Origin of the sequence: Paractinoplanes rhizophilus, from assembly GCF_042664765.1 — a bacterium.
Taxonomy (GTDB): domain Bacteria; phylum Actinomycetota; class Actinomycetes; order Mycobacteriales; family Micromonosporaceae; genus Actinoplanes; species Actinoplanes rhizophilus.
This window is the reverse complement of record NZ_JBHTBJ010000028.1, coordinates 1-104,664: the sequence shown is the minus strand read 5'-3', so window position 1 is coordinate 104,664 and position 104,664 is coordinate 1. Positions and strand designations below refer to the sequence as shown.

The window sequence follows — 104,664 nt, the reverse complement described above, 5'->3', positions numbered from 1 at the left end:
GCGGTCGCTGGCCCGCCGCCACCAGCACCTGTCCACCGAGATCACCGAACTCGACGACCTACTCCAGCCGTTGATCGCCGCGATCAACCCCGACCTGCTCGAGGCCAACGGCGTCGGCGCCGACACCGCCGGGCAGCTCCTGGTCACCGCCGGCGAGAACCACGACCGGCTCACCCGCGAAGCCGCGTTCGCCATGCTCTGCGGCGTCGCCCCGATCCCCGCCAGCTCCGGCAAAACCACCCGCCACCGCCTCAACCGCGGCGGCGACCGGCAAGCCAACGCCGCGCTCTACCGCGTCGTGCTATCCCGCCTGCGCTGGGACCCCCGCACCCGCGAATACATGCAACGACGCACCAAAGAAGGCATGTCCAAAAAAGAGATCATCCGCTGCCTCAAACGATACGTCGCCCGCGAGCTCTACCAACTCATCACCGCCAACGCCCTTGAACCCGCCGCTTGACATCCATAGGAGCATCCTGCGGTAAGCGGTCATCACCTACGGTGAGACGCCATTTACGAAGCGTGCGCTTCCCCGCGGTGAGCAGAGCAAAGTCGTCCGCGCCCCTTCGGGGCTGCCGTGGGGCTGTGTCAATGGGGTAGCGCGTCTGTCACCCGATGATGGTGGTTAGGCAAAGTACGAGCACGGCTTCGCCGACCCCTTTGGACTTCGCGAACAAGCGGGCAGGGCCTCTACAACCCGCTGACCTGCAAAGTTCTGCCATTGTCTCACTTCGTCGACGCTATTTACGGGTCAGGCAGCGCTGACAAACGGAGTGAAGCCGCGGCCGGGCAACGCGTGGCGGAGCGGAACCACCACCGCGAAAGATGCCCAGCGGGCTCCGCTCGGCGGAGCTATCGCGTCAGCACGAGGAGATCGGATCGGGGGAGGCCGGCGTCGGTGAGGGCGCCGCAGTCGAGGCCGCGCAGGAGGAAGCCGGCCAGGGCCCGGGCGGTGGCCGGCTCGTCGGCGATGCCGGAGTCCTGGCGGGCCAGGTAGCGGTGCAGGCGTTCGACCGCGGCGTCGCGGCCGTCGCGGAAGAACGCGTAGGTGGCGGCGTACCGGGTCGGCAGGTGTGCCGGGTGCAGATCCCAGCCCTGGTAGAAGCCGCGTTCGAGGGAGCGGCGGACCAGGCGGTAGTGCAGTTCCCAGGCGGACCTGATCTCGGCGGGGGTGCCGACCGGGAGGATATTGGTGGAGCCGTCGGAGAGCCGGACGCCAGTCTGGGCAGCGGCGGCCTGCATGACGGCCTTGGCGTGATCGGCCGCCGGGTGCTCCATCGACTGGTAGGCGGCGGCGATCCCGGCGGCGGCGCTGTAGTCGTACGTGCCGTAGTGCAGGCCGGCGCATCGGCCGTCGGCGGCGGTGATCAGCCGGGCGACCGTGGCCGTCCCGTCGGCGCCCAGGACCGCGGCGGGCAGCTCGATCTGGATCTCGAAGCGGAGAGCGCCGGCGGCCAGCCCGTACGATCGCTCCAGTCTCTCGCAGAGCGTGACCATCGCACTCACCTGATCGGTCCCGCTCACCTTGGGTAACGTGATGACGAATGCGTCCTGATAGGACGACAGGAACAGGTCGAGGGTGCGCAGGGCGCGGCGGCGGGTGCCGGCCTCCAGAGACTTGATCCGTACGCCGACGAACGGCGGCATCGGCCCATCGGCGAGGATCCCGGCGGCCCGCCGGACCGCCTCGTCCTCCTGGTCATCGGGGCGGATGCCATAGCCGTCCTCGAAGTCGACGCGAAGATCCTCGATGGGCTCGCGGGCGAGTTTGGCGCGCACGTCCTCGGCCGGCCACGGGAAATCCGTCATCGCCGCGGTGGCGAGCTCTCCCCACTCGCGGAAACCGTCCAGCTTGTCGGCCGGGATGTACACCGTGTGCACGGGCTGGCGGCCTGGCCGCTCCCCCGGGTAACGAGACTTCAGGAACGCATCGTGATCGGCCAGGCGGACATCGAGCTCGGCGTAATCGTCCTCGGTCAACCGCATACGGTCAGTCGATCGAGTCGTAGGCGGCCGTGGTGAGGAAGTCGGCGAAGTCGTCGGCGAGGGCCACCCGCTCGAAGAGCTTGCGCGCGTCGTCGAACCGCGAGCTCGCCCACACCTCGTCGCCGACGGCCTTGCGGATGGCCACCAGCTCCTCGTCCTCGATGCGGCCGACCAGGTCGGCGGTGATCTCGGTGCCGTCCGGCAGCCGGACGCCGTTGTGGATCCACTGCCACACCTGCGACCGGGAGATCTCGGCGGTCGCCGCGTCCTCCATCAGGTTGTTGATCGCCACGGCGCCGTTGCCGCGCAGCCACGCCTCCAGATACTGCAGGGCGACCGACACGTTGTTGCGCAGCCCGGCCTCGGTGACCGCGCCGCCGGTGGCCTTGACGTTCAGCAGGTCGGCCGCGGTGACGGAGACCTCCGGGCGCTGCTTGCCGAGCTGGTTGGGCCGGTCGCCGAGCACGCGGTCGAAGATCTCCTGGCAGACCGGCACCAGGTCGGGGTGCGCCACCCAGGAGCCGTCGAAGCCGTCGCCGGCCTCGCGCTCCTTGTCCTCGCGGACCTTGGCGAGGGCGACCTCGTTGACCTGCGGGTCGCGGCGGCTCGGGATGAACGCCGCCATCCCGCCCATCGCGAACGCCCCCCGCCGGTGACAGGTCGAGACGAGCAGCTCGGTGTAGGCGCGCATGAACGGCGCGGTCATCGTGACCGCGGCCCGGTCGGGCAGGATCATGTTCGGGTTGTCGCGGAAATACTTGATGATGCTGAACAGGTAGTCCCAGCGGCCCGCGTTCAGCCCCGAGATGTGCGGCCGCAGCGCGTAGAGGATCTCCTCCATCTCGAACGCCGCCGGGATCGTCTCGATCAGCACCGTCGCCCGGATCGTCCCGCGCGGGATCCCGAGCGAGTCCTGCGCGAAGTCGAAGACGTCGTTCCACAGGGCGGCTTCCTTGTGCGACTCCATCTTGGGCAGATAGAAGTAGGGGCCGCTCCCCCGCTCGAGCAGCTCGGCCGCGTTGTGGAAGAAGTAAAGGCCGAAGTCGACGAGCGCGCCCACGGCCGGCTCGCCGTCCACCGGCAGATGCCGCTCGTCGAGGTGCCAGCCGCGCGGGCGCATCACGATCGTCGGACAGGGTCCGCCGCCTAGCTCGTACTTCTTCTGCTCGGTCTCCAGCGAGATGGTCCGCCGGATCGCGTCGTAGAGATTCTGCTGGCCGTCGACGACGTTCGCCCAGTGCGGCGTGTTGGCGTCCTCCAGGTCGGCCAGCCACACCTTCGCCCCCGAGTTCAGCGCGTTGATCGTCATCTTCCGCTCGGTCGGCCCGGTGATCTCGACCCGCCGGTCCCGCAGGTCGGCCGGCGCCTCGGGCGCCGACCACTCCGCCGCCCGGATGTCCGCCGTCTCGTCGAGGAAGCCAAGCGTGCCGCCGGCCGCGATCTGCTCCCGCCGCGCTTTACGTGCGGAGAGCAGCTCGTTGCGCCGCCCCCGGAACCGCCGGTTCAGCTCGGCAACAAACGTCACAGCCTCGTCGGAAAGGATCTCGGTCATCGCGACGGCTCCCCTCGGTGCGCCTACTCCCTCGTACCGTAGTGGAACCGATCGCCAGGCGCGCCTCGGACGCAATGCCGGCCCCCGCTCCGCTCACGCCAGGATGCGACGGTGTGCGACCTCGGCGTCGCGCTGCAGCGTCTCGGCGTCGGCGCGGACGAGCTCGCCTCGCTCGACGATCGGGGCGCCCCCGACGAGCGAGAGCTCCACCGGCGCGGGCGGGCCGAAGACCAGCGCGGCCAGCTTGTCGTCGATGCCCTCGTGGGCGATGCCGTCCAAGCGCCACACCACCAGGTCGGCCAGCTTGCCGGGCTCGATCGAGCCGAGGTGGTCCGGCCGGCCCAGGCAGCGCGCGCCGCCCATGGTGCCCAGGCGCAGCGCCTCGCGGGCGTTCATCGCGGCCGGGCCGCCTCTCTGCCGCGCCGTGTAGAGCGCCTGGCGAAGCTCGGCGCCCAGGTGGGAGACCTCCTGCGAGGCGGCGCCGTCGACCCCGAGACCCACGGGGACGGCCTGATCCAGCAGCTCGCGGACCCGAGCCATGCCGGCCCCGAGCCGGGCGTTGGAGCTGGGGCAATGCGCCACGCCGGTGCCGGTCGCGCCGAGCTTGGCGATCGCGTCGTCGTCGAGGTGGACACCGTGGGCCAGCCAGACGTCGTCGCCGAGCCAGCCGACCCGCTCCGCGTACTCCACCGGGGTGCAGCCGAAGTGCTTGCGGCAGAAGTCTTCCTCATCGTCGGTCTCGGCGAGGTGGGTGTGCAGGCGGACGCCCTTGCGGCGGGCCAGCTCGGCCGCCTCCGTCATCAGCCGGGTGGTGACCGAGAACGGCGAGCAGGGCGCGACCGCGATCTGCAGCATCGCGTCGGGCGCGGGGTCGTGCCAGCGATCGATGGCCCGCTCGGTGGCGGCGAGCGCCTCGTCGGTGGTCTCGACGATGTTGTCGGGCGGGAGGCCGCCGTCCTTCTCGCCGAGGTCCATCGAGCCACGACTGGGGTGGAACCGCAGGCCGATGCGGCGGGCCGCCTCGATCTCGGCCTCGAGCACGTCGCCGCCGTCGCGGGGGAAGACGTAGTGATGGTCCATGCTCAGCGTGCAGCCGGAGAGGGCGAGCCAGCCGAGGCCGGCGCCGGCCGCCGCGCCGACCATCTCGGCGTCGAGACGGCCCCAGATGGGGTAAAGCGTGGTGAGCCAGCCGAAGAGGGTGTCGTCGAGGGCCAGTCCGCGGGTCGCCCATTGGTAGAGGTGGTGGTGGGTGTTGATCAGGCCCGGGGTGACCAGGCAGCCGGTGCCGTCGACCCGCTTGCCGCCGTCGGTGGTCTCCGGCCCCTTTCCGGCGCCGACCGCGACGATCCGGCCGTCGTCGCCGACCACGACGTGACCATCGGGATGGTAGGTGTCGCTCGCGTCGACCGTGGCGATCGCGGCGTTCTCGATGACGATCACAGATACCACTCCGTCAGCGCCGGGGGCGCGTCGTCGCGGGTGACGGTCCCCTCGATCAGGCCGTAGGGGCGGTCGCCCGCGATGAACACCTCGTTGTCGTTGGTCAGGTCGAACACCGAGAGGTCGACCAGGTAGTGATGCTTGTTGGGCAGGGCCAGGCGGATCTCGGCGATCTCGGGGCGCTCGTGCAGCGCATAGCTGCCCATCGCGAACAGCGTCTGCTGCAGCGAGAGGCTGTAGGTGTTCACGAACGCGTTGGTCAGCGCGTGCAGGGCGCCGTCGAAGGAGGCCGCCCAGTCGGCTTCCGTGCCCAGGTGCCGCCAGCGGGCGTCGACCGCCGTGGCCAGGATGCGGTCGGTGGTCTCGGGCAGCGTCGTGTATCGGTCGCGGACGAAGCCGTGGAACTCCGACGCCGTCGAATTGAGCAGGGTCAGGCCGGTGACGCCCGAGACGACCTGCGCGCGCTCGGCCATCGCGACCACCTCGGCGACCCTTGTCCAGCCACCCTGGCGGCGGAACGAATGCGGGCCGAGACGATCCCAGCCGTACGCCTCGATCGCCACCCGCGCGGCCCGCACCTGCCCCTGCGTCTTCAGGAAGTGCCGGGCCAGCAGCAGTGCGAACTCCTCCGGCTCGCCGACGCCGTGCTTCTTCGCGAACGCGTACACCGTGTTTTTCATGGTGTCGGTCGGGAGAACGCCCGAGTTGTCGCCGGTCAGGTGGGTCGCGGCCAGGTCGCCGGAGAGCGCGATGCTGACGTTGAGATCGGTCAGCGTGTGCGTCTCGCCGTCGCGGGTGACGCGCACCAGGCGCGTCTCGGCCTTGCCGTAACGATGGGGCCCGAGAACGATCGCCACGGCGTCAGCTCCCTCGATAGGTGGTGTAGCCGAAGTTGCTCAGCAGCAACGGCACGTGATATTTCCGCTCGGGGTCGCGCACGTGGAACCCGACGGTGACCTCGGGAAAGAAGCATCCCTCGCCCAGGTAGGGCTCGACGTAGAAGAACAGTCGGTAACCGCCGGCCTGCCACTCGTGCGTCGGCACCCGGTAGCGCAGGCGTCCGTCGTCGTCGGTGCGGCCCTCGCCGATCGTGCGCCAGCCCTCCGAGTCGCGCCGCTCGAGCCGCACGTAGACATCGCGTGCCGGCTCGCCGCTGACCGTGTCGAGGATGTGCGTCGAGATCCGGGCGTGGAACTCGGCCTCGGTGCCGTCATCCGAGGGCATCGAGCACCCGCTCCAGCCGGAGCAACGCGATCTTGCGCAACTCGTCCGCCACGATGACCCGCTCGCTCTCCTCGTCGTTACCCAGCCGCTCGCGCGCCGCGGCCAGGATCTCCGCCCACGTCCGGCCGCTGGCAAAGATCAAGAACACATGACCAAACCTTTTCTCGTACGCCTCATTGGCCTCCACGATCGCGGCCGCGGTCAGCTCGTCGGCGCTGTGCGCGGCGGTGGACTGCTCTCGCCGTGACCAGGCCGCCTCCCGGGAATCGCCGGATGCCCGCTCGCCGATCCGCGGGTGGGCGCTCATCGCGACGCGTATGTCCGCCCAGCTCAGCTCGCGAGCCGCGGCATCGGCCGCGGAGAGGATCTCCGATCGCTCCCGATAGGGCCGTTTGCCGATGATCGCGGCGCCCCACGCGGGCGCGGCGCAGCAGGCGAGGAGATCCTCCTCGAGGCGATCCGCGGGCAACGAGTTGAAGACCTCGACCGCGTCCATCCGGAAAACCTCCTCCTGTGCCGACCAGTCAAGCAGGCCGCATCGTACGAGTGCAGACCTTTGCCCGGGAATTTGCGTGCCGTTCCCGGCTGCCCGCCACCATGCCATGGCGGACCGACAGTTTGCCGCCGTCGCGATGGACTTCTGCTGTCGGCAGAGCCACCGATCGCCGGCCGCTTTTTGTCGGACCCCTGCGCGAGGATGGTCCCGTGCTCATCTCCGACGCCGCACTCCCCGATCTGCCCATCCGGCCGGTGTTGCCCGCCCTGCGCGAGTCACTGGCCACGGCGGGCGCGTCGGTCCTGGTGGCGCCGCCCGGCACGGGCAAGACCACGCTGGTTCCGCTCGCGCTCGCCGGGCCCGCCGGGCGGGTGGTGGTCGCCGAGCCACGCCGCCTCGCCGCCCGGGCCGCGGCTCGCCGCATGGCGTCGTTGCTGGGCGAGCGGGTGGGCGATCGAGTCGGCTTCTCGGTGCGCGGCGAGCGCCGCGTCTCCCGCCGCACGGTGGTCGAGGTCGTCACCACCGGCGTCCTCGTGCGGCGGCTGCAGCGCGATCCCGAGCTGGCCGGCACGGCGGTGGTGATGATCGACGAGTGTCACGAGCGCCATCTCGACACCGACCTGGCGCTGGCGTTCCTGCTCGAGGTGCGGGCGGCGCTGCGGCCCGATCTCGGCTTGGTGGCGGCCTCCGCGACCGCCGACACCACGGTCCTGGGCGACGTGCCGGTGATCAGCGCGTCCGCCCGCCTGTTCCCGGTGGCGACCCACTGGGCGCCGCCAACCGGCCCGATCAGCCCGCCGCTCGGCCTGCGGGTCGATCCCCGCCTGCTCGACCACGTGGCGACGGTCGTCCGGCGGGCCCTGGCCGAGGGCGAGGGCGACGTGCTCGTCTTCCTGCCTGGCGCCCGCGAGATCGACACGGTCGCCGGCCGCCTCGGCGGAGCGGGCGTCGACGTGCTCGCGCTGCACGGCCGGCAGCCATCCTCCATTCAGGACGCCGCGCTGCGACCCGGCAGCCGGCGGCGGGTCGTGCTCTCCACCGCGGTGGCCGAGAGCAGTCTGACGGTTCCCGGGGTCCGGGCGGTGGTCGACGCCGGCCTCGCCCGGGTTCCCCGCATGGATCACGCACGCGGGCTCGGCGCGCTGGTCACCGTGCCGGTGTCCCGGGCCGCCGCCACCCAGCGGGCCGGCCGCGCGGGCCGCGAGGCGCCGGGCCGGGTCTACCGCTGCTGGCCGGAGGCGCACCACCTGCGCCTGCCGGCCCAGCCCGAGCCCGAGATCGCGGCGGCCGACCTGACCGGCTTCGCCCTCGACCTGGCGCTCTGGGGCCACCCCGACGGCAGCGGCCTGGCGCTCCCCGACCGGCCGCCGGCGGGCGCGATGCAAACGGCGGTGGCGACGCTGCGCGACCTCGGCGCCGTCGATGACGCGGGCCGCATCACGGCGCGCGGCCGCGCCCTGGCCGAGGCCGGCCTGCATCCACGCCTGGCCCGCGCTTTGCTCGATGGTGCGCCGCTGGTGGGCGACCGCCGCGCGGCCGAGATCGTGGCCCTGCTCGACGACGACCGGGCGACCTCCGACGACCTGGTCGCCGCATGGCGCCGGGCCCGCGCGTCCAACGAACCGTCGTGGCGCAACGAGGTCCGCCGCTTGACCGCGTCCCTGAGCCGTTCCCCCACCGACGACGTCGAGGTCCCCGACGTGGCCGCCGCGTCCGCAGCCTTCGACGAGGACGAGCCGACGGCCGAGCAGGACGAGCCAGCGGTCGCGGAGGACGAGCCAGCGGTCGCGGAGGACGAGCCAGCGGTCGCGGAGGACGAGCCAGCGGTCGCGGAGGACGAGCCTACGGTGGACGCCCCGCCCGACCGCCGCGGCCCGGACGCGCCGGCGCCTGCGCGAGGAACGCCGGGCGAGACCCAGGAGCGCGACACCGAGCGACAGCACGAACCCGAAGAGCAACGCGAGATCGAGAAGCCGCCCCCGAGCGCCCAGTCCGCGAGCGCCCAGTCCGCGAGCCTGCCGCCCACGGACTCACCATCCAGGAGCGCCCGGTTGACGGCCACGCCGTCCAGGGGCGCTCCCTCCACGACCGCTCGGCTGGCGGGCGCGTCGTCCCGGAGCGCGCTGCTGGCGGGCGGGAGCGGGGCCGGCCCTGACTCGGGGAGCCGGCATCGGGGGCGCGGGGACGGTGGGCGCCTGCCGGATGATCTGGCGGCGGGGCTGATCGTGGGGATGGCGTATCCGGAGCGGGTGGCTCGGGTGCGGGAGGCCGGTGGGCGGGCCTATCTCATGGCGGGCGGTACCGCCGCCGAGCTCGGGCCGGGCAGCTCGCTCGCGGGGATGGGCTGGCTCGCGGTGGCGTCCGCCGATCGGGCGGCCGGGGCGCGGACGGCGCGTGTCCGGGCGGCGGCGCCGCTGGACGAGGCGACCGCGCGGGAGGCGGCTGGGACGCTGCTGTCCGACGCCACCGAGATCGGGTGGGTGGACGGGGACGTGGTGGCGCGCGCCGTTCAGCGGCTCGGGGCGATCACGCTGGTGGAGCGGCGGCTGGCCGAGCCCGATCCGACGCTGGTGCGGGCGGCGCTGCTGGACGGTCTGCGTAGCGAAGGGCTCGAGCTGCTGACCTGGAGCCGGGGGGCGGTCGAGTTGCGGGAGCGGCTGGCGTTCGCGCACGCGGCGCTCGGTGAGCCCTGGCCCGATGTCGGTGACCCGGCCCTGCTCGACCGAGCCGGCGACTGGCTCGACCTTCGCTCGGCGCGACGCCGGGCCGATCTCGCCAAGCTCGACGTGGCCGCCGGGCTGCGGCGGCTGTTGCCCTGGTCGGTGGCCGGGCGGCTCGACGACGTGGCGCCGGAGCGGCTGCCCGTGCCGAGCGGGTCGCGGGTCCGGGTGGACTATTCGGACGCCGCCGCGCCGGTGCTGGCGGTGAAGGTGCAGGAGGCGTTCGGCTGGACGGACGCCCCTCGCCTCGCCGACGGGCGGGTGCCGGTGCTGCTCCACCTGCTCTCCCCGGCCGGGCGGCCGGTGGCCGTCACGCGTGACCTGGCGTCGTTCTGGCGGCAGGGCTATCCCCAGGTCCGCGCCGAGCTCCGCGGCCGGTATCCCCGCCACCCCTGGCCCGAAGACCCCACCACAGCCGAGCCGACCCGCCGCGCCAACCCGCGCTCCCGCTGAGGCAAGGGGCACCGTCGAGACCGGGATGGGGACGCTAGGTGAGCTGCTGGAGTGAGGCGGAGCCGGGCTGGGCGGGGATGGCGGGTGGCTTCAGGCGGTGCAGCGGGCCGGGCTGGCCGAACAGGTAACCCTGGCCGAGGGGGCAGCCCAGCTCGGCCAGGCCGCTGGCGCGGGCGACGGTCTCGATGCCCTCGGCTACGACCGTGATGTGCAGCTCGTCGCAGATGGCCAGAACCGAGCGGCAGACGGCGCCGGCTCGTTCGGGGGCTTCGTCCACGTCGGTCAGGGTGGAGTCGAGCTTGACGATGTCCACCGGGAGGGAGTGGAGCTGGGCCAGGGCGTTGAAGCCGCTGCCGAAGTCGTCCAGGGCGATGCGCGGGCCCAGGGCGCGCAGGCGGGTGGCGGCGGCCGCGGCGGCGGGGAGGTCGCCGATGCGGTGGGTCTCGGTGATCTCGATGATCAGGCGGGACGGCGGGAGGTTGTGGCGGGCCAGCGCGGCGCGCACGGCCTCCTCGAGGCCGGGCTGGCCCAGGCGGGCGGCGGAGACGTTGACGTGTACGTCGATCGGGCGGCCGTAGACCAGCGCCAGCCGGGAGGCGTCGGCGCATGCCTGGTCGAGCACGAAATCGTCGATCGCGGCGACCTGGCCGGTGCGTTCGGCGACGGTCACGAAGACGTCGGGGTGCACGGGGCCGCCGGCGGCCGGCAGGGTCCAGCGGGCCAGGGCCTCCACGGCGACCGTTTCCCCGTCGGCCAGGCGGACGATGGGCTGGTAGTAGACCTCGAATCCGGAGGCGGCAGGGCGTCCGCCGGGCAGCAGCGCCTGGGCCAGCAGGTGCGGCAGGTCGGCGTTGGGGCTGCCGTCGGCCGGGCCGGCGTAGCGGGCCAGCGCGCCCTTGCCGCGGCGCTTGCTCGAATACATAGCGGCGTCGGCCCGGCGCAGCAGGGCGTCGGCGGACAGGGGATCGCCGGACTCGGGGACGACCAGGCCGATGCTGGCGCCGACGCCGATGCGGTGGCCGTCGATGAGGAACGGCTCGCGCAGCGCGGCGAGCATGCGATGCCCCAGGGGCTCGGCGTCGGCGGGGCGGTGGTCGAGGACCACGGCGAACTCGTCGCCGCCGAGGCGGGCCACCAGGTCGTCGGGCGAGACGCAGGCCTGCAGGCGTTCGGCGATGGCGCGCAGCACGCGGTCGCCCATGGCGTGGCCGAAGCTGTCGTTGACCAGCTTGAAGTCGTCGAGGTCGGCGAACAGCACCGCCAGGGGCTTGCCGCGGTGCCGGTGGGCGTCCAGCGCGAGCACCAGGCGCTCGCGGAACAGGGCGCGGTTGGCCAGGCCGGTGAGGGGGTCGTGGTAGGCCTGGTGCCGGAGGCGTTGCTGGCCCTCGGAGACGCGGTCGAGCAGCACGGTGTTGTCGACGATGGTGAACATCTGCCGGGCGACCACCAGGCCGAGGCCGAGCCAGCCGAGGTACGCCTCGAACGGCGAGAGCGGGTGGCCGGCGCCGGTGTTGAGGGCGATGACGACGCCGGTGGCGGTGACCGGGATGTACGGCAGCAGCAGGTGCAGCCAGTCCCGTTCGGCGACGTCGGTGGCCGGGTCCGCGGTGCGGTGGGTGGGGTCGCTGACGGCGGCGAGCGCGACGAAGCCGCAGCCGAGCAGATAGCCCGCGGACTCGATCGGGCTGAGCGGGCCGTCGCCGAGGCGCAGCAGGCGCAACGTGTCGCTGACCGTGAAGAAGGCGAGCGCGAGCCCGGCCAGGTGCAGCGGCTGCCGGCCGGCCGGCGAGCCGGGCCGGGTGATCAGCAACAGCACCGCCATGGTCAGCAGGAGAAGATCGGCTATCGGGTACGCGGCGGCCATGCCGACCACCACGCCGTCGAGCCCGTCCCAGGCCACGATGTCGCGCGGCAGCACCGACCAGGCCAGGGCCAGCAGCGAACCGGTGATCAGCACGCTGTCGATGAGCAGGGCGATCTGGTCGCGGCGCGCCGAGGTGGGCACCGGGCGGGGGCGCGCGTACGGCACGTTGAGCAGGCCGACCAGCATGCACGCGGGCAGCACCAGGAAGCCGATGTCGGCCACCGAGCCGATCGGCCGGCCGGGATCGGCCACCTCCTGCACGAACCACCAGAGGCGCACCGCCGACCAGCCGATCAGCCCGACGCCGGCCACCAGCCGCCATCGCCGCGGCACGCCCGTGCGCTTGCCCGCCGCCGAGAAGCACACCCAAGCGGCGGCCGCCCCCGCGGCCGCCTGGGCGGCATTGTCGTACAGCCGCCAAACCCCCGCGCCGACCAGCTCGCCGAGCGCCGTGGAACCCAGGACGAGCGTCAGCGTGACGAACAGTCGCGCTGTCATCCACTCACCACCTGCAAAGAGCCGCGGGACCCCCTGCTCCGCGACCGGAGTAACCTACCGCAAGCGGCGGGTGATGGCGGAACGAAGTCGTCACGCGAGGCAGCGAAGCTCGTGAACCACCCGCGCTCAGTCGGCGCTTGTCAGATCGGCGACAATCACGGTCACGTTGTCGGGGCCGCCGCCGCGGAGCGCGAGGTCGATGAGGCGCTCCGCGCAGGACTTCGGGTCGGCGGCGGCGATGATCTCCTGCTCGAGGGTCTCGTTGCTGACCACGGCGGTGAGGCCGTCGCTGCAGAGCAGCCAGCGGTCGCCGGGCTCGGGCTCGACGATGACGTACGCGGGGCTGACCGGCTCACCCTGCAGCACGCGGGTGACCACCGACCGCCGCGGGTGCCCGGCCGCCTCCTCCGGCTTGATCAGCCCCTGGTCGACGAGCATCTGCACGTACGTGTCGTCCTTGGTCAGCTGGTTGAGCCGGCCCTCGCGCAGCAGGTATGCCCGGGAGTCCCCGACGTGGGCCATGGCGGCCCGGGTGCCCGAGAAGATGACCGCGGTGAGCGTGGTGCCCATGCCTTGCAGCTCGGGGTCGGCGGCGACCTGCTCGGCGATCCGACCGTTGGCCATCTCGAGCGCCCGGTGCAGCGCGTCCATCTGATGGTCGTTGTCGATGGGCACGTCGAGGACGCTCATCGACTCGATCGCGAGGCGGCTGGCGAGATCGCCGGCGGCCATCCCGCCCATCCCGTCGGCAACGACGAGCAGGTGGTCACCGGCGTAGTAACAGTCCTCGTTGTTGCTGCGGACATGTCCTTGATCGGTGACTGCCGCCCACCGGAGGTGCAAGGTCATGGCGTGCAGCTTCCCAGATCACCGCGAGCCTGTCTGCACGCGGGCGGCGGCGAGTCGCCAGAAAGGCAGCCTTCGGTCCGGTCACGGCCGGTGGCGGGCCGGTCGGACGGGCCGGCGCGACGGAGAGAATGGCGGTTCAACTGGGGTTCAGGGTACGGCCGAGACACCGTGGGTCGACCTCGCTGTCGCGGTGGGTGGGAGCGATCCAGGACAGCGCCGACTCCTCCACCGGCCAGCCGCGCACGCTGACCACGCTGTCGGGCGGCCGGACCGGCTCGGGGCACAGGGTCTTGGAGCGGACCTGCTCGTTCGGGATGAACACGACCTCGCCGTCGCTCCGCAGCACGGTGGTCGCGGTGTCGTCGACCGAGATGAGCTGGCCGCGCACGACCTCCTGCGCCCCCGCGGCCGGGCCGACCTCGACCGCGCTGTTCGGCAGCACCGGGGCGCGGAGGAAGATCACGCCGACCGCCAGCGGCGCCACGAGGGCCGCGCCGACCGCCGGCCAGTGCGTGACCAGCTGGGCCGACCACGCCGGCACCGGGCCGGTCAGCAGCGGGCCCAGCAGCGGCGGCACGCCGAGCAGCAGCGCCGTCGTCACCTCGCCGGCGCGCAGCGCGGCCACGATCCCGGGCCACACGAAGATCAGCACGAGCGCGCCGACGAACACCGGCACGCCCACGGTGATCCAGGCCAGGAGCCAGCGCTCGGCCCGGAACCGCAGCGTGGCGGTCACCCCGAGGATCGACACGACCAGCATGGCGAGCGTCGGCAGCAGCCGTAGCTGCCAGGTGAACGCGGCCAGCATGGTCGCGAGCAGCACCACCCAGTCGGGCATGCGCAGCGCGGTCACCGCGAGCAGCGACCGGCCGGCGTCGTCGGGCCGGCTGATCACCAGGATGCCGCCGAGCGCGCGCAGCACCAGGATCACCGCCGGCACGCTCCAGATCAGCGTGATGAACAGGGCGCTGATCATGCCGAGCGGGCTGATGTACTGCACCAGCAGCAGCATCGTGGGCAGATCCTGGCGGCTCAGGTACCACAACCGCAGGACCAGCAGCACCAGCGGGAACGCGGGCAGGACGGTGAGCAGCCAGTTGAGCTGGGCGCGCCGGCGCCGCGGCGGGATCGGGCCGCCCTTGACGAAGATGTCGGTCATCCGAACGTGCCTTCCCAGGGCAGGTCGCGGATGTCCGGCCGGGGCACGTCGGGCTGGGTCGCGATCGCGATCGGCGTGGTGCCGTTCTGCTTCACCTCGACCTGGAGGTCGTGCTGGTACGCCCGTTCCCAGCGGTCGTCCTTGGGGTCCTTGAGCGAGCGGTAGAGCGTGAGGTCGACCAGCTTCTTGAGCGCCGGGTTCTCGCCGACGTTCACGCCCCAGGCCTCGGTCTGGTCGAGGCCGAGATCCCAGTGGTCGAAGTCGCCGGGGTGGCGGGTCTTGTATCCGGCCAGGATCGCGGCGTCGGTGGTGACCGCCTCGACCTGGTGGGCGCGCAGGTCGGCGATGCACTCGCTGATCAGGTTCTTGCTGCGCAGGATGGCGCCGGCGTTCTCGGGGGCGGTGAGGCTGGTCGAGGTGGAGAGCGAGCACACCTGCTTGCCCCGCAGATCGCCCAGCGTGGTGACGCGGGGGTGCCCGCGCAGGGTCAGCACCGACTGCTCGGTGTACAGGTACGGCGCCGAGAACGTCACGCCGGCCATCTGCTCGCGTTCCTGGGTGATGCTGTAGCTGGCGATCACCATCTTGACCGGGACCCGGTTGCCCCCGGCGTCCGACGCCTGCATGCGGGCGCGGTCCTCGCTCTGGATGCCGTAGAACCTGACCTCCGAGCGGCGGAAGCCGAGATCCTCGGCGATCATGTACGCGATGTCGACGTCGAACCCGCTCCAGGTCTGCGTGCCCTTGTCGTAGAGGCCGACGCCGGGCTGGTCGTCCTTGATCCCCACGGTCAGCACCGGCCAGTCGTCGACCCCGGCCTCGGCCCGCAGCTCGGCGACCGACGGCGGCCCGCCCCCGAACACCTTCATGATGGCCAGCGCGAGCGCGAGCACCAGGGCCAGGCCGAGCGCGGCCAGCCGGAACGCGGCGAGGTTGACCCGGGGCCGCGGCTCCACCAGCGGCTCCGGCGCGGGCGGCGGCAGCTGCCGGTCGGCGGCCTCGCGCTCGGCGATGTCCTGCACCGCGATGTCCTCGGCCGTCCCCTCCGGACCGGGCGGCGTCCGGCGCCGCACCGGCCACGCGAAACGGCCCGGGTTCCCCTCGGTCATCGATCCATCGTGCCGTATCCCGCAAAACCCTCAGCAGGCCGTGTCCCGCAAGCCCCAGAAGGCCGTGTCCGCAACGCCCCTAGAAGCGGGCCGCGACCACCACCGCGCTCTCGGCCGGCAGTTCCACCCGATCGCGTTGCAGCACCACCCCGGGCGACGTCGCGAGCAGCACCTTGCTCGGCACTGACCGCAGGCTCACGGTCTGCGCGACCGGCGCCAGGTTGGCCGCCACCACGCAGCCGCCCCGGCGGATCACCACGTGCTGGTCGCCGTGCCAGACCTCGACCTTGGAGAGCCACGGATCCGACAGGTCCGCGTACTGCCGGCGCAGCGCGATCAACTCCCGGTACAGCGAAAGGATCTCCGCGTGCTCGGGCTTGCCGAGCTCATCCCAGTCGAGTTTGGAGCGCTGGAAGGTCGCGGGTTCCTGCGGGTCGGGCACGTCGGAGGCGGCCCAGCCGTGCGAGGCGAACTCCCGGCGCCGGCCGGTGCGCACCGCCTCGGCCAGCTCTGGTTCGGGGTGGCTGGTGAAGAACTGCCACGGGCTACTGGCCGCCCATTCCTCGCCCATGAACAGCATCGGCGTGAACGGCGCGGTGAGCAGCAGCGCCGCCCCGACCTTGAGCAGCCCCGGCGAGAGCAGCGCGGAGAGCCGGTCGCCGGTCGCGCGGTTGCCGATCTGGTCGTGGTTCTGCAGGAACGCCACAAAGCGATGGCCCGGCGTTTTGCCGGAAACCGGCCGGCCGTGGGTGCGCTGCCGGAAGCTGGACCAGGTGCCGGCGTGGAAGAACGCGCCCTCGAGCACGGTCCGCAGGCAGTCCAGCGAGCCGAAGTCGCCGTAGTAGCCCTGCCGTTCCCCGGTCAGCAGCGCGTGCAGCGCGTGGTGCACGTCGTCGTCCCACTGGGCCTGCAGGCCGAACCCGCCGGCCTCGCGTGGGGTGATCAGCCTGGGGTCGTTGAGGTCGGACTCGGCGATCAGCGACAGCGGCCGGCCCAGGTGCGCCGACAGCGACTCGACCTCGACGGCGAGCTGCTCGAGCAGATTGACCGCGGAGTGGTCGACGAGCGCGTGCACGGCGTCGAGCCGCAGGCCGTCGACGTGGTAGTCGCGCAGCCACATCAGCACGTTGTCGGCGATGTAGTGGCGCACCTCGTCGGAGAGCGGCCCGTCCAGGTTGATCGAGTCGCCCCACGGGTTGGCGCCGTGCTTGCTCAGGTACGGCGCGAACATCGGAGCGTAGGCGCCGCTCGGCCCGAAGTGGTTGTAGACGACGTCGAGAACAACCCCGAGGCCGCGGGCGTGGGCGGCGTCGACGAACCGCTTCAGCCCGTCCGGCCCGCCGTACGGCTCGTGCGGCGCGTACCAGCAGACCCCGTCGTAGCCCCAGTTGTGAGCACCGTTGAAGGCATTGACCGGCAGCAACTCAACAAGATCCACCCCGAGGTCGACGAGATGATCGAGGCGGGAGATCGCCGCGTCAAATGTCCCCTCGGGAGTAAATGTCCCGATATGCAACTCATAGATCACCGAGCCGGGCAACTGCTTCCCGGTCCACCCCTGATCGGTCCATGCGAACAAGGAGTGGTCGTAGACCCGGCTGGGACCGTGCACCCCGTCGGGCTGCCAAGGAGAGCGAGGGTCCGGAAGCGGCGACGACGAATCGGGCAGAACATACGCATAATCGGTGCCTGGAGGGGCTTCGACCGACAACCGCCACCAGCCGGAATCGTCGCGCTCCATGGCGCGCTCCTCCCCCGCCACCAGCAGCCGGACGGTTTTCTCGGGGGCCCAGACTTCGAAGAGTGTCATTCTTTCACCAGGAGGGCGACGGGATAGGTACGCAGCAGCTCGGCCATCGACAGGCGATTGCCGCCGTAGCTCGTCCCGGTGAACACTTCCGTCCAGCTGTGGCCGTCGAGGGCCAGCGTGGTGTCGCCCCAGCCGCCGTGGCGTGCCAATCCGACCGGCAGCCGGGTCGCGACGGTCACCGCGCCGCCGCGGTCGAAGGCGAGGCAGTGGTCGCCGACCCGCCCCTCGGCGAAGATCGGGCGATACCCGGTGAACAGCTCCGGCCGCTGCCGGCGCAGGCGCAGCGCGCGGCTGGTCACCAGCAGCTTGGCCGCGCCGCCCTCGTCGACCGGTGGCAGCCAGCCGTCGTCGAGCCGGGCCAGCACGGCGCGGCGGGCCGCGAAGTCGACCGGCCGCCGGTTGTCCGGGTCGACCAGCGAGTAGTCCCACAGCTCGCTGCCTTGGTAGACGTCGGGCACGCCGGGCATGGTGAGCTGCACGGCCTTCTGACCGAGCGCGTTGGACCATCCGGGCGGCGTGATCGAGTCGACGAAGCCGGTGATCTCCTCGTGCAGCGCCGGGTCGTCGTAGATCCGGTCGACCATCTCGCGCAGCCGCACCTCGAAGCGCTCATCGGGGTGGGTCCAGGTGGTCGCGGTGGCTGCCTCCCGGGCCGCCTTCACCGCGTACGCGTGCAGCCTCTCCCGCGAGATCGGCCATGCACCCACCGCGGCCTGCCAGATCAGATGGGCCAGCGACGGGTCCGGGAGCGGAGCGATCCGGACCCAGCGGCGCACCACCTCGGTCCAGTCGCCCGGCACCTCGGCCAGCACCGCCAGTCGCGCCCGCACATCCTCGCTGCGCTTGGTGTCGTGCGTGGAGAGCGCGGTCATCGCCGCCGGCCAGGCGCGCTGCCGCTCCTCGGTGAGCTCGTGGAACTCGTCGAGGGTCACGCCGAACCTGGCCGGGTCGTTGCCCACCTCGTTGCGGGCGGTGAACCGGGTCCAGCGGTAGAACGCGGTGTCCTCGACGCCCTTGGCCATCACCGCGCCGGTGTACTGCTGGAAGCGCACCGCCAGCTCGTCGGTGGGCACGCGTAGGCGGGCGGTGAGCGCGTCGAGCACCGGGATGAGCTGCGGCCGGCGCCGCCCGGCCTCGGCCCGGGCCTGCGCCAGGTGCCGGCCGCCGAACGGCAGGTAGGAGCGGTAGACCGGGAAACAGGCGGCCAGCTCGGCCAGGGCCTTCGGCGCTGGCTCGATCTCGGGTACGAGCCGGGCCAGGCGCGCCAGCTCGGCGGCGAACATCGTGGTCGCGGCGGCCAGTTTGGCCTCGTGCACCTGGTCCTGCCAGGAGACCTGCGTGCCGGTCAGGTGATGCTGCAGCGTGTCGAAGAACGTCTCGGTGGACGGGTCGACGAAGACGCCGCAGACCTCGGCGAGCGCGTCGTACCCGGTGGTGCCGGCGACCGGCCAGGCCGGCAGCTGCTCGCCGGGCTCGAGGATCTTCTCGACCACGAGCCAGGCCCCGGGCGCGGCGGCGTGCAGGCGGGTGAAGTATTCGCCCGGGTCGCGCAGGCCGTCGGGGTGGTCGACCCGGAGGCCGTCGATCATGCCCGCGGCGTTCCAGCGGAGGATCTCGGCGTGCGTGGCGTCGAAGACGGCCTCGTCCTCGACCCGCAGGCCGGCCAGGTCGGTGATGGAGAAGAAGCGGCGGTAGTTCAGCTCGGCGTCGCCGCGCGGCCAGGCGACCAGCTCGTAGTGCTGGCGGTCGTGGATCTCCCGCGGGGTGCCGTCGCCGGTGCCCTCGGCGATCGGATAGCGCTTGTCGTAGTAGCGGAGCTCGCCGTCCTCGACGGTCAGCTTGTCCAGCTCGCCGGGCGCGTCGCCGAGGACCGGGAGCAGGATCCGCCCCCGCGACCAGTCGATGTCGTAGAAGCCGGCGAACTCCGACTTCTGGCCGTTCTTGAGCACGTCCCACCACGTCGGGTTGGCGTGCGGGACCGCCACTCCGGCGTGATTGGGCACGATGTCGACGACCAAGCCGAGATCGGCGGCCCGGAGCGCTTCCGACAGATCGGCTAAAGCCGAGGAGCCGCCGAGCGCCGGGCTGACGAAGCGATGGTCCACGACGTCATAGCCATGGGCGGAACCGGGCACGGCGGTCAGGATGGGCGCGGTGTAGAGGTGGCTGACCCCCAGATCCGCCAGATAGTCGGCCAGCGCGCCCGCCGCCGACAACGGAAAGTCGGGACGGACCTGAACGCGATAGGTCGAGGATGGGGACATCAGTTCAGACCGTCCTGTCCAGCACGATGAGCGATCGGTCCGGCACCCAGACCGTGCTGCCGGCCTCGACGACCGACGGGCGATCCGGGGACGGCTCGGCCGTCTCGATGACCTTCTCCCACTTCTCCCCGTACTCGGCGGGAGGCGTGGCGAACTCCAAGGGCGCGTCGTGCGCGTTGAAGAAGAGCAGGAACGACGAGTCCACGTGCCGCTGGCCGTACTGGCCGCGCTCGCGGATGCCCTCGCCGTTGACGAACAACGCGACCGCCCGCCCGAAGTCGTTACCCCAGTCGTCGCCGACCATGCGCCGGCCGTCGGGGGTGAACCACTCGAGGTCGGGCAGCGGGTCGCCGCCGCCGCGCGCGGTCACCGGCAGCCCGGTGAAGAAGCGGCGGCGCTGGAACACCTGGTGCCGGTGGCGGAACGCGGTCAGCCGCCGGGTGAACTCGAGCAGCTGCTCGTCGGCGTGCTCCCAGTCGATCCAGGACAGCTCGTTGTCCTGGCAGTACGCGTTGTTGTTGCCCTGCTGGGTGCGGCCCAGCTCGTCGCCGTGCGAGATCATCGGCACGCCCTGCGAGAGCATCAGCGTGGCCAGGAAGTTGCGCCGCTGCTTGGCCCGCAGGGCGAGGACCTTCTGGTCGTTGGTCGGGCCCTCGATGCCGCAGTTCCACGACCGGTTGTGGCTCTCGCCGTCCCGGTTCTCCTCGCCGTTCGCCTCGTTGTGCTTGTCGTTGTACGTGACCAGGTCGTGGAGCGTGAACCCGTCGTGCGCGGTGACGAAGTTGATCGAGTGGAACGGCTTGCGGCCGTCGTCCTGGTAGAGGTCGGCCGAGCCGGTGATCCGGGAGGCGAACTCGGCCAGCGTGGCCGGCTCGCCGCGCCAGAAGTCGCGGACGGTGTCGCGGTACTTGCCGTTCCACTCGGTCCAGTTCGGCGGGAAGTTGCCGACCTGATAGCCGCCCGGGCCGACGTCCCACGGCTCGGCGATCAGCTTGACCTGGCCGACCACCGGATCCTGCTGCACCACCTCGAAGAACGTGGACAGCCGGTCGACGTCGTAGAACTCGCGGGCCAGCGTGGAGGCGAGGTCGAAGCGGAACCCGTCGACATGCATCTCGGTGACCCAGTACCGCAGCGAATCCATGATCAGCTGGAGGCTCTGCGGGCTGCGCACGTTGAGGCTGTTACCCGTTCCGGTGTAGTCCATGTAGAACTGCGGCTGATCGTCGACCAGGCGGTAATACGTACGATTGTCGATGCCTTTCAATGACAACGTCGGGCCGAGATGGTTGCCCTCGGCGGTGTGGTTGTAGACGACGTCGAGGATGACCTCCATGCCGGCCTTGTGCAGGGCCTTGACCATCCCCCGGAACTCCTGGGTCTGCTGGCCCAGGGTGCCGGTCGACGAGTAGCCCTGGTACGGCGCGAAGAAGCCGAGCGTGTTGTAGCCCCAGTAGTTGCGCAGGCCGAGGTCGTGCAGCCGGTTGTCGTGCACGAACTGGTGTACCGGCATCAGCTCGACCGCGGTCACGCCCAGGCTCTTGAGGTGCTCGATGATCGCCGGGTGGCCGATCGCCGAGTAGCTGCCGCGCATGTCCTTGGGTACCTCGGGGTGCCGCTCGGTGAGCCCCTTGACGTGCGTCTCGTAGATCACCGAGTGGTGGTACGGGATGTCCGGGCGCCGGTCGTTCCCCCAATCGAAGTACGGGTTCACCACCACGCCCTTGGCCATGTACGGCGCCGAGTCCAGATCCGACATCTGATCGGGGTTGTCGAAGTCGTAGGCGTACAGCGACGGGTGCCACTCGATGTCCGAGTCGACCGCCCGCGCGTACGGGTCGAGCAGCAGCTTGTGCGGGTTGTAGCGCAGCCCGCGGCCCGGCTCGTACGGCCCGTAGACGCGGTAGCCGTACCGCTGGCCCGGTTCGACGCCCGGCAGGTAGGCGTGCCAGACGAACGCGTCCTGCTCGTGCAGCTGGACCTTGCGTTCGTTTCCGGACGGGTCGAACAGGCAGAGCTCGACCGCCTCGGCCCCCTCGGAGAAGATCGCGAAGTTCGTGCCCGTTCCGTCGTACGTGGCGCCCAGCGGGTACCGGTGACCAGGCCAAACTTGCATGTCGTTGCTCCCACCCCTCGACCGTCGGTACGCGCGGCCGCCCGTCGGCGCTGCGGACATGCCCCTCAACGGTGAGGTGTAATCCTGCGCGGCCGCGTCAGCGGTCATTCTCACCGATCGCGCTGACAACGTCCGCATGACTGTCCGGATGCCCGCAGAACCCCACTCCTTCGGGGTTTGACCGGGCGGGAGACGAGCATCGAGGCGCCGTGCCGCACGTACCGCCGATCGTTTTCGGTCCGCCCCGGACGCCCGCCTCGTCACCCGCGAGGCCGAGGGCCGGCTAACCGGCTCGTTTGGCGGCGTAGATGCTCAGGTTGGTGTAGGCGGCGGAGAGCATCGGCGCCGGCACGTCGTGCTTGGCGCCCTCGGCCACGAAGTCGCCGAGGATCGCGTCGGCCTCGACCGGCAGGCCCTGCATCATGTCCCGGTACATCGACGAGGTCATCGGCTCGGTGGTGGCCAGGTTGCGCTGCAACATCGCGACCGCGCCCGCCCGCGCCGGGTGGCCGGCCGCGGTGGCGATCGCCAGCGCCTCGGCCGCGATCCGGGCGCCGAAGTCGAGGCCGCCAGGCGCCGCGTTGATGTCGCCGACGCTCGCCCGCATCATTGTGGTGGCCGCCGCCATGCTGGCCAGGAAAACCCACTTCTCCCACATGTCCTGCACGATGGTGTGCGACGGGTTCGAGTCGAACTCCTCGCCGGAGAGCGCGTAGGTCACCTCGGGCAGGCGCTCGTCCTCGCCGTCGAGCGGGCCGTAGCCGATGCGGTGCAGGCCGCTCATCCGCACGATGTCCCCGTCGGCGTCCAGGGTCGCCAGGATCATGCAGACGCCGCCCCAGGCCCGCTCCGGTCCGAACGCGCCGACCAGCTCGTCGATGTGCCGCATGCCGTTGAGCAGCGGCACGATCACCGTGCCGGGGCCGATCGCCGGCGCCATGTCGATCAGCGCCTGTTCCAGCGCGTAGCTCTTCACCGCCAGCACGACCAGGTCGTACGGCCCGTCCACGGTCGCGGCCGTGATCGTCCGCGGCCGCACGACAGTCTCGCCGTCGGGACTCTTGATCCGCAGGCCGCGACGGTCGAGCACCGCCTGGCGTCCCGGCCGGACCAGGAAGGTGATGTCCTTGCCGGCCTGGGCCAGCCGGCCGCCGAAGTATCCGCCCGTCGCCCCCGCTCCCACAAAAAGTGTGCGCATGTCCCCATTTAACTCGAGGCCGCAGCCGGGTTGGGAAACGGAGCTCGCGCCCGCGCCCGGATCCGTAGGGTCGACATCGGGAGTCTTGACAACGGGGGGAAGACATGCCCGGGTTGGCCCAGTTCAGGATCGGCGTACGGCTGGGAGCGGCCTTCGCCGTGGTCTGCCTGTGCGTCCTCGCCGCCACCGCGATCGGCCTGTGGGGCCAGCAGCGGGCGCGCGCCGCCATTCAGGAGCTCACGGCGGCCACCGAGCTGCAACGTTCCGCGATGATGGCCAAGTTCCGCACCGCCGACTTCGCCGGCTGGCAGACCGGGTACGCGTTCGACAGGCTCCGGGGCGTCGAGGGCGCCACCGAGGACACCGTCGGCCAGCGCAAGGCGTTCCTGGATTCCACCGCGGCGTTCCGTGGCGACCTCGCCCATCTGTCGGACCTTCCGCTGACCGCGGCCCAGCGCGACGCGGTCACCACGGTCACCGGCGACTTCGAGAAGTTCATGGCGGTGGACCAGCGGATCGTCGCCGGCTATCGGGACGGGACCCCGGCCGGCGCCCAGCGGGCCAACGACCTGGCATCCGGCGAGTCGCTGGACTGGATGGGCAAGATCATCACCACTATCGACCACTTCGTGGACCTCACGAACCAGCAGGCCCGGGCGGCCGAGGCAAAGGCCGACGCGGCGGCCCGGACCGCGCGCACGCTGATGCTCGCCGCGGGACTGATCGGCGCGTGCGCGGCCGTCGTGGTCGCCGTCCTGATCACGCGCAGCATCACCCGGCCGCTGGGCGCCACCGTGTCCGCCATCCGGACGGTCGCCCAGAAGGATCTCACCGTCCGGGTCCCGGAGGCCGGGCGCGACGAGCTGGCCGCGATGGGCCGGGCGCTCAACGGCACCCTGCAGGTCCTGCGGGACGCGTTCGGCGGCATCATCGACAACAGTCAGACCCTGGCCGCGGCCGCCCAGCAGCTCAACGCGGCCACCGGGCAGATCTCCGACGGCGCCGAGTCCGCCTCGGGCAAGTCCGACCTGGTCGCCACCGCGGCCGAGGAGGTGTCGCGCAGCGTGCAGACGGTGGCGGCCGGCACCGAGCAGATGAACGCCGCGATCCAGGAGATCGCCGACGGGGCGAGCCGGGCCGCCGGGGTGGTCGCCACCGGCGTGGACAGCGCCCGGTCGGCCGGCGAGACGATCGGCCGGCTCAGCCGCTCCAGCACCGAGATCGGCGAGGTGGTCAAACTGATCACCTCGATCGCCGAGCAGACCAACCTGCTGGCGCTGAACGCCACCATCGAGGCGGCCCGCGCCGGCGACCTGGGCAAGGGCTTCGCCGTCGTGGCCGGCGAGGTGAAGGATCTCGCCCAGGCCACCGCGCAGGCGACCGAGGACATCGGCGCCAAGGTCGGCGCCATCCAGCAGGACACCACCGCGGCGATCGCGGCCATCGACGGCATCACCGGCATCATCGGCGAGATCAGCGAGCACTCCACCACGATCGCCTCGGCCGTGGAGGAGCAGTCGGCCACCACCGCCGAGATGAGTCGCAACATCGTCGAGGCCGCCACCGGCTCCGGCGAGATCGCCGCGAACATCACCGGCGTCGCCTCGGCCGCCCAGCTCACCGCACAGGGCGCGGCCGACTCCCGGCAGACCGCGGACCGGCTGGCCCGGATGTCCGACGACCTCCGCGCGCTGGTCGGGCAATTCCGGGTCTGACCGCGCCTAGCCGAGCTGCTCGTCGGTGAAGCACCAGCGCCAGGTCTCGCCGGGCTCGTAGGAGCGCATCACCGGGTGCCCGCTCTCCTCATGGTGGGCCGACATGTGGCGCCGCGGCGACGAGTCGCAGCACGCCACCAGCCCGCATTCCAGGCACACGCGCAGGTGCACCCACCCGTGGGTGAACCCGCCGGCCACGCACTGCGGGCACCCGTCCTCATACGCCGTCAGCGGGGCCGTCTCGCCGGCCTCCGCCAGGTGCTGGCAGCTCAATCGTCACTCCGTTGCAGCTGGGACTCTTCCAGGTCGAGCTCGCGCTGGGCGCGGGTCAGCACCTCCTCGGGAATCCGCCCCTCGTTCCGGGCGATCTTGAAGACGTGCCGCTCGGCTGTGATCATCTCGCGCCGCAGCCGGCCGTACGCCGCCGAGGGGGTCTCCCGCTGCTGATTGCCCAGCCGCTCCCACGCGTTGTTGGACCGGCTGCCGATCAGCGCGCGCAGCCGCTCGACCACCTCGCTCGGCGCGCCGTCGGCCTTCTCGTCGAGCGCCTCCAGCGCCGCCCGGCCGGCCTGATACTGCACGCTCGCCTCGGCCAGCGCGTCCGCCGACGTGGTGTCCTGCCGGACGTTGAGCCGCACCGCGAGCCACGGCAGCGTGGTGCCCTGCAGCAGCAGCGTGAAAACAATCACGGCGAACGCCACGAACAGGAACAGATCCTTGTTGCCGATGTCGTCCGGCAGCGACTGCGCGGCCGCCAGCGTGACCACCCCCCGCATGCCGGCCCAGGCGATCACCGTGGGCACGGCGATCGGCGGCCGCTCCTCGCGCTCGCGGATCCGCGGGATCAGGCGGACCAGGTAGGTCGCCGGGTACATCCAGAGGAAGCGCACCACCACCACGACCCCGATGACCGCGGCCGTGACGGCGACGGTGGTGCCGACGCCGGTGGTGATGCCCTCGCCGATGCTCCGCAACTGCAGGCCCACGATGAGGAAGACGACGCCCTCGAGCAGGAACGTGATCAGCCGCCAGACCGCGTCCATCTGCAGCCGGGAGGTCGCCGACAGCAGGTACGGGATCCGGTGGCCCAGGTAGAGCCCGGCCACCACCACCGCCACCACGCTGGAGCTGCCGAGCTCCTCGGCCACCATCACCACCACGAACGGGGTGAGCAGCGACACCGCGTCGTCCAGCAGCGGGTCGACGATCTTGCGGTGCAGCTTGGCGGCGATCACCGCGCCGGCCAGGCCGATCAGCACGCCGACGCCGGCCTTGAGCGCGACCTGGCCGACGATCGGCCAGAAGCCGACCGCGCCGCCGGCCAGCGCGCCCACCGCGAGGCGCACCAGCACCAGCGCGGTCGCGTCGTTGAGCAGGCTCTCGCCCTCGAGGATGGTGACGACCCGGCGGGGCAGGCCGACCCGGCGCGCGATCGCGGTGGCCGACACGGCGTCCGGCGGGGCGACGATCGCGCCGAGCGCGACACAGGCCGCGTACGGGACGCTGGGCAGCAACAGGTGCACGACGGTGCCCACGGCGAACGCGGTGACCAGCACCAGGCCCACCGCGAGCAGCAGGATCGGCCGGATCTGGCGGCGGAACGCGGGCACCGAGGTCTGCAGGGCCGCCACGTACAGCAACGGCGGCAGAATGCCGATCAGCACCAGCTCGGGCTCGAGATGAGCCTCCGGAAAACCCGGCACGTACGACAGGCCCAGGCCCGCCACCAACAGGACCAGGGGCGCCACGAAGCCCAGCCGGCGGGCCAGAGCGGCGCCGACAACCGAGATCGCCACCAGCACGACCACGTCGACGATGCTCTCCACGCCGGAAAGCTTAGTCAGGCGTTCGGTGATCAAAGATAAGCACTTCTACTCACGCCCGGAGCACGCCGGGTGGGAAAGGCTGTCGCGCATGAATGTGGGGATCACCGGGATCGCGTACGCCCTGCCGGCCCGCGAGGTGCCGACCGCCCAGCTGCAGCGCAGCGTGGCGGTGGCCAGCGGGCTGGCACTGCCGCCGAGGATGTTCGAGCAGGCCACCGGCATCAAGCGGCGCCGGATGGCGGCCGACGGCGAGTACGCCTCGGACCTGGCGATCGACGCGGCCACCAAGGTGCTGGCCGACACCGGCACCGATCCGCTCGACGTCGACCTGCTGCTGTTCGCCAGCGCCACCCGGGACATGGCCGAGCCGGCCACCGCACATGTGGTGCAGGACACGCTGGGCAGCCGGGCCCATGCGATGGACGTCACGAACGCCTGCAACAGCTTCCTCAACGGCATCGACCTGGCCCGCGCGATGATCCTGGCGGGCCGGGCACGGCGGGCGCTGGTGGTGACCGGCGAGACGCCGACCCGGGCGATGCGGCCGCGGATCGACGACCTGGCCCAGGCGCGGACGGCGTTCGCCGGCTACACCTTCGGCGACGCCGGCGCGGCCGTGCTGGTCGAGCCGGTCGCCACCGGCGGCATCCTCGACGTGGACACCGAGACGCACTCCGGGCACTGGGCCGCGGGCGGGATCTTCGGCGGCGGCTCCCGGCACCCGCGCGGCGACGAGCACACGTACTTCACCGGCGACGGGCACCGGCTGCGCCGGATCTTCGAGGACATCGGGGCCGGTCTGATCGAGCGGGTCGCGCTGCGCACCGGGCACGGCTGGGACGCGTACGCGAAAGTGCTCGTGCACCAGGTGACGCTGCCCTACCTCGAGCGCTTCGTCGAGGCCACCGGCGTGCCCCGGGACAAGCTCGAGGTCACCGTCGATGAGCTGGGCAACATGGCCTCGGCCACGCTCGGCGTGCAGCTGGCCCGGGTGCGGCCGGCCCTGGAGACCGGCGACCGGGTCCTGCTGGTCGGCCTGGGCGGCGGCGTCAGCCTGATGACCATGGTCTGGGAGGTGTCGTGACCGAGTTGTGGGTGGTGGTGCCCGCGTACAACGAACGGGCCCGCATCGGCGACACCCTGCGGGCCCTCCGGGCGCAGACCGACACCGACTTCACGCTGCTGGTGGTGGACAACGGCTCGACCGACGGCACGGCCGAGCTGGCCCGCTCGCTCGGCGCGCGGGTGCTGGTGGAGCCGGAGAAGGGCGTCGGCTGCGCGGTGGACACCGGTTTCCGGTACGCGATCGCGCACGGCGCCGCGTACCTGGCCCGCACCGACGCCGACTGCCTGCCCGCGCCCGGCTGGGTGGCCGCCGCCCGCCGCGCCCTGACCGACGGCCGCGGCCTCGCCTGCGGGCGCATCGTGGCCCGCCGCGACGAGCACGGCCCGCTGGGACGCGCCTTCTTCCGCGTGCTGGTCGGCCTCGCCGCCGCCTTCGGCCGGCTGCGCCCGGCGCACCGCGGCCGGGATTATCTGGCGCCCTACCGCATGCACGCCGGCAACAACATGGCCATCACCGCCGAGCTCTACCAGGCGTGCGGCGGCATGCCCCGGCGGCCCTCACCCACCGATCGCACGTTCCTCAACCGGGTGCGGCGCACCACCAGCGCGATCGTGCACGCCCGCGACATGGTGGTGGCCAACTCGACCCGACGGATCCGCGCCTATGGCGTCCTCGGCACGGCGAAGTGGTACCTGGACCGCGGCAGCGGCCCGCGCACGGCGGATCCCCGCTGATGCTCGACCAGCTCATCGCCGGCCTCGATCCGGCCGACACCCGTCCCGCGCTGGTCGGCCGGGCCACGCGCGGCGAGCTCGCCCGGCTCACCCACGGCTACGCCGTGGCGCTGCGCGACCAAGACCTGAGTGCCGGAGACACCATCGGTTTATGCGTACGGCCGGGGCCGCGCGCCCTGGCGAGCATGCTGGCGGCGTACCACCTGGGTTTGCGCATCGCGGTGCTGGACCCGACCGCGGGGCCGGACGTTCTCCAGGCCCGGCTCGCCTTGGCCGCGCCGCGGCTGATCCTCGCGGACGCCGCCGCCCAGGCGGTGGCCGGCTGGCTCGCGCCGCTGGCCCGCCGCGCCCACCTCGCGCTGCCCACGCTCTCGGCCCTCGCGCCGGTGCGGACCGTGGGCCGCCGGCTGCCCGGCGCCCCGCCCGCGCTGCGCCCGCTGCCCGGGCCGCCGCCACCGGCCTTCGACGGCGACGGCGACGCGGTGATCGTCTTCACCTCGGGCACGACCAGCCGGCCGCGGGCGGTGGTGCACACCCGGCGCTCGCTGTCGGCCGGGATGAGCGCGGTCCGCGACCTGGTCCGCCCGGCTCCCGGCGTGCCGGTCCTGGGCGGGACGTTCTTCGTGCTGCTGCCGTCCCTGGCCAGTGGCGCGCCGGTGGCCCTGCCGTCCCGCCGCGCCCTCCGCCGGCAGATCCGTTCCCTGTCGCCGCAGGCCACCTATCTGACGCCGCCGCAACTGCGCGCCGCGCTGGCCGCCGGGGTCCGCTTCACCGGCCGGGTCTACAGCGGTTCCGCGCCGGTGAGCGCCGCCCTGCTCGCCGCCGTTCGGGCCGCCGGCGCTGCCGAGGCGTGGGGCGTCTACGCGTTGACCGAGGTGTTCCCCGCCGCCGCCGTCGAGTCGGGCGAGAAGACCGATTTTTCCGGATCGGGGGATTTAGTCGGCGCGTTGCTTCCCGGCGTCTCGGCCGGCACCGACGCCGGCGGCCAGCTCCTGCTCTCCGGCCCGGCCGCGGCCGACCGCTACCTGGGCGACGAGCCCTTCGACGCGGTGGCCACCGGCGACCTGGGCCGGGTCGAGAACGGCCGGGTGATCCTGGGCGGACGTCTCAAGGACATGATCCTGCGCGGTGCCGAGAACATCTATCCGGGCCTGTACGAGCCGTCCCTGCACGTCCCGGGCGTCGAGCTGGCCCTGCTGGTCGGCGTCCCGGCCGGCGACGGCGACGAGCGGCTGGTCGCGGTGATCGAGCCGGCCGCCGGCGCGTCCGAGCACGAGGTCCGCACCGCCTTGCGCGAGCCGCTGGCGCGGATGGGAGCGGCCCGCCCCGACCGGCTGCTCTTCGCCCGGATCCCGCTGGCCGGCCGGTCCCGCAAGCCCGACCGCCAGGCCACCGCCCGGCTGGCGGCGAGCGCATGACCGACGCCCGCGCCCGCGACCGGCGCGTTTATCTGGGCAGTCATCCGGTGCTGTTCGCGCTGCTCGCGGCCCTGCGCCGCAAGCCGGTGCGGCGGCTGGGCCGCACGCTGGTGGTGAACGACCGGGACGCCTACCTGGCGGCCCTCACCCGGATCCCGTTGGACCGCACCGCCGAGGGCACGACGGGCGGCGCGGTGGATCGGCTCGCCGGATCGGGCGGGCTCTTCGATCAGCACGGCGACGAGCACCGGCAGGCCCGGCGGGACGTCGCCGACCGGCTCGGCGCGGCCGGCGTCGAGCGGCTCCGGCCGGTCTGGACCGAGCTGCTCGGCGAGCGGCTGGCGCCGCTGGCGGACGACGGCCCGGTCGACCTGGTTCCGCTGGCCGCCGAGATCGCCGGGGCCACCGCGGCGGCGCTGCTCGACCTCGACGCCGACCCGTTCGAGCTGGCCGCCGCGGCGCGGGAGGCGGGGGCGACCGCGGCCCGCGCGCACCTGCCGGGCCTCGGCCGCCGGCGCGCCGGCGCGTTGTCGGAACAAGCCGCGGAACGCCTGCTCGCGCTGGTCGGCCGGAACGAGCGAACCGACGCCGGGCTGGCCGCCACGCTGGCCGTCGCCGCCGTGAACACCACCATCGCCGCCTTGCCCCGGGCCGCGGCCTGGGTCGGCGATGCCGGGCTGTGGGCGTACGCGCAACGGCCGGAAATGGTCGACGAGCTGCTGCGCGTCACCTCGCCCACGCCGCTCCTGCCGCGCGTGGCCGCCGCCGGCGGCGAGATCGCGCCGGGCTGCCCGGTGCGCGCCGGCGATCGGATGTTGTTGATCGCCCGGCACGCGGCGGATGCCCATCGTCAAGATCCGGATCCCATGCATCCGGCGCCGGCCCGGACGGCGCAGCTGGTCTTCGGGGCCGGGCCGCACGCCTGCCCGGGGGCCAGGCTCGCCCGGCGGCAGCTCGGTGACCTGCTGGTCGCGCTGGCGCCGCATCGGCCCGTCGTCGTGGCGGCCGAGGTCGATCGGCGGGCGGCGCTGCCGAGCTGGCGGACGCTGATCGTGCGGGGCACGGCGTGAGGGTCGCGATCACCGGGGCGAGCGGTTTCTGCGGCGGGGTGGTGGCCCGGCTCGCGCGGGAGAGCGGCCACGAGGTGATCTGCCTGGGACGGCGGCCGGGGCCGGCCGGGAAGCACATCTACTGGGATGCCGCCGGAAGGACGGCGCCGGATCTGTCCGGGTGCGACGCGGTCGTGCACCTCGCGGCGGCGGTCGGGGATCCGCGCCCCGGCGAGCGGACCGAGCGCGCGTTTCGCGAGGTCAACGTCGACGGGACGAGGCGGCTGACCGACGCGGCGGCGGGCCGGCGAGTGATTTTGGTCAGCAGCGCCTCGGTGTACCGGCCGGGGCCGTACCGCGCCCCGCTGACCGAGGATCACCCGGCCGATCGGCAGCGCACCGCGTACGGGCGTACGAAATCAGGGGGTGAGCGAATCGCCCTCGCCGCCGGCGCGGTGGTTCTCCGGCCCCGCGCCGTCTATGGCGCGGGTGACCCCCATCTGATGCCGCGGCTGCGGCGGATCGTGCGCGGCGGGCGCGCCTGGCTGCCCGGGCCGGACGTGCCGCTGAGCCTGACCGCGGTGGAGAACCTCGCGTCCGCCTGCCTCGCGGCGCTGGACTGGCCGGCGGGCGCCTACAACATCGCCGACGACGTGGTCTATCGGCGCGACGAGGCCGTCCGGAGCGTGCTCGGCGTGCCGGTGCGGCACGTGCCAGTGGCGGTCGCCCGCGCGGCCGCGATGCTGCCGGGGCGGACGTTGACGCGCTACAGCCTCGACCAGGTCACCGACGGGATGGTGCTGGACATCGGCAAGGCGCTGGCGACGGGATGGCGGCCGGTGGTGCGGCTCACCGCGTCTCTTTTTGGCGTCACAGCGTCTTGACGACTCCGGATCGTGCGACCGTCTCGGCCCGGGTGCCGTCGCGGCCCAGCTTAGTGGTGACGGCGTCGACGGAGAAGACGTAGCCGGTGCGGGCGTCGAGTCCGGTGATCGTGGCGGTGAGGTAGCCGCAGCCGGCGCCCGGGGTCATCACCGTCCAGCCGACGTCGCGTTGCCGGCCGGCGACCAGGTCCTGGGAGATCGCGGTGATGCGGTACTCGACCAGGTTGTCGCCGCCGTAGTTGTAGAAGGTGACCGCGGCGCGGCCGGCGCCGGGAACGACCGTCGCGCCGGCGATGGCGTGCGCGGTGTCGGGCGGGCAGGTGGGGCTGCCGGTCGGGGCCGGGGTGGGCGCGGCCGACGCGACCGGCAGGAAGCCGGTCGGGAACGGGCTCGGCGTCGCCTTGTACCCGGTGGGCGCGGCGGACGGGGTGGCGCTGCCCTGCGCCATGACGACCCACGGCGACCCGCTCGGGCTCGGCACCGCGGTCGCGGTCGTGCTCGCCCCGCAGCCGGTGAGAGCCAGCGGCGCGAGGATCATCATGCCCAGCCAACGACGGCGCACGGGCCCGCCTCCCCCTGTCGACAGCTCGATGTCGGGGTTCAGATCGGCCGGGGCTCCAAGATCCTTAGGCCGCTGCGGCGAAGTGGGCCCGGGATCGGGCGGCGAGCTCCTTGGTGGCGGCCGAGTTGACCCACGTGCCCAGCACCACCGACGCGCCGGGCACCATCTTGGCGAACATCCGGCGGGTCGCGTGGACGCCGGCCATCTGGCCGAGCCGGAAACCGAGGCGGAGCATGACGCCGGTGAGCGGGCGTCCGGCCACGTCGGTGAACAGGCGGCTCGCCCGCTCCCGGCCGGCCGCGACGCCGAGTGCCGTGCGCGCGGCCTCGGCGGCCTTGTGCACCCGCTGCAGCACCAGCAGGTCGGTGGCGCGCTCGGGGGCGGCGGGGTCGTGACCGTAGGCGGCGGCGACATGCAGCACCATGCGCGACTGGGTCCAGGCCAGGACGCCCATGTCGAGCACCGCGCCGGGCATGCCGGTCGCGCCCGAGACGGCGCCGGAGATGCGCGCGAGCGTGGTGAAGCGGCGGACGGCCAGGGCGGCCAGGGCATCCGGGGCGATGCCGGGGTGTTCGAGCCGCATCCGCTCGGCCCACCGGGCCGCCTCGGGCCCGAGGCGGCGAACCGCGTCGAGGGCGAGGTGCTCGGGCGCGTACTGCGGGTCGGATTTCATGTGGGACCAGAGCGTGCCCGGGGGCGCGACCGTCTCCGGCTGCTCTCTGACGGGTGTGGCGGCTTCGCTCATCAGATCGCTCCGTTGGGGGGGTGGGGTGATCCTGATCCATTGTGTCGTGCGCATGCACGTGCAGACGAGGGGTGCAGATGAATTTGTATCCGCACTGAGATCTTGAGCACGCACCTGCCGGAATGAACGCCGGACCGCCGTTGTTACCTTGGGTTACCCGCTTTTCTGCACAGGAGGTCCGCCCCGTGCTCGACCCACACGAGCTCTACGAGTTGGCCGACGATCTGCCGGCGCTGGACGAGCCGGTCCTCGTCCAGGCGCTCACCGGGTTCGTCGACGCGGGCAGCGCCATCCAGCTGTTCCGCGAGAATCTGCTGGACAGCCTGGAGACCAGGGTCCTCGCGACCTTCGACCTCGACCAGTTGCTCGACTACCGCTCCCGCCGTCCCCCGATGATCTTCGTGGAAGACCACTGGGAGTCCTACGAGGCGCCCAGCCTGGCCCTGCACCTCGTGCGCGACCAGCTCGGCACCGATTTCCTGATGCTCGCCGGCCCCGAGCCCGACCTGCAGTGGGAGCGTTTCATCGCGGCCGTGACCGGGCTCATCGAGCGCTTCGGCGTCAAGCTCACCGTCGGGCTCAACGCGATCCCGATGGCCGTGCCGCACACCCGCCCGGTCAGCGTCACCGCGCACGCCACCGACCTACGGCTGCTCGGCGACCACGAGTCGTGGCTGCAGCGCGTCCAGGTGCCGGCCAGCGTCGGCAACCTGCTCGAGTTCCGGCTGGGCGAGCAGGGCAAGGACGCGATGGGGTACGCGGCGCACGTCCCGCACTACCTGGCACAGACGACGTACCCGGCGGCCGCCGAGCTGCTGACCGACTCGGTGTCGTCGAGCACCGGGCTGGCCCTGCCGACCGGCGAGCTGCGCAAGGCCGCCGAGATCGTCCGCGCCGACGTCGACAAGCAGATCGCCGACGACGAGCAGGCCGAGCGCCTGGTCAAGTCGTTGGAGGCGCAGTACGACGCGTTCCTGCGCGGCCGGGAGAACAACCTGCTCTCCGAGTCGGACACGCCGCTGCCGACCGCCGAGGAGCTCGGCGCCGAGCTGGAACGCTTCCTCGCCGAACAGACGCGCGACGATTCCTGAAAAGGGGCGGGCCATCCGGCCCGCCCCTTTCACACTGGTTGACGGGCCAGCATGAAATCGAGCGCCACCTGGATCTGGCTGTCCCAGTAGCCCCACTCGTGCGCGCCGGGCCCGAACGCGGCATCCAGCTCCACCCCGGCGGTGTCGCACGCCGAAACGAACCGTTCGTTCTGCTTCAGCAGGTGATCCTCGGTGCCGCAGCGCAGCATCAGGCGCGGCAGCCCGGCCTTGTCGGCCGTCTTGACCAGGTGGAAGAGGTCCTCGTCGCCGCCGGCGACCGTGCGGTCCGGAAAGACTCGCGAGACCAGGGTGCGCATGTGCGGCCTCAGGTCGAATTCCTGGATGTACGCGAGATCCAGCGCGCCCGACAAGCTGGCCGCCGCCGCGAACCGCCCCGGTTCCCGCAGCGCCCACTTGAAGGCGCCGTACCCGCCCATCGACAGCCCGGCCACGAAGGTGTCCTCGCGCCGCGTCGAGACCCGGAAGAAGCGCTCGACCGTCTGCGGCAGCTCCGCCGTCAGGAAATCCCAGAACCGCATACCGTACGCCTCGTTGGCGTAGAAGCTGCGGTGCACCTGAGGCATGACCACGGCCAGGCCGCGCGCGTCGGCGTACCGCTCGATCGAGGTGAACCTGGTCCACGCGGTGTCGTCGTCGGTGAGCCCGTGCAGCAGGTAGAGCAGCGGGGGCGGCTCGTCCGCCTGCTGCGGCAGCACCACGGTCATCGCGGTGTCCAGCTCGAGCGTCTCGGCGGCGAAGTCCACCCGGATCAGGGCCATGCCGACAGGTTGGCACATGGTCGCGGACGGCCGCGACCAGCCGCCCGCTGTACTACATTTAGTACTACACTCTCGCCATGGACCGCATCCCTATTCGTAGCCTCAACCAAGACACCGCGGGCGTGCTTGCGCGGGTCGAGCGCGGCGAGAGCGTGGAGATCACGAACCGCGGACGTCCCATCGCAAGAATCGTTCCGGTCGGCGTCGACCCCCTCGACGAACTGGTCAGCACCGGCACGCTTACGCCGCCGACCATCACCCTTCCGTTCGCGATGCCGACCGGAGCGCCACAGGCCGGCCAGGACGCCGGCGATTTGATCTCCGCCCTGCGCGATGAGGAACGCTGGTGATCTATCTCGACACGGCGGCGCTCGTCAAGCTCGTCCGGCCCGAGGCGGAGTCGCAAGCCCTCGTCGACTGGCTGGGATCCCGGCCTGCGGAGCGCGTCGTGGCCTCGGCACTGGTCGAGGTCGAGCTACCCCGTGCTCTGCGCCGGAGCGCGCCCGGAGTCCTCGGCGGTGTCGCCGCAGTGCTCGCTCGTCTCTATCGTGTCGACATCAATGCGGCGGTCCGTGCGACCGCCGGCGCTTATCCCGAGCCCGGACTGCGTTCGTTGGATGCCATCCATCTGGCCACCGCGGAGTTTCTCATCGCCAGCGGCCAGCCGATCAGCGCGTTCGTCACCTATGACAAACGTTTGGCTGAGGTGGCGGAGCAGGCCGGTCTCGAGGTCGTGGCACCGAACTAATCACGACGGCACTTGTATCGCGGCGGACACGGGCTGTTGCGTCTCGGGTCACGCTCGAGAGCCGGCGCTCGGCCCGGCCTGTTGTGCCGGTCCGTCGAGGTCACAGCCAGGCGCACGGATCGCCGACGGCGATCCGGCCCGGCCGCTCGACGGTCGCGAAGACGTCGAAGGTCAGGTCGTGGTGCTCGGCGAGCGTCTTGAGGAGGTCGGTCCGCTCGCCGACCCGGTCCGAAGTTGCCGTTCGGATCGCGCACCGCCCACAGCCGGTCGCCGGCCATGCCTCGCGCACCGACCTCGGCCGCCGGCACCACCTCGCCGAGCATCGACTTGACCGGGTAACGGCGAATCTCCGCGACCCGCATCACCCGACAGTAGATCCCGTCAGCGAACGGATGCCGACGCGAGGAGGGCTGCGGTGGGGAGTCCGAGTCGTCCCTCGGCGTCTCGATAGGTTGCGGTGTGCTGGTCGTAGTGGTGTCTGACGCGAGCGATCGTGGCGGGGTCCTGGCGCCGTAGCAGTGTGCCGGGAGTGCCGAGCCCGTTGGCGGGGCCGGCCCACCACGTGTCCGGGTGCACGCGATGGGTCCAGGTGAGCAGGTCGCAGCGGATGTCGGCGAGGCCCGCCCGGTCGAGCAGCCCGGTGAGGCCGTCGTGGTCGCGGGGGAAGTCCTTGTCGGGCGCCACTCGGGGCAGGTCGGCAGGGCGGTGAACGCCGGCCGCGTCGAAGATCGTGTTCCAGAGTTGCTGGGCGGGTGGGGGCGGGTAGGGCCAGATCGTCACGGCGAGACGTCCGCCGGGACGCACGACCCGTCGCATCTCGCGGACGGCCGCGCCGGGGTCACCGACGTGGTTGAGGACGAAGTTCGCGACCACCGCGTCGAAGCAGCCGTCGGGGAACGGAAGCTGTGGCAGGACCGCGAGGTGCGTCTCGGCGTCCGCGGCCCGGCGGCGTGCGATCTCGAGCATGCTCGGTTCGGCATCCACGGCGGTGACCTTCGCAGCCCGCGAGCAGGCGAGAGCGGCGACGGTCCCCGTTCCGGTGCCGACGTCCAGAACCCGGACGCCCTCGCCGACGGTGGCCGCGTCCAGCAGCGGGCCGGCCGGGTGAGCGCAGAGGGATGCGAAGCTGTCCCGGTAGGCCGCCGCTTTCCCGGCCCATTGCACCCGCTCGTGATCGTCGAACGTTGTGGCGGTCACGGCCTCGCGGTCCTCCATTCGCGATGTTGATCGGCGGGCATCCCGTACCGCCGAGATCGAGCGGTCATGCCGGCCGCGTTGCGGGAAAGCCGGGGGTGCCGGTGAGCCGGAGCGTGGGCCAGTCCGGGCCGGGGCGAAAGCCGGTGTGCGTACCGACGAAGGGGAATTCCCCGCCCTCGATGAGCTTGATGAGCCGGTGGCCCTCCGCCCGGATCGTCCGGGCGGTGGCGCCGTCGAAGTAGAGGGGATTGCCGATGTGCTCGTCGAACTCGTCGGCGTCCTTCCACTCCCACTGCCGGTCCGGGGTGACGACGATGTCCAGGACGTGGTCGGTGGTGTCCACGCCGTCCGGACGCCGGACGTACGGGCTTTCGAGGTTCACGTACCAGGCGGCGAACGCTCCTTGTCGGAAGCACCACCACACGGCGTGCGCGGCGTCCGGCCGCATCAGGACGAGGATGTCGTAGTCCGTCCAGCTCTGCAGCGTCAGCTTCGGATCCCGCAGCCGATCGACGGCGACATCATGCGGGGTGTTCCCGTCGGCGTCGACAAGCCGGGCGATGTCGCTGCCGACCGAATGCCAGAGCAGCAGCCCGTGCTCGTCGTCGCTGATGACGCGCATCGGCTGGACCCACGTGACCCAGGGGCCGCGCAGATAGCGGCGCGTGACGACTTGCCCGGGTTGGAACGGCATCGCAGCAGCCTAATCCGCTCAGTAGCCTCGTGCGATGCCGATCGACATCGTGTTCGAAACCCACGCCCTGACCGAGGACAACGAACGAGGTATCGCGACCGGGTGGCTGCCCGGCCGGCTCAGCGAGGAAGGCCGGGTCAATGCCGCCGAGATGGGCCGGCGGCGCCGCGATGACGGCATCACGGCGGTGTTCAGTTCGGATCTGCGCCGCGCGGTGGAAACGGCGGAGATCGCGTTCGGCGGCACGGACATCCCGATCCTGTATGACTGGCGGCTGCGCGAGTGTGACTTTGGCATGCGCAACGGCTCTCCCCGGCCCGAGATCAAGCGTGATCTCCTGGACTTCTGCGATCACCCGTATCCGGGCGGTGAAAGCCAGAGCCAGGCGATCGAGCGGGTGGCGAGGTCTCTCGCCGATCTGCCGACCCGGTGGGCGGGACGCCGGGTCATGCTGATCGGGCATCTCGCGACCTATCGGGGTCTGGAGCATGTGATCAACGGGTGCACAGTGCGGGAACTGCTGGAAGCGGACTTCGAATGGCGTCCGGAGGGCTGGGAGTACCGACTCGCCTGATTTCTCAAGGCCGACGGACCGAGAGCCGCCCTCTCGTTCGTCCGTCCGGTTTAGTTGGCCGTTTCCTCGCCGGGCTTGCCCAACGGGGGCCGCTTCCAGAACTGCCGCGCCGCGAACCCGTCACGCCGAAGCCAATGCTCGGTGTAGACGATCCGGCTCGGCTCGATCACCACGAGGGTGTCGCTTGGCGGTTCGGCGAGTGAGCGGCCCCGTTCGGCGTGCTCGTTCTCCCAGCGGAATGCGTCCCAGTAGTGGTCCCGTCCGGGATGTTCGGGAGGCAGCACACGGGCTTCGCCGAACAGCTGCGCTCCGCGGCTGCTGGCCCGCCCGACCAGCGGGGCGAAGATGCCCACGGAGACCCGCGGATCTGCGGCGATGTTGCGCAACTTCGGGGACCGTGGCGCGGCAGTGAACATGACCGCGAAGTCGAGCGAGTAGTAGCGCACCGGTGTGGCCAGCGGACCCTCTGGCCCGGCGGTGGCGAGCACACACATGTTCTGTGAGGACAGCAGGTTGAGGATGCGCTCATCAAGTCGTTGCCGCGGCAGTCGGTGAGCTGGCGCGGGTTCGGAGAGCCACGGATTCGTCAACGGCATGCGAGCTCCATCCTCACGTCTTGATCCTATTCAGCGTTTGAAGATGACAGCTGGTCGGTGTCCGGCCGCGACAGTCCGCGAAGCGGGGCCAGGGCCGGCTCGGGGGCTTGCGCGAGTGGCTGCGAGATGCCGGGTGGCCACCTTCAGGCGGACTGGCCAACTGCGCCTGGACCGGACAGATGCGGTCGTTCCGGCGGGTTGGGAATGTCGTACCCGTCGATTAGGATGTATGTACGAAAAGGGGCCGTGACCTGCGAGGAGATCAACGTGACCGCGCCTGTTATGTCCGTGTTGCCAGCTTCGGAATCTGCTGTTCCCGTGATCCCGCCCTATGCGACCATGCTCGGCTTCACCCGCTACGTGACCCGCACCGGCCCCGCGAAGGCCACGTTCGTCGGCGGTCTGCGACGCGCCCGCGAGCGCCGCACCGGCTTCAACCCGCACGGCCAGTTGGTCAAGGCGCTGAAGGCCGACATCGCCTTCCGCACCGGCGGCAGTTATCTCAACGGCGTCACCGACTTGGTCAAAGACCGGTGGAAGCCGCTGTATGAGGCGGTCAGCGCCGGCGCCCTGACCTACCTGAAATCCCTCGGCGACCCCGACAAGGTAAGCCTCGCCCAGACCCGCGATGCCCTCGCGTCGGTCGGTCCGCTGGCGGTAAAGATCAACCCCCACTTCGGCCTGCGCTACGAGGACGGCCGCCGCGAGGCCGTCCGGCTGCACTTCGACGAGGCCCCGCCCACCTCCGAGGCGATCACCGCGACGCTGCACCTGATGGCCGGCCATATGGACCAGATCCTGCCCAACGCCGACCCGGTCCTGGTCGACCTCCGCCGGGGCGTGACGCACCGCATCGACCCGGCCCTGAAACCCGCCGACATCGAGAGCTGGCTGACCGGCGAGGCGGCCGCCTTCACCGCCATGTGGTCCACCACGGTCGCCTGACCCAGGTCGCCCGGCCGCCCACCGCTGAGCCCGCGGCCGCCCATCCTCCCGGGGCGGCCGCGGCACGTCGGCCCGGCCGACCCCGCCGCCCGGCTCGGCCGAGGCTGCTCCGGCAGTTCGCATCCGGTATTCGCTCAGGTGCGGAACGGTTGCGGACGATTCCTTCGGTGTAAGCAGGGGGCGAGGCGCGTCGGGGGGCGTTCCGTTATGCAGGGCATGAAGAAGATCACCGCAGTTCTGGCCGCGACCGGCGCATTTCTGGCGGCCACTCCGGCCGTCGCCCGGACGGCTGCCGCGCTGCCCGCGATCGCCTACGTCCGGGACGGCGACATCTATGTCAGCAGCGGGCCGGGCGAGAAGCGCCTGACCACCGGCGGCGTCCACTCCCGGCCGCGCTGGTCGCCCGACGGCAAGCGAATCGCGTACCTGGCCGGCGGCCTGCTCTGGACCATGAAGGCCGACGGCACCGCCCGGCGCCGCCTCACCACCCGCCCGGCCGGCGGACCGTCCTGGTCGCCCGACGGCAAGTGGATCGCGTTCGCCTCGCTGTCGTGCACCGGCGGGCCCGGTGTCTACCGCATCGCCGCGGCGGGCGCGACCGGCACGCCCGAGGTCCTCTTCCCGCGTGACTGCCGCGGCGAGGAGGTGCCGCCCGCGGAGTCCGCCACCCCGCGCGTGGGCGCGCTGGCCGACCGGCTGCGGACCGACGACGCGGTCGCGTGGTCGCCCGACGGCACCAAGATCGCGTTCCGGGGCGGCGACTGCGAATCGGTCTACGATTCGTGCCTGTCGGTCGGGACGGTCGCCACCGGCGGTGAGCGGACCGTTGCCGCGTACGGTGGCGGCAGCCTGCAGAACAGCGGCTTCGCGGTGGTGCCGAGCTGGCGCGGGGACGGCCGGCGGCTGGCTTGGACGGCCTACCAGAAGGGCGAGACGACCGCCGAGAACGAACCGGTCCACCTGGTCGAATACGACCCGGCCACGCAGGCGAAGCACACGGTCGGCGGCGCGATGGACCGGGAGCTCGCCTACCTCGGCACCACCCGCGCGGTGGTGACCGGCCAGTATCGCGGCGGCTCCTGGGTCACCGTGGTCGGGCTGACCGACGGCTCGCGCCGACTGTTCCACTCCGGCTCCCAACCGAGCGTGCGCCCGACGCGCTAAGCGTTCCCCTTAGCGAGGCTGCGGGATCGAGGTCTGTTCCCTGGTCTGAGCTGGGTGTTCGCAACGCTTTGCTCTGCTCACCCACAGGAAGCGCCCGCGCCAGGCGGCCCGGCTACGCGCCGGCGTCCGTGACGAGGCCGCTTCGCCCGGATCGGCCCGAAGCGACCGGAGCTTGCTTACCGCAGGTGAGCAGAGCAAAGGCGACTCATAGCGGAGCCGAACCACCAACCCGAAAGATGCCTAGCCTGCCAAATCGGCGTGCGGCCGACGCGCTAAGCGATTCCGCCAAGGTGCCGAAGAGGGTGTGGACGGGTGGCAACACGATGGGGGAATCGCCGATGACCGTCTCCGGCCTGGGCTCGGCGTTCACGCCGCGCACACCCGTCACACCCGTGCACCGGCACCGTGTCGAGGACAAGCCGCACCGCAACGACTTCGACGCGCTCACCGTGGCCGACCGGGAGCTCATCCACCACGCGACCGGCCAGCGCATCGCGCCCGGCTTCGACCCAGCCCGCGAGTCGACCACCACCTTCGCCGCCGCGATCGCCGCGGAGCGCGCCGCCGGCCGTCTCGCGCCCGGCCAGCCGGTCACCGGGGTCTACCTCAAGGATCTCAACCGCCGCTTCGAGCGCGCGGGCGGCCCGAACCCGGTCGGCCCCTACCTGGCCAAGGCGCTGGAATACCTGTCCCGCGGCCCGCGCCGCATCGACGTCTCGGCGTGAAGCGGCCCGACGTGAAGCGGCCCGACGTGAAGCGGCCCGACGTGAAGCGGCCCGACGTGAAGCGGCCCGACACGAGGCATCCCGGGGTCCGGCACGACTTCTGAGCGGCCGACGGACCGGTGCCCGGGTCACGGCCGCGCGCCGTCAGTAGGCTTGAGCGACCATGACCGACACCGCCGACCGGCATATCCGCACCTTCCACCCGCGCCGGGGCCGGCTGGGCCCTCGCCTGGCCGACGCGCACGCCGAGCTCTGGCCGCTTTTCGGCGTCGCCGTCGAGGACGGCGACGGCACCCCGCTCGATCTCGCCGCGCTCTTCGGCCGCTCGGCCCCGGTGGTGCTGGAGATCGGTTTCGGCATGGGTGACACGCTGGCCGCGATGGCCGCCGCCGACCCCGGCCGCGACTACCTGGGCGTCGAGGTGCACACCCCCGGCATCGCCAATCTGCTGGCGAAGATCAAAGATCAAGACCTGCATAACGTACGGGTGGCCCGCGGCGACGCCATCGATCTCCTCCACAAGGTCGCCCCCGCCTCGCTGGACGCGATCAACGTCTTCTTCCCCGACCCGTGGCCGAAGGCCCGTCATCACAAGCGCCGCCTGATCCGTCCCGGCAATGTGGCCCTGCTCGGCGAGCGCCTCCGGCCCGGCGGCATCCTGCACTGCGCCACCGACTGGCCGCACTATGCGTCCGCGATGGCCGAGACCCTCGACGCCGCCGCCTTCCTGCACCGGGTGGACGCCGACCGGGCCGGCCGCCCCGAGACCAAGTTCGAGCGCCGCGGCACGGCGGCCGGCCGCCCCATCGCCGACCTGCGATACGCCCGCTCCTGACGCGCGCAACGCGCTACAACTCCACAAGATCCGTGCCGGGCGGCGCGCCAAGTCGTCGCGAACATGCGCGCGCCGACCGGCGGCGTACCTGTCGGTTTGGCGGTTTTGGCGGTCTTTCTTCCCTAGGCTGGAAAGCCGGAGGTAGGCCATGCGGCGTGAGGACCCCGGCCCGGACGCCGGACCGTTGTGGGGCGCCCGGGCCCCGACGACGGTCGCGGGCGGGTTCTCGTGGCGGCCCGGCGTGCTCGAGGAAGGCATCCTGAGCACCCCGGCGGAGCTGCACCGCGGCGTGCTCACCAGCGGGGCGGCCGATCAGCTCGCGGCGCTGGTGGCCCGGGCCGCGCACGCGCCGGTCGGGCTGATCAATTTCGCGCAGGGCGGGCGGCTGCGGCTCTACGGCGGGTGGGGGCTGTCCGGGAGCTGGGACGAGGTCGCCGACGTGCCGATCGCGGATTCGCTGGCCGAGATCGTGCTGCGGACCGACGCGCCGGTGCTGATCGCCGACCTGACCGCGGACGACCGGGTGCGCAACGGGCGCAGCGGGGCCTATCTGGGGCATCCGATCCGCGACCCGCACGGTGCGGTGCTCGGCATCTGCTGCGCGTGCGACCACGAGCCGCGCTCGTGGACCGCCGACGAGGTGGCGGCGGTCGCCGAGGCCGCGCAGGTGTGCACGCTGCTGATCACCGAGCAGGTGGCCCGGCACGAGATCGACCAGCAGCGCCGGTTTCTCGACGCGGTGCTCGACAGCCTGCACGACGGGGTGACGGCGTGCGACGCGGACGGTCGGGTCGTCTTCGTCAACGAGCGGATGCGGGCCATGTGGGGCGAAGGGGGTCTGCCCGACGACCGCATGCCCGACGGGCTCACCGATGCGGGCGGCACGGCGATCACCCGGGCCGACCTCGCCATCTTCCGGGCGCTGCGCGGCGATCACCTGCGCGACGAGGAGGTGATCCTGCACGGCTCGGACCGGCGCACCCGCCACTACCTGGTCGACGCGCACCCGATCACCGGGCCGGACGGGCACACGGTCGGGGCGGTGCAGGCCGTGCAGGACGTGACCCGCCGCCGGCGGGTGGAGCGGTTCCGCACCTGCGAGCTCGCGGTCACGACGGCGCTCGCCGAGGCCCCGAGCGTCGAGGCGGCCGGGCCCCGCGTGCTGGAGGCCGTGGTCGGCACCCTCGACTGGGTGCATGCGGAGTTGTGGCTGGTCGACGACGCCGCGGGGGTGGTGCGCTCGGCCGCCCGGTGGAGCGCCCCGGGATGGCAGGCCGACATCGACGTGCCGGTCGATCTTCCGTACGGGATGGGACTGGCCGGCCGGGCCTGGCAGGTTGGCAAGCCACTGTGGATCCGGGACGTCGGTCAGCCGCAGAGCCTCATCTCGGAGGCGACGGCCAGGAGCTCGCGGCTGCACGCGGCGCTGGCCGTGCCCGTACGCGAAGGCTTTGAGACTCTCGGTGTTCTGACGGTTTTCGCGGACACCGTCGAAGACCCGGAGGACGAGCTGCTCGCCCTGATGGCGGGGATCGCCGCGCACATCGGTCAGTTCGTGGAACGGCGTCTCGTCGACGACCTGCAGCGTCAGTTGAACCGCTCGAAGAACGAATATCTCGCGCTGATCGGACACGAGCTGCGCACCCCGCTGACATCCATCAGCGCCTATACCGAACTGCTGCGCGAGGCGGACGAGCGGACACTGGTCGCGGAGGGGCCGCGGCTGCTGGAGGTGATCGACCGGAACACCAATCAGCTTCGGCACATCATCAACGAGTTGATGGAGTTGTCCGCATTGGACGCGGGCCACGCCGACATCCAGCTCGCGCCGATGGATCTGGCCGAGGTGGTACGGGATTCGCTGGCGAAGGCGCGTGCGGCGGTGGACGGGGCGCCGCTGGTGATCGAGGAGGAACTGCCCGAACAATTGGTCCTGCCCGGGGATCGGAAACGGCTGCGTCAAGTCGTCGACAACCTGCTCGGGAACGCCGTGAAATACAGCCCCGACGGCGGCCACATCAGGGTGACGCTCAAGGCGGCGGGCCGGGCGGCGGAACTGGCGGTCACGGACACCGGGCTGGGCGTGCCGGCGGACGAGCGGGAAAAGATGTTCACCGGCCTCTACCGGACCAGCCGGGTCCGGGACAAAGCGATTCCCGGCACCGGCTTGGGGCTGACGCTGAGCCGGGCGGTCGTGACCCGGCACCACGGCAGCATCGAGCTGGTGGAGACCGACGGCGCGGGCACAACGGTGCTGGTGCGGCTGCCGATGGACGCCCGCTGACCGGGGTCACCGCTACGCCGCATAAACCGTCATCCAGTGCGGCCGCAGCCGGTAGTAGACGACCTCGTTCTCCCAGTCGAAGGCGTCCTTGCCGTAGTGCTCCCGCAGATATTCGAGCAGTTCCGGCCAGTCCTCGCCGGACGGCTTCACCTCCTCGGCCGTGCCATGCGTGAACACGCCCAGCTCCTCGCCGCGCATGTGGGCCGCGCTGGCGGCCGGGCGGGCGGCCAGGTGGCGGGCCTTCGCGGCGGTGCGCGCGGTGCCGAAATGCCACCTCCCGTGCAGGAAGTGGCCGTCGACGCCGCTGATCCGGGGCTCGCCGGACGCCGTCACGGTCGACAGCGCCAGCGTGCACATGCCGGTCAGGGTCGCCACGAGATCCGCGGCGGTCATGGTGCGGCCGGCCACGATCGAGCGCAGGTGGGCGGTCGACCGGGCCAGCGAGGCGTCGAGCAGGTCCTGCAGGGCGGCAAGTTCCTCCGGCGTTTCGCGCATCCGGTCACCATATCGGCCTGCGTCCCGCGTCACTCCGGGGTTGGCTAATACCCCCTAGGGGTATATGTTGCAGGCGGAGGTGGACGTCGATGGAGCACATGGAGCACGCGGAGCACATGGGGCACGGCGAGCACGCCGAGCACGGGCACGGCCAGTACGCGGGGCACGATCCCGAGATCTTCCGGCGGAAGTTCTGGCTGAGCCTCGCGCTGACCGTCCCGATCATCGTGACCAGCGAGATGGTCATGGACTGGTTCGGCTACACGCTCGCTTTCCCGGGCATCGCCTGGGTCGGCCCGGTCCTCGGCACGATCGTCTTCTGGTACGGCGGGTGGCCGTTCCTCACCGGCGGCCTGCACGAGATCCGCGGTCGCGGGCCGGGCATGATGCTGCTGATCTCGATGGCGATCACCGTCGCCTACGTGGCGTCGATGGCGACCAGCTTCGGCTGGTTCGACCTCGACTTCTGGTGGGAGCTCGCGGCCCTGGTCACGATCATGCTGCTCGGCCACTGGCAGGAGATGAAGGCGATCGGCCAGGCCCAGGGCGCGCTGAGCGCGCTGGCGGCGCTGCTGCCGGACGAGGCCGAGCGGCTCGGTCCCGGCAGCGACCCGACCACGGTCGCGATCGGCGACCTGCGGGTCGGCGACACCGTGCTGGTGCGCTCGGGCGGCCGCGTGCCGGCCGACGGGACGATCGTCGACGGCGCCGCGTCGCTCGACGAGTCGATGATCACCGGGGAGTCGCGCCCGGTGTCGCGCGGGATCGGCGAGCGCGTGGTGGCCGGGACGGTGGCGACCGACTCGGCGCTGCGGGTCGAGGTCACGGCGGTCGGCGACGACACCGCGCTGGCCGGCATCGGGCGCCTGGTCGCCCAGGCGCAGGAGTCGCGGGGGCGGGCGCAGGTGCTGGCCGACCGATTCGCCGCGCTGCTGTTCTACGTCGCCGCCGGGGCCGGCCTGATCACGTTCCTGACCTGGTGGGCGGTCGGCGATCTCGGCCAGGCCGTGGTGCGCACGGTGAGCGTGCTCGTGATCGCCTGCCCGCACGCGCTGGGCCTGGCCATCCCGCTGGTCATCGCGATCTCCACGGCCCTGGCCGCCCGCAACGGCATCCTGGTGAAGGACCGGCTCGCGCTCGAGCGGATGCGCACGGTCGACGCCGTGCTGTTCGACAAGACCGGCACGCTGACCAAGGGCGCGCACAAGGTCACCGGCGTCGCGGCGGCGGCCGGCCGCACCGAGGACGAGGTGCTCACGCTGGCCGGGGGCGTCGAGGCCGACAGCGAGCATCCGCTGGCCCGGGCGATCGTGGCCGCCGCGCCGCGGCGGATCACCGCGTCGAGCTTCGAGTCCTTGACCGGGCGCGGGGTGCGTGCGCTGATCGACAATCATCCGTACGCCGTGGGCGGGCCGGCCCTGCTGCGCGAGTGGGATCTCACCGTCCCCGACGAACTGGGCAAGGCGGCCGAGGAGTGGTCGCGCCGTGGCGCCGCGGTTCTGTACCTGATCGCCGACGCCGAGGTGATCGGCGCGTTCGCGCTCGAGGACGAGGTGCGCCCGGAGGCGCGGGACGCGATCGCTTCGTTGCGCCGCGAAGGCGTACGCGAAATCTTGATGATCACCGGGGACGCGAAACCGGTGGCCGATGCGGTCGGCAAGGACCTCGGATTGAATGAGGTCTTCGCCGAAGTGCTGCCGGCTGACAAGGACCGTGCGGTCGCCGACCTGCAGGCGCGCGGGCTGCGGGTGGCGATGGTCGGCGACGGCGTCAACGACGCGCCCGCGCTGGCCCGAGCCGACGTGGGGGTGGCGATCGGGGCCGGCACCGACGTGGCGATCGAGTCGGCCGGGGTGGTGCTGGCGTCGTCGGACCCGCGCGGGGTCACCGGCGTCATCCGGCTGTCCCGGGCGTCCTATCGCAAGATGGTCCAGAACCTGGCGTGGGCGGCCGGCTACAACGTGATCTCCATTCCGCTCGCCGCCGGGGTGCTGGCCTGGGCCGGCTTCGCGCTGAGCCCGGCGGTCGGCGCGATCCTGATGTCCGCCTCGACGATCGTGGTCGCCCTCAACGCTCAACTGCTGCGGCGAGGTTTCTAGGATCGGCACTTGCTAGAGAACTCTTTATAAAGCATTCTCTAGGGTATGACCGATGAGATCCGGCTGACCGAGGCGACCTCGCTGCGGGCGTACGCGCATCCGCTGCGCCTGCGGTTGATCGGCCTGCTCCGGGCCGAGGGCCCGATGACCGCGACCCAGGCCGCCGCCCGGCTCGGCGACACCGTGCCGAACTGCTCGTTCCACCTCCGGCAGCTCGCCAAGTACGGTCTCGCCGAGCGGGCGCCCGGCGTCGACGCGCGCGAGCGGCCGTGGCGGGCCACCGCGCAGTACACGTCCTGGGACCACGATTCCGACGATCCGGCCGTACGCGCCGCCGCCGACCAGCTCAGCGCCACGATCGTCACCGAATACGCGCGCCGGGCGCAGGAATACCTGACGACCCGCGGCGACGAGCCGGCCGAGTGGCGGCGGGCGGCCGGCCCCGGCGACGTGCTGGCCCACGTCACCGCGGAGGAGCTGGGCGAGCTGATGGCGCAGATCGACGCGCTGATGTCCCGCTACGACGACCGGCTCACCGATCCGTCGCGGCGGCCGGCGGGCTCGCGGCCGGTGCAGATCATCCGGATGGCGGTGCCCCGTGACTGACACCGCTCCGGCCGCTTCGCCCGCCCCGCCCACTTTGGCCGCTTCGACCGCGGCCTCCGCTTCGCCCTTCCCGCCCGCCGCCTCCGCTTCGCCCTTCCCGCCCGCCGCCTCCGCTTCGCCCTTCCCGCCCGTGGCCTCCGCTTTGCCGGCGGCCTCCGCGCCGCCCGCTCCGCCCCTGCTCCGCCGGGCCCCGTTCCGCCGATACTGGTCGGCGCAGACCGTCTCGCTCTTCGGCGACCAGATCACCGTGCTCGCCATGCCGTTGCTGGCCGTGCTCGCGATCGGCGCCGGCCCGGCCGAGATGGGCTACCTGACCGCCGCCGCCCTGGCGCCCAACCTCGTCTTCTCGCTCCCGGCCGGCGCCTGGGTCGACCGGTACCCGCACAAGCGCCGCCTGATGATCGCCGCCGATCTGGGCCGGGCCGCCCTGCTGCTGGCCGTACCTTTCCTCTGGTGGAGCGGCTCCCTCACGCTGGCCATCCTGTACGCGATCGCGTTCGGCACCGGCACGCTGTCGGTGCTCTTCGAGGTGGCGCACAGCAGCCTGTTCGCCTCGCTGGTCGAGCGCCCCGACTACGTGCGCGCCAACAGCCTCGTCAACGGCAGCCGCGCGATGTCCTACGTGGCCGGCCCCAGCGTCGGCGGCCTGCTCGTCCAGATCTTCACTGCGCCGTTCGCCCTGCTGGTGGACGCGGTCACCTTCGCGGCGTCGGCCGGCTTCCTGGCCCGGATGAGGGTCGCCGAGCGCCGCCCGCCGACCGCGGCCGAGAGCGGCGGGATGGCCGCCGGCATGCGCTTCGTGCTCGGCTCGCCCGTCCTGCGCGCCATCCTGCTCGGCACCTCGACGTTGAACCTCTTCAACTACATCTTCGCCGCCCTGTTCGTCCTTTACGTGACGACCCAGCTGCACGTCTCCCCCGGCCTGCTCGGCCTGATCACCGGGGCCGGCGCGATCGGCGGCCTGCTCGGCGCGGTGCTGGCCGAGCGCGTCGCCCGCCGCGTCGGGATCGGCCCCGCTCTGATCGCCGGCATGGTGATCTTTCCCGCGCCGCTGATCCTCGTGCCGCTGGCCACCGGGCCCGGGCTGCTGTTCGTCGCCGAGTTCATCGCGGCCCTAGGCATCATGCTGCTCGACATCGCCGCCGGCTCGGTGCAGACTGCGGCCACCCCGCACGAGCGCCTGTCGGTCGTGTCCGGCTTCAAGCGAACCGTCAACTACGGCATCCGCCCGATCGGCGCGGTGCTGGGCGGCGCTTTGGGTGCGGCGATCGGCGTGCGGCCGGCGCTGTGGATCGCCACGGTGGGCGCCTTGCTCGGCGTGGTGTGGGTGGTGCTGTCCCCGCTGCGGACCATGCGGGAGCTACCCACCTGACCCGCCCCGGGCGCTGCCGTCAGCGCCCGCTTGCCGCAGCGCCGTCGGCCTGCTCGAGCGCGGCGCAGCCGGCCATCCGCGCCGCCGTCGACCTACTGCGCCGCCGTCGACCTACCGCGCCGCCGTCGACCTACCGCGCCGCCGTCGACCTACCGCGCCGCCGTCGACCTACCGCGCCGCCGTCGACCTACTGCGCCGCCGTCGGCCTACTCGAGGGCGGCGCGGATGGCGAGAGCCAGCTCGTCGCGCTCGGCATCCGGCAGCGCATGCTCGGGGTCCAGATAGCCGAACACGGCCGGGCCGCGACGGTCGGCCGGCTGATCGGGCATCCGGGGCACGATGTGGAAGTGCACGTGGGCGAAGCCCTCCTTCTCGGCCAGCTGCATCACATACGTCTTGGCGCAGCCGGTCACCGCATGCAGCGCCCGCGACAGGCGCACCTGCCACAACCCGAGCGTGGCCGCCTCCGCGTCGGTCAGCTCGGCGATCGATGTGACGTGCCGGCGCGGCAGCAGGACCAGCCAACCCGGCAGCGCGCTGTTGAAGTCGTGCACCACGCGCCATGACTCGTCGGCGGCGATCCGCTCGCGCGGTGGCAGCTCGTCGAATCGGGCGTCGTTGCGGCAGGCGTAACAATCCACAAGGCACAAGCTATCGCGTACGACGGATGCACAGCAACACTGTATTATCGCCGAATGGAGGACATCGCCGAGGAATTGCGGGTCGCGATCGGGCGGTTCGTGCGGGCCACCCGCGAGGGCGCCGACTCGCTGCCGCCGATCCGGGCCGAGGCGATGGGATATCTCAGTCGCGAGGGCCCGATGAGCATCGCCGAGCTGGCGGCATATCGCGGTGTGCGGCATCAGAGCATGAGCCGCGTCGTCGGCGACCTCGAGGCGCTCGGCTTCGTCGCCCGTGCGCCCGATCCGGCCGACGCGCGCGCCTTCGTGATCACGCTGACCCCGGCCGGCGAGTCGGCCCTCCAGGCCGATCGGGCGGCCCGGCGCGACTGGGTGGCGGCCGCGATCGAGGCCCGGCTCACGCCGGCCGAGGGTGCGATGCTGCGCGCCGTGCCCGCCCTGCTCCACCGCCTCGCCGGCTTCGGCGACAAGCGAAGGCCCGAGGGCTCCGGCGACAAGCGAGGGCCCGAGGGCTCCGGAGAAGGGCGAAAGCTCGGGAGCTCCGGCGATGGGGGGAAACTCGGGAGCTCCGGCGACGGGGGAAGGCTCGGGGGCTTCGGCGACAAGCGAACGCCCGGGGACTCCGGCGACGAGCGAAAAGGTGTACAGTAGGGCTGTACATCTCGGAAAGGGGAAGGGCCGTGGAGCTCACCAAATACGCGCACGCCTGCGTGGCGCTGGCCAAGGGCGGCCGCACGCTCGTGATCGACCCTGGCACGTTCACGCCGGATGCCGCGCGGGCCGTGGCCGGGGCCGAGGCGGTGCTGATCACGCACGACCACTTCGACCACCTCGACGAGGGCGTGCTGGGCGCGGCGCTGCGAGAACAGCCCGAGCTGCGGGTGTGGGGCCCACCGGCCGTGCGGGAAAGGCTCGGTGACCACGACGGCCGCGTGACCGCGGTCGCGCCTGGCGAAAAGCTGGAGGTCGCGGGGTTTGCGGTGGTCACCGTGGGCGGCCGGCACGCGCGGATCCACGAGGACATCCCGCAGATCGACAATGTGGGGTACGTGATCGACGGCGCGGTCTACCACCCGGGCGACGCGTATTTCGTGCCGGATGTGCCGGTCGCGACGCTGTTGCTGCCGACCAGCGGGCCGTGGACCAAGTTCGGCGAGGCGGCCGACTTCGTGCGCGCGGTCCGGCCGGAGCGGGTCGTGCAGATCCACGAGCTGATGCTGAGCCCGCTGGGGCAGAACTCGGTCGCCAGGCTGCTCGGCGAGGACGGCCTGACCGGCCTGCCGATCGAGCAGCCCGCCCCCGGCGCCACCATCGCCGTCACCGCAGTTTGATGGCGACCTCGGCGCGCCACTTGGTCCTCATGCGCTCGGTGCGCGGGTCGGTGAGGTACGCCTCGTAACGGCAGGCGAAGCGGTCGCCCGCGGGGTTCTCCACCACATCCATGCGACCGATCTCAGCACGTCGGGTCCGGCCCCGGCGCGGACAACACGCGCCGGGGCCGGCGAAAACGGCGCTATCGGGTGGGATGGACGACGGCTGCCGCGCCGCCGCCGCGGCGGACCGGCTCGGCGGTGGCGATGATGCCGCCGTGGCGGGTGAACTCCATGGCGGTCGCGGCGCCGAGCTCGGGCGTGTCGGCGCCGAAGGAGTGGCCGAGCGCGGTCAGCGCCTGGCCGTAAGCGGTGTGGAACGCCGGCTCGGCCTGGATGCCGGCGCTGTTGCGCTGGGACGCGCGCGGGGCCGCCATCGCGGCCGGCAGCGGCATGTCCAGCAGCAGGCGGTTGACCAGGATCTGCAGCACGGTGGTGATGATCGTGGCGCCGCCCGGCGAGCCGAGGGCCAGGAACGGCTTGCCGTCCTTGAGCACGATCGTGGGCGACATCGAGCTGCGCGGCCGCTTGCCGGGGCCGGGCAGGTTGGGGTCGGGTGCGGTGCCCTGCGTGCCGGCGAAGTTGAAGTCGGTGAGCTCGTTGTTGAGCAGGAAACCGCGGCCGGGCACGACCATCGCGTTGCCGCCGGTCTGCTCGATCGTCAACGTGTATTCGACGACGTTGCCCCACTTGTCGGCCACGGTCAGGTTAGTAGTGCTCTGGCCCTGTTCGGTGGGTCCGCCCACAATGGCCGGCGTGCAGCCGGAGGCGTTGATGTCGCCGGGCGGAACCGGCTTGGTCAGCGCCGTCGCGGGCGAGATCTGGCAGGCCCGCTGCCGGGCCCAGCGGTCCGAGACCAGCTTTTTCAAGATCCGATCAGACGTGTACGCCCCGACGTAGCGTCCCCGGTCGGCGAACGTCAGCGCCGACGCCTCGAGGTAGTAATGCAGAACCTTGGTGGCGTCGGCGCCGGAGAGCCCGCTCTGCTCGAGGATGTTGAGCGCCTCGCTCACGGCCGTGCCACCGCTGGACGGCGTGGACATGCCGTAGACGGTGAGCCCGTGGAAGCCGGACCGGGTCGGGGCCGGCCGCCGCACCCGATAGGTAGCGAGGTCGCGCTTGGTCAGCTCGCCGGGCCGGATCGGATATGCCCACGTGCCGATCGGGTGCGCTGAGACCGACGGGTGCTGGATGGTTCGGATGATGTCGTCGCCGACCGGGCCGCGGTAGAACACGCCGGTGCCCTTGCGGGCGATCAGCCGGTACGTGTCGGCGAGGTCGGGGTTGCGCAGCATCGAGCCGACCGCGGGCGGCTGCCCGCCGGGCAGGTAGATCGCACTGGTCGCGTCGAACTGACCGAACGCGGCGGCGTTGTCGGCGACCTGCTGGTGGAACGTGGCGTCGACGGGGAAGCCGCGGTCGGCGACCCGGGCGGCCGGCTGCAGCAGGCTCCCCAGCGACCGGGTGCCCCAGCTGCGGGCGGCGGTCTCCCAGGTGGCGAGCGTGCCGGGCACGCCGGCCGAGAGGCCGCTGACCCGGGCCTCCTGGAAGTCGAAGGGCTGGCCGTCGGCCGGGTCGATGAAGTACGTCGAGGTCATCGTGGCCGGGCCGGCCTCGCGGCCGTCGATAGTGGAGACGCGGTGGTGCCGGGCGTCGTAGTAGACGAAGAACCCGCCGCCGCCGATGCCGGACGAGAACGGCTCGGTGACGCCGAGGGTAGCGGCGGCCGCTACCGCCGCGTCGACCGCGTTGCCGCCGTGGCGCAGGACGTCGAGGCCGACCGCGGTGGCCGTCGCATCGACCGTCGAGACGGCGCCGCCGTAGCCGATCGCGGTGGGGCCGAGGGCGGCGGTGGCGGGCGGGGACGCCGTGGCGGGCGCGGCGAGAAGTGTCGACGTCAATAACACTGCTGCTGAAACCGGCAAGATCCGCATTGATCCTCCGAGTGGCTGGGCAGAGGCAGGTGTCTATCCCTGCCTACCAGAACTCGCGGCCCACGTCTCGAACATGGCGGCATATCGACCGCCGGCCCGGACCAGATCGGCGTGCGAGCCGGACTCGACGATCCCGTGGTCGTCGACCACGATGATCCGGTCGGCGCGCATCGCCGTGGAGAGCCGGTGCGCGACCAGGATCGCGGTGCGCCCCTGCAGCAGCGCGTCGAGCGCCGCCTCCACCCGCAGCTCGGAGCGCAGGTCGAGGCTCGAGGTGGCCTCGTCGAGCACGACGACCCGCGGCTCGGCGAGGAACGCGCGGGCCAGGGCCAGCAGTTGCCGTTCGCCGCTCGACACCGACTGCCCGCGCTCGTGCAGCGGGGTCTGCAGGCCCTCCGGGGACCGCTCGACGAGCTCGCGCAGGCCGACCGCGTCGACCGCCGCCCAGACCTCCTCGTCGGTGGCGTCCGGGCGGGCGAAAGCGATGTTGTCGCGCAGCGTGCCGGCGAAGAGGAACGGCTCCTGCGGCACGACGCCGATCTGGGTGCGCAGCGAGGCCAGCGTGACATCCCGCAAGTCATAGCCATCAATGGTGATATGTCCGGATGAGGGATCGTAGAAGCGGGTCACCAGCTTGGCCAGCGTCGACTTGCCGGCCCCGGTCGGCCCCACGCAGGCGACGGTTTCCCCGGGCGCGATCCGCAGGGATAGATGCGACAAGACCGGCCGGGAGGGCAAATATCCGAAAGTGACATCGGCAAAGACGATCTCGCCAGCCACCAAGGGCAGCACGACGGCGCCAGGAGACTGCCGGACAGACGGGGAAGTTTCCAGCAAAGCCCGGATTTTCCCGATCGCCGCCTTCGCCTGCTGGTACTGGGTGTAGAGCTGCACCAACTGCTGGACCGGCTGGAAGAACGCGTTGATGTACAGCACGAACGCCGTCAACTCGCCGATGGTCAGGGTGCCGCGCAGCACCATCCGGCCGCCGACGAGCAACAGGATCGCCATCGCGATCAGCCCGATGACCGACGTGCCGGGCCCGTAGATCGCGTTGATCCGCCCGGTCCAGTCGTTGGCGTCGCGATAGGCGCCGACCACCGACCGGTGCGCCACGACGTTCCGCTCCTGCCGGTTGTGCGCGGTGACCACCCGCACCCCGTTCAGGCTCTCGGAGAGGTCCGCGAACATCGCCGCGATGGTGTCGCGCTGCCGGTTGTAGCCACGGTCCGCCGCGTACCGGAACCACAGCGACGCGGCCGTGAGCGGCGGCACCACAATGACCAGCGTCAGGATCGCCAGCGCCACGTTGTAGTGGAACAGGATCGCGGTCACCACGACCATCGTCAGCCCCTGGATGAGGAACTGGGCGAACCCGTCCTGCAGCAGACTTTGCAGCGACTCCACGTCGGAGGTCATCCGGGTCATGGTGACGCCGGCCTTCTCGCGCGTGTAGTAGTCCAGCGACTGCCGCTGGAGGTGCGCGAAGATGCGGATCCGCAGGTCGCGCGTGGCCGACGCGGCGAGCAGGCCGCTCTTGCGCATCCGCACCGCGGTGGCCAGCCCGGTGAAGATCACGGCCAGCATGAAAAGGATCGTCGCGATGACCAGGACGCGCAGGTTCTTCGCGGCGATCCCGTGGTCGATGCCGACCTGGACGAGGTACGGACCGGCCTGCAGCAGCAGCGTCTCCACCAGGATCGCCAGCGACGCGGCCACCAGCAGCCCGGGCCGCCGGATCAGCAGCCGGCCGATCGACACCCGCCCGCCCGAGTCGCCCGCCGGGTCGAACGGCGCGTGCGGGTCGCCGTGATCGGGCTCGGTCGCCTCGAGCTTCGCGACGCCGGCGGCGAGGTCGGCCGGAATTCCCGCGAACGGCGCCCCACTGTCCTTCCGCCCCGCCGCGCCGGCCGCCGGTCGCCCGCCGACGCTGAAGCCGCCGAAGCCACCGCCGAACATGCTCATGCGGACACGTCCTCCGCCGAGGACGTCGCCGCCGCGAGGACTTCGGCATAGCGAGGTTCGGACGCCAGCAACGACGAGTGCGTCCCGTCGGCGATCACCCGGCCGTCCGCCATCAGCACGACCCGGTCGGCGAGGCTGATCGTGGAGAGCCGGTGCGCCACGATCAGCGTGGTCCGGCCCCGCATCCGCTCCCTGAGCGTGCCGTGGATCCGCTGCTCGACGCCCACGTCGATGGCGCTGGTCGCGTCGTCGAGCACCAGGATCGGCGGGTCGACGATCAGCGCCCGCGCGATCGCGATCCGCTGCCGCTGCCCGCCGGACAGGGTGTAGCCGCGCTCCCCCACCACGGTCTCGTAACCCTCCGGCAGCTCGAGAATGAACTCGTCGGCGCCCGCGGCCACCGCCGCTTCGATCACCTCGCGGCGGGTGGCGTGCGGCCGGCCGTACGCGATGTTGTCGTGAATCGAAAGGGAGAACAGGAAGGGCTCGTCCGGCACGATGCCGACCTGCTCCCGCAGCGCGGACAGCTTGATCTTGCGAACGTCGATGCCGTCGATGGTGATGCGGCCCGAGGTCACGTCGTAGAAGCGGGCCGCGAGCCGGCCGAGGGTCGATTTCCCCGAGCCGGTGCCGCCGACGACGGCGACCGTTTCCCCGGCTTTGAGGGAAAGGTTCAGGCCGTCCAACGCCACAGTGCCATTCGGGTACGCGAAGGAGACGTCAGCAAACACAAGATCGCCGCGCAACGGCCTCTCGACCGGGTGCGGGTCGTCCCGAATCTCGCTCGGCGTGTCGAGGATCTCGTAGATCCGGCGCGCCGACGCGGACGCGCGCTGACCCATCATGATCATCATGCCGAGCAGCCGGAACGGCGGCTGCAGCATCAGGACGTAGGAGTTGAAGGCGACGATCGTGCCGACCGTGGTGTTCCCCTCGATCACCATCAGCCCGCCGACCAGCAGCACCAGCGCGAGGCCGAGCCGGGGCAGATTGTCCAGCAGCGGGTTCCATCGGCTGCGGATGCGCGCGTCCTGCAGGTAGGCCCAGCGGATCCGGTCGGCGCTCTCGGCGAGCGTGCGCAGCTGGCGCCCCTCGGCCGCGAACGCCTTCACGATGCGTACCCCCTGGATGTTCTCGTCGACGACGGTGGCCAGCTGGGCGAGCCGGGCCTGGATCAGCCAGGACACCGGGAAGATCGCCTTGCGCATGCTGACGCCGAGCACCCCGATGATCGGCATGGTCACCATGGCGACGATCGCGAGCGGCACGTTGATCGAAAGCATGAGCACGAACGCGACCACCGCGATCAGGCACTGCACCAGGATCGACGGGCCGAACGAGAGGTACATCTGCACGGCCCGCACGTCGGAGGCGGAGCGCGACATCAGCTCGCCCGACTGCACCCGGTCGTAGAAGCCGAACGGCATCCGGACGAGGTGGGCGTAGACGATGTTGCGCAGGTCGTACTCCATCTCGTACGCCGTGCGCAGCAGGTAGAGGCGGGCCAGGTAGTTGATCAGGCCCTGGAGCAGGGCCAGCCCGACGATCGCCAGGACGTACGTGGCGAGCCGGCCGGTGCGCTCGACGATCGCGTCGTCGATGCCGATGCGGACGAGGTTGGGGATCTGCACCTGCACGATGAGTCCCACGAACGACAGCACCAGCGAGGTGATCAGCAGGCCGCGATGGGCCTTGACGAGCGGCAGCGCACGGCGCAGCCAGCTCTTGCGGACATCCGGATCGATGGACGCCTTGGGCGCACGCCGGCTCAAGCAAAGCCTCCCGGGAAGCGGCAGAGGTACTTAGCTTGGCTAACGATACAAGCGCCCTCAGAGCACGCCAAACGGTTTTGGCTCGACCGCCGGACAGGTGGCGCCCGCGGCCGGACGGGTCAGACCGATGAGGTACGCGTCGGCCGCGCCCGAGACGCAGCTGCTGTGGTCGTAGACGACGTGCCCCCAGCCCTCGTAGGTGACCAGGCTGGCCAGCGGTCCGAGCTGCCGGGCCATGCGCTCCGCCCATTTGTACGTGGTGGCCGGGTCGTGCCGGGAGCCGATCAGCAGCACCGGCGGCGTGCCGGGCGGCGGGGCGAACCGCTTCTGCGGGTTCGGCGGCGCGGCGGGCCAGCCCAGGCAGGCCGCCACGGAATTGATCGCCAGCGGCGAGGCGATCATCTGCGGGGCCCGCTCGCGCAGGACCGCGAGGCGGCGGCGCAGGTCCGGGTAGCCGGTGATCGGCAGGTACCAGTCCGAGCAGATCACCGGCGGGAAACTGTGGTCGACGATGTCCACCGGCGGCAGGGGCGCCGCCCGGCCGGCCGGCGCGGCGGCGTCCCGCAGGTAGTAGGCGAACGAGTACCACTCCGGCTGGTAGAACGCGGCGAACGCGACCGTGGTGAGATCGGCCACGTTCAGCTTGTGCGGCCGGTCGTACGGGTTCTCCAGCGTGCCGGCCGCGGCCCGCTCGAGCAGCTTGTGCCAGAGCGCCGGAATGTCCTGACCGCGCAGGACGCAGGTCTGGTCGCGGGCGCACCAGGCCACGAACTCGTCGAAGGAGTCCTGCGCGGCGTCGGTCTCCTGCACCAGAAAGGTGCCGACGCTGACGCTGTGGTCCATCACCCCGTCGAGGACCAGGGCGCGCAGGTGGTCCGGATAGTTCTGGGCGTACTGCTCGCCGATGAGTGAGCCGTACGACGCGCCGTAGAAGCTGATCTCGTCGGCGCCGAGGGCGGCGCGCAGCGCGTCGACGTCGCGGACCACGCTGAGGGTGTCGACGTGGCCGAAGACCGGGCCGGTCCGGGCCGCGCAGTCGGCGGCGAGGCGGCGGTTGTACTCGATCAGGGCGGCGTACTCGCGTTCGTCCGCGACGAGCGGTGACGGCTTCTGGTCGACCAGGTCCTGCGAGCACAGGACCGGGGTGCTGCGGCCGACTCCGCGCGGGTCCATGCCGACGATGTCGAAGTGCTTGCGCAGCTCCTCGCTGAAGAACGCGGGCGCGTCGAAGGTGAAGTTCACGGCCGAGCCGCCGGGCCCGCCCGGGTTGACCACCAGCGTGCCGATCCGCTGGGCCGGGTCGAGGGCGGGGCGGCGGGCGACGGTGAGCATGATGCTGGGGCCGAGCGGATTCGACCAGTCCGCGGGGACGCGCATGGTGCCGCATTGGACCGTCGCGTCCTCCGGGCACGCCGCCCACTGGATCGTGGACGGGGTCGCCACGCTTTCCCCGTACGGGAAAAGCAATGTCACGACCGTGACCGCCGCAGCCAGAGCTCGCACCGCGATATCGTCGGACGAATCACGATCGCCGGTCTGGCGAATGGGTGAAGTTCGCCGGGCCGTGGCACGGTGGACCGATGACCACCGGCTCACGCACGCGCCTGCTCGCCGTCGCGACCGGCGCGGCCCTTCTCTCCGCCTGCTCGGACACGCCGTCACCGTCGCCACCTCGCGCCGAGGCCACCGTGCCGTCCGCGCCGTTCGTGTCGGCGTTCGTCACCCCCGCCGCACCCGGCGCCCCCGATCTGAGCAAGCCGCAGACGATCGTGAGCGGGCTGGAGGTGCCGTGGGGGCTCGCCTTCCTGCCGGACGGCAGCGCGCTGGTGAGCGAGCGCGACAAGGGTGACATTCTGCGTATCCCGGTCGGCGGCGGGGACCCGCAACGGGTCTACCAGATCGCCGAATCGCGGAGTGGGGGCGAGGGCGGGCTGCTCGGGCTCGCGGTCTCACCGACCTACGCTCAGGACCAATTGGTGTACGCGTATTACACCGCCGCCGACGACAACCGGATCGCCCGCTTCAAGCTGTCCGACAAGACGCCCACGGTGATCTTCGACGGGATCAGCAAGGGCGGCCGGCACAACGGCGGGCGGCTTGCCTTCGGCCCCGACGGGATGCTCTACGTGGGCACCGGCGACGCCAGCGACGGCGACCAGTCGCAGGACCCGAAGGACGTGAACGGCAAGATCTTGCGGCTGACCCCGGCCGGGAAACCGGCGCCGGGCAACCCGACGGCGGGCTCGCCGATCTGGTCGATGGGCCACCGCAACGTGCAGGGCCTGGCCTGGACGGCCGACAAGACGATGTACGCCATCGAGTTCGGGCAGAGCACCTGGGACGAGGTCAACATCATCGAGCCCGGCAAGAACTACGGCTGGCCCGAGGTCGAGGGCAAGGGCGACAACCCCCGGTTCGCCAACCCGATCGTGCAGTGGCGCACCGACGAAGCCTCGCCGTCGGGGGCGGCGATCGCCGGGGACACGCTGTACGTGGCGGCGCTGCGGGGCGAGCGGCTGTGGAAGGTGCCGCTCGGCGGCGGCTCCCCCACCGCGTCTTTCCAGGGCGAATACGGCCGGCTGCGGACGGTGGGGATCGCTCCGGACGGCGCCCTGTGGCTGACCACCTCGAACCGGGACGGCCGCGGCGATCCGCGTTCGGGCGACGACCGGATCCTGCGATTCCCCGCCTCGTAGCCGGAGATGGCCCGGTCCGTTGACGGCTCACGGACCGGGCTACCTCTTCGGCGGGATCTGGCTCTTCGGTGGGGGTCTGGTTCTTCGGTGGGGGTCTACTTCTTCGGTGGGATCTGGGGGAGGGCCGAGATCGCGGTGGCGTACTGCGCGATCTGCCGCCCGTTGGGGACGACTCCGACGGCACGGAGCTGATCGTGGATCGCCTGCGCAACCGCATCCTCGGACTGCCCGCGATGCGTCTGCGCGACCTTGTTGATGACGTAGTCGATTCTCACTTGTGCCTGCCAGCCGGCGGGACGGCTACCGCCGGAAGTGGCGAAGCTGACTGAGGCCAGTGGTTCCATGCCCTGTCTATCGGAAGCTCGGGGCCGCCACTGGAAGATATGCGGAACCTGTGCAACCGAATCGCACCGGCCGGGCACCGGTCCGGCCATCATTCCGGCCCGGCCTCCCCCTTTTCCGGGCCTGGGGCCGCCTCCGGCGGGTTCAGCTTTTCCGGGCCCGGGGCCGCCTCCGGCGGGTTCAACCGCAGCCAGAGCAGCATCAACAGGCCCAGCACGAGCATGGCGATGCCCATCCACAGGTTGATGCGCACGCCCTGCGCCTTGTCGATCTCGGCCGGCGAGTCGAAGATGCCCAGCAGCGTGACGATCACGCCGTAGACCACGAACAGGCCGCCGATCACCCGCCGCACGTCGAACAGGCGCGCGACCTTTGTCTCCTTGCCGGAATCGTTGGTCATCGCGGCTCTCCTCTCACCAGACCGGGATGTACAGGACGACGGCCAGGATCAGGGCGATCGCGCCGAGCAGCACCGGGTTGCGCCACCAGACCTTCTCGCCGGCCAGGATCGCCTCGCCGGTGTTGCCCTCCAGGCCGTACACCAGGCCACGCAGCTCCTCCTCGCGTTTCGACGGGGTGAACTGGGTGACGATGACGGCCACGATCACGGCCACCACGAACGCGGCGCCCGCGCCCCAGAAGCTCTCGTCGAGGTCGGAGTTGAAATGCAGCACGTCGGTCAGGTGCAGGATGTAGAGCGTCAGCGAGGCCACGAAGCCGAGCACCAGCGACCAGAAGCCGGCCCAGGCCGACATCCGCTTCCAGAACATGCCGACGATGAAGGTGGCGAACAGCGGGGCGTTGAACAGCGAGAACAGCGCCTGGATGTAGTTCATGATGTTGCTGAAGCCGGCCGCGATGAACGCCGTGCCGATGCCGACGATGACGCCGGCGATCGTCGCGATGCGGCCCACCCGAAGGTAGTACTCGTCGCTGCGGTCCTTGCGGATGTAGCTCTGCCAGATGTCGTACGTGAAGACCGTATTGAACCCGGACACGTTGGCCGCCATGCCGGCCATGAACGAGGCGAGCAGGCCGGTCACCGCGACGCCGAGCACGCCGTTGGGCAGCAGGTCGCGCATGAGCAGCGGGATGGCGTAGTTGTACTGGAGCTCGCCGGACTCGGCGCCCAGCCCTTTGACCGTCACCAGCGCGATCAGGCCGGGGATCACCGTCACCGCGGGAATCAGCAGCTTGGGGAAGGCGCCGATGATCGGGGTCCGCCGGGCGGCGTTGTTGCTCTTGGCCGAGAGCGCCCGCTGCACCTCGGCGAAGTTGGTGGTCCAGTAGCCGAAGGACAGCACGAAGCCGAGGCCGAAGATGATGCCGATCCAGCTGGCGCCGAGCGGGTTGTCGGTGCTGCCGGTGTTGGCCCAGGTGTGCAGGCCGGCCTCGCCGAGCGGGCTCTGCCGGACCTTGTCGAACAGGCCGTCGATGCCGCCGACCTTGACCAGGCCGACGATCGTGATCGGGATCAGGCCGGCCAGGATCACGAAGAACTGCAGCACCTCGTTGTAGATCGCCGAGGAGAGGCCGCCGAGCGTGATGTAGACCAGCACGATCGCGGCGCCCAGCATGATCGAGACCCAGAGCGGCCAGCCGAGCAGCGCCTCCAGGATCAGGGCCAGCGCGTACAGGTTGACGCCGGCGATGAGGACCTGGGCGACCGCGAAGCTGATCGCGTTGAACAGGTGGGTGCCGTTGTTGAACCGGCGGCGGAGGAACTCGGGGACGCTGCGCACCCGGGAGCCGTAGTAGAAGGGCATCATCACGATGCCGAGGAAGACCATCGCCGGCACCGCGCCGACCCAGTAGTAGTGCAGGGTCATCAGGCCGTACTGGGCGCCGTTGGCGGCCATGCCGAGGATCTCGAGCGCGCCGAGGTTGGCCGAGACGAACGCCAGGCCGGTCACCCAGGCCGGCATCGATCTCCCGGAGAGGAAGAAGTCGCTGCTGGACTTGATCGCGGCGCGGGCGGCGAAGCCGATGCCCAGCACGGTGACGAAGTACAGAGCGAGGATCAGATAGTCGAAAATGTCGAGGTCGAGCCGGAGTCCGCTCGCCGCCAGCACATCCACGGGCCACCTCCCAGGCGAAGTCGCCATCGACTACCCGGCATGAATGGATTTCACACGCATTGCGGCGGTCACCCGACGGACGCTCTTTGCTCGAGGAGGCACTCCAGGCCGTCGAGGATGCGGCCCAGGCCGAAGGCGAAGGCGTTGTCGGCGCCGCCATGAGCGGCCACGTCGGAGATCGCGGCAACGACCGCGGGATAGGTGGCGGCGTGGTCGCGCAGGATCATGCCCATCGCGGCGGTCAGATCGCTCTCGGCGACCTGGCCGACGATCATCCGGACGTGACCGGCGATGGTGGCCACGGTGTCGAGCCGCTCGGCGCCGGACAGGCCGGGCGGGAGGACGCGCAGCGCGCTCTCCATCCACGCCATCTCGCCGGGACCGATCGGGCGGCGGCCGCTGCTGGCCTCGAGCGCCCAGGGATGGCCGGTATAGGCCGCCAGGAGGGCGGTGGCCCAATCGGTCAGCGCCTCGCGCCACGGATTCCCGAGCCGCGGCGGGTGCGCGAGCGCGCGCTCCAGCATGGCGGCGACCATCTCGGCCTTGCCGGGTAAATAGCGATACAGCGACATCTTCGTGTAGCCCAGGTCGGCCGCCACCCGCTGCATCGACACGGCCGCGAGGCCCTCGGCATCGGCGATCGCGATGGCCGCATCGGCGATCTGGTCGAGGGTCAGCGCCGCCTTGGGCCCGCGGGTCGGCCGGGGGCGGGGAGCCCAGAAGAAATCCGCTGTCATGTTGCCATCCCTTCAAACAGCGTCTACCGTACACAGAAATAACCGAGTCCGTCAGACACAGTTTGCGGCAGACACAGTTTTTGGGGGAGATCGTGAAGGTCCTCATCTCGGGCGCGAGCATCGCCGGGCCAGCCTTGGCCTACTGGCTGGGGCGGTTCGGCTTCGAGCCGACCATCGTCGAGGTGGCGCCCGAGTTGCGCACCGGCGGCAGCGCGGTCGACTTCCGCGGGCCGCTGCACATGGGCGTGCTCGAGCGGATGGGCGTGCTGCCCGCGCTGCGCGGGCTGCAGACCGGCGGCACCGTCATGCGGTTCGTCGACGCCGATGGCGAGCGGCTCATGGAGTGGCCGGCCGGGCTGGCCGGCGGCGACCTCGAGGTGCAGCGGGGCGATCTGGCCCGCGTCCTCTGCGACGCCGGCCGATCGACCGAGTTCCTCTTCGGCGACCGCATCGCCGCGATGACCGAGACACCGTCGGGGGTCGAGGTGACCTTCGCGAGCGGCCTGCAGCGGGCCTTCGACCTGGTGATCGGCGCCGACGGCGTCCACTCCGGGGTGCGGCGGCTCGCGTTCGGCCCCGAGGAGCAGTTCGTGAAGCACCTGGGTTACTACGTCGGCGGCTGGGACGTGCCCAACGAGTGGGGTCTGGATCGCACGATGCTGCTGCACAACGAGCCCGGCCGCATGATGAGCATCGGCGGCGACCACCAGCACCCCGAGCGGGCGGCGGCGTTCGTGGCCTTCGCCTCTCCCCTGCTGCGCTACGACCGGCACGACCGCGACGGGCAGAAAAAGCTGCTGCGCGAGCGGTACGCCGGCATGGGCTGGCTCGCGCCGCAACTGCTCGACGCCCTCGACGCCGCTCCGGACGTGTGGTTCGACCAGATCTGCCGGGTCGACGTCCCGCAGTGGACCAAGGGGCGGGTCGCGCTGGTCGGCGACGCGGCGTGCGGCGCCACCATCGGCGGGCAGGGCAACGGCACGGCGGTCGTCGCGGCGTATGTGCTGGCCGGCGAGCTCGCGGCGGCCGGCGGCGACCACCGGGTGGCCTTCCCGGCGTACGAGAAGCGGATCGGCAAGTTCGCCCGCGGCACCCAGAAGGGCGGCGACACCACCGGCAAGTTCCTGGCGCCCAAGTCCGCGACCGGCATCCGCGCCCGCAACTACCTGAACAACCGGAAGTGGTTCATCGACCTGACCTTCAAGATCGCGGCCGACCGCAGCACCAACATCGACCTCCCCGACTACGCCGCCCTGCGGGCCTAGTGCGGTGTCCGTTGACGCCGACCGGTCGCCGCTTCCAGCGGCTGCGCCGGCTGCCGGCCGGGTCCGAGCCGGGACCGGAGGTTCGCCGGCACGCGGAAGGCCTCCGTTACGGCTGGGAGAGCGCCTCGTCGATGGCCGCGCGGGTGCCCTCGGGGTCGGTGACCCAGGGGAAATGGCCGGCGTCCGGCAGCCAGATGATCGAGGCGTTCGGCAGCCAGTCGGCGAGCACGTGCGGGGCGGCCAGGCCGGTCACCACGTCCCGGTCGCCGGCGATGATGGTGACGGGCACGCCGACCGCGGCCAGGTCGCCGGGGTCCAGGGTGCCCGACCAGAAGTCCTCGTGACCCGCGACGACCTCCGGGCGGCGGGCGTGCTCCCGCACCGCCGGGGTGTCGGCGCCGTAGACGAGCGGCATCAGCGCCGGGTCGGGATCCCCGTCGTCGGTGTCGGCGTCCCAGGCGGCCTTCGCGGCGGGATACCAGGGCTCCGCCGAGAACCACCTCTTCACCAGCACGTCCTGGTTGGGCTCGTCGGCGCCGAGCGGGATCGGCCGGCGCGACGGGGTGAGCAGCACGAGCCGCGAGACGCGCGAGGGGTATCGGGCGGCGTAGGCGAGGACGGGCCACGCCCCGGCCGAGTGCCCGAGCAGGTCGAGGCGGTCCTCGCCGAGGGCCAGCCGCAGCCGCTCGAGATCCTCGGCGAGATCGGTGAAGGCGTGCGACGGCGCCGGCTCGGAGCGGCCGGCGCCGCGCGGGTCGAGCAGCAGCAGCGTGCGGTGCACCCCGCCGAGGTCGTCGAGGTATCCGCCGGGCCGCCCCGGGCCACCGGGCTGACAGACCAGCAGCGGCCCGTCGCCGCGCAGCTCGTAATGCAGCTCGGTACCCGCGGCCGACCGGAAGACCCCCATCAGCGCAGCCTATCGATCTCTTCCACGGTCAGCGCGCCGATGTCGGGGACGACGAGGCTCGCCTTCGCGATCGCGTCGGCGGCGGGCGGGTAGACGCCGTGCGGCACCGCCACCACCGCCAGCCCGGCCGCGGCGGCCGAGCGCAGGCCGTTGCTCGAGTCCTCCACCGCGGCGCAGGCCGCCGGGCGGAGGCCGAGCTTCTCGGCCGCGGCGAGATACACATCGGGGTACGGCTTGCCGCGCGGCACCTCCTCGGTCGACAGCGTCACCTGGAACGCGTCGCGCAGGCCGGCCGTGGCCAGCACCTGATCGATCAGGATCCGCGCCGAGGAGCTGGCGAGCGCCAGCGTGAAGCGCTCGCCGATCCGGCGGACGGCCTCGACCGCGCCCGGGATGAGCGGCAGATCGGCGCGATACCGCTCGGCCATCCGGCCCAGCACGTCCGCCGCCACCTGCTCGGCGGTGCGCGGCACGCCGACCTCCTCGGCCAGGTGCCGCGACCACTCGCCGGTGCTCATGCCCATCATCCGGTCCTGGCTGTCCGGCCGGAACTCGCGGCCGTGCTCGGCGACGTATCCCCGGCGGACCTCCTCCCAGACCTCCTCGGAGTCGATGATGACCCCGTCGAGGTCGAAGACCACCGCCCGGATCGTGCTCACAGCTCCGCTGCCGCGGGGATGATCTCCTTCTGGAAGATCTCGAACTGCTTGGTGTCGTACACGTTGACCATGCTGCCGTGGGCCTGCTGGAAGCCCATCGCCGCCAGCCCGCGAAGGCCCTCGATGATCTCGGCCGGGCTCTTCGTGGTGAGGTCGTAGTGGAACATGACGGTCTTCTCGATCTCGTCGTAGTCCCGGCCCACGTTCTCACAGTGCTGCTTGAGCACCTCGAGCTTGTGCCCGGCCTCGGGCGAGGCGAACAGGTTGCAGGCGTCGGCATACTTCGCGACCAGCAGCAGGGTCTTCTTCTCCCCGCCGCCGCCGATCAGGATCCGCGGGCCCGGCCGGCTCAGCGGCAGCGGCGAGTTGAGCAACCGGCCCAGCTGGTAGTGCTTGCCTTGGTACGGCGTCTCGTCGCCGGCGAACATCTGCTTGCAGATCTGCAGGGTCTCCTCGAGCCGCTCGAAGCGCTCCTTGGTCGAGGGGAAGAAGAGGCCGAGGCCGCGCGACTCGTCCTCGTTCCACGCGGCGCCGATGCCGAGCAGGGCGCGGCCGCCGGAGAGCACGTCGAGGGTCGTCACCGCCTTGGCCAGCAGGCCCGGGTCGCGGTACGTCACCCCGGTGACCATGGTGAACAGCTTGGCGTTGCGGGTGTGGGCGGCGAGATAGCCGAGCGCGGTGTACGCCTCGAGCATCGCGTTCTCCGCCGGGCCGACCCCGCGGATCTGCCAGACGTGGTCCATCACGCTGATCCGGTCGAAGCCGGCCTCGTCGGCCGAGGAGGCCACCTCGGCGAGCGTCGGGCCGAGCCGGGGCGCGTCTCCGGGCCAGGTGAAGTTCGAGATGTGCAGGCCAAGTTTCACTGACCGATTCCTTCCGCGAGGACATTCACGGCATCTGCTCCGCAACAGACACGACCCTATCGCTTTCTCCCCCGAGTTGTACGCACAGTAGCCGCTCGGCTAACAGATACGGTCCGTGATCGCCGCCCGGGAGGTCCGGTTCGGTCCGTCGAGCGGCCGCCACTCCACCGTTCCGATGAGTTGCGGTTCCGTTGCCGACCGGTAGCTTCGAAGATCAGCAGTTCACCGTGAGGAGCACCGCCATGCCTCCCTCCCCGCTCAACCCAGCGACGAACCGTCACCGCCGACCATCACCGTCTGTAACCGTCGTGATCCCGGTCCGCGACCCCGGCGCCCTCCCGCTGACACTGCGCGGCCTCCCCCCGGTCGACGAGGTCATCATCGTCCGCGAGACGCCCGCCGCGGTCCCCGCCGGCCCGGCTTCGGCTTCATCCCGTTCCGCGTCGCCGGCGGACGTCGCGGCAACCGTCCGCGCTGCCCGGCCGGACGCCCGGGTGCTCGCCGCGGGCCGGCCCGGCCCCGGCAATGCCCTGGCCACCGGCCTGGCCGCCGCGAGCTGCGACGTGGTGGTGACGCTGAACGGCGACGGCTCCACCGATCCGGCCGAGATCCCGCGGTACGTGGCCGCGCTGGTCGCCGGCGCCGACGTGGCGGTGGGCTCCCGCTACCGCGAGGGCGGCCGCGACCTGACCGGCGGCCGTTTCCGCCGCTGGGCCAACGTCCTGCTGATCTGGGTCGTCAACACGCTGTTCGGCGTCCGCCGCACCGACCCGGGCTTCGGCTACGCCGCCTTCTGGCGCGACGCCCTCGCCCACCTCGACCTCCCCGGCCCGTCCCCCCGCACCGGCGCCGCCCGCCACGACCCATCCGGCCGAACCGGCACCGCCCGCCACGACCCATCCGCCCGGGCCGGCGCCGCCTGGGGCGACGGTCCTGGCCCGTCCGCCCGGATCGGCGGCCGGTTCGACCGGCCCGGCCGGACCGGACGGATCGGCGCCGCCTGGGGCGACGGCCCCGAGCTGGGCCCGCTGCTGACGCTGCGCCCGTCGATCCGCGGCCTGCGCGTCGCCGAGGTGGCGAGCGTCGCCTACCCCCGGATGAACCGCCCGGCCCGCGCCGGACGCATCGGCCTGCGCCACTGGCTCCGCCTCCTGGCCACCGAGTACCCGCACCGCCAGGGCCGCCACGCCGCCGGCGCGGACTTCCCGTCCGAGGCCCCCGCCGGCGGCCTGGCCCCCGGGACCGGCGGTCACGCGCCCGGGACCGGCCCTGACCCGCTCGGGACCGGCGGTCACGCGCCCGGACCCGGCGGTCTCGCGGCCGGACCCGGCGATCACGCGGCAGGACCCGGCGGTCTCGCGCCCGCGAACGGCGGTAGGTCGGCCGGGACCGGACGGGCGGGTTCCACCGCCGACCTGGGCATGGCCGGCGCCGGTGCCAGCGACGCGGAATGGCCCGGCGCTGACCGCCGGTCGCCGGGCGTGCCGATCTGGGCTCCCTCCCGGCGGCGACCGTCACCCTCGCGCGACCTGTGGCTGGCCGGGGAGAATCCGGTCCCGCACACGTCGCCGCGCTCGATCGCCAACGTGACTCCGCATGCCTGGCGCACCGGCTATCCCGGCCGCGCCGCCGGCCCGGACGCCAAGCCGCGCTGGGCCGAGGACGTCCGCCCGGACTCCGCCGCGTCGCCATGGGACTCGCCCGCATCGAGCCTGGGCTCCGCACCGAGCCTCGACCCGGCGTCGGGCTCGGACTCGGCATCGGAAGCGGACCCGGCATCGCGGATCGACCCTGCAACGCCCGGCTTCGACCCTGCGTCGGGCTGGAACCCCCGGAGCCCGGGCTTCGATCCTGCGTCGGGCGGGAACTCTGCGGCGCCGTGCTTCGACCCCGCGGCGCCGGGCCTGTTCCCGCCGCGGCCGCCGGCCGCGCCGCGGCGCGAGGTGGGCACCAAACGCCGTCGGATCGAGGGGCTCCGCCAGCGGCCCGATCTGCGGGTCATCAACGGCGAGGGGAACGGGAGCGGGCGCACCCGAAGTGGTCGGCTGCGCCCGGTCCCGAAGGAGAACCTCGGCGGCGGCTAAGCGGCGGCGCGGAGGTTGGGCAGGATCTGGTCGGCGTAGAGGCGCAGGAAGCGCTCCTGGTCGGGGCCGGGCGCGTGGAAGACCAGGTGCTTGAAGCCCATGTCCAGGTATTCCTGCACCCGGTCGCAGTGCTCATCCGGGTCGGCGGAGCAGATCCAGCGGGTCATCGTGCGCGCGACCGGGAGGGCGTCGGCGCGGCGCTGCATCTCCAGGGGATCCTCGACGCCGGTCTTCTCCTCGGGCGAGAGGGCCAGCGCGCCCCAGTAGTGGGTGTCGTTGCGGGCCCGTTCCAGGTCGGCGTCGAAGGAGACCTTGACCTCGATCATCAGATCCAGGTCGTCGAGCTTGCGACCGGCCTTCTCGGCGCCCTCGCGGACGGCGGGAAGCAACGTTTCCGTGTAGAGCTCGTGGCCCTTGCCGCTGGTGGTGATGAAACCGTCGGCGATGCGCCCGGCCAGGCGGGTGGCGGCCGGGCCGGAGGCGCCGATGTAGATCGGGACCGGCGTCTCGGGCTTGTCGTAGATCGTCGCGTTCTCGGTGCGGTAGAACTGGCCGTCGTAGCTGACCCGATCCTCGCGCCAGAGCTTCTGGATCAGTTGCACCGACTCCTTCAGCCGCGCGAAACGCTCCTTGCCGTCCGGCCACGCGAGGCCGAGCGGCACCTCGTTGAGCGACTCGCCGGAGCCGACACCGAGCACCACCCGGCCGGGGGCCAGCATGCCGAGCGTGGCGAACGCCTGAGCGACGACCGCCGGGTGGTAGCGGAACGTCGGGGTGAGCACGCTGGTGCCGATCAGCACCCGCTCGGTGCGGGCCGCGAGCGCGCCCAACCACGGGAGCGCGGCCGGCGCGTGGCCGCCGTCATGCCGCCAGGGCTGCAGGTGATCGGAGACGAAAACCGAGTCGAAGCCCAGTTCCTCCGCTAGCACGCTGTAACCGAGAAGCTCCGCCGGCGCGAACTGCTCGGCCGACGCCTTGTACCCGAACCGAATCATGACTCGACCCTAACCCGCCGCTTTGTAGGCCTTCCCCGCCGCGGTGGGAGAATCCCCGTCCCGGTAGAGGCCGAAGGCGGCGCTGTCGCCGACCGCGGGCAGGCCGAACCAGGCGTACCGCTCGACGAACGACCGCTTCTGCAGGCCGGACGTGGCGCCCTCGATGAAGGTGACCAGCTGCGACGACGACGGGTACTTGGGCGAGCCGGAGAAGTTCAGCAGGCCGAACTCGGTGATCCAGACGGGCTTGCCGTAGCGCTTGTGCACGGCGTCGACGTACCCGAGGAACTGGCCGACCGCGGCGGCGCTGAAGTCCGACCCGTACCAGTGCAGGGTGATGAAGTCGACCCGGTAACCCTTGTCCTTCGCCCCGCTCATGAATCGGTCGAGCCACCCGCCGGCGGTGTCACCGCCGTACGCGACGGACGGACTCCCCAAGCGCAAGCCGGTCGCCTGGAGCTTGGGCCACGCGGCCAGGGCCTCCTCGACGCTCATGTCGGCCTGACCGGCCATGTCGGGCTCGTTGAAGCCGAGCAGCTCGCCGCCGCTCTCCTTCTTGGCCCGCGCGATGGTGCCGTCGGTGGCGTCGCCCTTGGCCCGGATCATCGGGACGAACTCGACGCCGGAGGGGCCGGGCATGTCGTCGTTGTTCGACGCCCAGTTGTAGTACCAGCCCGCGCCGACGTCGGCGAGCGCCGCCTTGAGGCCGGTGAACTGCCAGACGCCGACGCCCTTCTTCCGGCTCGCCGTCGCGGTGATCACGGCGGCCGGCTTCTTGACGGTCCGGGGCGGCGTCGGGGACGGCTTCGGCGAAGACGGCGAAGACGGCGACGGCGGAACGGTCGTGGGCCGGACTGCGGCAGGCGCCGAGGTGACGACCACGGCCGCGGTGGGCCGCTGCGGTGGCGCGGACCGGTGATAGACGACCACGGCCGTCCCGGCCCCGGCCACCGCGGTGGTCGCGAGGGCCGCGGTCAGCACCTTCTGCGAGACGCTCAGCCCGATCTTGGTGGCGAGATGAGCGCCGCCGGAGGAGGCGACGGCCGAACCCCCGAGCGATCCGCCGGCCGCGCCGGCCAGCGACGCGGGGATCGGCACCAGGGCCATCCCGGCCAGCAGACGCTCGGCCGCGACCAGGTTGTGCCACGCGGGGGTGCAATGCGCGCAGTCGCGGGTGTGCCGGGCAATGCGCTTGCGCCACAGCGCGCCGGGCGTGCCGTCCCAGTGCACGGTGAGCAGGCGCAGGTCGGGGCAGGGCGGCTGGGCGGCCAGCGCCCGCACCACCACGCGGGCGGTCTCCAGCTGGCCCTTCATCCGCTGGATGCGCACGGCGGCGTGCTGGCGGCTGACCTCGGTGGCCGCGACGATCTCGTCGCGGGTGAGCTCGCCGGACGCCTCCAGCCACCACAGCGAGAGCAGCTCGCGGTTCTCCTCGTCGAGCCAGCGGGTCGCCTCGGCGGTCTCGCGGCGCTGACCGGACAGCTCGAGGCGGGTGATGGCCAGGTCGGTGAAGTCGGCGCCGGGATCGCGTACGTCCTCGTGGACCAGCGCGTCGGGCGCGCCGCGCCGGGACCGGAACCGCTCCCGCACCTGGCGGACGGTGATCGCCACCAGCCAGGACCGGAACGACTCGGGCTCGCGGAGGTCGCCGAGGTTGCGCAGCACCCGCAGCATCACCTCCTGCACCACGTCGTCGACATCGGCGTGGCCCTCCAGGGCCCGGCCGACGATGGTGTAGACGAGCGGCAGATACCCCGCGACGAGCCGGTCGACGGCGGCCGGGTCGCCGGCGCGGGCCGCGATGACCGTCGCGATGTCGGGTTGATCCGCCATGTGCATACCTTTCGTCGTGCGTCCCCCGCCCGTGGTTTGCCGGGCGACCATAGGGGGACGCGCGAGCCGTACATGGATAACACGTTTCCCGGGGGCCACCTGGATGAGCACCGTCGCGATTAACCTGCCCGGACGCCGGGCACAAAAGAGCCATGCGTATGACCGTCCGGCTCGACCTGCCGCGCGAGGCCGGCAGCGTTCCCGCCGTGCGCCGGCTGCTGCGCAGCGCCCTCGCGGTCCTGCACGTCGACCCGGAGTCCCGCGCCGATCTGGAGCTGGCGATCACCGAGGCCTGCGCCAATGTGGTTCACCACGCGTCCGGCACGGAGTGCTTCGAGGTGCTGCTCGAGGTCGCCGAGGACCACTGCGCGATCGACGTCCGCGATGACGGGGTGGGCTTCGACCCGGCCGCGGTCGGCCCGCCCGGATCCGGGAGCGAGCGCGGCCGCGGGCTCTTCCTGATCAAGGCGCTCGCCGAGAACGTACGGATGCACTCCACGCCTCGCAGCGGCAGCCTGATCCATTTCGAGAAGTCGTTCGCCTAGCCAGGGGTTCGTCATTCGCAGCGAACCGCAAGCGCCTATAGTGCTTGCACTTCGGCAATAGTTGCCGACCGGGAAAGGAGATCGCGTGTCCGACGGCCCGGCATCGGTCGGCGCACAGCTGCGCGCGGCGCCGCCCGATCGCCTCCCCGAGGTCACTGCCGAGCACCTGCGCGCTGATCACGCCGCCGACCGGGTCGAGGTGCTCCTCGGCGATCTGAGCCTGTCGGCCCTGTGGCCGGTGCTCGACCCCGAGGGCCCCACCGGCGGCCTCCTGGAACAGCGCTGCTTCGGCAGCCAGCTGCCGGTGGTCGACCCGCGCCCGGACGGGCCCACCAAGATACTGCTGCCGCTCACCGTCTGGGGCGACCGGCTCGGCGTGCTGAGCCTGGAGACCACGCGCGAGGCCGGCCAGGAGCTGACCGCCGAGCTCACGGTGATCGCCGACGAGCTCGCCATGGCGTTGCGCACCGCCGACAAGGACACCGATCGCTACCACCGGGTGCGCCGCCGGCAACGGCTGACCATGGCGGCCGAGCTGCAATGGGAGCTGCTGCCCGGGCGCTCGCTCAACGGCGAGCGGTTCCGGCTGGCCGGGGCGCTGGAGCCGGCGTACGCCGTCTACGGCGACCACTACGACTGGTCGGTCACCGGCGACCGGCTCACCGTCACCGTGCTCAACGGGCACGGCGACGGGATCGAGGCCACGCTGCTCACCGCGGTCGCCGTCAACGCCATGCGCAACGCCCGCCGGGCCGGGGCCGGCATCGTCGAGCAGGCCGAGCTGGCCTCCGACGCAGTCTACTCGCGGCACGGCGGCAACTCGTACGTGGCCACGCTGCTGCTCGAGATCGGGCTGGGCGACGGCGCGGTGGAGGCGGTCGACGCCGGCTCGCCGAAGGCGATGGTGGCACACGACCGTGACATCCGGCCGATCACGCTGGAGCAGCAGCTGCCGCTCGGGATGTTCGGCGACACCCGGTACGAGACGCAGAAGTTCCAGCTCGAGCCGGGCGACCGGCTGCTGGTGGCCAGCGACGGCGTGCATGCCGCGGCGCCCGGCGGGCGGACCGCGTACGGGGTGTCCGCGCTGCTGACCGCCCTGCGCCGCACCCGGCTGCAGCCACCGTCCGAGGCGGTCGGCACGGTCATCCGAGGGCTGCGCGAGTACCACGACGGGCTCGACGCGGACGACGACGCGGTGCTCGTCTGCTTGGATTGGCTCCGGTAGCCAAGCATGATCCGGCTCATCAGGGGGTAGTCGCTCCGGCACCACATCGATGGCGTCTGCAGAACAAGGAAATATCCGACATGGACGACCGGATCACCCACGTCGCCGCGGCCGTCGAGTCGGCGGCCGAGTCCCTTGTGTCGGTGCTCGACGCCGCCCGGACCGCGCAGACCCCCACGGTGCCGCCCGCTCAGCTGCGCGTGCTGGCATTCATCCAGGACAATCGGCAGACCAACATGAGCCGGCTGGCCGAGGCGCTCGACGTGGTCCCGTCCTCGGCGAGCCGGCTCTGCGACCGGCTGGAGGCGGCGGGCCTGCTGCGCCGGGTGCCCGACCCGCGGGACCGGCGCGAGGTGCGGCTGATGCTCACCTCGTCGGCCCGGCGGCTGCTCGACGAGATCCGCGAGCGTCGCCGGGTGGCGCTGGCCGAGGTGCTCGACCGCATGCCCGAGCCGTCCCGCGAGGAGCTGCTGCGCTCGCTCACCGCGTTCGCCGCGGCGTCGGCGCCGGCCGAGGAGGAAACGGCCGATTTGCGTACGGCCTGAGGTAGGTTGCCGGGCATGCGCATCGGCATCGTGATCCTCCCCGACCGGCGCTGGGCGGAGTCCGCCGGGCGCTGGCGCCGCGCCGAGGAGTACGGCTTCGACCACGCCTGGACGTACGACCACCTCGGCTGGCGCGACCTGGCCGACGGTCCCTGGTTCGACGCCGTGCCGACGCTGACCGCCGCCGCCACCGTGACCAGCCGGATCAGGCTGGGCACGTACGTGGCGTCGCCGAACTTCCGGCACCCGGTGCACTTCGCCCGCGAGGTGACCGCGCTCGACGACATCTCGGGCGGCCGGCTGCTGCTCGGGCTGGGCGCCGGCGGCACCGGCTTCGACTCGGCGGTGCTCGGCGAGCCCGAGCTGACCCCGCGCCGGCGGGTCGACCGGTTCACCGAATTCCTCGAGCTGCTCGGCACGATCCTGGCAAACCCGGCGACGACCTGGCGCGGCGAGTGGTATCAGGCGGTCGGCGCGCGCAGCATCCCCGGCCCGCTGCAGCGGCCGCGGCCGCCGTTCATCGTGGCGGCCAACGGCCCACGGACGCTGCGGCTGGCCGCCGGGCACGGCGACGGCTGGGTCACCACCGGCGCTCACGACGTCCCGGACGCGCGGTCGTGGTGGCGGTCGGTAGCGGAGACCGTTGCCCGCTTCGAAGAGGCGTTGAGCGCGGCCGGCCGACCGCCGGACGCGATGCCGCGCTATCTCAACCTCGACACGTCCCCGGTCTATTCGATGACCAGCGTCGACGCCTTCACCGACGCGGTCGGGCGGGCCGCGGCCCTCGGCTTCACGGACGCCATCACCCATTGGCCACGGGCATCGAGTTGGTACGCCGGCGACGAAAAGGTCCTCGACGCGGCGGCCGCCGAACTACCAACTCTTCGGACGCTTTCCTAGAGAGCCACACACGCGATCACCCCGCCGATGAGGAGACAGACGATTTCCGTCGCCGCGGGGTTTGCGGCGCCGGAAATCATCTGTCTCCTCATCGGCCCCGAAGGGGCGATCGCCCGCGGAGCGAAGCGGAGCCAGCCAGCTCAGCTCAGCTCAGCCGTTCGCCGCCCGGTAGGCGTCGGTGACCGACTGCGGAATGCGCCCACGCTCGGAAATCTGGTGCCCGTTGGCCTGGGCCCACTCGCGGATCGCCCGGTTCTCGTCGCGCGAGCCCGCGGTGCGGCTGGGGGCCGCGCGCCGGGCGGGGATGCGGCCCGCGTTCCGGCCCAGCCGGGTGCCCGCGTTGATGAACGGGTCGAGAGCCTTGCGCAGCTTCCCGGCATTGGCCTCGGAAAGGTCGATCGTGTAGTTAATACCGTCCAGGCTGAACTCGACCGTGCGGTCCGCCTTCTTTCCGTCCAGATCGTCGATCAGCGTGGTGATAACCTGCCGCGCCATAATGACTCCCGAGTTAATCCAGATCAACCGCGCCCAGTGTTGCTCGTAACCGGCTTCCGGCGCAACTCATCGGGCCAGAATTCGCAATTGTTTCGCTCCGTGGCCGGTCCGTTATTCAAATGGCGGGACCGGCATTCGGAGGGAAACGGGCCGGGAAAGACCGGGTGGCAGGCGGGCACGGGGATCGCTTAGGGTCGCAGGCATGGACGAGCGCGCGGCGTGGAACGAGCAGCGCCGGCGGGCCATCGACGGGCACGCGGCCGCGCTGGCCGCCGGTCGCGAGGCCGAGACGCGTCAGGCCGCCGACCTGCTGTCCTCGTTCGTCCGCCGGGCCGCCGAGCGTGGCCTGGCGCCGCACCCGCTGACCGCGCGCAGCTTCGACGGCCGCGCGACATATCGCACGAGCGCCCGCGGGTGGTATCTGAAATCCAATCGCTCGGTCGCCGTCGGCGAGCACGGCGAGTATTACGTCCTGACCGTTCCGTCATCGTGGCGCGCCCGGTTCGCCGGCGCCGACCTGTCCCCCAGCACCCCCAGGCTGATCGTCGGCGCGGGCGGCGGTGACGGCGAAACCATTCCGCTGGCTCGGCTTCTCGAGCAGCGGCTCGACGCGGGAGTCACCTGGCCTTGATCCGCATCCCCCGAAGCCGGATCGCTGCGGCGCTGGCCGCCACCACAGTCGCGGTAGTAGCGGTGATCACTACCCCCGCGACCGCCGCCGGCGCAGCCGACATTCCGTGTCCGAAGCCCAAGGTGGCAAAACCGGCCGGCATCCCCCCGCGGCCGGTGCCGCCGCCCGACGATCCGGTCGACAGCGCGGTCGGCGGCGACGCGCTCGCCACCCACGGCCTGATCGTTCCGGCCGGCGCGAAACGGCCGCCCGCGGTCACGGCGACCACCTGGATGGTCGCCGACCTCGACACCGGCGAGGTGCTCGGCGGGTGCGGCCCGCACGTCTACCAGACCCCGGCGAGCGTGCAGAAGACGCTGCTGGCCGCCACGGTGATCGACAAGCTCGACCCGAAGCAAACCATGACCGTGGTGCGCAGCGACCTGGACATCGAGGTCAACAGCTCGGCGGTGGGCCTGGTCGTCGGCGGCAAGTATCCGATCTCCACGCTCTGGCTCGGCCTGATGCTCAACTCGGGCAACGACGCGGCGAACGCGCTGGCCCGGCTGGCCGGTGGCGGCGGGTCGGACGGCGTGGCCAAGACGGTGGCGGCGATGAACGCCGAGGCCCAGCGGCTCGGCGCGTACCAGACGCACGCGGTCACCCCCAGCGGCCTCGACGGCAAGGGGCAGTTCACCAGCGCGTACGACCTGGCGCTGATCGCCCGCAAGGACTTCGCGAGCGCCGACTTCCGCAAGTACGTGCTCACCAAGACCGCGCAGATGCCGGCCCAGCCGCACCTGAAGAAGGGCGGTTTCCAGTTCCAGAACGAGAACAAGCTGATCTTCAACTACCCGGGGGCGATGGGCGGCAAGACCGGCTTCACCACGGTGGCCCGGCACAGCTACATGGGCGCGGCCCAGCGCAACGGCCGCCGGCTCGTGGTGACTCTGCTGGGCGCCGAGGCCCGCCCGCTGCGCGGCTGGCAGCAGGGGGCCGCGCTGCTGGACTGGGGTTTCTCGCTGCCCCGGGACGCCTCGGTCGGCAAGCTGGTCACCCCGGAGGAGGTCGCCGAGCAGAAGGCGGCTACCGGCGACGCCCGGGCCGAGTCGACGACCGCGCCCAAGGCGGCCCCGCCCTCGATCCGGGCGGCATCCGGCCGCGACGTGATGACCGTGATCGCGGCGGGCGGCATCGCGCTGGCGCTGGCCGGCACGCCGCTGCTGCTCCTGCTCACCCAGCGCCGGCGCCGGCGCCGGTTCCGGTAACGAGCGGGCGCGTCAGGCCGCGAGCAGCCCGAACACCCAGACGACCGCGACGCCGAGCCCCGCGGTGAACTCGATCAGCATGGCCAGGCCGGCCGCGCCGAGCGCCTGCTTGGTGGCCGGCCAGGCCCGACCGGGGCCGAGCCGGGCCCGCTCGACCAGCCACACCCCGAGCACGAAGCCGAGGACCAGCCCCACCACCGGCACCACGAAGAACCCGATCAGCCCGAGCACCCCGCCGGCCAGCAGCGCCGAGTTGGGCACGCCGGCGGCTTTCAACCGCTTTCCGGGTACGAGGTACTTGATCAGCGCCCCGATCACCGCGACCAGCGTGGCGAGCACGAGAACGAGCCACTTGACCGTGCCCGGGGCGTCCCCGGCCAGCGCCCAGAACAGCACGCCGGCCCAGGCCAGCAGCAAACCGGGCAGCACCGGGATCACCACGCCGAGCACGCCGAGCGCGATGGCCACCCCGGCGATGACATTGACCGTCGTCCCGCTGTCGGTGAGGTCCATGAGACCAGCCTGCCCAATCCCGGCAAGTTCCTAAACCGCGCCCGCCGCGCCGGCGCGGAGCCGGCCGGCACAGCAACCTCGACGCACCTCAGCGTGACCGAAAGCAGTACCCGTCGCCACGGAGAGTCTTCCCCGTCAGCCGGTAGCCCGCTCGCGAACTGGGCCGCCGACAACAAACCGGGGGAACCACATGACCACCAACGTGACGAACGCCGCCGACACCGCGCCCGCCGCGACGGTGCTCTCGGCCACCGAGCAGGAGGAGCTGATCCGCACGCACATGCCGCTGGTCGGCCACCTCGTGCGCGACATGCTCACCCGCATCCCGAACCACATCCACCGGGACGACCTCACCAGCGCCGGCCTGCACGCGCTGGTGACCGCGGCCCGTGGCTGGGACCCGGACCGCGGCATCCCGTTCCACCGCTTCGCGAGCACCCGGATCCGTGGCGCCATCCTCGACGAGCTGCGCTCGCTGGACTGGGCGACGCGTTCGGTGCGGACCAAGGCGCGCGCCACCGACACCACCCGTCAGCAGCTCACCACCACGCTGGGCCGCACGCCCACCCCGGACGAGCTCGCCCAGGCGCTCGGCACCACCACCACCGACCTCCAGCAGACCGACACCGACGTGCAGCGCGCCACCGTGCTGTCGCTGCAGGGCTTCACCACCTCGAGCGCCGACGACCTGGTCACCGAGAAGACGCCGGGCCCGGAGGACATGCTGCTGCGCCGTGAGCAGATCGGCTACCTGCACCACGCGATCGGCTCGCTGCCCGAGCGGCTGCAGTACGTGATCAGCGAGTACTTCCTGCAGGAGCGGCCGATGGCCGACATCGCCACCGACCTCGGCGTCACCGAGAGCCGGATCAGCCAGCTGCGCGCCGAGGCGCTGTCGCTGCTCAAGGACGGCCTCAACACGCACCTGAACCCGGACCTCGCGCCGGTTCCGGAGAACCCGGAGAGCATCACCGCCCGCCGCCGGGCGACCTACTACGCGAGCATCGCGAACAGCACCTCGCTGCACAGCCGGCTCGCGATGACCAACGCCCACGGCCACACGACCTTCGGCCGCGGCCCGATCGACCGCTTCCCCGCCCCCGCCGCCTGACCGAGCCACCCCCTTTGCTCTGCTCACTCCGGGGAAGCGCGCTTCTTCACGGTGAGCAGAGCAAAGCTTCTTCACGGTGAGCAGAGCAAAGGGGCCCGGCAGCGTGCCGGGCCCCTTTGGCATGGGCGGCGTCAGGGAGCCAGGGCGGTCAGGACCTTGGGGAGATCGGCGGTGTGCAGGACGCCGAGGCGCTGGGTCGCCCGGGTCACGGCCACGTAGAGGTCGGAGAGGCCGCGCGGGCTCTCGGCGATGATCTCGTCGGGCTCGACCACGATCACCGCGTCGAACTCGAGGCCCTTCGCCTGGCGGACGGTCATCAGCACGACCTGGTTGAGCAGGTCGGGCTGCTCGCCGACGGCCGCTCCGGGAACGGTCTCGACCAGGTGCTTGCCGAGCTCGGGCTCGAGGGCCTCCGGCACCAGGACCCCGACACGGCCCTCGCCCACTTCGGCGGACTCCAGGCGTACGGCCGCAGTGATCTCCGCGGGAAGCGCGGCTCGCGGCACCCGGAGCGCCCACGGCGCCACGCCCGCGGACCGAACCGATCGGGGCGGCTGGAGCGCCGGGTCGACGGCCGCCAGCACGTCGGCCGCGACCGCCATCACCTCGGCCGGCGTGCGGTAGTTGACGGTCAGCTCGACCAGGTTCCAGCGCTGCGCCACGTACGGCTCGAAGACCTGCTCCCAGCCCGTGGTGCCGGCCAGCTCGGAGGTCTGCGCGACGTCGCCGACCACGGTCATCGAGCGGCTCGGGCAGCGGCGCATCAGCAGCCGCCAGGCCATCGGCGACAGCTCCTGCGCCTCGTCGACGATCACGTGGCCGAAGACCCAGGTGCGGTCGGCGGCGGCGCGCTCGGCGGCGGTACGCGTGTCGAGCACCTCGTGCCGCTCGACGAACGCGCTGGCGTCCACCACATCGGCCGCGGAGAGCACTTCGTCCTTTTCGAAGTCTTTCTCGTCCTCGAAGTCCAGCGATCGGGAGCCCTCGACGATCTCCAGCACGCCCTCGGCGTACTCGATGGCCTCGCGCCTCTCCACCGCCGCCTGCCGCTTGCGCAGCGTGTCGTCGACGCCCAGCAGCTCGGCCAGCTCGTCGAGCAGCGGCACGTCGGCCGGCGTCCACCGGGCGTCCCGCGGGCGCAGCAGCAGCGCGCTGTCCTCGGGCGGCAGATCGCCCGCCGCCGACGCCAACCGCACCGGATCGGAGAGCAGCTCGCGCAACACCCGGCGCGGGGTCAGCACCGGCCAGAAGTCGAACAGCGCCTGCTGGACGTCGATGTCCTCGCGCAGCTCGCGGCGGGTCTCGGCGAGGTCGGCCTCGGACAGCAGATTGTCCCCGCCCAGCGGGTCGGCGCCGATCCGCTCGGCGATCTGCAGCGACAGCGCGTGGATCGCCTCGGTCACGAAGATCTGCCGGGCCACGTTGTGCGGGCGGCCGGACTTGCGGGCCGCGGCCCGGGCGTCCTCGAGCACCGCCCGCTCGATGCGCAGCGGGTACCCGTCGTGGTCGACCTCGACGTAGTCGTCCGGCACGCTCTGCCAGTCCGCGACCGCCTTGCGCAGCACGTCGAGCATGCCGAGGCGGCCCTTGACGGCGGCGGCCGGCGGCGACTCGACGGCCCGGGCGCGCACGCCGGGGAACATGTCGCCGAGGGTGGCCAGCAGCACCCCGGTCTCGGCGAGCGACGGCAGCACCTGCGAGATGTAGCGCAGGAACGTCGGGTTGGGCCCGAGGATGAGCACGCCCTGCTTGGTGAGCTGGGCCCGGTACGTGTACAGCAGGTACGCCGCGCGGTGCAGCGCCACCGCGGTCTTGCCGGTGCCCGGCCCGCCCTGCACCACCATGATCCCGTTGAGCCCGGCCCGGATCACCTCGTCCTGCTCGGCCTGGATGGTCTCGACGATGTCGCGCATCCGGCCGGTGCGGCTCGCGGTGAGCGCCGACAGCAGCGCCGCCTCGCCGGTCACGTCCTCGCGCCCGCCCGGCTCCGCCGCCTCGATGTCGAGCATCTCGTCGTCGATGCCGGTGAGCACCCGCCCCCTGGTGCGCAGGTGCCGGCGGCGGGTCACCCCATCGGGCGAGACGGCGGTGGCGAGGTAGAACGAGCGGGCCGCCGGGGCGCGCCAGTCGACCAGCAGCGGGTCGCGGTCGTGCCGTTCGGCCGAGAGCCCGAGCCGGCCGATGTAACGCGGCTCACCCGCGGCGAAATCGAGCCGGCCGAAGCACAGGCCGTTTTCGACGGCATTCATCTGCGCGAGTTGCTCGGCGTAGTGCGCCCGGGTGGCCTCGCGCTGGGTGCGGCCCTGCGGGGTGCCGCCGGCCTCCAGCAGAATGGTCTTGAGACGCCGATCGGCCTGCTCACGCAGGCCGTCCAGGCGACCGTAGAGGGTGGTGAGGTACGCCTGCTCGGAACGGAGGTCGTCCGCGGCGGAGCTTGACAAATTCGCTCCCCTTTGTGGTAACATTCGTCTCCGGCAGCCATTCTTGGCTGCTTTTTTATTGCTCGACAATCGCTCAGATTAGCCCATCGACGGCCGTTCCCCAACCAGTGACGGAGCTGTCCGCAATCTGTCAAATTTCTCGGCGAGCCGTTACGCACGACCCTCGATCGCACTTAGTCCCGGCATGAACCACAACCACCCGATCACTCGTCTCGGCGCGCTCGCCCTCACCGGGGTCGCCGCCCTCACCCTCGTCTCGGCGTGCTCCGGCGACGACGAGCCCGCCGGCAACGCCGCGCAGGCCGCCGCCGGCGGGCCCGAGCCCAAGACCGTCGAGGGCGCCAAGGCCGCCGCGCAGACCGTCTTCGACCGTTTCGCGGGCGGCGACTTCGCCGGCGCCTGGGACATGTACACCACGGCCGGCAAGCAGGCGATCAGCAAGGACGACTACGTCAAGCTCAACCAGGCCTGCTCCCGCAAGGGTCTGGCGATCCAGCTGACCAGCGCCCGCATGGAGGGCACCGACAAGGCGATCGTCATCGCGAAGCAGCTGGTGGCGGCGCAGTCGTACACGATGGTCTACGAGAACGACTCCTGGAAGCTGGAGCCGGCCAAGGAGGGCCTCGCGCTCTACAAGCTCGGCGCCGCCAAGGCGATCGCCGCACAGAAGAAGGCCGGCACCTGCGCCGGTCAGTGACTCGATGCCCGCCGCCTCGAGGAAGCGGCGGGCATCGCTTTCAGGCCGCGCGGGGCAGGCCGTCCGGGCCGGTCAGGGCCAGACGCGTACGGAGGTCCCCGCGCGCGCCGATCTGGTCGTAGTAGGCGGCCCGGCGCCGGGCCACGCAGCCCTCCTTGGGCGGGCTCTGCGCCGCCATCGACGGGTCCAGGTGCGTGTTCAGCCCGTCGCGCAGCAGGGCCAGCGCCTCGGCGCGCAGCTGCGACACCCGCGACTCGGTGACGCCCAGCTCCTCGGCGATCCGGGCCATCGGCCGCTCGTCGAAGAAGTAGCCCTGGACCACCGCGCGCAGCCGCTCCGGCAGCGCGTCCACCGCGTGCCGCAGGTAGCCCAGCCGCTCCCGGCGGATCAGCATCTCCTCCGGACCGGCGCTCGGCTCGGTGACCATGTCGTCGGCCGTGGCGGTGGCGAACCCCTGGAGGCTGAAGACCACCGCGCGGTGCACGTCGTCGTCGGCGTGCTCGATGTCCTCCACCGAGCAGCCCAGCCGCTCCGCCACCTCGGACACGGTCGGCGTGCGGCCCAGCTCGGCGGTGAGCTCCTGGCGGGCCGAGTCGGTGCGCCGGGCCCGCTGCCGTACCGAGCGGCTCGCCCAGTCCAGGCCGCGCAGCTCGTCCAGCAGGGCGCCGCGCACCCGGGTGGCCGCGAACCGGGCGAACGGGACACCGCGTCCGGCGTCGAAGCCGCGGGCCGCGTGCACCAGCGCCGCGTAGCCGGCCGACATCAGGTCGTCGCGGTTGACATGCTGCGGCACTCGCGCCAGCATTTCGCGGACCAGGTGGCCGACCAGCGGCATGTGTTCCTGGACGATGTCCTCGCGGCGGCGATCGGCGTTCACGCCGCGGTCGAGGGGCAGTGCACCGCTCATGGTGGGGGATCTCCTCGCGGTAACGCCCGGGCGGGGGGAGTCCGGGCACTGAGGAGAACGGTGATCGGCCTTGAGTGCGACCCGGGTCTCATCCGGGTGCAGAACGGTTGCTTCCCGCACCGGGTAGTCTTGATCGCTTGGGGTATCCCCGACCTTTTGGAGTTCCCGCTACATGACAACCTTTACCGAGCTCGGCGTGCCAGTCGGACTGACGCAGGCGCTCGCCGCTCTCGGCATCACCACCCCGTTCCCGATCCAGGCCGCCACCCTGCCCGACTCGCTCGCCGGCAAGGACGTGCTGGGCCGCGGGCGCACCGGCTCCGGCAAGACGTACGCGTTCGCGCTGCCCGTGCTGGCCCGCCTCGCCGCCTCGGACAAGCCACGGCGGCCCGGCCGGCCGCGGGCCCTGATCCTCGCGCCGACCCGTGAGCTGGCCACCCAGATCGACGCCGCGCTGGCGCCGCTCGCGGCCACGCTCGGCCTGCGCACCCTCGTCGTCTTCGGCGGCGTCGGCGCCAACCCCCAGATCAAGGGCCTGGCGGCCGGCGTCGACGTGCTGGTGGCGTGCCCCGGCCGGCTCGACGACCACCTGCGCAACGGGCACGCGTCCCTGGACGCCGTCGAGGTCACCGTGCTCGACGAGGCCGACCACATGGCCGACCTGGGCTTCCTGCCGGTGGTGCGCCGCCTGCTGGAGCAGACGCCCCGCGACGGGCAGCGCCTGCTGTTCTCGGCGACCCTGGACAACGGGGTGGACATCCTGGTCAAGCGCTTCATGCGCCGCCCGGTGACGCACGCGGTCGACTCGGCCGCCGAGGCGCCGGTCGAGATGACCCACCACGTGCTGCACGTGCGCGGCGACGACCGGTTCGGCGTGCTCGTCGACCTGCTGGCCGCGCCCGGACGCACGGTGGTCTTCACCCGCACCAAGCGGCGGGCCAAGGTGCTGACCAAGCAGCTGGTCGCGGCCGGGGTGCCGGCCGTGGAGCTGCACGGCAACCTGGCGCAGAACGCGCGCAACCGCAACCTGTCGGCCTTCTCCGACGGCAGCGCGGAAACGCTGGTGGCGACCGACATCGCGGCGCGGGGCATCCACGTCGACGACGTGGCGCTGGTCATTCACGCCGACCCGCCGGTCGAGCACAAGGCTTACCTGCACCGCTCGGGCCGGACGGCCCGAGCGGGCGCGCAGGGCACGGTGGTCACGCTGATGACCGACGATCAACAAGCAGAGGTACGCGATCTGACGCGCAAGGCCGGTGTGCGGCCCACGACGAGCCGGACCCGTCCGGGAGACCCGCTGCTGGCGCAGCTGGCGCCCGGCGAGCGCAGGTTCGTGGCGCCGCCCTCCGTGCCGGCCCAGCCGGCGCCGTCGGGGCGTCCGGGTGGCCGTTCCCGCGGCCGCGGCGCCGGCCGGAACGCCGCTCCGGGCGGGCAGTCGTCGTCCATGCGGTCGTCGTCCACGCAGTCCCCCTCCGCGCGGTCGTCGTCGGCGCAGGCCACGGTGGGCGGGGCAAACGAGTCCGGGCGGCCGGGACGGTCCCGTGGGCGCGGCCGGGGCGCGGGTCACGGCGGCGAGCCCGCCGCTACGACCACCGCTCGGCCCGCCGCCGGGCAGGCTCGCGGCCGTCGCAACTCCGGCCAGCCCCGCGGTGGCTCGGCCCCGGCGTCCTCGGGCGGCGCGGCCGGATTCTCGGCCTCCAGCCGGGTGGGCGGCCGCCGTCACGGCGGCCGCTGAGCCGTCACGACAAGCCGGCCTCGACGGTCCGCCGGGCCCGGCATTGGCGGGAAGGTTGGCGGGTCCGGCTCGGGCGGCGCGGGCCCTTTGCTCTGCTTACTGTGCGGAAGCGGGGCCTCAGCTGGGCGTTCGGCGCTGGGTGGCCAGTCGGGCCAGGTCGGTGCGGTTGGCCACCTGTAGTTTGGCGTAGACGTGGGCCAGGTGCGTCTTGACCGTGCCGCGGCCGACGAACAGGCGGGCGGCGATCTCGACGTTGTTGAGGCCCTGCACGGCCAGCTCCACCACCGACAGCTCGGCGGGAGTGAGGCTGTCCCACCCGGCGTCCGGGCGGCGCCGGGGACCGCGGGCCTTGGCCGCATAGGCGACGGCGGTCCGCACGTCCATCGCGCGACCGCGCTCGACGGCGGCGTCTTCCGGCGACACCGGTCGGCGCGCCGCCTCCGCACCCGCGGCGGCTCGGGACGCCGCCGACCCCGCCGTGAAGTCGGCGCGCACGGGCTCAGCGGCGTCGTCCCCGAAGTCGCCGCGGGCGGGTGTGGCGGCGCCGAAGTCGGCTCGGGTTCGTTCGGCGGCGCCGGCCAGGGTGGCGGCGGTTTCGTCCGCGCCGCGCAGCTTGTTCAGGTCGGCCAGTGACTCGAGGCTGGCGAGGAAGCCGAGCACGAGGCCGTGATCGATCCGGATCCGGAGAGCCTCGTGGTGCAGCCGCAGCGCGCGTTCCGGGTCGTCGGCGCGGGCCAGCAGCGCCTGCTCGTCCAGGACGCCGGCCCGGATGCGGGGCATCGCATCGGTCAGCGGCGCCTCCCACAGCGCCCGCAGGGTGCGGGCGGCCGCCTCCCGATCGCCGGCCCGCCGCAGCGCGGTAGCCAGCACCAGCCTGGTCTCGGGGGCCAGGCCGTCATCGCTCGGCTCAGGTTGCCACCGGCCCTCCCGGCGGCACCACTCGACCGCCTCGGCGGGGTGGTCGTTCTCGAGCGCCAGCATCGCCTTGGTGCGTTCCCAGCCGGTGATGAACGGCAGGTCGTCGGTGAGCAGGCGGTCGATGGGCGCGAGCGCCTCCACCGCCTCCGCCGGGCGGCCCCGCAGGATTCGGATCTCGGCGAGGATGCAGCGGGCCGAGCCGGTCCAGTGGAAGTCGCGCAGCGGCGCCGCGGTCCGCACGGCCTGCTCGGCCAGCTCACCCGCCCGTCGCAGGTCGCCCGTGCGGGCCGTGGCCAGCGCCAGCCAGCTGAGGGCCAGCGTCGCGATCCCGCGGTCGCCGCGGGCCAGCGGGCCGGCCACCGCGGCCTCGAGGCGGGCGATCGCCTCGGGGTAATCGTCGGTGAGCACGTGGACGAGCCCGATGAACGTCTCGGCCGAGTCGGCCACGAACGCGTCGCCGGCCCGGACGGCCTCGTCGCGGGCCGCTTGCGCCTCGGCGATCGCGGCGTCCAGCCCGACCATGAGCTTCCCGACGGCGGTGAGCGCCCGGCTGATCCGCGCGGCCGCGGGGGCGCCGGCCTCGACGGCCAGCTCGCGGGCCTCGTACGCCACCTGGTACGCCTCGATGCCGGGCAGTCCGGTGTCGCCGACCAGCGCGAGCGCCGCCAGCACGTCCGCCTGCAGCGGGGTCCGCTCGTCCCCGCCGCGCTCGGCCGCCCGCCGCAGCAGCCGCACGCCCTCGCCGCCCCGGCCCTCCAGGTGCCAGAGCCAGCCGCAGGACGCCGCCAGCCGCCGCGCCCGCGACGCGTCCTGCTGGGACAGTCCCCATTCGATCGCGGCCCGGATGTCGGCGTAGGCCGCCCCGACCCGGGCCCGCCAGGTGTCCCGGTCGGTGTCCAGCAGCGGCGTGAGCCGTTCCAGCAGGTCGAGCTGGAGGTCGAGGTGCCGGTCGCGGAACCGTGCCGTCTCGCCCGCCGCGGCGAGCCGATCGAGGGCATAGGCCCGCACGACGCCGAGCATCCGGTAGCTCGCCGCCGCACCGGTCGTGTCCGCCACCACCAGCGACTTGTCGACCAGCCCCCGCAGCGCCTTCAAAGCGCCCGAGCCGACGGAAAGCGCTGCCGAGCCAGGGGAAGGCCCGGCCGAGCCGGTGGCGATGGCAGGCCCACCGGCAACCGCGGCCGGCCCCGCGGCGAGCGCGGCCGGGCCGGTGGTGAGGGCGACCACGTCGTCGGCGGTGAAGCCGGGCTCGAACACCGCCAGCCGGCGGAACAGCGCCCGCTCGTCCTCGTCGAGCAGGTCGTGGCTCCAGCGCATCGAGCCTTCGAGGGTCTGCTGCCGGAAGGGCGCGGTGCGCGCGCCCCCGTCGAGCATCGCGAGCGGGCTGCCGAGCGAGTCGGCGATCTGCGCCATCGACAGCGTGCCGGTCCAGCCGGCCGCCAGCTCGAGGGCCAGCGGCAGCCGGTCGAGCCGGTCGCAGACGCGCCGGGCCGCCGAGCGCGCCTGCGGGCCCTCGGCGCCGGCCCGGGCCAGCAACAGCTCCAGCGCGTCGGCGAGGGCCATCGGTGGCACCCGCCACACCCGTTCGCCGGCGATGCCCAGCGGGGCCTGGCTGGTGGCGAGCACGGCGATGCCGGGGCAGCCGGCCAGCAGCGCCGCGCTGACCTCGGCGGCGCCCGCCAGCACGTGCTCGCAGTTGTCGAGCACGATCAGCAGCTCGCGGTCGCGCAGCGCGGCCACCAGCGCGGGCAGCGGGTCGATGCCGGACGGCAGCAGCACGTCCAGGGCGTCCGCCACCCGGTGCGCGACGCGCTCGGCGCCGGACTCGCGTTCCAGGGCGACCCAGAAGACCTCCGGCCACTTCCGGCAGGCGCGGATGGCCAGCCGGGTCTTGCCGCAGCCGCCCGGCCCCGCCAGCGTGAGCACCCGCCCGGCCGCCAGCGCCTCGCCGATCGCCTCGACCTCGCCGGCACGGCCGACGAACGAGGACAGCTCGGGCGGCAGGTGGTGGAGAACCGGCATGCCCGAAGTCTGCCAGCAGATCTCTGCCAGGTGGCAGATGTTCCCGGGCGGCCGGCTCGACAGGATTCAGGCATGACAAACGAGAACAGCAACACCACCCGCCGGGTCGTCGCGAACATCACTCTCTCGCTCGACGGCCGGGTCAGCGGCCTCGGCGGCGAGTACGACATGGGATGGATCGTCCCGCACGCGGTGACCGAGGCCGCCCGGGATCACATGGTGCGGGTGACCGGCCCGGCCACCACCGCGCTGCTGGGCCGGAAGAACTATCAGGGCTTCGGCGGGTTCTGGCCCGCGGTCGCCAAGGACGAGAACGCCGCTGCGCAGGACCGCACGTTCGCGCAGTGGCTCGACGCGGTCGAGAAGGTGGTCTTCTCGACCACGCTGACCGAGGCGCCGTGGCCGAACTCGCGGATCGCCGGCGCCGGCCCGGCCGACGAGGTGCGCAAGTTGCGGGCACAGCCGGGCGGCGACATCGTCGTGCTCGCCAGTGTCAGCGTCATCCGGGCGCTGCTCGAGGCGGACGAGGTCGACCGGCTCAGCATCACGCTCGCCCCCGAGATCGTCGGCGGCGGCCGCCGCCTGCTCGACGACGGCCTGCCGGCCGGGTCGTGGTCGCTCACCGACCTGTCGACGACCGAGTCGGGCGCGATCTGCCTGCTCTACGACCGGACGCGCTGACTCGTCGGCGGCGCGGGTGGCTCACCCGACCGCGTGGATGTCGAGCTCGAGGTGGACGGGCCGGGCGACAATGCCCCGGCCCGCCCGCACGCCGGCGGTCACCCGGTCGAGGGTGCACCGGGCGACGCAGCGGTAGCCGTCGGCGGTCGGCTCTACGGTGTCGATGGTCAGGACCAGTTCGCTGTCGGTCCCGCGCACCGACAGCACGCCGGTCAACTGCCAGGCGCCGCCGCTTCGCCCGCATCCCGTGCTGCGGAAGGAGATGACCGGGTGGTCGTCCGCGGCGAGGAACCGCTTGCCGCGGATGTCCCGGTCGCGCTTGGGGTCGTCGCTGCGGAACGAGGCGGCGTCGATCTGCGCCGACGCGCTGGAGCGCAGCGGGTCGGCCCCGATGGTGACGGTGCCGGCGCGGATGGCCATGGTCGCGGTGACCGGCTTGAGGCCGAACGCGTGCGCGGCCGTCAGCGTGCAGGTGGAGCGGGCCAGGTCGATGGTGTAGGTGCCGGGCCGCAGGTCGGTGCTCAGGTTCGTCGTCATGCCCCCGAGCCTCGGGCTTCCCGGGAGCGCGAACCTCAGTGCTGGTACTGAGAAGAGCCCCGTAACTCGGCCCGGCCGGTGAGCGAGAGCTTTCCGAGGATGTTCCGGACGTGCGACTCGACGGTGCGCTCGGACAGGACCAGGCGCTGCGCGATCGCCTTGTTGGACAGGCCGGCCGCGACCAGCCCGGCGATCTCCCGCTCCCGGGCGGTGAGCAGGTCGTCGCCGGCCAGCTCGGCGGCCTCCGCGGCGACCTTGGGCATGCCCAGGCGGCGGGCGGTGGCGAGGGCCCGGCCGGCCAGGGCGCGGGCCCGGCGGTGATCGGTGGCGCGCAGCGATCGGGCGTACGCGAGCTGGGAGAGCGCCACGAACGGCGCCGAACCCAACCGCTGCTCCATCTCGACCGCGTCGGCCAGATGCCGCAAGGCATCGGGCGCGCCGACGGCAGCGGCGATCACGCCGAGCGGCCGGTCGACCGCGCCGTAGCAGGCGGTCATCGAATTGAGATGACGCCCGGCATACGGCAACGCCAGCCGGTAGCACTCCGCGGCCAGATCGACGTCACCCACCCAGGCGGCCACCTCCCCCGCGGTGATCACGATGAACGGGCGCCGGCCGTCCACCGGCAGCCGCGGCAGCAGACCGCGCAGCTCGGTGACCTTCTCGGCGGCCAGGGCGCGGTCGCCCATCTCCATGGCGACGCGGCCGAGCTGGGCCACCCCGATCGGCACGCCCGGGAACCGCGCGCTGACCGCGGCCAGATCCTCGGGCCAGTGCCGATTTTCCCCGGTGAGCAGCGACAAGCCGCCCTGGAAGGCGGTCAGCAGCAGCCCGGCCGACATGTCCTGGGCACGGGCCGCGAGGTCGCGGGCCTCGGTCGCGATGGCGGCGGCCTCGGCGAACCGGCCGGCCAGCTGCTGGCGCACCGCCCGGGCGCGCAGCAGGTGCCAGCGGGCAACCGGCCAGCCCAGCCGGTCGACCAGCTCGGCCAGCCGGGCGCACTCGGCGTCGTACTCGGCCAGGTCGCCCACGCACAGCCACGCGTCCAGCCGCCACGTACGGCTCCAGAGCTCGGCGTCCGGCCGCCCGCCCGGGCCGGCCAGCTCGACCCCTCGGCGGGCCAGCTCGAGCACCTCGCCGACGTCGCGGATCGGGTCGATCACCTCGTGCCGGGCGTGGATCGCGGCCACCAGCGCGCCCGGGTGGCCGGACCGCTCGGCCAGCGCCATCGCCGCGCGGCTGATCGGCTCGGCCCGGGGCCCGTCGTGCATCTCGGCGATCAGGAACGCGTACTGGGCGAGGACCTGGGCGCGGCCGGCCTCGTCGAGGTCAAGCGCCAGGGCCCGCTCGCACAGCCGCACCAGGCGCGGCGCGAGCGACCCGCCCAGTCCGCCCAGCCCGCGGATCACCAGCGCGGCCGGCGCGCCCACCTCGTCGAGGATCGCCTCGCCGTCGGCCACCGCGAGATCGAGCTGCCCGTCCCGGTACGCGGCGCCGGCCCGCTCGAGCCGCAACGACGCCGACGGCTCGTGCTCCAGCGCCCGGGTCAGCCAGCGCACCGCCTCGCCGTGGTCGAGGGTGGCGGTCGCGTGCCGGGCCGCGGCCACGCACGCCTCGGCGGCGCTCCGGCGCGACGCCGGGCCGGCGGCCGCGCGTACCCGATGCCGCGCGATCTCGAACGGCCCGGCGCCGGACGCGGTGAGGGCATCCGCGAGGCGCGCGTGGATCGCGATGCGGTCGTCCCGGCTCAGCCCGGCGTAGCAGGCCTGCCGCACGAGCTCGTGCGCGAACCGCAGCCGGCTCGGCGCCCACGGGTCGTCGACCAGCACGCCCGCCTCGACCGCCTCGGCGATGGCCGGGCCGGAAACGATCGCCGGGCTGGAAACGATCGCCGGGCCGGAAACGACCGCCGTGTCGATCTCGGCGCCGAGCGCTGCGGCCACGCCGAGAAGCTCGCGGCAGGCCGGGCTCAGCTGGGCGGTGCGGCGGGCCACCAGCAACCGCAGCCCCTCCGGCAGGTCGATGTCGCCGGCCGGGCCGGTGAGACGGCCCTCGCGCACCAGCAGCCGGCCCAGCTCGCGGGTGTAGAGCGGGTTCCCGCCGCCGAGCCGATGCACGACCGGCGCCCAGGTGCCGTGCACGGGTGGGCCGGCGAGGCGATCCAGGTACGTTGCCACCGCCGCGACGTCCCACGGGCCCAGCGGCAGCACGGTGGCGTCGGGAAGGTCGAGGCCGGTACGGGACGTCGCGAGCACCAGGATCCGGCTGCCGGACAGCTCCCGCGCCAGCGCCGAGAGCAACGCCAGCGAGGACGGGTCGGCCCAGTGCAGGTCCTCCAGCACGAGCAGCAGCGGCGCCCGGGTGGCCGCCGACCGCAGGGCCCGCACCACGTCGCCGATCGCGCGGAACCGCGCACGGGCGGCCGCCTCCCCCGCGTCGGCCAGCGCGAGCAGCGACGGCGTCAGCCCGTCCACATCGGACTCCAGGAGCCGCAGCCAGGGCCAGAAGGCGGGCGCGCCCTCGTCCGGCGAGGCGCGGCCGGTCAGCACGGTCATGCCGGTGGCCCGGGCGACCGCCTCCTCGACCACGGCCGTCTTGCCGACGCCGGCCTCCCCGGTCAGCAGCGCCACCGAGCCGGAGCCGCGCGCCGCGGCGGCCCGCAGCTCGTCGAGCGCCGCCACCTCGGCGACCCGGCCCACCAAGCCCCCATCCATGGACAACCACGCTGGTCCGCCCGGGCGGGATTGTCCATACACTGTCCGTCTCAGGTGAGCTCTTCGGCGAGCCCCACGACGATGCCCTCGGGCCCGCGGACGTAGCAGAGCCGGAAGATGTTCTCGAACCGCTCCACCGTGCCGACCAGCTCGGCGCCGTGCGTGCGCAGCCGGGCGATGACGTCGTCGATGTCGTCGACCGCGAACATCACGCGCCGGATGCCCAGCGTGTTGGCCGGCGCGTCGGCCGGCTCCGAGCGGATCGCCTTCGGCGCGTGGAACTTCGCCAGCTCGATCTTTCCGGGACCGCCGGGGACCCGCAGCATGGCCACGTCCTGCCGCACGTCGTCGACGCCGATGATCCGCTCCACCCAGCGACCCTCGACCGGTCCCTTGCCCTCGAGCTCCATGCCGAGCTCGACGAAGAACGCGATGACCGCGTCGATGTCCTCGACGACGATGAGAACGTTATCCATGCGGCGGATCGCCATGCTGAGCCTCCTCGGTGCGGACCGGCCACGGTGACCGGCTCCCTCGGTGGGACGGAGCCATCGCGCCTTTTTCGACACGCGCGGCCCGCGCGATCACGCCGGCACGTCGACCTCGATCTCGTCGCCCAGGGCGAACCCGTCGCACAGGGACAGCTCGTCGCCGCTCCAGAACCGGCCGGGGTCGTACCAGTTCGGCTGGCGGCCGCGGGGCAGCAGCCCCATGTCCTCGTACGTGACCGCGACGACCTCGGCGCAATACGCGGTCTCGAGCCCGGCGTCGGAGGAGGACGGGGACGACGATGGCCCGTGCCCCCACTTGCGCGGTCGGACCTGTGGCACCCGGCCCCGCACCCACCGCCACGCCAGCTGCGCCGAGGACGGGAACGGCGTGCCGTCCAGCCGCGCGACCGTCTTGAGCGCCTTGTCCTCCATGGACCGGGTCACGCCGGGCTCGAGCTGGCGCAGCCAGCCGCGCTGGCCGTACCGGTGCGCCCAGACCGTGACCGCGTCGCGGAGGTCGTGCAGCTGGACGCCGCGCTGGAACGTGCCGGACCACAGGTCGGGCAGCGACTTGCCCAGCTCGGCGTGCCACATCAGCGGCGGCATGTCCTCGATGACCAGGGACATGCCGACGTGGTTGACCGGGCTGTTGGTCAGCGTCTGGATCGCCCGGTCGGGGCCGGAGCGGCCGCGGAAGATCCAGATGTCACCGGTGCGCGTCAGGTCGAGGGCCTGATCGAGACTGAGAGCGGCGTCCACGTGTCTATCCTCGGGTGATGCGTTGGTGGAAAGTAGTGGGCTTGGCGGGATTGGCGGGAGTCGCGGCCACCGGGGTCGTGGTGGCCCGGAGCGAGCGCAAGCGTCGCGCGTACACCCCGGACGAGGTGCGTGACCGGCTGCACCAGCGGGTCACCGAGGCGGAGAGAACTTCAGACGACATCAGTATCGCGGAGTAGCGACCACAGGCCGGCCCCGTCGGGCGCGGAGAACCATGTCTTGCCGCCGGAGCCGACCGCCTCGGCCGTGCCCGCCGGGCCGGGGATGGCGCCGGCCAGCACCGACTGGGTGGGCGACAGCCGGCGGATCGCCACGGCCGCCACGTTGTCGGGGTGGGCGTGCGCGAACTCGGAGTAGATCTCCTGGTCGTGCTGGCCGTCGTCGCCGATGAGCAGCCACCTGATCTGCGGGAACTCGGTGGCCAGCCGGCGCAGCGTGCTGCGCTTGTGCTCCTGGCCGCTGCGGAACCAGCGATCCGGCGTCGGCCCCCAGTCGGTGAGCAGCAGGGGGCCGGCCGGATAGAGGTGGCGGGAGAGGAAGCGGGTCAGCGTGGGCGCCACGTTCCACGCGCCGGTGGACAGGTAGAACACCGGTGCGCCCGCGTTCGCCGTGATCAGCCGCTCGTAGAGGACCGCCATGCCGGGCACGGCCATCCGGGCGTGCTCGTCGAGGACGAACGTGTTCCACGCCGCGAGCAGCGGGCGGGGCAGCGCGGTGACCATGACCGTGTCGTCGATGTCGGAGATGAGGCCGAACCGGCAGGCCGGGTCGACCACGCGGATCGGCGCGTCGGCCGGCTGGGCGCCGTCGGTGCTCAGCCGCGCCTTGGCCCAGCCGGGCTCGAGGTCGCCCTTGACCCGGCAGTCGACGTACCCGCTGCGGTCGGTGCGGGTCTCGGTGACCGTGTCGCCGATCTGGATGCGGACGATCGTGTTGCTGACCGGCGAGCTCATGAAGCTGCGCCAGCCGCGGACCTTTTCCAGCCTCTTGTGCGAGGTGGCGCCGCGGGTGAGCACGACGCGGGCCATCACCCGGGCCCAGCCGGGCGCGCCATACCCCGTGTACGCCGTGATCACCGGCCGCCAGCCGCGCTGGCGCAGCCGGCGCTCGACGATCTCGTGCAGCGCGTCCTCCACCACCGCGGCGCGGTGCATCCGGACCGCGGGCGGGGAGGCACCCGCCGGAGTCTGCGTCACGCCGGCCCCCTAACGATCTCTGCGGCGGTCGTCCCGTGCGGTTACCGTACCTGCCCGGTATGACACTCGCGGAGTAACGCGACCGCCTCCACTCACGACCTCAGGCGGCCGCCGGAAGCTCGGCCGTGGTCCACGAGTCGGCCCACCATTGGTCACCGGAGACCGGCTGCCCGGCGCCCACGCGCGCGACCGCGGCCGCGGCCTCGAGCCGCAGGCTGCGCAACGCCTCGGCGGCGAACTCCGCCTGCTCCCAGGCGGCCCGCTCGTGCCGCAGGGCCTGCTGGTACTCCGCCCAGCGGTGATCGCGCATCGCCTGCCGCAGCGCCGACTCCTGCACCACCGGATGCAGCCGCGGATTCCAGCCGCGGTGGGCGTAGATGTCGTTCAGCTGGGCGATGGAGATCTGCCGGTTGCGGGCGGCGGCGCTCGCCGCGTGATGCAGGTAACGCTGACGCTCCGCGTTCTCGCCGGGCTTGCGGCGCCGGCTCATCAGCGGGTAGGCGCAGGCCTTGGCCGCCTCGCGGGCGATCCGGTCGGCCGCGTCGAACGCCAGCCAGGCCGCGTCGAGCTCGCGCTGCGCCTCGCGCCACGCCGATCGGCATCGCTCGGCCGTGGCGGCGGCGCGCTCGGCGGCCACGGCGACCTCGCCGGCGTAGCGGCGGGCGTCGGCGGCGGGGTCGTCGACCGGTTCGGGCAACGGGCGGGTGCGGCGGGCGAGCAGGCCGGCCAGGAGGAAGACGCCGAGCAGCATGAGCACCCAGAGCGCGGCGGCCTGCGGGACGGAGACGAGAAAACTGTCCAGAGCGGTTTCCACGATGCACCTCACAACCCAAAGACTGAAAAACCCAAGGACCTTTTTCCGTACGGGCGGACGGGGTGACTCCTGACGCAGCCGCGCGGCCCGGCTCTGCGGCGGCGGGCGGTCGCGGTGCGCGGGACGGAATCAGGCCGTGGGCGGGGCCCGCTGACCGCGGACCCGGAGGGCGGCGCCGGCGAGCACGACCGTCAGGGCCGCGGACACGACGATCACGGCGGCCGGCTCGGGCGAGCCGGGCACAGCCACGACGCGTACCGGAGAAAGCGCGGACGCCGAATCACTCACCGTGACCGACGTCTCGGCGGTCGCCGTGGTGATGACCGCCGGTGACGGCGCGGCGGACTCGGGCGCCGCGACCGGACCGGCGAAGGCCAGCGCCAGCATGGCTAGGCCGGCGAAGAAGCGGAGCAGGCGCCGAGCGTCCCAGTCACTGCGCCACCAGCTCGGCGCCGAGTGACCGCGGAGCACATGCGCCACAGCTGCCACGGGAACAACCTACCGAATTGGTGTGCAACGTGCACGGCTCCCCGAGGTCACGGGCGTGTGACCCGGTCCATCTGGCGAGGGATTATGGGTGCGTGGACCTTCAGGTGGTGGAGCAGGTGGCCACCCTCGGCGAGTGGATCGCCGAGGGTGGCGTGGTGGTGCTCAGCGGCGCCGGGCTGTCGACGGAGTCGGGCATCCCCGATTACCGCGGCCCGTCGGGGTCGGCCCGGCGGTCGACGCCGATGACCTACCAGACGTTCACCCGCGACCCGGTCGCCCGGCGGCGCTACTGGGCGCGCAGCCACCTCGGCTGGCGCACCATCGGCCAGGCCGAGCCCAACGACGGCCACCGGGCCGTGGCGCGGCTGCAGGAGCGGGGCCTGCTCGACGGGATCATCACGCAGAACGTGGACGGCCTGCACCAGGCGGCCGGCGCCCGCGAGGTGATCGAGTTGCACGGCAACCTCGCCCGGATCACCTGTCTCGGCTGCGGCGCGCTGAGCCCGCGGGAAGAGATGGGCAGCCGGCTGGACGCGGTCAATCCGGCCTTCGCGGGAGTGGCGATCGCGTTCAACGCCGACGGCGACGCCGAGCTGGCCGAGAATTCGCTGGACGGATTCACCGTGGTGGATTGCCTCGGCTGCGGCGGACTGCTCAAGCCGGACGTCGTCTACTTCGGCGAGACGGTGCCGGCCGCGCGCGTGCGGCGCAGCTTCGAGCTGGTCGAGAACGCCCGCACGCTGCTGGTTCTCGGTTCCTCGCTGACCGTGATGTCGGGCCGGCGGTTCGTGCTGCGGGCGGTGAAGCACGGCATCCGGGTGGCGATCGTCAATCGCGGCGTGACCCGCGGGGAGCCGTACGCAAGTCTCTTCATCGATGCCCCATTGGGCATCGTGCTGCCACATCTGGCCCTCCCGGCACCCGTCTAAATCCGGATTTTTCCGGTCGGTTTCGGCGAGGTTACCGTAGCGATACACAAATAAAGTTTGCTTCTCATTGACGTGACCCGGGCCACTGTCGTTAACTGCCGGAACCGGTCCCGAAACCGGTTCCGCACCCTTCGGGAATGGACACGCTCCCATCGCGGAAATGCGATGGGCGGCGGCGGGGAGTCGCGGGTTTGCACCGGACAGGAGGACCAGTGCCGATCACCATCGCCGATGTGGCGGCCCGGGCGAAGGTCAGCAAGACGACCGTCTCCCGGGTGCTGAACGGCAAGGGTGAGCTCGACGAGTCGACCGCCGCGCGGGTGCGGGCGGTGATCGAGGAGCTCGGCTACGTGCCCAGCTCCCGCGCCGTCGGGCTGGCCCGCGGCCGCACCCGGGTGGTGGGCATGCTGGTGCCGTCGCTGACCTGGCCGTGGATCGGCGAGGTGATCCAGGGCGCGGTCGACGTGCTGGAGACCGAGCGGTACGGCCTGCTGCTGTTCACCTGCAACCGCGGCGAGGAGTCGATGCGCCAGTTCGGGGCGCAGGTGTCCGCCAAGTCGTTCGACGGCCTGCTGGTCATCGAGCCCGAGGGCACCCTCGACTACATCTACACGCTGCACCGCCGCGGCCTCGCGGTGGTGCTCATCGACGACCGCGACCAGAACTCGGGCGACATCCCCAGCGTCAGCACCACCAACCACGACGGCGCCGGCTCGGCCGCGCGCCACCTGCTGCGGATCGGCCGCCGCAAGCCGCTGGTCATCACCGGCCCGGAGCGCTTCGGCTGCACCGTCCAGCGCACCGCCGGCTTCGCGGCCGTCTTCGCCGAGGCCGGGCTCGCGATCCCGCCCGAGCGGGTCTCACTCGGCGACTTCACGGTCGCCTGCGGCGCCGGCGCCGTCACCACCGCGCTCGCCGCCGGCGTCGAGTTCGACTCGGTCTTCGCCCACAACGACCTCTCCGCGCTCGGCGCGATGCAGGCGCTGCTCGACAGCGGCCGCCACACCCCGCAGGACGTGGCGGTGGTCGGCTTCGACGACATCCCGACCGCGGCGCACACCCAGCCGCCGCTGTCCACAGTGCACCAACCGCTGCGCGAGATGGGCGAGGCGGCGGCACGCACGCTGCTCGCCCACTTCGAGGGCACACCCCTGCCCAGCACGCCGACCGTCATCCCCACCACCTTCGTGACCCGCGGCTCCACAGTCGCCTGACTGGGTCGCCGCGCCCCGGCGACCCGACCCGATAAACCGACTCGCCGCCGCGGCCCGGCGGCCCGACCCGACAACCGATCCATCGCCGCGCCCCGGCGACCTGACCCGATAACCGATCCGTCGCCGCGCCCCGGCGACCGGTCATCGAAACACACCGCGAGCTCACGGAGCCGGCAGCCGGCCGGTTCCGCGATCCCGCACGCCCTCGGGCACCCCTCTTCACCCATTCCAGAGGAGCATTTGCGATGCAGAGAAGGAAACTGTTCGCGGTCGCCGTGGCGGGCGTGCTCGCCACCGGCGGTCTCGCCGCGTGCGGTGACTCGCCCAACGCCAACAAGGACGCGAGCAAGGCGTCGGTCGACTACCTGCGGATCGGCATGCCGAACGGCACGCAGACCGAGAACCACAACCCGTTCGCCGGCACCTCCTCGGCCAACGCGCTCGGCTACAAGTGGATGATCTACGAGCCGCTGACCATGTGGAATCCGGTCAAGCCGGCCGACCCGGCCAAGCCGTGGCTGGCCAGCGAGGTGAAGTGGGCGGCCGACTACAAGTCGGTGGACGTCACCGTGCGGGACAACGCCACCTGGTCGGACGGGCAGAAGCTGACCGCCGACGACGTCGCGTACACGTTCACGCTGCTCAAGACCAACGAGGCGCTGAACGCCAACGCGATCCCGTTCGACCAGATCGCGGTCAACGGCAACGTCGTGCACCTGACCTTCAAGTCGCCGCAGTTCGTGAACCAGAACAAGATCATGGCGAGCACCCCGATCGTGCCGAAGCACATCTGGGAGAAGATGTCGGATCCGGCGACCGACATCAACAAGAACCCGATCGGCTCCGGCCCGTACACGCTCAAGTCGTTCACCCAGGCCGGCGTCGTGCTGACCGTCCGGGACAGCGGGTACTGGCAGGACCTGCCCAAGGTCAAGGAGCTGCGCTACGTGTCCTATGCGGACAACAGCGCGCAGACCACCGCGCTGGCCAACGGCGAGTCCGAGTGGAGCTTCGTCTTCATCCCGAACTACCAGGCCACCTTCGTCTCGAAGGACCCGCAGAACCACAAGATCTGGGCGCCCGGCGTGCTCGGCATCCACGGCCTGTACATCAACACCACGATCAAGCCGTTCGACGACGCCAACCTGCGCAAGGCCATGAACATGGTGATCAACCGCGCGGACATCTTCACCCAGGCCGAGGCCGGCTACTTCCACCCGCAGATCGACAGCGTGACCGGCCTGCCGAACGGCGCCGGCGACGCGTTCATCGCGCCGGAGTACAAGGACAAGAAGCTCACCCCGGACGTGGCGGGCGCCAAGGCGCTCCTGACGAAGTCCGGCTACAAGCTCAACGGCAGCACGCTGACCGACCCGTCCGGCAAGCCGGTCAAGATCACCCTGACCGACCCGGCGCCGTGGTCCGATTACCAGACCACCCTGGAGATCATCAAGACCAACCTGGCTGAGATCGGCATCGCGGCCACGGTCGACAAGGCCAACCAGGACAAGTGGGACCAGAACGTCCAGAAGGGCGACTTCCAGGCCACGATGCGGTGGACCAACGGCGGCGCCACGCCGTACGACATCTACCAGACGGTCATGGACGGCGACCTGCTCAAGCCGATCGGCACCGCCGCGCAGCAGGGCAACTTCGGCCGGTTCAAGTCGCCGGAGGCCACCGCGGCGCTCAAGGCGTACGCGAATGCCACCAGTGACGCCGAGCGCACCACCGCGATGAACCAGATGCAGAAGGTCTTCGTGGAGCAGGCCCCGATGCTGCCGGTCGGCTCGGACAACGTGGGCGGCGCGTTCAGCACCAAGAACTGGATCGGCTGGCCGAGCGACGCCGACCCGTACGCGGGCATGCAGCCCACCCAGCCGTACGCGCTCGACGTCGTCCTGCACCTCAAGCCCGCCAACTCCTGATCGCACCACGCCGCTCCCCCGGTCCGTCCCGGGGGAGCGGCGCCCCATCTTCGAAGGAAGTGGCATGACGTCGGTTCAAGACGCCAAGGCCTCCCCCTCGCCCGGGTCCTCCGCGCCGTCCGGAGGACCAGGCGCCGGTGGTGGCGCTGATGAGGTGGTGCTGGAAGCGATCGGGCTTACCAAGCACTTCCCGGTCCGCCGGAAACTGCGTGATCTGTTCACCAGGACGCACAATGCCGTGCACGCCGTCGATGACGTGAACCTGACCCTGCGGCGCGGCAGAGTGGTCGCCCTCGTCGGCGAGTCGGGCTCGGGCAAGTCCACAGTGGCCCGTCTGCTGGCCCAGCTCTATCCCCGCACCGGCGGCGACATCCGGCTGCACGGCGCGTCGACCCGGGTCAAGGGCGGGCGCGCGTTCCGCGCGTACGCCAGCCGGGTGCAGATGATCTTCCAGGATCCGTTCGCCTCGCTGAACCCGATCCACACGATCCGCTACCACCTGACCCGGGCGCTGCGGATCCACCACAACGACGGTGGCGACCTCGACGCCGCGCTGGCCGACCTGCTGACCCGGGTGAGCCTCACGCCGCCCGAGCGCTATCTCGACAAGTTCCCGCACGAGCTCTCCGGCGGCCAGCGCCAGCGGGTGGCGATCGCCCGCGCGCTCGGCGCCCGGCCCGAGGCCCTGCTCGCCGACGAGCCGGTGTCCATGTTGGACGTGTCGATCCGGCTCGGCGTGCTGAACCTGTTGCGCGACCTCAAGGAGCGCCTCAACCTCGCGATTCTCTACATCACCCACGACATCGCGTCGGCCCGCTACTTCGCCGACGAGACCCTGGTGATGTACGCGGGCCGGATGGTCGAGGGCGGGGACAGCGAGACGGTCACCCAGACGCCCGCGCACCCGTACACCCGGCTGCTGATCGACTCGGCGCCGGACCCGGACCGGCTCACCGGAGACGTCGATCCTTTGGAAGAGGACAGGGGCAACGGCGAGCCGCCGAGCCTGATTCATCCGCCGACCGGGTGCCGCTTCCACCCCCGCTGCCCGGCCGCGATGCCGCGATGCTCGACCGACCTCCCGGTCCGCGTGGAGATCGGCGACCGGCCCGGGCATTGGGCGGCCTGCTGGCTCTACGACAATGCCGAGGTGGCCAAGTGAGGTACTTCCTCCAGCGGATGGCGTTCTACCTCTTCACGCTCTGGGCCGCGATCACCCTGAACTTCTTCATCCCCCGGCTCGTCCCGGGCGACCCGGTGCAGTCGCTGATCACCAAGTACCAGGGGCAGCTGAGCACCAAGTCGATCCAGTCGCTGTACGTCCTGTTCGGACTGGACAAGGACCAGAGCCTCTGGGACCAGTACGTCGACTACTGGAAGCAGCTCTTCCACGGCGACCTGGGCCTGTCGTTCACGTTCTTCCCGGCGCCGGTCTCGCAGGTGATCGGCCAGGCCCTGCCGTGGACGGTGCTGCTGGTCGGCATCACCACCGTCATCAGCTTCTCGCTCGGCACCGGGCTGGGCGTGCTGGCCGGCTGGCGGCGCGGCTCCTGGACCGACAGCCTGTTGCCGGTCACCACGTTCTTCTCGTCGGTGCCGTACTTCTGGCTCGGCATCATCGCGATCTACCTGCTCGCCGGGCCGGACAGCTTCTTCCCGTCCTCGGGCGGCTTCGACTCGAGCCTGGTGCCCGCCTGGGACCAGTACTTCATCCCCAGCGCCATCCAGCACAGCCTGCTGCCGGCGCTGACCATCCTGATCTCCTCGGTCAGCGGCTGGATCCTGGGCATGCGCAACATGATGGTGACGGTGGCCGCCGAGGACTACATCACCGTCGCGCACGCCAAGGGCCTGCCCGAGCGACGGGTGGCGCTGTCCTACGCGGCCCGCAACGCGCTGCTGCCGAGCATCTCCGGGTTCGCGCTGTCGCTCGGCTTCATCGTCGGCGGCACCCTGCTGGTGGAGATCGTCTTCTCCTACCCGGGGCTCGGCTACACGCTGCTGCAGGCGGTCGGGGCCAAGGACTACCCGCTCATGCAGGGCATCTTCCTGATCATCACGATCGCGGTGCTGCTCGCCAACCTGCTGGCCGACGTCGCGTACCTGCTCCTCGACCCGCGCACCCGCAAGGAGGGCTGAGCGATGACGATCCCCACCTCCAGCATCGAGCAGGTCATCCCGGGGCAGGGCTCGATGGCCCAGCCGGAGAGCGCGAAGCCGGCCCGGGTCCGGCGGCAGCGGTTCCGCTTCGTCCGCAACCGCAAGGCGGCGGCCGGACTGATCATCCTGGGCGTCTACGTGCTCCTCGCGATCATCGGCCCGTGGATCGCGCCGTACGACCCGAGCGCGCGCAGCAACGACCTGGTGCAGGGCCCCTCGGCCGCGCACTGGTTCGGCACCACCCACCTGGGCCAGGACATCCTCAGCCAGATCCTGGTCGGCGCGCGCAGCGTGGTCTACGTCGGCTTCCTGGCCGGCATCATCGCCACCGTGCTCAGCGTGCTGATCGGGGTCACGGCCGGCTACCTGGGCGGCAAGACCGACGACACGCTGTCGGTGTTCACCAACGTCATCCTGGTCATCCCGGCCGTGCCGCTGATGATCATCATCACCTCGACGCTGAACAACGTCAGCGACACCCTGATCGCGGTGATCATCGGACTCACCAGCTGGTCGTGGAACGCCCGGGTGCTGCGCGCGCAGACGCTGTCGCTGCGCCGGCGGGACTTCGTCGAGGCGTCCCGGGCGTCCGGCGAGCGCACCTGGCGGATCATCGGCTTCGAGCTGCTGCCGAACCTCACCGCGGTGATCGCGTCGGGCTTCGTCGGCACGGTCATCTTCGCGGTGCTCTCCGAGATCACCCTGGCCTTCATCGGCGTGGTCAACAACGGCTGGAACTGGGGCACGATCCTGTTCTGGGCGCAGGGCCAGCAGGCGCTCGGCCAGGACGCCTGGTGGTGGTTCGTGCCGGCTGGCCTGGCGATCGCGCTGCTCGGCATGTCGCTCTCGCTGATCAACTTCGGCATCGACGAGTTCGTCAGCCCCCGGCTGCGCAGCGCCGGCAAGACCAAGGTCAGGACGACCTCGGGCCGGACCGTGCGCATGCGGATCGGCTTCACCCCGGTGCTGTCCGGCGCGCCGGTCGTCGAGGAGCCGGCCCGGATCGCCACCCCCGTGGCACGAGAGGCGAAGTAGTGGAACCGGTACTGGAGATTCGCAACCTCAACGTCGACTACGGACTCGGCGATCGCGCGGTGCACGCCGTACGCGATGTGACCTTGACCTTGCACAAGGGTGAGGTCCTCGGGCTCGCCGGCGAGAGCGGGTCGGGGAAATCGACGCTGGCCTACGGCATGACCCGGCTGCTCGCGCCGCCCGGGGTGATCAGCGGCGGCGAGGTCGTCTACCACCCCGCCGAGGGCACGCCCTACGACGTGCTCGCGCTGAGCGACCGGGCGCTGCGGCAGTACCGCTGGGACCAGACGGCGATCGTGTTCCAGGGCGCGATGAACTCGCTCAACCCGGTGCACAAGATCTCGACGCAGCTCACCGACGTGCTGCGGGCCCACGAGCCGAAGATGAGCGAGCACAGCCGCACCGCGCGGGCCCGCGAGATGCTCAAGCTCGTCGGCATCTCGCCCGACCGGATGGACGCCTACCCGCACCAGCTCTCCGGCGGCATGCGGCAGCGGGTGATGATCGGCATGGCGCTGATCCTGCAGCCGCGGGTGGTCATCATGGACGAGCCGACCACCGCGCTGGACGTGGTGATGCAGCGGCAGATCCTCGGGCAGCTGATCGAGCTGCGCGAGCGGCTCGGCTTCTCGGTCATCTTCATCACCCACGACCTGTCGCTGCTGGTCGAGTTCTCCAACCGGATCGCCATCATGTACGGCGGCCGGATCGTCGAGGAGGCGCCGGCGGCCACGATCTACCGAGACGCTCTGCACCCGTACTCGAAAGGGCTTCTGGGGTCTTTCCCGGCCCTGCGCGGTCCCCGGCGCGAGCTCGCCGGCATCCCCGGGTCACCGCCGGACCTCGCGGGCATGCCGACCGGGTGCTCGTTCCATCCCCGTTGCCCGCGGGCCTTCGAGCCCTGTCCGACCGTCATCCCGGTGCTGGGCCGCCCGGACACCCCGGACGGCGCCGGCCGTTCCGTCGCGTGCTGGCTGCACCCGGCCCCGGTCCCCGCCGCGGGCTAAGGCATCCCCCACTCTGGAGAGAAATGAACCCCACCACCACCGCTGTCCCGCTCGCCGCCGGCCTGCCGACCACGTTCCAGTGGGGCGTCGCCACCTCGGCCTATCAGATCGAGGGCGCCGCCACCGAGGACGGCCGCACACCGTCCATCTGGGACACGTTCTGCCGCAAGCCCGGCGCCGTGCACGACGCCGACAACGGCGACGTGGCGTGCGACCACTACCACCGGATGCCGCAGGACGTCGCGCTGATCAAGTCGCTGGGCGTGGACTCGTACCGGTTCTCGATCGCGTGGCCGCGGGTGCAGCCGGGCGGGCGCGGGCCGGCCAACCCGGCCGGGCTCGCGTTCTACGACCGGCTCGTGGACGAGCTGCTGGCCAACGGGATCGACCCGTGGGTGACGCTGTACCACTGGGATCTGCCGCAGGAGCTCGAGGACGCCGGCGGGTGGCCGGCCCGGGACACGGCCTACCGGTTCGCCGATTACGCCGCGATCGTCTTCGACAAGCTGCAGGATCGGGTGGCCACCTTCACGACGCTGAACGAGCCGTGGTGCTCCGCCTGGCTCGGCTATCACGTCGGGGTGCACGCGCCGGGCCGGCAGAACTTCGACGACTCCCTCCACGCCGTGCACCACCTGCTGCTCGGGCACGGGCTCGCCACGCAGCGGATGCGGGCGCTCGAGACGCGGCCGCACACGTACGGCATCACGCTGAACATGGGCACGGCCGACCCGCTCACCGACAGCCCCGAGGACCGGGAGGCGGCCCGGCGAGCCGACGGGATGGGCCTGCGGATCTACCTCGATCCGCTGCGGCACGGCCGCTATCCCGCGGACATGGTCGCGGATCTGGCCGCTCGCGGGTCGGCCTTCCCGGTGCGGGACGGCGATCTCGCGATCATCTCCGAGCCGTTCGACGTGCTGGGCGTCAACTTCTATTTCGGGCAGGACTTCGCCGGCACCGACGAGTCGGGCAACACCCACGACGGCAGCGGCGCGCCGGTCGTGCGGGCCGTGCTCCCCGACACGCCGCGCACGGCGATGGACTGGCCCATCACTCCGGCACGATTCACTCAGTTGCTGGTGCGCTTGCACCGGGACTACCCGGGTATGCCTCTCGTCGTGACCGAGAACGGCGCCGCCTTCGACGACAACCCCGACGCTTCCGGGTACGTCGCCGATGACGAGCGCACGGCGTATCTGTCGTCGCACATCGCGGCGGTGGCCGAGGCCCGGGCGCAGGGTGCCGACGTGCGCGGCTATTTCGCCTGGTCGCTGATGGACAACTTCGAGTGGGCCGAGGGCTACGCCAAGCGCTTCGGCATCGTCCACGTCGACTACCGGACCCAGACGCGTACGCCCAAGCAGAGCGCCCTCTGGTATCGCGACTCGATCGCACACACCCGGTCGGCGCGATAGATGCCCCGCCGGCGACTCCGCGGGCCCAGCCCCGGGGTCGTCGGCGGCCACTCGCTCGCACCCGCACGCTCCGCCCGCGCGCCTCACCCAGCGCTGCCGCGATCTTGATAACTTCCGGTCCGCCCGGCACAGCAACTCATCAACGCCTCAGCCCGCCGCTCACACGCCCCGCCCCGCCCCGCCCCGCCCCGCCCCGCCCCGCCCCGCCCCGCTCGCACCGCGCCGCGCTGCCCCGCGCCGCTCGCACCCCGCGC

General features: G+C 72.0%; 94 protein-coding genes. 43 read left to right on the top strand and 51 right to left on the bottom strand.

Annotated elements, in window-relative coordinates; all coding sequences use genetic code 11:
* Positions 1–460, top strand: a 460-nt coding sequence (locus tag ACFQS1_RS29220; RefSeq protein WP_378974521.1) for a transposase, incomplete at its 5' end; no start/stop codon positions are given.
* A 392-nt stretch (positions 461–852) separates the two neighbouring features.
* Here the strand turns inward: ACFQS1_RS29220 and ACFQS1_RS29215 are convergent.
* From ACFQS1_RS29215 to uraD, 6 genes are all read right to left on the bottom strand, one after another.
* On the bottom strand, positions 853–1,986 hold the full coding sequence (locus ACFQS1_RS29215) for a DUF6986 family protein (protein ID WP_378974519.1): 1,134 nt from the start codon (positions 1,984–1,986) through the stop codon (positions 853–855).
* A 4-nt stretch (positions 1,987–1,990) separates the two neighbouring features.
* Positions 1,991–3,538: a malate synthase A gene (gene aceB, locus ACFQS1_RS29210; protein ID WP_378974516.1), complete on the bottom strand. Its 1,548-nt coding sequence runs from the start codon at positions 3,536–3,538 to the stop codon at positions 1,991–1,993.
* 93 nt (positions 3,539–3,631) lie between these two features.
* Positions 3,632–4,978, bottom strand: coding sequence for an 8-oxoguanine deaminase (locus ACFQS1_RS29205; RefSeq protein WP_378974514.1), 1,347 nt, complete (start codon positions 4,976–4,978; stop codon positions 3,632–3,634).
* On the bottom strand, positions 4,975–5,835 hold the full coding sequence (pucL, locus tag ACFQS1_RS29200; RefSeq protein ID WP_378974511.1) for a factor-independent urate hydroxylase: 861 nt from the start codon (positions 5,833–5,835) through the stop codon (positions 4,975–4,977). Before pucL ends, ACFQS1_RS29205 begins: the two co-directional genes overlap by 4 nt.
* A gap of 4 nt (positions 5,836–5,839) precedes the next feature.
* The gene (gene uraH, locus ACFQS1_RS29195; protein ID WP_378974508.1) at positions 5,840–6,202 is read right to left on the bottom strand and encodes a hydroxyisourate hydrolase; all 363 of its coding nucleotides are present in this window, start codon (positions 6,200–6,202) and stop codon (positions 5,840–5,842) included.
* Complete coding sequence (uraD, locus tag ACFQS1_RS29190; protein WP_378974506.1) at positions 6,189–6,698, bottom strand: 2-oxo-4-hydroxy-4-carboxy-5-ureidoimidazoline decarboxylase; 510 nt, start codon at positions 6,696–6,698, stop codon at positions 6,189–6,191. The genes uraH and uraD overlap by 14 nt, the downstream gene beginning before the upstream one ends.
* Before the next feature lie 209 nt (positions 6,699–6,907).
* Between uraD and ACFQS1_RS29185 the strand changes: the two genes are divergently transcribed.
* Positions 6,908–9,871 (top strand): ATP-dependent RNA helicase, encoded by a 2,964-nt coding sequence (locus ACFQS1_RS29185; protein ID WP_378974503.1) that lies wholly within the window; start codon positions 6,908–6,910, stop codon positions 9,869–9,871.
* Positions 9,872–9,905: 34 nt separating this feature from the next.
* Here the strand turns inward: ACFQS1_RS29185 and ACFQS1_RS29180 are convergent, their stop codons facing one another.
* The 8 genes from ACFQS1_RS29180 to ACFQS1_RS29145 form a co-directional block, all read right to left on the bottom strand.
* A complete protein-coding gene (locus tag ACFQS1_RS29180; RefSeq protein WP_378974501.1) occupies positions 9,906–12,233 on the bottom strand; it encodes a putative bifunctional diguanylate cyclase/phosphodiesterase in 2,328 nt (775 codons plus the stop codon).
* 126 nt (positions 12,234–12,359) lie between these two features.
* Positions 12,360–13,082, bottom strand: coding sequence for a PP2C family protein-serine/threonine phosphatase (locus ACFQS1_RS29175; protein ID WP_378974499.1), 723 nt, complete (start codon positions 13,080–13,082; stop codon positions 12,360–12,362).
* Positions 13,083–13,218: 136 nt separating this feature from the next.
* Positions 13,219–14,241: a hypothetical protein gene (locus ACFQS1_RS29170; protein ID WP_378974496.1), complete on the bottom strand. Its 1,023-nt coding sequence runs from the start codon at positions 14,239–14,241 to the stop codon at positions 13,219–13,221.
* On the bottom strand, positions 14,238–15,350 hold the full coding sequence (locus ACFQS1_RS29165) for a transporter substrate-binding domain-containing protein (protein ID WP_378974494.1): 1,113 nt from the start codon (positions 15,348–15,350) through the stop codon (positions 14,238–14,240). Before ACFQS1_RS29165 ends, ACFQS1_RS29170 begins: the two co-directional genes overlap by 4 nt.
* 79 nt (positions 15,351–15,429) lie before the next feature.
* The gene (treZ, locus tag ACFQS1_RS29160) at positions 15,430–17,160 is read right to left on the bottom strand and encodes a malto-oligosyltrehalose trehalohydrolase (RefSeq protein WP_378974492.1); all 1,731 of its coding nucleotides are present in this window, start codon (positions 17,158–17,160) and stop codon (positions 15,430–15,432) included.
* Positions 17,157–19,424, bottom strand: a complete 2,268-nt coding sequence (treY, locus tag ACFQS1_RS29155) for a malto-oligosyltrehalose synthase (protein ID WP_378974490.1) — start codon at positions 19,422–19,424, stop codon at positions 17,157–17,159. The genes treZ and treY overlap by 4 nt, the downstream gene beginning before the upstream one ends.
* 4 nt (positions 19,425–19,428) lie before the next feature.
* Positions 19,429–21,540, bottom strand: coding sequence for a glycogen debranching protein GlgX (gene glgX / locus ACFQS1_RS29150; protein ID WP_378974488.1), 2,112 nt, complete (start codon positions 21,538–21,540; stop codon positions 19,429–19,431).
* 283 nt (positions 21,541–21,823) lie between these two features.
* Entirely contained in the window at positions 21,824–22,738 is a 915-nt protein-coding gene (locus tag ACFQS1_RS29145) for a ketopantoate reductase family protein (protein WP_378974486.1), read from the bottom strand.
* 104 nt (positions 22,739–22,842) lie between these two features.
* On the opposite strand from ACFQS1_RS29145, the gene ACFQS1_RS29140 reads away from it, so the two are divergent.
* Positions 22,843–24,453: a methyl-accepting chemotaxis protein gene (locus ACFQS1_RS29140; protein WP_378974484.1), complete on the top strand. Its 1,611-nt coding sequence runs from the start codon at positions 22,843–22,845 to the stop codon at positions 24,451–24,453.
* Between the two features lie 6 nt (positions 24,454–24,459).
* Here ACFQS1_RS29140 and ACFQS1_RS29135 read toward each other — a convergent pair whose 3' ends face one another.
* Both ACFQS1_RS29135 and ACFQS1_RS29130 read right to left on the bottom strand, forming a co-directional pair.
* Complete coding sequence (locus ACFQS1_RS29135; RefSeq protein ID WP_378974482.1) at positions 24,460–24,726, bottom strand: UBP-type zinc finger domain-containing protein; 267 nt, start codon at positions 24,724–24,726, stop codon at positions 24,460–24,462.
* Positions 24,723–26,279, bottom strand: a complete 1,557-nt coding sequence (locus ACFQS1_RS29130; RefSeq protein WP_378974480.1) for a Na+/H+ antiporter — start codon at positions 26,277–26,279, stop codon at positions 24,723–24,725. Before ACFQS1_RS29130 ends, ACFQS1_RS29135 begins: the two co-directional genes overlap by 4 nt.
* An 88-nt stretch (positions 26,280–26,367) precedes the next feature.
* Between ACFQS1_RS29130 and ACFQS1_RS29125 the strand changes: the two genes are divergently transcribed.
* The 5 genes from ACFQS1_RS29125 to ACFQS1_RS29105 are packed head-to-tail and all read left to right on the top strand — an operon-like array spanning position 26,368 to position 31,430.
* Positions 26,368–27,363 (top strand): 3-oxoacyl-ACP synthase III family protein, encoded by a 996-nt coding sequence (locus ACFQS1_RS29125; RefSeq protein ID WP_378974478.1) that lies wholly within the window; start codon positions 26,368–26,370, stop codon positions 27,361–27,363.
* Positions 27,360–28,079, top strand: coding sequence for a glycosyltransferase family 2 protein (locus ACFQS1_RS29120; protein WP_378974476.1), 720 nt, complete (start codon positions 27,360–27,362; stop codon positions 28,077–28,079). The genes ACFQS1_RS29125 and ACFQS1_RS29120 overlap by 4 nt, the downstream gene beginning before the upstream one ends.
* Positions 28,079–29,497 (top strand): AMP-binding protein, encoded by a 1,419-nt coding sequence (locus ACFQS1_RS29115; RefSeq protein ID WP_378974474.1) that lies wholly within the window; start codon positions 28,079–28,081, stop codon positions 29,495–29,497. The genes ACFQS1_RS29120 and ACFQS1_RS29115 overlap by 1 nt, the downstream gene beginning before the upstream one ends.
* On the top strand, positions 29,494–30,567 hold the full coding sequence (locus tag ACFQS1_RS29110; RefSeq protein ID WP_378974472.1) for a cytochrome P450 family protein: 1,074 nt from the start codon (positions 29,494–29,496) through the stop codon (positions 30,565–30,567). Before ACFQS1_RS29115 ends, ACFQS1_RS29110 begins: the two co-directional genes overlap by 4 nt.
* The gene (locus ACFQS1_RS29105; RefSeq protein WP_378974470.1) at positions 30,564–31,430 is read left to right on the top strand and encodes an NAD-dependent epimerase/dehydratase family protein; all 867 of its coding nucleotides are present in this window, start codon (positions 30,564–30,566) and stop codon (positions 31,428–31,430) included. Before ACFQS1_RS29110 ends, ACFQS1_RS29105 begins: the two co-directional genes overlap by 4 nt.
* Here ACFQS1_RS29105 and ACFQS1_RS29100 read toward each other — a convergent pair.
* Together ACFQS1_RS29100 and ACFQS1_RS29095 are read right to left on the bottom strand one after the other, a co-directional pair.
* On the bottom strand, positions 31,417–31,992 hold the full coding sequence (locus ACFQS1_RS29100; protein ID WP_378974468.1) for a hypothetical protein: 576 nt from the start codon (positions 31,990–31,992) through the stop codon (positions 31,417–31,419). The genes ACFQS1_RS29105 and ACFQS1_RS29100 overlap by 14 nt on opposite strands.
* Positions 31,993–32,056: 64 nt before the next feature.
* The gene (locus ACFQS1_RS29095) at positions 32,057–32,737 is read right to left on the bottom strand and encodes an EcsC family protein (RefSeq protein WP_378974466.1); all 681 of its coding nucleotides are present in this window, start codon (positions 32,735–32,737) and stop codon (positions 32,057–32,059) included.
* 185 nt (positions 32,738–32,922) lie between these two features.
* Here ACFQS1_RS29095 and ACFQS1_RS29090 point away from each other — a divergent pair, with 185 nt between their 5' ends.
* Positions 32,923–33,828: a proteasome assembly chaperone family protein gene (locus ACFQS1_RS29090; RefSeq protein WP_378974464.1), complete on the top strand. Its 906-nt coding sequence runs from the start codon at positions 32,923–32,925 to the stop codon at positions 33,826–33,828.
* 29 nt (positions 33,829–33,857) lie between these two features.
* Here ACFQS1_RS29090 and ACFQS1_RS29085 read toward each other — a convergent pair whose 3' ends face one another.
* A complete protein-coding gene (locus tag ACFQS1_RS29085) occupies positions 33,858–34,607 on the bottom strand; it encodes an alpha/beta hydrolase (protein WP_378974462.1) in 750 nt (249 codons plus the stop codon).
* Between the two features lie 77 nt (positions 34,608–34,684).
* On the opposite strand from ACFQS1_RS29085, the gene ACFQS1_RS29080 reads away from it, so the two are divergent.
* Together ACFQS1_RS29080 and ACFQS1_RS29075 are read left to right on the top strand one after the other, a co-directional pair.
* Positions 34,685–34,957 (top strand): type II toxin-antitoxin system Phd/YefM family antitoxin, encoded by a 273-nt coding sequence (locus tag ACFQS1_RS29080; protein ID WP_378974459.1) that lies wholly within the window; start codon positions 34,685–34,687, stop codon positions 34,955–34,957.
* Positions 34,954–35,355: a type II toxin-antitoxin system VapC family toxin gene (locus tag ACFQS1_RS29075; protein ID WP_378974456.1), complete on the top strand. Its 402-nt coding sequence runs from the start codon at positions 34,954–34,956 to the stop codon at positions 35,353–35,355. The genes ACFQS1_RS29080 and ACFQS1_RS29075 overlap by 4 nt, the downstream gene beginning before the upstream one ends.
* Here the strand turns inward: ACFQS1_RS29075 and ACFQS1_RS29070 are convergent.
* The 3 genes from ACFQS1_RS29070 to ACFQS1_RS29060 all read right to left on the bottom strand — a co-directional run bounded on the left by ACFQS1_RS29070 (position 35,352) and on the right by ACFQS1_RS29060 (position 37,246).
* Positions 35,352–35,678 carry a hypothetical protein gene (locus ACFQS1_RS29070; protein WP_378974454.1) on the bottom strand — a complete coding sequence of 109 codons (327 nt, stop codon included), beginning with the start codon at positions 35,676–35,678 and terminating at the stop codon, positions 35,352–35,354. The genes ACFQS1_RS29075 and ACFQS1_RS29070 overlap by 4 nt on opposite strands.
* 58 nt (positions 35,679–35,736) lie before the next feature.
* Positions 35,737–36,552 (bottom strand): class I SAM-dependent methyltransferase, encoded by an 816-nt coding sequence (locus ACFQS1_RS29065; RefSeq protein ID WP_378974451.1) that lies wholly within the window; start codon positions 36,550–36,552, stop codon positions 35,737–35,739.
* A 64-nt stretch (positions 36,553–36,616) separates the two neighbouring features.
* On the bottom strand, positions 36,617–37,246 hold the full coding sequence (locus ACFQS1_RS29060) for a DUF402 domain-containing protein (RefSeq protein WP_378974449.1): 630 nt from the start codon (positions 37,244–37,246) through the stop codon (positions 36,617–36,619).
* 34 nt (positions 37,247–37,280) lie between these two features.
* Here ACFQS1_RS29060 and ACFQS1_RS29055 point away from each other — a divergent pair, with 34 nt between their 5' ends.
* Complete coding sequence (locus ACFQS1_RS29055) at positions 37,281–37,820, top strand: histidine phosphatase family protein (RefSeq protein ID WP_378974447.1); 540 nt, start codon at positions 37,281–37,283, stop codon at positions 37,818–37,820.
* Between the two features lie 50 nt (positions 37,821–37,870).
* Here ACFQS1_RS29055 and ACFQS1_RS29050 read toward each other — a convergent pair whose 3' ends face one another.
* Positions 37,871–38,416, bottom strand: a complete 546-nt coding sequence (locus ACFQS1_RS29050) for a pyridoxamine 5'-phosphate oxidase family protein (protein WP_378974445.1) — start codon at positions 38,414–38,416, stop codon at positions 37,871–37,873.
* Positions 38,417–38,698: 282 nt separating this feature from the next.
* Between ACFQS1_RS29050 and ACFQS1_RS29045 the strand changes: the two genes are divergently transcribed.
* The 5 genes from ACFQS1_RS29045 to ACFQS1_RS29025 all read left to right on the top strand — a co-directional run bounded on the left by ACFQS1_RS29045 (position 38,699) and on the right by ACFQS1_RS29025 (position 44,369).
* A complete protein-coding gene (locus tag ACFQS1_RS29045) occupies positions 38,699–39,361 on the top strand; it encodes a hypothetical protein (protein ID WP_378974530.1) in 663 nt (220 codons plus the stop codon).
* A 216-nt stretch (positions 39,362–39,577) separates the two neighbouring features.
* Entirely contained in the window at positions 39,578–40,525 is a 948-nt protein-coding gene (locus tag ACFQS1_RS29040) for a TolB family protein (protein ID WP_378974443.1), read from the top strand.
* Positions 40,526–40,863: 338 nt separating this feature from the next.
* Entirely contained in the window at positions 40,864–41,250 is a 387-nt protein-coding gene (locus tag ACFQS1_RS29035) for a hypothetical protein (protein WP_378974441.1), read from the top strand.
* 163 nt (positions 41,251–41,413) lie between these two features.
* Positions 41,414–42,085 (top strand): tRNA (guanosine(46)-N7)-methyltransferase TrmB, encoded by a 672-nt coding sequence (trmB, locus tag ACFQS1_RS29030; RefSeq protein WP_378974438.1) that lies wholly within the window; start codon positions 41,414–41,416, stop codon positions 42,083–42,085.
* A gap of 148 nt (positions 42,086–42,233) precedes the next feature.
* Positions 42,234–44,369, top strand: a complete 2,136-nt coding sequence (locus ACFQS1_RS29025) for an ATP-binding protein (RefSeq protein WP_378974435.1) — start codon at positions 42,234–42,236, stop codon at positions 44,367–44,369.
* A gap of 12 nt (positions 44,370–44,381) precedes the next feature.
* Here the strand turns inward: ACFQS1_RS29025 and ACFQS1_RS29020 are convergent, their stop codons facing one another.
* A complete protein-coding gene (locus ACFQS1_RS29020) occupies positions 44,382–44,864 on the bottom strand; it encodes a pyridoxamine 5'-phosphate oxidase family protein (protein ID WP_378974433.1) in 483 nt (160 codons plus the stop codon).
* A gap of 98 nt (positions 44,865–44,962) precedes the next feature.
* Between ACFQS1_RS29020 and ACFQS1_RS29015 the strand changes: the two genes are divergently transcribed.
* The 3 genes from ACFQS1_RS29015 (at position 44,963) to ACFQS1_RS29005 (ending at position 48,941) form a co-directional block, all read left to right on the top strand.
* Positions 44,963–46,963 carry a heavy metal translocating P-type ATPase gene (locus tag ACFQS1_RS29015; RefSeq protein WP_378974527.1) on the top strand — a complete coding sequence of 667 codons (2,001 nt, stop codon included), beginning with the start codon at positions 44,963–44,965 and terminating at the stop codon, positions 46,961–46,963.
* Between the two features lie 45 nt (positions 46,964–47,008).
* Positions 47,009–47,569 carry a winged helix-turn-helix domain-containing protein gene (locus ACFQS1_RS29010; RefSeq protein WP_378974430.1) on the top strand — a complete coding sequence of 187 codons (561 nt, stop codon included), beginning with the start codon at positions 47,009–47,011 and terminating at the stop codon, positions 47,567–47,569.
* A 130-nt stretch (positions 47,570–47,699) separates the two neighbouring features.
* Positions 47,700–48,941, top strand: a complete 1,242-nt coding sequence (locus tag ACFQS1_RS29005; RefSeq protein WP_378974428.1) for an MFS transporter — start codon at positions 47,700–47,702, stop codon at positions 48,939–48,941.
* 206 nt (positions 48,942–49,147) lie between these two features.
* Here the strand turns inward: ACFQS1_RS29005 and ACFQS1_RS29000 are convergent, their stop codons facing one another.
* Positions 49,148–49,582 (bottom strand): HIT family protein, encoded by a 435-nt coding sequence (locus tag ACFQS1_RS29000; protein ID WP_378974425.1) that lies wholly within the window; start codon positions 49,580–49,582, stop codon positions 49,148–49,150.
* Between the two features lie 54 nt (positions 49,583–49,636).
* Between ACFQS1_RS29000 and ACFQS1_RS28995 the strand changes: the two genes are divergently transcribed.
* Together ACFQS1_RS28995 and ACFQS1_RS28990 are read left to right on the top strand one after the other, a co-directional pair.
* On the top strand, positions 49,637–50,233 hold the full coding sequence (locus tag ACFQS1_RS28995; RefSeq protein WP_378974423.1) for a MarR family winged helix-turn-helix transcriptional regulator: 597 nt from the start codon (positions 49,637–49,639) through the stop codon (positions 50,231–50,233).
* Between the two features lie 29 nt (positions 50,234–50,262).
* Positions 50,263–50,913: an MBL fold metallo-hydrolase gene (locus ACFQS1_RS28990; RefSeq protein WP_378974420.1), complete on the top strand. Its 651-nt coding sequence runs from the start codon at positions 50,263–50,265 to the stop codon at positions 50,911–50,913.
* Here the strand turns inward: ACFQS1_RS28990 and ACFQS1_RS28985 are convergent.
* The 5 genes from ACFQS1_RS28985 to ACFQS1_RS28965 all read right to left on the bottom strand — a co-directional run bounded on the left by ACFQS1_RS28985 (position 50,900) and on the right by ACFQS1_RS28965 (position 58,126).
* Positions 50,900–51,025: a hypothetical protein gene (locus ACFQS1_RS28985; protein WP_378974418.1), complete on the bottom strand. Its 126-nt coding sequence runs from the start codon at positions 51,023–51,025 to the stop codon at positions 50,900–50,902. The two genes, ACFQS1_RS28990 and ACFQS1_RS28985, sit on opposite strands and share 14 nt — an antisense overlap.
* Before the next feature lie 70 nt (positions 51,026–51,095).
* Complete coding sequence (gene ggt / locus ACFQS1_RS28980) at positions 51,096–52,886, bottom strand: gamma-glutamyltransferase (protein ID WP_378974416.1); 1,791 nt, start codon at positions 52,884–52,886, stop codon at positions 51,096–51,098.
* A 33-nt stretch (positions 52,887–52,919) separates the two neighbouring features.
* Positions 52,920–54,851 carry an ABC transporter ATP-binding protein gene (locus ACFQS1_RS28975; RefSeq protein WP_378974413.1) on the bottom strand — a complete coding sequence of 644 codons (1,932 nt, stop codon included), beginning with the start codon at positions 54,849–54,851 and terminating at the stop codon, positions 52,920–52,922.
* On the bottom strand, positions 54,848–56,623 hold the full coding sequence (locus ACFQS1_RS28970; RefSeq protein ID WP_378974410.1) for an ABC transporter ATP-binding protein: 1,776 nt from the start codon (positions 56,621–56,623) through the stop codon (positions 54,848–54,850). The genes ACFQS1_RS28975 and ACFQS1_RS28970 overlap by 4 nt, the downstream gene beginning before the upstream one ends.
* Positions 56,624–56,680: 57 nt before the next feature.
* Positions 56,681–58,126, bottom strand: a complete 1,446-nt coding sequence (locus ACFQS1_RS28965; protein ID WP_378974407.1) for an alpha/beta hydrolase — start codon at positions 58,124–58,126, stop codon at positions 56,681–56,683.
* A 77-nt stretch (positions 58,127–58,203) separates the two neighbouring features.
* Between ACFQS1_RS28965 and ACFQS1_RS28960 the strand changes: the two genes are divergently transcribed.
* Positions 58,204–59,319 (top strand): PQQ-dependent sugar dehydrogenase, encoded by a 1,116-nt coding sequence (locus ACFQS1_RS28960; protein WP_378974404.1) that lies wholly within the window; start codon positions 58,204–58,206, stop codon positions 59,317–59,319.
* Positions 59,320–59,414: 95 nt separating this feature from the next.
* Here ACFQS1_RS28960 and ACFQS1_RS28955 read toward each other — a convergent pair whose 3' ends face one another.
* The 4 genes from ACFQS1_RS28955 to ACFQS1_RS28940 all read right to left on the bottom strand — a co-directional run bounded on the left by ACFQS1_RS28955 (position 59,415) and on the right by ACFQS1_RS28940 (position 62,476).
* Positions 59,415–59,594 carry a hypothetical protein gene (locus tag ACFQS1_RS28955; protein WP_378974401.1) on the bottom strand — a complete coding sequence of 60 codons (180 nt, stop codon included), beginning with the start codon at positions 59,592–59,594 and terminating at the stop codon, positions 59,415–59,417.
* A 158-nt stretch (positions 59,595–59,752) separates the two neighbouring features.
* On the bottom strand, positions 59,753–60,061 hold the full coding sequence (locus ACFQS1_RS28950) for a hypothetical protein (protein ID WP_378974399.1): 309 nt from the start codon (positions 60,059–60,061) through the stop codon (positions 59,753–59,755).
* A gap of 13 nt (positions 60,062–60,074) precedes the next feature.
* Entirely contained in the window at positions 60,075–61,766 is a 1,692-nt protein-coding gene (locus ACFQS1_RS28945) for a sodium:solute symporter family protein (RefSeq protein ID WP_378974396.1), read from the bottom strand.
* 41 nt (positions 61,767–61,807) lie between these two features.
* Positions 61,808–62,476: a TetR/AcrR family transcriptional regulator C-terminal domain-containing protein gene (locus tag ACFQS1_RS28940; protein ID WP_378974394.1), complete on the bottom strand. Its 669-nt coding sequence runs from the start codon at positions 62,474–62,476 to the stop codon at positions 61,808–61,810.
* Positions 62,477–62,568: 92 nt separating this feature from the next.
* On the opposite strand from ACFQS1_RS28940, the gene ACFQS1_RS28935 reads away from it, so the two are divergent.
* Positions 62,569–63,741, top strand: coding sequence for an FAD-dependent monooxygenase (locus ACFQS1_RS28935; RefSeq protein ID WP_378974391.1), 1,173 nt, complete (start codon positions 62,569–62,571; stop codon positions 63,739–63,741).
* A 106-nt stretch (positions 63,742–63,847) separates the two neighbouring features.
* On the opposite strand, the gene ACFQS1_RS28930 is transcribed toward ACFQS1_RS28935, so the two are convergent.
* Genes ACFQS1_RS28930 through ACFQS1_RS28920 form a run of 3 tightly spaced genes read right to left on the bottom strand, consistent with a single transcriptional unit; the run spans position 63,848 to position 66,170 of the window.
* The gene (locus ACFQS1_RS28930; protein ID WP_378974389.1) at positions 63,848–64,648 is read right to left on the bottom strand and encodes an alpha/beta fold hydrolase; all 801 of its coding nucleotides are present in this window, start codon (positions 64,646–64,648) and stop codon (positions 63,848–63,850) included.
* Positions 64,648–65,307 carry an HAD family hydrolase gene (locus ACFQS1_RS28925; RefSeq protein ID WP_378974386.1) on the bottom strand — a complete coding sequence of 220 codons (660 nt, stop codon included), beginning with the start codon at positions 65,305–65,307 and terminating at the stop codon, positions 64,648–64,650. Before ACFQS1_RS28925 ends, ACFQS1_RS28930 begins: the two co-directional genes overlap by 1 nt.
* Positions 65,304–66,170 (bottom strand): LLM class F420-dependent oxidoreductase, encoded by an 867-nt coding sequence (locus ACFQS1_RS28920; RefSeq protein WP_378974384.1) that lies wholly within the window; start codon positions 66,168–66,170, stop codon positions 65,304–65,306. The genes ACFQS1_RS28925 and ACFQS1_RS28920 overlap by 4 nt, the downstream gene beginning before the upstream one ends.
* Positions 66,171–66,478: 308 nt before the next feature.
* Here ACFQS1_RS28920 and ACFQS1_RS28915 point away from each other — a divergent pair, with 308 nt between their 5' ends.
* On the top strand, positions 66,479–68,254 hold the full coding sequence (locus ACFQS1_RS28915; RefSeq protein WP_378974382.1) for a glycosyltransferase: 1,776 nt from the start codon (positions 66,479–66,481) through the stop codon (positions 68,252–68,254).
* Here the strand turns inward: ACFQS1_RS28915 and fgd are convergent.
* Together fgd and ACFQS1_RS28905 are read right to left on the bottom strand one after the other, a co-directional pair.
* Positions 68,251–69,249, bottom strand: coding sequence for a glucose-6-phosphate dehydrogenase (coenzyme-F420) (gene fgd / locus ACFQS1_RS28910; protein ID WP_378974379.1), 999 nt, complete (start codon positions 69,247–69,249; stop codon positions 68,251–68,253). The genes ACFQS1_RS28915 and fgd overlap by 4 nt on opposite strands.
* Positions 69,250–69,258: 9 nt before the next feature.
* On the bottom strand, positions 69,259–71,082 hold the full coding sequence (locus tag ACFQS1_RS28905) for a sigma-70 family RNA polymerase sigma factor (protein WP_378974376.1): 1,824 nt from the start codon (positions 71,080–71,082) through the stop codon (positions 69,259–69,261).
* A gap of 152 nt (positions 71,083–71,234) precedes the next feature.
* Between ACFQS1_RS28905 and ACFQS1_RS28900 the strand changes: the two genes are divergently transcribed.
* The 4 genes from ACFQS1_RS28900 to ACFQS1_RS28885 all read left to right on the top strand — a co-directional run bounded on the left by ACFQS1_RS28900 (position 71,235) and on the right by ACFQS1_RS28885 (position 74,300).
* Positions 71,235–71,627 (top strand): ATP-binding protein, encoded by a 393-nt coding sequence (locus ACFQS1_RS28900; protein ID WP_378974373.1) that lies wholly within the window; start codon positions 71,235–71,237, stop codon positions 71,625–71,627.
* Positions 71,628–71,712: 85 nt separating this feature from the next.
* Entirely contained in the window at positions 71,713–72,855 is a 1,143-nt protein-coding gene (locus ACFQS1_RS28895) for a PP2C family protein-serine/threonine phosphatase (protein WP_378974371.1), read from the top strand.
* Between the two features lie 80 nt (positions 72,856–72,935).
* Positions 72,936–73,400: a MarR family winged helix-turn-helix transcriptional regulator gene (locus ACFQS1_RS28890; RefSeq protein WP_378974368.1), complete on the top strand. Its 465-nt coding sequence runs from the start codon at positions 72,936–72,938 to the stop codon at positions 73,398–73,400.
* A gap of 15 nt (positions 73,401–73,415) precedes the next feature.
* Positions 73,416–74,300, top strand: coding sequence for an LLM class flavin-dependent oxidoreductase (locus tag ACFQS1_RS28885; protein WP_378974366.1), 885 nt, complete (start codon positions 73,416–73,418; stop codon positions 74,298–74,300).
* Between the two features lie 150 nt (positions 74,301–74,450).
* Here the strand turns inward: ACFQS1_RS28885 and ACFQS1_RS28880 are convergent, their stop codons facing one another.
* A complete protein-coding gene (locus tag ACFQS1_RS28880; RefSeq protein ID WP_378974363.1) occupies positions 74,451–74,795 on the bottom strand; it encodes a histone-like nucleoid-structuring protein Lsr2 in 345 nt (114 codons plus the stop codon).
* A gap of 202 nt (positions 74,796–74,997) precedes the next feature.
* On the opposite strand from ACFQS1_RS28880, the gene ACFQS1_RS28875 reads away from it, so the two are divergent.
* Entirely contained in the window at positions 74,998–75,426 is a 429-nt protein-coding gene (locus ACFQS1_RS28875) for a hypothetical protein (protein ID WP_378974360.1), read from the top strand.
* A 62-nt stretch (positions 75,427–75,488) separates the two neighbouring features.
* The gene (locus ACFQS1_RS28870) at positions 75,489–76,673 is read left to right on the top strand and encodes a D-alanyl-D-alanine carboxypeptidase family protein (protein WP_378974358.1); all 1,185 of its coding nucleotides are present in this window, start codon (positions 75,489–75,491) and stop codon (positions 76,671–76,673) included.
* Positions 76,674–76,685: 12 nt separating this feature from the next.
* Here the strand turns inward: ACFQS1_RS28870 and ACFQS1_RS28865 are convergent, their stop codons facing one another.
* Complete coding sequence (locus tag ACFQS1_RS28865) at positions 76,686–77,186, bottom strand: DUF456 domain-containing protein (protein WP_378974352.1); 501 nt, start codon at positions 77,184–77,186, stop codon at positions 76,686–76,688.
* Positions 77,187–77,376: 190 nt separating this feature from the next.
* On the opposite strand from ACFQS1_RS28865, the gene ACFQS1_RS28860 reads away from it, so the two are divergent.
* A complete protein-coding gene (locus tag ACFQS1_RS28860; RefSeq protein ID WP_378974349.1) occupies positions 77,377–78,297 on the top strand; it encodes a sigma-70 family RNA polymerase sigma factor in 921 nt (306 codons plus the stop codon).
* A gap of 131 nt (positions 78,298–78,428) precedes the next feature.
* Here ACFQS1_RS28860 and ACFQS1_RS28855 read toward each other — a convergent pair whose 3' ends face one another.
* Positions 78,429–80,762 (bottom strand): HelD family protein, encoded by a 2,334-nt coding sequence (locus ACFQS1_RS28855; RefSeq protein WP_378974347.1) that lies wholly within the window; start codon positions 80,760–80,762, stop codon positions 78,429–78,431.
* A gap of 160 nt (positions 80,763–80,922) precedes the next feature.
* On the opposite strand from ACFQS1_RS28855, the gene ACFQS1_RS28850 reads away from it, so the two are divergent.
* Positions 80,923–81,435, top strand: coding sequence for a hypothetical protein (locus ACFQS1_RS28850; protein WP_378974345.1), 513 nt, complete (start codon positions 80,923–80,925; stop codon positions 81,433–81,435).
* A gap of 40 nt (positions 81,436–81,475) precedes the next feature.
* Here ACFQS1_RS28850 and ACFQS1_RS28845 read toward each other — a convergent pair whose 3' ends face one another.
* Positions 81,476–82,342 carry a sigma-70 family RNA polymerase sigma factor gene (locus ACFQS1_RS28845; protein WP_378974342.1) on the bottom strand — a complete coding sequence of 289 codons (867 nt, stop codon included), beginning with the start codon at positions 82,340–82,342 and terminating at the stop codon, positions 81,476–81,478.
* Positions 82,343–82,514: 172 nt separating this feature from the next.
* On the opposite strand from ACFQS1_RS28845, the gene ACFQS1_RS28840 reads away from it, so the two are divergent.
* Positions 82,515–84,080, top strand: a complete 1,566-nt coding sequence (locus ACFQS1_RS28840) for a DEAD/DEAH box helicase (RefSeq protein WP_378974340.1) — start codon at positions 82,515–82,517, stop codon at positions 84,078–84,080.
* 117 nt (positions 84,081–84,197) lie between these two features.
* On the opposite strand, the gene ACFQS1_RS28835 is transcribed toward ACFQS1_RS28840, so the two are convergent.
* Complete coding sequence (locus ACFQS1_RS28835; RefSeq protein WP_378974337.1) at positions 84,198–87,020, bottom strand: helix-turn-helix transcriptional regulator; 2,823 nt, start codon at positions 87,018–87,020, stop codon at positions 84,198–84,200.
* Between the two features lie 72 nt (positions 87,021–87,092).
* On the opposite strand from ACFQS1_RS28835, the gene ACFQS1_RS28830 reads away from it, so the two are divergent.
* Complete coding sequence (locus ACFQS1_RS28830) at positions 87,093–87,701, top strand: dihydrofolate reductase family protein (protein ID WP_378974335.1); 609 nt, start codon at positions 87,093–87,095, stop codon at positions 87,699–87,701.
* A gap of 21 nt (positions 87,702–87,722) precedes the next feature.
* Here the strand turns inward: ACFQS1_RS28830 and ACFQS1_RS28825 are convergent, their stop codons facing one another.
* From ACFQS1_RS28825 to ACFQS1_RS28795, 7 genes are all read right to left on the bottom strand, one after another.
* On the bottom strand, positions 87,723–88,238 hold the full coding sequence (locus tag ACFQS1_RS28825; protein ID WP_378974332.1) for a YceI family protein: 516 nt from the start codon (positions 88,236–88,238) through the stop codon (positions 87,723–87,725).
* A 35-nt stretch (positions 88,239–88,273) separates the two neighbouring features.
* Positions 88,274–90,952 carry a helix-turn-helix transcriptional regulator gene (locus ACFQS1_RS28820; protein WP_378974330.1) on the bottom strand — a complete coding sequence of 893 codons (2,679 nt, stop codon included), beginning with the start codon at positions 90,950–90,952 and terminating at the stop codon, positions 88,274–88,276.
* 50 nt (positions 90,953–91,002) lie between these two features.
* Positions 91,003–91,428 (bottom strand): VOC family protein, encoded by a 426-nt coding sequence (locus ACFQS1_RS28815; protein WP_465263224.1) that lies wholly within the window; start codon positions 91,426–91,428, stop codon positions 91,003–91,005.
* Positions 91,429–91,536: 108 nt separating this feature from the next.
* On the bottom strand, positions 91,537–92,202 hold the full coding sequence (locus tag ACFQS1_RS28810; RefSeq protein WP_378974325.1) for a hypothetical protein: 666 nt from the start codon (positions 92,200–92,202) through the stop codon (positions 91,537–91,539).
* Between the two features lie 170 nt (positions 92,203–92,372).
* Positions 92,373–93,374 carry an App1 family protein gene (locus ACFQS1_RS28805; RefSeq protein ID WP_378974524.1) on the bottom strand — a complete coding sequence of 334 codons (1,002 nt, stop codon included), beginning with the start codon at positions 93,372–93,374 and terminating at the stop codon, positions 92,373–92,375.
* A 142-nt stretch (positions 93,375–93,516) separates the two neighbouring features.
* Positions 93,517–94,230 carry a hypothetical protein gene (locus tag ACFQS1_RS28800; protein WP_378974323.1) on the bottom strand — a complete coding sequence of 238 codons (714 nt, stop codon included), beginning with the start codon at positions 94,228–94,230 and terminating at the stop codon, positions 93,517–93,519.
* A 129-nt stretch (positions 94,231–94,359) separates the two neighbouring features.
* On the bottom strand, positions 94,360–94,719 hold the full coding sequence (locus ACFQS1_RS28795) for a hypothetical protein (RefSeq protein WP_378974320.1): 360 nt from the start codon (positions 94,717–94,719) through the stop codon (positions 94,360–94,362).
* A gap of 92 nt (positions 94,720–94,811) precedes the next feature.
* Between ACFQS1_RS28795 and ACFQS1_RS28790 the strand changes: the two genes are divergently transcribed.
* The 8 genes from ACFQS1_RS28790 (at position 94,812) to ACFQS1_RS28755 (ending at position 104,410) form a co-directional block, all read left to right on the top strand.
* Positions 94,812–95,648, top strand: coding sequence for an NAD-dependent protein deacetylase (locus tag ACFQS1_RS28790; RefSeq protein ID WP_378974317.1), 837 nt, complete (start codon positions 94,812–94,814; stop codon positions 95,646–95,648).
* A gap of 212 nt (positions 95,649–95,860) precedes the next feature.
* Positions 95,861–96,862, top strand: a complete 1,002-nt coding sequence (locus ACFQS1_RS28785; protein WP_378974315.1) for a LacI family DNA-binding transcriptional regulator — start codon at positions 95,861–95,863, stop codon at positions 96,860–96,862.
* A 245-nt stretch (positions 96,863–97,107) separates the two neighbouring features.
* Entirely contained in the window at positions 97,108–98,790 is a 1,683-nt protein-coding gene (locus ACFQS1_RS28780) for an ABC transporter substrate-binding protein (RefSeq protein ID WP_378974312.1), read from the top strand.
* Positions 98,791–98,854: 64 nt separating this feature from the next.
* Positions 98,855–99,952: an ABC transporter ATP-binding protein gene (locus ACFQS1_RS28775; RefSeq protein ID WP_378974310.1), complete on the top strand. Its 1,098-nt coding sequence runs from the start codon at positions 98,855–98,857 to the stop codon at positions 99,950–99,952.
* Positions 99,949–100,929 (top strand): ABC transporter permease, encoded by a 981-nt coding sequence (locus ACFQS1_RS28770; protein ID WP_378974307.1) that lies wholly within the window; start codon positions 99,949–99,951, stop codon positions 100,927–100,929. The genes ACFQS1_RS28775 and ACFQS1_RS28770 overlap by 4 nt, the downstream gene beginning before the upstream one ends.
* A 3-nt stretch (positions 100,930–100,932) precedes the next feature.
* Positions 100,933–101,985 carry an ABC transporter permease gene (locus tag ACFQS1_RS28765; protein ID WP_378974305.1) on the top strand — a complete coding sequence of 351 codons (1,053 nt, stop codon included), beginning with the start codon at positions 100,933–100,935 and terminating at the stop codon, positions 101,983–101,985.
* Positions 101,985–102,992, top strand: a complete 1,008-nt coding sequence (locus ACFQS1_RS28760) for an ABC transporter ATP-binding protein (RefSeq protein ID WP_378974302.1) — start codon at positions 101,985–101,987, stop codon at positions 102,990–102,992. The genes ACFQS1_RS28765 and ACFQS1_RS28760 overlap by 1 nt, the downstream gene beginning before the upstream one ends.
* Positions 102,993–103,015: 23 nt before the next feature.
* Entirely contained in the window at positions 103,016–104,410 is a 1,395-nt protein-coding gene (locus ACFQS1_RS28755) for a GH1 family beta-glucosidase (RefSeq protein WP_378974300.1), read from the top strand.
* Positions 104,411–104,664: the final 254 nt, after the last annotated feature.

Coding starts and splice junctions, on each gene's coding strand:
- ACFQS1_RS29110 (WP_378974472.1), top strand. CDS start 29,494: ATGACCGACGCCCGCGCCCGCGACCGGCGCGTTTATCTGGGCAGTCAT.
- aceB (WP_378974516.1), bottom strand. CDS start 3,538: ATGACCGAGATCCTTTCCGACGAGGCTGTGACGTTTGTTGCCGAGCTG.
- ACFQS1_RS28850 (WP_378974345.1), top strand. CDS start 80,923: ATGAACCACAACCACCCGATCACTCGTCTCGGCGCGCTCGCCCTCACC.
- ACFQS1_RS28855 (WP_378974347.1), bottom strand. CDS start 80,762: ATGTTACCACAAAGGGGAGCGAATTTGTCAAGCTCCGCCGCGGACGAC.
- ACFQS1_RS29045 (WP_378974530.1), top strand. CDS start 38,699: ATGTCCGTGTTGCCAGCTTCGGAATCTGCTGTTCCCGTGATCCCGCCC.
- ggt (WP_378974416.1), bottom strand. CDS start 52,886: ATGCGGATCTTGCCGGTTTCAGCAGCAGTGTTATTGACGTCGACACTT.
- ACFQS1_RS29095 (WP_378974466.1), bottom strand. CDS start 32,737: ATGAGCGAAGCCGCCACACCCGTCAGAGAGCAGCCGGAGACGGTCGCG.
- uraD (WP_378974506.1), bottom strand. CDS start 6,698: ATGGACGCGGTCGAGGTCTTCAACTCGTTGCCCGCGGATCGCCTCGAG.
- ACFQS1_RS29215 (WP_378974519.1), bottom strand. CDS start 1,986: ATGCGGTTGACCGAGGACGATTACGCCGAGCTCGATGTCCGCCTGGCC.
- ACFQS1_RS28940 (WP_378974394.1), bottom strand. CDS start 62,476: ATGACAGCGGATTTCTTCTGGGCTCCCCGCCCCCGGCCGACCCGCGGG.
- treZ (WP_378974492.1), bottom strand. CDS start 17,160: ATGACACTCTTCGAAGTCTGGGCCCCCGAGAAAACCGTCCGGCTGCTG.
- ACFQS1_RS29080 (WP_378974459.1), top strand. CDS start 34,685: ATGGACCGCATCCCTATTCGTAGCCTCAACCAAGACACCGCGGGCGTG.
- ACFQS1_RS28960 (WP_378974404.1), top strand. CDS start 58,204: ATGACCACCGGCTCACGCACGCGCCTGCTCGCCGTCGCGACCGGCGCG.
- ACFQS1_RS28945 (WP_378974396.1), bottom strand. CDS start 61,766: ATGGCGACTTCGCCTGGGAGGTGGCCCGTGGATGTGCTGGCGGCGAGC.
- ACFQS1_RS28815 (WP_465263224.1), bottom strand. CDS start 91,428: ATGGATAACGTTCTCATCGTCGTCGAGGACATCGACGCGGTCATCGCG.
- ACFQS1_RS28840 (WP_378974340.1), top strand. CDS start 82,515: ATGACAACCTTTACCGAGCTCGGCGTGCCAGTCGGACTGACGCAGGCG.
- ACFQS1_RS28775 (WP_378974310.1), top strand. CDS start 98,855: ATGACGTCGGTTCAAGACGCCAAGGCCTCCCCCTCGCCCGGGTCCTCC.
- ACFQS1_RS28975 (WP_378974413.1), bottom strand. CDS start 54,851: ATGAGCATGTTCGGCGGTGGCTTCGGCGGCTTCAGCGTCGGCGGGCGA.
- glgX (WP_378974488.1), bottom strand. CDS start 21,540: ATGCAAGTTTGGCCTGGTCACCGGTACCCGCTGGGCGCCACGTACGAC.
- ACFQS1_RS29025 (WP_378974435.1), top strand. CDS start 42,234: ATGCGGCGTGAGGACCCCGGCCCGGACGCCGGACCGTTGTGGGGCGCC.
- ACFQS1_RS29115 (WP_378974474.1), top strand. CDS start 28,079: ATGCTCGACCAGCTCATCGCCGGCCTCGATCCGGCCGACACCCGTCCC.
- ACFQS1_RS29125 (WP_378974478.1), top strand. CDS start 26,368: ATGAATGTGGGGATCACCGGGATCGCGTACGCCCTGCCGGCCCGCGAG.
- ACFQS1_RS28865 (WP_378974352.1), bottom strand. CDS start 77,186: ATGGACCTCACCGACAGCGGGACGACGGTCAATGTCATCGCCGGGGTG.
- ACFQS1_RS28780 (WP_378974312.1), top strand. CDS start 97,108: ATGCAGAGAAGGAAACTGTTCGCGGTCGCCGTGGCGGGCGTGCTCGCC.
- ACFQS1_RS28825 (WP_378974332.1), bottom strand. CDS start 88,238: ATGACGACGAACCTGAGCACCGACCTGCGGCCCGGCACCTACACCATC.
- ACFQS1_RS29085 (WP_378974462.1), bottom strand. CDS start 34,607: ATGGCCCTGATCCGGGTGGACTTCGCCGCCGAGACGCTCGAGCTGGAC.
- ACFQS1_RS29070 (WP_378974454.1), bottom strand. CDS start 35,678: ATGCTCGGCGAGGTGGTGCCGGCGGCCGAGGTCGGTGCGCGAGGCATG.
- ACFQS1_RS29180 (WP_378974501.1), bottom strand. CDS start 12,233: ATGACAGCGCGACTGTTCGTCACGCTGACGCTCGTCCTGGGTTCCACG.
- ACFQS1_RS28860 (WP_378974349.1), top strand. CDS start 77,377: ATGACCACCAACGTGACGAACGCCGCCGACACCGCGCCCGCCGCGACG.
- ACFQS1_RS28900 (WP_378974373.1), top strand. CDS start 71,235: ATGCGTATGACCGTCCGGCTCGACCTGCCGCGCGAGGCCGGCAGCGTT.
- ACFQS1_RS28995 (WP_378974423.1), top strand. CDS start 49,637: ATGGAGGACATCGCCGAGGAATTGCGGGTCGCGATCGGGCGGTTCGTG.
- ACFQS1_RS28765 (WP_378974305.1), top strand. CDS start 100,933: ATGACGATCCCCACCTCCAGCATCGAGCAGGTCATCCCGGGGCAGGGC.
- ACFQS1_RS28875 (WP_378974360.1), top strand. CDS start 74,998: ATGGACGAGCGCGCGGCGTGGAACGAGCAGCGCCGGCGGGCCATCGAC.
- ACFQS1_RS28890 (WP_378974368.1), top strand. CDS start 72,936: ATGGACGACCGGATCACCCACGTCGCCGCGGCCGTCGAGTCGGCGGCC.
- ACFQS1_RS29035 (WP_378974441.1), top strand. CDS start 40,864: ATGACCGTCTCCGGCCTGGGCTCGGCGTTCACGCCGCGCACACCCGTC.
- ACFQS1_RS28950 (WP_378974399.1), bottom strand. CDS start 60,061: ATGACCAACGATTCCGGCAAGGAGACAAAGGTCGCGCGCCTGTTCGAC.
- ACFQS1_RS28805 (WP_378974524.1), bottom strand. CDS start 93,374: ATGCACCGCGCCGCGGTGGTGGAGGACGCGCTGCACGAGATCGTCGAG.
- ACFQS1_RS28830 (WP_378974335.1), top strand. CDS start 87,093: ATGACAAACGAGAACAGCAACACCACCCGCCGGGTCGTCGCGAACATC.
- ACFQS1_RS29170 (WP_378974496.1), bottom strand. CDS start 14,241: ATGACCGACATCTTCGTCAAGGGCGGCCCGATCCCGCCGCGGCGCCGG.
- ACFQS1_RS28845 (WP_378974342.1), bottom strand. CDS start 82,342: ATGAGCGGTGCACTGCCCCTCGACCGCGGCGTGAACGCCGATCGCCGC.
- ACFQS1_RS28885 (WP_378974366.1), top strand. CDS start 73,416: ATGCGCATCGGCATCGTGATCCTCCCCGACCGGCGCTGGGCGGAGTCC.
- ACFQS1_RS28985 (WP_378974418.1), bottom strand. CDS start 51,025: ATGGATGTGGTGGAGAACCCCGCGGGCGACCGCTTCGCCTGCCGTTAC.
- ACFQS1_RS29020 (WP_378974433.1), bottom strand. CDS start 44,864: ATGCGCGAAACGCCGGAGGAACTTGCCGCCCTGCAGGACCTGCTCGAC.
- ACFQS1_RS28835 (WP_378974337.1), bottom strand. CDS start 87,020: ATGCCGGTTCTCCACCACCTGCCGCCCGAGCTGTCCTCGTTCGTCGGC.
- ACFQS1_RS29055 (WP_378974447.1), top strand. CDS start 37,281: ATGCCGATCGACATCGTGTTCGAAACCCACGCCCTGACCGAGGACAAC.
- ACFQS1_RS28820 (WP_378974330.1), bottom strand. CDS start 90,952: ATGGATGGGGGCTTGGTGGGCCGGGTCGCCGAGGTGGCGGCGCTCGAC.
- uraH (WP_378974508.1), bottom strand. CDS start 6,202: ATGCCCTCGGATGACGGCACCGAGGCCGAGTTCCACGCCCGGATCTCG.
- ACFQS1_RS29060 (WP_378974449.1), bottom strand. CDS start 37,246: ATGCCGTTCCAACCCGGGCAAGTCGTCACGCGCCGCTATCTGCGCGGC.
- ACFQS1_RS29010 (WP_378974430.1), top strand. CDS start 47,009: ATGACCGATGAGATCCGGCTGACCGAGGCGACCTCGCTGCGGGCGTAC.
- ACFQS1_RS28755 (WP_378974300.1), top strand. CDS start 103,016: ATGAACCCCACCACCACCGCTGTCCCGCTCGCCGCCGGCCTGCCGACC.
- ACFQS1_RS28880 (WP_378974363.1), bottom strand. CDS start 74,795: ATGGCGCGGCAGGTTATCACCACGCTGATCGACGATCTGGACGGAAAG.
- ACFQS1_RS28930 (WP_378974389.1), bottom strand. CDS start 64,648: ATGGGGGTCTTCCGGTCGGCCGCGGGTACCGAGCTGCATTACGAGCTG.
- treY (WP_378974490.1), bottom strand. CDS start 19,424: ATGTCCCCATCCTCGACCTATCGCGTTCAGGTCCGTCCCGACTTTCCG.
- ACFQS1_RS29175 (WP_378974499.1), bottom strand. CDS start 13,082: ATGACCTTGCACCTCCGGTGGGCGGCAGTCACCGATCAAGGACATGTC.
- trmB (WP_378974438.1), top strand. CDS start 41,414: ATGACCGACACCGCCGACCGGCATATCCGCACCTTCCACCCGCGCCGG.
- ACFQS1_RS29015 (WP_378974527.1), top strand. CDS start 44,963: ATGGAGCACGCGGAGCACATGGGGCACGGCGAGCACGCCGAGCACGGG.
- fgd (WP_378974379.1), bottom strand. CDS start 69,249: ATGATTCGGTTCGGGTACAAGGCGTCGGCCGAGCAGTTCGCGCCGGCG.
- ACFQS1_RS29165 (WP_378974494.1), bottom strand. CDS start 15,350: ATGACCGAGGGGAACCCGGGCCGTTTCGCGTGGCCGGTGCGGCGCCGG.
- ACFQS1_RS29050 (WP_378974445.1), bottom strand. CDS start 38,416: ATGCCGTTGACGAATCCGTGGCTCTCCGAACCCGCGCCAGCTCACCGA.
- ACFQS1_RS28905 (WP_378974376.1), bottom strand. CDS start 71,082: ATGGCGGATCAACCCGACATCGCGACGGTCATCGCGGCCCGCGCCGGC.
- ACFQS1_RS29140 (WP_378974484.1), top strand. CDS start 22,843: ATGCCCGGGTTGGCCCAGTTCAGGATCGGCGTACGGCTGGGAGCGGCC.
- ACFQS1_RS29145 (WP_378974486.1), bottom strand. CDS start 22,738: ATGCGCACACTTTTTGTGGGAGCGGGGGCGACGGGCGGATACTTCGGC.
- ACFQS1_RS29040 (WP_378974443.1), top strand. CDS start 39,578: ATGAAGAAGATCACCGCAGTTCTGGCCGCGACCGGCGCATTTCTGGCG.